Source organism: Allopseudospirillum japonicum (assembly GCF_900108915.1).
In the GTDB taxonomy this organism is placed as follows: domain Bacteria; phylum Pseudomonadota; class Gammaproteobacteria; order Pseudomonadales; family Halomonadaceae; genus Pseudospirillum; species Pseudospirillum japonicum.
Genome location: NZ_FNYH01000002.1, coordinates 57,672 through 173,014 on the forward strand (window position 1 = coordinate 57,672; position 115,343 = coordinate 173,014).

A 115,343-nucleotide genomic window follows, 5' to 3' on the forward strand; every position below is an offset into this window, starting at 1 on the left:
GCTGATTTGTTGTTGCGTCATCGTTGTTTCCAGTCACCTAGTGCCCTACATGCTATGTTGACCACCTACATCGCCTGCTTACCTCAGTTGACGCCTGCACAGAGTGTACGTATGGGCGCGCATTTCCTATCTGAAGATGAAAATCCAGCCCAGTTAGCGCCTGTAGATGTACAAACTTTAGAATCTTTGCATCAGCAGATAGATGAAACCTTGACGGGCAACGAGCTCAACTTTGAACTTTTGTTACCTGATGAGGTGACCTACTCGCTACCTGAGCGGGTCAAAGCCTTGGTAGTTTGGTTACAGGTGTTCGAGCGTACCTTAAAAACCTGTGACTTAGCGAATAAAAAGCTATCCGCTGAACTCAGTGAAGGCCTTGATACTTTGCGTATGGTACTTGCGCATGCAGATATGAAAGAAATCGATGCTATGGATCCTGAGGATGAAGATAACGAGAAAGATTATTTCGCACTCAGTGATTATGCGCGCATGGTGGTGATGATGTTATATACAGAGCTGCATCCACAGCGTCCACATTTAGTGATGGATGAGGAGACCGCCTCCACACCACCAAGTAACTATGTACCAGGGTCTACTAGTTTGCATTGAATTGGTGAAGATCAAAGCATTTTTATCCACAATCTAGGATGCTAATGAGCTGATAATTCAAGCTTGGCATCCTAAATTTTATTGATGCATATTATCAAAAAGGCTCACCAGCACCTATTTTAAGCCATCTATCTTGATAAAGATGACAGCTGCTGGAGATTATTTTGCCTGTCGATAGGTATTAAAGGAGGCGTATGGCTAGCTCGTATCCGTCACTTTCAAGTGATTTTCACCGTGAACGCAGGCACACGCTATTGCAACAATTGGCGCCTGATGCCTTAGTCATCTTACCTTCGGCCACGACCCAATACAGAAACCGTGATGCAGATTATCCTTTCCGTCAGAACAGTGATTTTGCTTATCTAACAGGTTTTCCAGAGCCAGACGCGCTTTTAGTGCTTGCGCCAGGGCGTCCAGAAGGTGAGCATTTACTTTTTTGTTTACCGAAAGATCCTCAGCAAGAAATTTGGACGGGCTCCCGTGCAGGGCAAGAAGGCGCCGTACAAAATTATGGTTTTGATCAAAGCTTTCCTTTAGATGAAATGGATCAACGTTTGCCCACGCTGATGGATGGACGCTCTGTGATCTGGTATCCACTGGATGATGAACACTGCCATGAAAAAGTCCGTATTTGGCGTCAGCTATTAGCTCGCCGCTTACGTCGAGGTGCCCAAGTACCAGATCGCTTGGCTAATCTCAGCACCCCCTTGCATGAAATGCGTTTGCATAAAACCAGTGCGGAAATCAATTTAATGCAAGCTGCGGCGGATATTAGTGCACAAGCTCATGTGGAATTAATGCGCCACTGCCAGCCTCATGTCTACGAATATCAATTGGCAAGCCGTTTTGAGTTTGTGTGTAAACAAGCAGGCGCAGAAGCCCTTGCTTACAACACCATTGTAGGTGGTGGTGCCAATGCCTGCATTTTGCATTATGTACAAAATAATCAAAGTCTAAATGCCGGTGATTTGGTGCTGATTGATGCTGGTTGTGAGCTAGAAGGCTATGCCGCAGATATTACCCGCACCTTTCCGGTGAATGGACATTTTTCTGCACCGCAAGCGGCTTTATATGATTTGGTATTAAAAGCCAATGAACTGGCGATCAGTATGGTTCGCCCTGGTGTTAGCCTAGATACCATTCATGAACAGGTGATCCGTCATCTTACGTGGGGCCTAGTACAATTAGGTTTATTAACGGGTGATGTCGATACCCTGATAGCGGATGAGGCCTACAAAGATTTTTATATGCACTCAACAAGCCACTGGTTGGGGCGTGATGTGCATGATGTTGGTTTATACAAAATCTCTGGCGTTGCACGGCCTTTAGAGGCTGGGATGGTGATTACCATAGAGCCTGGCTTATATGTAGCTGCGGATAATTATGAAGTGGACGCGCAATGGCGTGGTATTGGGATACGCATTGAGGATGATGTGCTAGTCACTGAAAAAGGTGCCCAAGTGCTGACTCAAGGCGTACCTAAACATAGAGAAGAGATCCAAGCACTAGTAGGTAGTGCCTTCACGGATTCATTTTGATAAGGATAGGTGTGTATGTTTCGCAGCCAAACCACTCATTTGCCACCGCCGGCACACTGTGATATTGCCATTATTGGTGGCGGTTTAATCGGCACTAGTTTAGCGATTGCTTTGGCCGCTTCTCCTGAGATACAAGCCTGTGGCTGGGATATTCGTGTTCTCGAACCACAAGCCTATTCAGAGAACCCGCAAGAACAGCCCAGCTTTGATGGACGTGCTTCCGCTTTAAGTTATGCTAGCTATCAGCATTACCGCCGCTGGGGATTAGCACAGGCTTTAGAACGTCAGGGGGCACCTATTGAAAATATTCATATCAGTGAACGAGGGCGTTGGGGGCATACTCACCTCAGTGCGCAAGAACAAGGGATTCAAGCCTTAGGTTATGTCATTGAAAATCACCGTCTTGGTGGCCTTTTGATGGAAAAACTCAACCAGCAAACGCAAGTGCACTTACATACGGGTTGGCAGGTGCATAACATCAAGATGCAGGCGCAAGCTGGAGTTTTACAATTACATCATCAGCAGGCTCAAACACAAACCTTACAAGCAAAACTTGTGGTGTTGGCAGATGGTGGTCGTTCTTCATTAAAGCAACAGCTAGGAATTGATGATTATATCCATGATTATCAACAAGATGCGCTTATCACCTGTGTACAAATCTCGCGTCCCCATCAAGGCTGGGCTTATGAACGTTTTACCCCAGCTGGCCCTTTGGCATTGTTACCTTTAGCCAGCCCGCGTCAACAACAGATGGCCTTAGTATGGACGCGCCCACCTGAGGTGATTGCAGATTTAATGCAACTTGATGAATACACCTTTTGCCAACAGTTACAAGGCTTGTTTGGTAACCGTATCGGGCGCTTTCAAGGCCTTGGCCCACGCGCCTGTTATCCTTTACGTTTGGTACGTGCGCAAGAGCAAGTGCGTTCACGTTTGGTCTTAGTGGGTAATGCGGCACACTATTTACATCCAGTGGCCGGTCAAGGGTATAACTTAGGGGTGCGCGGTGTAGCGGACCTAAGTGCGCAGCTTGCTAAGGTTGCCGCACAAGGTGCAGATCCAGGAAAACTAGATCCTTTGTTAGCCTATGCACAAAAAAGGCAAGCAGATCAAGCACGTGTGATAGGTTTTAGTCATGCCTTAATTGAGATCTTCACCAACCAAACACCGGGATTGGCACAAATACGTAGCCAAGGGTTAACCCAGTTGGGTTTGCATTCTCTCGCAAAAGCTTGGTTTACCCGCAAAGCCATGGGCCTATAAATCGACCGCTTTTTTCTCCATGATTGAGGATAAATCCATGGTTTGGACGACAAAATTGCCAAAATCAACGCCTTTACCCATGGGTGCAGATGCACACTTGATCCTTGTCGGGGCTGGCATGGTAGGGGCGAGTCTCGCCTTGGCTTTAGCACCAACAGGGATGCGCATTAAAGTGCTTGAACGTGCGCCGCAAGCGCCTGAAGTGGATTTAACGCTTTGGGGTTCGCGTGTGAGTGCTTTGAATGCACATGCCTATGATGTGCTTGCCCAGTTGGGTATTTGGGACGCTTTGCCGCGGGTAACGCCTTATCAAAAAATGCATGTTTGGGACGCTGAGGGCACAGGTGAACTAGAATTTAATGCGGCGGATTTGCAGCTGAAATCGCTCGGCTATATTGTCGAAAATCACTTGGTTGTGGCAGCCTTGCACGCTCAGTTGCAAAACTACTCTAATGTAGAACTCCAATATGGATGTGAGCCTGTCGCTATGACAGAACCGGATACCCAAGGGCTGCGTACGTTAGAGTTACAAACCCCCTCAGGCAAGCAAACACTCAGTGTCCCTTTAATTGTGGCAGCAGATGGTGCGCATTCGCCCTTGCGTCAATGGGCAGGCATGACGACCCGCGAATGGGATTACGGGCATACGGCACTGGTGACTCGGGTTGGTTTGCAATATCCGCATCAAAAGACCGCATGGCAAGCTTTTTTAGCACAAGGTCCTTTGGCATTTTTGCCGTTGACAGATCTTGACGGTCATCAACAGCAAGCATCTATCGTGTGGTCCACGCAAAGCCAGCACGCACAGACTTTGCTAGCTTTGCCGCCACAAGATTTTGCCGGCGAGCTACAAAAAGCATTTGGCAATCATTTAGGGCAAATTCAAGTCTTGGAACCTGTGCAGAGCTTCCCGCTGCGCCAACGTCATGCAACCACGTATGTCAAGCCAGGATTTGCATTAGTGGGAGATGCTGCTCATACGATTCATCCGCTGGCGGGGCAAGGTGTGAACTTAGGTTTTAAAGATGTACACGCACTAGCAAAAATTTTGATAGAGGCTTATGAGCAGGAAATACCCTTGGGCGATATACGCATTTTGCGAAAATACTCACGCACCCGTCAGCCAGATAATCTGAGCATGATGGCTTCTATGGAAGCCTTAAAACGCTTGTTTAGCGCGCGTCCTTTACCTATTTGTTGGCTACGTAATTGGGGGATGCGGCGTTTGAATCAGCAAGCCTGGATTAAAAATGCCTTGATCACACATGCGCTTGGAGAAAGTTTACCTTTGGAGCATCCTTGGCGGGCTTAAACCGGTAAACCATGCAAACTGGGGTAAGATTGCTTATCATAGCCACTTTCTTAATTAATGAATCGAATAGGATAATCGCGTTATGAGTGAACGTCTGTTTGCCTGTGGCTTGGGTGTGGGTACCCAAAATGCACAACCGCAATGGCTTGAAGTTTTTTATCCACAACCTTTGTTACAACCAAGTCCTGAGCTTGTGAAGGTGCTTAGCGAGCATTTAGGCTATCAGGGTGGTAATCAAGCGATTAGCTTTACCCCTGCGCAAGCGCAAGCATTGGCACAAGCACTGCATGCGGCGGGTTTAACGACAGATGCTACCTTAGTAGAAACACTCAGCCAAAGCCAACGCCCCTTAGTCGCGACTTTTATTGAAAGCGATCAAGCCCCTGCGAATGTGCCAGAAGTCTATCTGAAGTTGCACTTAATCTCACATCGTATGGTAAAACCCCATACGCTGGACTTAAGCGGCATGTTTGGTGTCCTGCCCAATGTAGCTTGGACTAGTGAAGGCGCCATTGATATTAATGAGCTTGGCGCACGTCAGCTAGCTGCACGTTTGCAAGGCCGCACTTTATCGGTCGATTGTGTGGACAAATTCCCCAAAATGACAGATTACGTGGTCCCTATGGGGGTACGTATTGCAGATACTGCGCGTGTGCGTTTAGGTGCTTATTTAGGCGAAGGCACCACGATTATGCATGAAGGTTTTGTCAACTTTAATGCAGGTACGGAAGGCCCGAATATGATTGAAGGCCGTATCTCTGCAGGTGTGACTGTGGGTGCAGGCTCTGACTTAGGTGGTGGCTGCTCCACTATGGGTACCTTGTCCGGCGGTGGCAATATCGTCATTAGCGTCGGTAAAGAGTGCTTGTTGGGTGCCAATGCAGGGATTGGTATTCCTCTTGGGGATCGCTGTACCGTGGAAGCGGGTTTATATATTACTTCAGGTTCGAAAGTCACTGTATTAGATGATCAAGGCCAAGAAGTACAAGTGGTACGCGCACGCGAGCTTGCCGGCCAAAGTGATTTACTCTTCCGCCGAAATTCCACTAATGGGCGTTTAGAGTGTTTAACCAACCGCAGTGCAGTGGAATTAAATACGGCATTACACGCAAATAACTAGCCTTTTGTCATTAACCTCAGGCTCAATAAGCTACAGAGTCCATCGAGGCTTTGTAGCTTTTTTTGTTTTTTCTTTTCCGTGCTTGTGAGGTCAGAAATTGTGATTGATCTTCCCTTCTTTAGTCGTCAAGCGCAGGCGATTTGTGACGCAGGTCGCTTTTTATATCAACAAGGTTGGTCTCCTGCCACGAGCAGTAATTATTCTGCACGTTTAGATAGCGAGCATTTTGCGGTGACTGTCTCTGGACGTCATAAAGGCCAACTCACACCGGCGGATGTCATGGCGGTGGATTTGCAAGGCCAGCCGGTGCAATCTGAAGCACGCCCTTCTGCAGAAACACGTTTGCATGCGGTACTTTATGAATGGCGTGATGATATTGGTGCGGTTTTGCATACGCACTCCATTGCCGGAACGGTCGTAAGCCGTTTGCAAGCGGGTGATGCACTGATTCTTGAGGATTATGAGCTGCAAAAAGCCTTTGCAGGCGTTGCCACCCACGAAGGTCAACTCTGCCTACCGATCTTTGATAATACGCAAGATATTGAGCAACTGGCTAAAGAAACTCTAAACTACCTCATGGCGCATCCAGAGACCCCAGCCTATTTAATTCGTGGGCATGGTATTTATACTTGGGGGCGCGATATGGCAGAAACCTTGCGTCATATTGAAGCATTAGAATTTTTACTTGCCTGTGAATTAGCAACCTTGAGGGCTATGTCATGAGTTTTTTAACTGTGTATGCAGATCACGCCGATTATCAACAAGAGGCTCCCTTAGTGGATACTCAGGATGCAAGCGCCATTCAAGCTTATCTTGCAGAACACGGCATTGATTTTACCCGTTGGCAAGCCAGTCAGCCGGTACATGCCGATGCGACACAAGCTGAGATTTTGGCCGCCTATGATCAAGAAGTGCAAGCGCTCAAGCAAGCTCAGGGGTTTACTACGGCGGATGTTATTCACCTTACCTCGGCGCACCCAGAAAAACAGGCCTTACGGCAGAAATTTTTGGCAGAGCATATCCATAGTGAAGATGAAGTCCGCTTTTTTGTAAGCGGGCGTGGTCTTTTTTGTTTGCATTTGGAAGGCAAGGTAGCTTTGGTCGGTTGTGAACGCCATGACCTTATCTCAGTCCCTGCAAGCGCCAAACACTGGTTTGATATGGGTGCCGAGCCGGAATTTACCTGTGTGCGTTTATTTACCAATCCAGAAGGCTGGGTTGCACAATTTACTGGCGATAAGATCGCGGAAAAATTCCCACGCTTTGAGCAAGTTGCCGCTAAATTTGCCAGTTGATTGATTAAGTTAAAGAAGCTAGTCGCTGCTGCGCCCATTGGAGTTCTAGACTAGCTTCGATTAAATCCGCTCCCCAAGTCAGGATGCCATCTGTATGGCCATTCATTATAATGAGGCGTTCCCCTTGGGTTACATAGGCACCAATGGCTTGTGCCATAGCAGGTGTACCATAACCAATACTGGCGCAGGTTTGTGGATATAAAAGCTGATGGCGTGCTTGCCAAAGTTGCGGAGCATGGACATGGATCACAGCTTGTGCCAAGGGTTGCGCTTGGTACACGGCAGCATGGGTTAAGGCTTCGGAAGAAGGGGCTAATTGACCCCGTGCGCGCACAAAATTATGTGCTGGATCGGCTTCCACGACCTCACTCACTTCTGCAGCACTTAGGTAGGCCAAAGCACCTGTTTGGCTGGCACTAATTAAAAAACCCTCTGGGGTACGTACACTTAAATTGCCAAAACCTAGACCTTGATAGCGTTGCGCATCTTGCCCAAGCCAAGCACGCATTTTTAACCAAGCGCGCCATTGATTGAGGGATTTTAGAACACTAGCATCTAGCTGAAGTTTTCGTGTTTCTAGCTGAATTTGATACTGAATCACGCCTTCACGTTCGTGCATCTTCCATCCCTCACATCAATCAAGCGTTATTTATGGTAAGCAGGGCTAAGCTCATGCACCGCTTGGACAAAGGCTTTGGCATGTTCTGGATCGGCATATTGAGAGATTCCATGCCCTAAATTGAAGATATGGCCATCGCCTGTACCGAAAGAATCGAGAATTCGTGCCACTTCTGCACGTATGCTTGCTGGTGAGCCAAACAAGGCAGAAGGATCCATATTCCCTTGCAAAGCGACTCTGTGACCAACGCGCTGGCGTGCGGCACCGATTTCATAGGTCCAATCAAGACCGAGCGCATCGGCACCCGTTGCTGCCATAGACTCGAGCCACTGGGCACCATTTTTCGTAAAGAGGATGACAGGAATTTTACGTCCTTGATGCTCACGAATAAGACCGTGGACAATTTGTTCCATATAGCGCAGGGAAAACTCTAAATAAGCCGGTGTGGATAAGACGCCACCCCAAGTATCAAAGATTTGCACCGCTTGCGCACCAGCGCGGATTTGTGCGTTTAAATACTCAGTGACTGTGTGTGCTAACTTATCTAACAAGAGGTGCAAGGCTTCTGCATTAGCGTACAGCATAGATTTAATATGCCGAAAATCCTTGCTAGAACCCCCCTCGACCATATAAGTCGCTAAAGTCCAAGGACTACCGGAAAAACCAATCAAGGGCACACGCCCATTCAGCGCATGACGAATCCGTGTGACCGCACGCATCACATAATCTAGATCACGTTCGACATCCGGCACCGGCAAGGCTTCTACATCTGCTAAGGTGCGTACCACTTTACGAAATTTAGGCCCTTCGCCGGTTTCAAAGTAGAGGCCCAAATCCATGGCATCGGGTACGGTCAGAATATCTGAAAATAAGATGGCAGCGTCTAAAGGAAAGCGCTCTAAAGGTTGTAAAGTAACCTCACAAGCAAAATCTTGGTTACGGCATAAATCCATAAAAGAACCCGCATCTGCACGGGTGGCTCGATATTCTGGTAAGTAGCGCCCTGCTTGGCGCATCATCCATACAGGGGTGATATCGACAGGTTGGCGCTGCAGTGCACGTAAGAAACGATCATTGCGCAACTCAGGAAAAACAGGCGTCTCAGACATAAATAAGTACTCAATTCAGGCAAATAAACTAGCATCTAGTGTACCCTAGTTTGCATGGAAATTCTTAATTTGGGGCAGGCTCGATGAGATAATTCAGGTACAATTTGCTTCTAGTGATGGGCAAATATATATTTTACCATATTTGTTATATTATAACATTTACATTAGAGTAAGCGCCCACAGTCTTTGGATGACTGATTTTCATTTTACCTTTTGCCGCAACGAGGCTCGAAATTCGTGACTGTACACTTTGTTGCTTCTGCTCAATTACCGACCCCTTGGGCCACTTTTCAAATGCACGGTTTTGAAGATCCGGCAACGGGCAAAGAACACCTTGCCTTAACACTGGGTGATCTTCAGCAAGCAGAACCTGTATTGATGCGTGTGCATTCTGAGTGTCTTACAGGAGACGCTTTATTTTCTATGCGCTGTGATTGCGGTTATCAACTGCAAGAAGCCTTACGTCAAATCGCGCAAGCTGGACGCGGGGTGCTGTTGTACTTACGCCAAGAAGGCCGCGGGATAGGGTTATTAAATAAAATCCGTGCTTATCATTTGCAAGATGCAGGTGCAGATACAGTTGAAGCGAATGAGCATTTAGGTTTTGGTGCGGACATGCGTGAATACAGTATGTTGCAACCTATGCTGGCACATTTAGGTGTGAAGGAAGTGCGCTTGTTAACCAATAACCCTCGTAAACTGGATGCCTTAAGCCGTTATGGGGTACAAGTAGTGGAGCGTTTACCTTTAACTACAGGTCTGAATCCACATAATCACAACTATTTAAGTACCAAAGCAAGTAAACTCGGGCATATGATGTCCACTGCAGATTTTACGCCAGTGCAGGGTTTCTCTTTGGCAACACCAGCACCTAAAACAGCGGATTAATACTGGGGTGTTTATTGGATCCTTGGGGTTGTACATTGAAAACACCAAGAAAAAAGCGGCGCTGAGGCCGCTTTTTCTTTTTATTGAGAGTTTCGCTAAGGAGTTTATAAACCTTGCGCGTAACGCTCGGCCATGTGCTCTAGACTGATCGTTTTGATTTTACTGGCTTGTCCTGCGGTGCCAAAAGCTTCATAACGTGCAATACAAATTTCTGTCATGGCTTGGCTGGCGACAGCTAAATATTTACGCGGATCAAATTCAGCAGGGTGTTGAGCCAAGAAACGACGGATAGCACCGGTTGAAGCTAAACGCAAATCTGTGTCGATATTCACTTTGCGCACACCATGCTTAATCCCTTCAACAATTTCCTCGACTGGGACACCGTAAGTTTCTGGGATTTGGCCGCCAAACTCGTTAATCACCGCAAGCCATTCTTGGGGCACGGAAGAAGAGCCGTGCATGACGAGGTGAGTTTGTGGAATACGTGCATGAATGGCTTTAATACGCTCAATAGCGAGAATATCGCCTGTTGGTGGACGAGTAAATTTATAGGCGCCATGGCTGGTTCCTATGGCGATGGCAAGCGCATCCACGCCGGTTTCTTGGACAAACTGGGCGGCTTCTTCTGGATCTGTAAGCATTTGGCTATGCTCTAAGGTACCTTCGGCCCCTATGCCATCTTCTTCGCCGGCTTGTCCCGTTTCTAGGCTGCCTAAACAACCGAGTTCTCCTTCAACGGAGACGCCACAAGCATGAGCCATAGCGACCGTCTCTTGGGTGACTTTCACGTTATAGTCCCAAGAGGCAGGTGTTTTGCCGTCTTCCATCAAGGAACCGTCCATCATTACGGAAGAAAAACCAAGTTGAATAGAACGTTGGCAAACTGCAGGGGATGTTCCATGATCTTGGTGCATACACACAGGAATGTGCGGGAATTCTTCTATCGCGGCTAAAATCAAATGACGTAAGAAAGGCGCCCCTGCGTATTTGCGTGCCCCTGCAGACGCTTGCACGATGACAGGCGAATCTGTTTTATCCGCAGCCTGCATGATGGCACGCATTTGCTCAAGGTTATTCACGTTGAATGCGGGTACCCCATAGCCATATTCTGCAGCGTGGTCGAGCATTTGGCGTAAGCTAATCAAGGCCATAATGGATCCTTTTTGATCAATGAAGGTAAAAAATAGATGAAAGCATACTCATCCTAGCGGGCTTTGGCCGCTGCGGCTTTTTGTAACGCAACAACCGCAGGTAAAGCTTTGCCTTCGACATACTCAAGGAAAGCACCACCACCGGTAGAAATATAAGAAACTTGGTCGGCAATTTGGTACTTATCAATTGCTGCTAAGGTGTCGCCACCACCAGCAATAGAAAAGGCTTGGCTTTTTGCAATCGCTTGCGCAATCACTTGGGTGCCTTGGCCAAATTGATCAAACTCAAATACACCCACAGGGCCATTCCATAAAATTGTACCGGCAGCTTGCAGATGCTGCGCAAGCGCCTGTGCTGAATCTGGGCCAATATCCAAAATCATCTCGTCTTCGGCGACTTCACTGACAGGCTTTAAGATGGCTTGTGCATCGGCAGCAAAGCTTTTGGCAACCACGACATCTGTAGGTAAAGGAATATGCACTTTTTCCATCAAGGTTTTGGCTTGCTCAACCAAATCTGCCTCATATAAGGATTGGCCCACCGCATAACCTGCCGCCGCAAGGAAGGTATTGGCAATGCCACCGCCAACAATCAGTTGATCACATTTTTCTGAAAGGGCGTTTAACACCTCTAATTTGGTAGAGACTTTGGAGCCACCTACAATGGCGAGCATAGGTGCTTTCGGATGGGCAAGGGCCTGTTCTAGGGCTTCTAATTCCGCTGCAAGCAAGGGGCCAGCACAAGCACAAGGGGCATATTCAGCAACGCCGTGGGTTGAGGCTTGAGCTCTGTGTGCGGTGCCGAACGCATCCATGACAAACACATCACACAAGGCGGCATATTGACGAGCAAGTTCAGGATGGTCTTTCTTTTCACCTGCATTAAAGCGTACATTTTCCAGTAATACGACTTGGCCTGGGGCAACCTCTGGCGCTTGTTGTAGATAATCCTTAATTAAAGGCACGGGTTGGCCCAGTAATTCGCTAAGATGCGCCGCCACAGGTGCTAGTGAACTGGCTTCATCATAGACCCCTTCTTCGGGGCGTCCTAAGTGAGACATTAATAAAACACGCGCACCCGCAGCGACAGCAGCTTGAATGGTGGGCAAGCTGGCGCGAATCCGTGCGTCTGAGCTGACACGGCCTTCTTTGATTGGCACGTTGAGATCTTCACGAATGAGTACACGTTGATTGTTGAGGTCTAACTCAGTCATTTTAATCACAGACATTGCAGGCAATCCTCTATTGAGTTGAATTTTTTAAATGAATCAGTGATTGATTTCTAATCCGTATTTTGATCTAGCTGTAACCAATGCAAAGCGACATCAAGCATACGATTGGCAAAGCCCCATTCGTTATCAAACCAGCACCAAAGTTTCACTAAGTGTGATCCGGCCACTCGGGTTTGTGTCGCATCAATAATCACCGAGCGTGGATCATGGTTAAAATCGACAGAGGCATGGACTTCCTCGCTATAGCCTGCAATGCCTGCAAGCTCGTTTTCACTGGCGGCTTTTAATAAGGCATTGATTTCTTGCGCGCATGTTGCTTGTTGAACTTGGATGACTAAATCCAAAGCAGAGACATTAATCGTTGGTACGCGCACATGGAGAGATTGGATACGATCTTTTAAATGGGGCAGTAAGCGCTCAATACCCCGAGGCAAGCCGGTGTCAACCGGAATAATCGAATGCATCGCCGAGCGTGTTAGCCGCAGATCCGTTTGATGATACGCATCAATCACCGGCTGATCATTCATGGCTGAATGAATCGTGGTCGTGGTGCCATAGGCAATACCAAGGTGTTCATCGAGGAGTTTTAAGATAGGCACCACGCAATTTGTGGTGCAGGATGCAGCAGAAACAACCGTATGCTGGCTACGTAGTTCGCGGTGATTGACACCATACACAATGGTCGCATCCACATTGGGTTCAGCAGGTTGTGAAAATAGCAAACGCCGCGCGCCAGCTTCTAAATGCACCTGTGCGGTGGCCTTGTCTTTAAAACTGCCGGAACATTCCAACACTAAATCAATGCCTAAATCATCCCAAGGTAAATCCTTAGGTTGGGCATGATTGAGTAGCATAATGGGGTAATCATCAATTAAAAGGCGCTGGGCTTCATGGCGCACTTGACCGGGAAAACGTCCATGCGTGGTGTCATAACGCGTGAGATAAGCGATGGTTTCACTATCGGATAGCTCATTTAAGGCCACAATCTGCAAAGCTTGCGCATCACGGCGTTCATAACAAGCACGTAATACGCATTGGCCAATACGTCCATAGCCATTAATGGCAATACGATAAGTTTGCGGGCTTGATCCCACTGGGGTTCTCCTTGGGTCGATAAAAGCTCAGGCTTGCCGAGTTTGTATCGTCAAGCAATACAGAAAAAACAGGCCCCTATGATTAGGCGCCTGTGACCTCAGTAAAGACGAAGGTGATTAATCGTCTTGGGCATCATCCAGTAATTCGCTTACTTGGGCGACAACATTGTCGACGGTGAAGCCAAAATGCTCGAATAAAAGCTCTGCAGGTGCGGATTCACCAAAAGATTGCATACCAATAATGCGGCCTTCCAGACCGACATACTTATACCAATAATCTTGATGGGCCGCTTCAATCGCAACGCGCGCACCAATTTCTGCCGGTAACACTTGCTGGCGGTAGCTGGCATCTTGTTCATCAAAGGCTTGCGTACAAGGCATGGAGACCACACGTACTAAAATACCCGCTTGTGCGAGTTGTTCTGCGGCTTGTACTGCGAGGCCGACTTCAGAACCTGTCGCGATCAGGATAGCATCGGCCTCTTTGCCTTGGACTTGTGCTTCGTCTTTTAGGACATAAGCGCCACGAGCAATGTTATCGACTTGTTCTGGTGTGCGTGCCTGATGTGGCAGGTTTTGTCGCGATAAAATGAAGCTGGTGGGCCCTTGCGTACGTAATAAACCTTGCTTCCACGCGACGGCAGTTTCTACTGCATCACAAGGACGCCACACCGCCATATTCGGCGTCATACGTAAATTGGCAATTTGCTCAATCGGCTGGTGGGTAGGGCCATCTTCGCCTAAACCAATGGAATCATGCGTAAACACATACAAAGCACGTTGCTTCATTAACGCGGCCATACGTACGGCATTGCGTGCGTATTCCATAAAGATTAAAAAGGTTGCCCCATAAGGTACAAAGCCACCATGTAAGACTAGGCCATTCATGATGGCGGCCATACCAAATTCACGTACACCATAATGTAAGTAATTGCCGCTGGCATCTTCGGCGCTAATGGCTTTGGCACCAGACCAGAAAGTGAGGTTGGAAGGGGCTAAATCTGCGGAACCACCGAGTAATTCCGGTAATTGAGGGGCCAGCGCATTTAAAGTGTTAAGGCTGGCTTTACGGGTCGCTAGGCTGGCACCTTCTTGTTGACAGGCTTGAATATAAGCATCGGCTTGCGCTGCAAAATCCTCTGGTAACTGGCCTTGCATCCGGCGGACAAATTCAGCGGCTAATTCAGGATATTGGGCTTGGTAAGCAGCGAATTTGGTTTGCCATTCTGATTGGGCTTGTGCTCCTTTTTCTTTGGCGTCCCACGCTTGGTAAATCTCTTCTGGGACTTCGAAAGGCGCATAAGGCCAGCCGAGTTCTAAGCGTGTCAGTTTAATTTCTTCTTCACCTAAAGGAGCACCGTGGCATTCTTCTTTGCCCTGCTTGTTCGGCGAACCAAAACCAATAATGGTTTTACAGATAATTAAGCTGGGTTGGCGGGTATTGGCACGTGCTTCTGCAATAGCATCTTGGATTTGTTGCGGGTTGTGACCATCAATCCCGGCAATGACATGCCAGCCATAGGCACGAAAACGTGCTTGGGTATCATCGGTAAACCAGCCTTTTACTTCGCCATCAATCGAAATGCCATTGTCATCATAAAAAGCAATCAATTTACCTAGGCCTAGCGTACCAGCTAGAGAACAAGCCTCATGGCTGATGCCTTCCATCATGCAGCCATCGCCTAAGAAACAATAAGTGTAGTGATCGACAATATTAAGTTCAGGACGGTTAAATTGTGCGGCTAGGGTTTTTTCCGCAATGGCCATCCCCACTGCGTTCGTGATGCCTTGGCCTAATGGGCCTGTAGTGGTTTCTACCCCAGGAGCATAGCCATATTCTGGGTGACCTGCGGTTTTGGCATGTAACTGGCGGAAGTTTTGTAAATCTTCCAGAGAAACATGATAACCACTGAGATGCAGCAGTGAGTAAAGCAACATAGAACCATGACCATTTGAGAGCACAAAGCGGTCACGATCTGCCCATTTGGGATCTTGTGGGTTATGTTTAAGGTACTGATTCCAAAGGACTTCAGCAATATCAGCCATACCCATGGGGGCACCGGGATGGCCTGATTTTGCCTTTTGCACAGCATCCATAGAAAGGGCGCGAATGGCATTGGCAACTTGTGATCGTGAAGGCATGGTCGGCGGACTCCTGCAGGCATCAAATGAATAATAAGCAAAAAAGTTTAAGTATTTTCGCCCACTTAGGCACAGGCTTCAACATATCCTGGGCTTAAGTTTGCGGCTTTTCACTTTCTGTTGACCAAGCAACGTTAGTCAAGAGCTTAAAATCACAGATAACATCCTGATGATGCAAGAGAAAAAACCACAAAAAATATCAGTGTAAACAAAAATTTATTTAATGTTTGCTCAGAGCAAAACCTGAAGTCGTCAGACAGGCAAGGATGCAACGACGGATCAAATTGATTACAACCTGAGTGGTGTAGCTCACTCACTGGAAGCTATTTTTGTTAATGCCCATCATATCCGCGTTGTAGACTAAGTTGTGTCGGTGCTTAAAAACCAAAAAGCCCTGATCCTTTTTATGAGTTTATAAGGAAGAGGGCCTCTCGGGTGCTAAGTGCTATTGAGGTTCTATCAGCCGACTATCAGGCGATTGCTTTAGACTTGCACATCACGGTTGTCAGCAGCCAGAAACCTATCAAGGTAACACCGAGCAGAGGTACAAAAAGTCCGCAAATAACAGGGATTAGTACCAAAGCACCGCGTTTCTTCGTGGATGAGGGTGCTCCCAGATGAATCCTGCGATTGGAAGGTTTTCGTTGCCACCACATCACAACACCCGCAACACTGATAAAGATAATACCGAGACACAGCAAAATATTGATCACCAGATTGCTCTTACCCCACAGTCCCATATGCAAAGGAATACCAATCGCCATCGCTTTGGAAAACAGGCTGTAATCCTTATAGCCCACATCAGCTAGCACCTTACCGGTATATTGATCGATATGCAGAGTTCTATCGGCGTATGGATCAGTAATATCACCGCTCATGGTTGCAGCCATCGCGGTATAAACCCCCTCAGGGGACGTTGGTAGATTGAGACGAAAACGCGTCATGCCATTTTCTTGTGCATATTGGATCACACTATCAGCATTCACAGGCGTTCCTTGAGGAATCCCAGGTTTTCCAGCCATGGAACCTGATGCAGGCATCAGCGTCTGTTCCAGATTCCAAGGAACTTGCTCTTCAACACCTGGATTCAGCGAAGCATGACTTTGATCCGACAACGGAATGCCTGAAAAAACACCATCAGGAAAACTATTCCAGGCCTGAACCATTTTGGCCCCCCAGATACCAGTCCAGGACAGACCTGACACCACAAATAGCCCCAGAACAATTGTTAGATAAAAACCTGATAACGTATGCCATTCTCGCAGCGACATACGTCCTTTCAGCTTTGAATTTGGTTTCAGCAAATACTCTGGCTGACGTTTACGGCGCGCCCACCACATCATCAAGCCGGTTATCAACAAAATCAAAGTCAGTGCCGCAGCGAGTTCAATCATCCCATCACCAAAAGCACCGAGCAGCAAAGTGCCATGAATATTATCTGCTAGCGCGTAAAGTGTTGCGTCTTTGTTAACGGCACCGAGAATTTTTCCCCGATACGGATCAACAAACACTTGCAAGTTTTCACCGGCCAGTTTAACCAAAACTCGAACAGAATCATTCGCGTCATGCGGCAACAGAAGTTGTCTGACAATGCCATCTGGATAAGCCTGTTGCACGAGCTCTATCTGTTGCTGCCAACTCATTCTGGGCTGATTCTCTGCTGGGGCGACAGAAACCAGTTCAGAATAGAATATGGGTTCAATAACCGGCTTATAAATCATCATGATGATTCCGGTAAGGCTCAGCATCAGCATAAAGGGGACGACATACAAACCCGCCAACAGGTGCCAGCGCCAAAGACGGTTATAGGAGGATTTTGATTGAGCAATTCCGGTATGGGTTTCTGTTTCCGGTATTTTGGAGAGGGTATTCATCTAATCTTCCACATCAAATTAAAGGATGTGGGGAATTTATCAGAGAGCTCTGCCAAAGATGCGCGGTCAAATGTCGCATTTGGGCCACTATCCGCGCGGCAAAAAGACGCAGGTAACTTACTAATTTAAAAGAATAAAATATTAATACGCTCGGATAAGTCTCAAAAAAATAGCGCAGTTTGATTTATGCTGAAGTGATCGAAAATAGGGGGATTATATATGTTCTTGCAGATAGATGCTCGCCTTTTAAATCTATCCCACTCGAATATAAATAGGAACAATATATTCATATAATTCAGTAAGTTATAAATAATCCATCTAGCAATACCATAAACTATACCACACGAAGAATTTTTGCTACTTTTTTGTAGCTCTGTGCTTCCGCAGCTCAGTCCGAGTCTAGGCAAATGCCTCTGCCATGTCACTGGGCAGCTCTTGTAGCTTCTTAGAGGTCAACCAACGCACTGCGGACTCGCTCATCACATCAGAGCTGGGCCGATTGACAGCTTCTCCCTTCTCATGATCTAGCCTAGTCTTGGTGTAGCACTTCATACACATCACCCTAGCGCGCCGTACGATTTTTGCTACCATGGACTTACTAAAATTCATAAATATTATCCAAGGATGATTCATGAAAGTAAACCTAGAGCTAACAAACTGCTATGGTATAAATCAATTAACAAAAGAAATCAATCTAATCAAATCAGACACCAATAATGGCGTCAACTCTCTTTATGCCCCTAACGGCACTCTGAAAACATCGCTAGCCAAAGTATTTAAAGACATCGAAAGCGGCAATGAAAGCAAGGATTTAATATTTCCAGACCGGGAATGCATCAGAGATATAAAAGTTAATGACTCATATATTGAATCTGGCCAAGTCATGGTCATTGACTCATACAATGAAAGCTACAGCTCTCAGCAAATTTCAACATTACTTGTCAATGATGAGCTCAAACAACAATACGACTCAGCTCTGAAAGAAGTTGATGATAAGCGATCAGCACTAATAAGATCCATCTCAAAGCTCTCTGGCAAGCAAGCTAAAAGCATACCCGAAATCATATGTGACGCATTCAACAGGCCAGAGAAAAGCCTTCTAGATCTACTCACTGAAATATCGCAGGAAGATCAACCGGATTATACTCAATTATCTGAATTAAAATATGGCGACCTCTTCAACCAAAAGGTCATTGACTTAATTTCCACAGGCAGCTTCAACCAAGACTTAGAAGAATACGTTGACACCTACGAAAAACTTATCAGCGAATCTACAATCTTGTCAAAAACCTTTAACCATCAAAGGGCTGGCGACATATCTAAGAACTTAGGCGAATCAGGATTCTTTACAGCTTCACACAGTGTGAATCTAACTATTGAGGGCGAAAAACAAGAAGTAGATTCAAAGGAAAAGCTAAACGAGCTATTAAAAACTGAACAAGAAAAAATTATTCAAAATCCTGAGCTAAGAGAGAAATTTGGGAAAGTAGATGAAAAACTCAAGACAAAAGATACTCAAGCTTTTAGAGATTTTATAACAGAACATCAAGATCTGCTCCCAGAGTACAAAGACATCTCGTTACTTAAGAGGAAGGTAATCATTGCCTATCTGCAATCCCAAAAAACATTGTGGGATGATTTGGTTGACACCTATAAGCAAAACAAAGCCGTTGTAGAAGAAATTACTGCCCAAGCCCGGCAACAGAAGACCACATGGGAAACGGTTGTCGATACTTTCAACAAACGTTTCAGTGTTCCGTTCAAATTAAGCATCGAGAACCAAGATGAAGTTATCCTTAACAGTGCTGCTCCTGCGATAAAATTTGATTTTGACGATGGCAGAGGAGAGATAAAGCAGGTAAAACAGTCGAGTCTCATTGAGGCTCTAAGCCAAGGAGAAAAGAGAGCACTTTATATACTTAACATCCTATTTGAAATAGAGATACGTAAACAGGTCACTCATCCCATTTTGCTTATAATTGATGATATAGCTGATTCTTTTGACTATAAAAACAAATACGCAATTGTCGAATATTTGAGAGACATTTCAAAGTTCGAAAACTTCCACCTACTACTACTTACTCACAATTTTGACTTCCATAGAATCATTAGCAGCAGACTGGGCGCCAAAAGAAACAATCGGCTAATGGCAATAAAGTCGCCGGGCAGCATAAAAATTGTAAAAGAAAAGTATCAGAATGATGTCTTCAAAGCATGGAAGCAAGAACTAAATACCAATGAAAGCTATCTGCTCGCCAGTATACCATTTGCCAGGAACATAGCTGAATATTGTGGCCATGAGGATCATTTCAACACCCTTACGTCATTGCTGCATTTAAAAGAAGACACCAGAGATATAAAAATAAGCCACCTACAAGAAGTGTACCGAAATATATTCACAGATCTATCAGAGATCGTAATCCTGAATGGTGATGAACGCATTTTGGATAAAATCTTGCAATATAGTGACAAATTCATCGCCGCCAACAATGAATCTCCTGAACTTGAATGCAAAGTAATTTTAGCCATGGCCATTAGAATTAAGGCTGAAGAATTCATGATCAGAGGAATCGCTGACGCTGACTTTGTTAATTCCATAACATCTAATCAGACACGGGTACTCTTTGATCGATACGTGGAGGACCAACTAGGTGATGAAGAAACCATAAGCTTGTTGGACCAAGTAAACCTGATGACTCCAGAGAACATCCACCTCAATTCGTTCATGTACGAGCCCATCTTGGATATGTCAGCCCATCGCTTATATCAGCTGTACTCAGACATTTCACAACTACCAAACTAGTCAATATATTAGTGGACACTAAAGCTTCAGGTTGTGCCTTAAATAGAAGGCCAGCATCACAATTTATATCACGGTGAAAAACAAAAAATCCCAGTCAATTCACAATGAACTGACTGGGATTATTATGTGCAGGGAAAGCCCAACTGCTAGTTACAGTAAATCCTACTCCCACTCAATCGTGGCTGGTGGTTTGCTGGAAACATCATAAGTCACTCGGGAAACACCGCTAATTTCGTTAATAATGCGGTTAGAGACTTTCTCTAATAACTCATAAGGTAAATGGGCCCAGCGTGCAGTCATAAAATCAATGGTTTCTACCGCTCGTAAAGCAATCACCCATTCATAACGACGGCCATCGCCAACCACACCCACAGATTTTACCGGCAAGAAGACTGCAAAGGCTTGGCTGGTTTTATGGTACCAGTCGGCCTTGTGTAGTTCCTCAATAAAGATAGCGTCGGCTTCTCGTAGAATATCTGCGTATTCTTTTTTCACCTCACCTAAAATGCGCACGCCCAAACCAGGCCCCGGGAAGGGATGGCGATACACCATATCGTAAGGTAAGCCGAGTTCTAAACCGATGCGGCGCACTTCATCTTTAAATAACTCACGCAGTGGCTCGACTAACTCAAACTGCATATCTTCCGGCAAGCCACCCACATTATGGTGTGATTTAATCACATGGGCTTTGCCGGTTTTAGCCGCAGCGGATTCAATCACATCAGGGTAAATGGTACCTTGCGCTAAGAAGTGCACATCTTGCAGTTTGGCAGCTTCTTGGTCGAAAATCTCAATAAAGGTATTGCCGATGAGCTTGCGCTTTTGTTCTGGATCTTGCACGCCAACAAGCTTACTCAGGAAGACTTGCTCAGCATCTGCACGAATCACACGCACACCCATATTCGCCGCGAACATCTCCATGACCTGATCGCCTTCATTTTTGCGCAACAAGCCATTATCGACAAACACACAGGTGAGTTGCTCACCAATCGCCTTATGTAAAAGCGCCGCGACTACGGAAGAATCCACGCCCCCAGAAAGGCCCAAGAGCACTTTTTGCGGACCGACTTGGGCGCGTACTCGTGTGATCAAATCTTCAATAATGTGCGCCGGCGTCCATAAAGCATCACAGGCGGCAATTTCTAGTACAAAACGTTCTAAAATACGCATGCCTTGTAAGGTGTGCGTGACTTCTGGATGAAACTGGACGCCGTATAAATGTTTTTGTTCACATGCCATGGCTGCATACGTACAAGACGGCGTTGAGGCAGTACATACGAAACCTTCTGGTAATTGGCTGACTTTGTCGCCGTGGCTCATCCAGACATCTAAAAGAGCCTGACCTTGTGCATTCACATGGTCTTTAATATCACGGAATAAAGCCCCTTCTTGCTCAATTTGGATTTGCGCATAACCAAATTCGCGTACATTAGAGCCGGCAACCTTGCCGCCCAATTGTTCTGCCATCGTTTGCATACCATAGCAAATCCCGAGTACAGGCACGCCTAAGGTGAACACGCAATCAGGCGCACGCGGAGAGCCTAGCTCGGTAACAGATTCAGGACCACCGGCCAAAATAATCGCTTTAGGATTGAAGGCTTGAATCTCGGACGCCGGCATATCAAAAGCATGAATTTCCGAGTAAACCCCGATTTCACGGATACGGCGTGCAATCAACTGAGTGTATTGAGAACCAAAATCAAGAATAAGGATTTTGTGTGAATGGATATCATGCATGCAGGTGCGCCTCATCGTTACATCTAGGCTTAGGCCATAAGAAAAATAAAGGCCCTAAGTATAGGGTATTTTGTGATCTCATGTGCACCGCAAAACGGGGAAAGTCGATTTATCCGAGTGTGACTGGGTAGACACCAGTTTACCCCCCGCAAGTGACAAGCCATAATCAAAACTCTAAAAATAACAAGCACAGGAGAAAATCCCTTGATGCAAGCGCTCGCTATGACTTTAGATGAAGTCCGTGTATTTTTGGACCAAGAATTTCCGCAACATATTGGGGTGGTGGAACAGATTTTTCCTATGGGTGCGACTCTGCGTCTACCTATTGCAGAGGAGCATTTGCGTCCTGGTGGGACTGTTTCTGGCCCGACGATGATGGCCTTAGCCGATGTGGCTATTTATGTTGCTTTGTTAGCACAAATTGGGCCAAAAGCTTTGGCAGTGACGACGAGTTTGCAAGCTAATTTTCTCAATAAACCCAGTGCGCAACAGGACTTAATCGCGCAAACGCGCTTGTTAAAATTAGGGAAACGTTTGGTAGTCGGTGAGGTGGAGATCTATTCGCAAGGTGCAGAAGATATGGTAGCGCATATCACTGCGACTTATTCGATTCCGCCGCGTGAGTAATGAAGAGAGGCGTTTGTGTACGGTCCTGCGGATTAACCCACTTGGGCTACCTAGGTAGCCCAAAGGATTTAAAGTTAACCTACGCGATAGTTAGGCGCTTCTTTAGTGATTTGCACATCATGGACATGAGATTCACGAATCCCTGCACCAGTAATTTTGACAAAACGCGGTTGGGTACGCATTTGTTCCATGGTGTGGCAACCTGTATAGCCCATGGAAGCACGCAAGCCGCCCATCAATTGATGTACAATGGCGCTCATGCTGCCTTTGTAAGGGACACGGCCTTCAATTCCTTCCGGGACGAGTTTCTCGACGCCTTCTTCCTTATCTTGGAAATAACGATCAGAAGAACCTTGCGATTGTGCCATAGCACCTAAAGAACCCATACCACGATAGGCTTTATAGCTACGACCTTGGTAAAGCTCAACCTCGCCGGGTGCTTCTTCTGTCCCAGCAAGCAAGCCGCCGACCATCACCGCGTGTGCACCGGCAACAACCGCTTTGGCTAAATCACCAGAGAAACGCACACCACCATCTGCAATCAAAGGAATGCCATAAGGTTGCAAAGCGGCTGCGACATTAGAAACAGCGCTAATTTGCGGTACCCCAACACCGGCAACAATCCGTGTGGTACAAATGGAGCCTGGGCCAATGCCCACTTTGACGCCATCGGCACCGGCTTCTGCTAAAGCAATCGCAGCTTCTGCTGTGGCGATATTGCCACCGATAACTTGCACTTGTGGATAGGTTTGTTTGATCCAAGCCACACGATCGAGGACCCCTTTGGAGTGGCCGTGGGCAGTATCGACAATAATCACATCCACGCCAGCTTCTACCAAGGCCGCAACGCGATCAAGCGTTTCCGGCCCGGTTCCGACTGCCGCACCGACGCGCAAGCGCCCATCTTCGTCTTTACAGGCATGTGGCCAAGTCCGTGCTTTTTCGATATCACGGACCGTTACCAAACCTTGTAAATGGAAATTGGCATCAACAATCAGGATTTTCTCAACTCTGTGCTCATGCAAACGCGCTTTAATTGCTTCCAGCGAGGTGCCTTCTGGTGCGGTCACTAGCTTGTTTTTTGGCGTCATAATATCAGCAACACTTTGCTGCATATCGGCCTGAAAGCGCATATCACGCCCAGTGACGATCCCCACTAAATCATCGCCTTCTACCACGGGGAAACCTGAAAACCCGTGATCTTGTGCCAGTTCAAATAGGGCTTGAATAGAGGTAGTGGGAGCCACAGTAATTGGATCTTTAACGATCACACTTTCGTGCTTTTTCACCTTACGGACTTCGGCAGCTTGCTGGGCAATTGTCATATTTTTATGAATGATGCCTATGCCCCCTTCCTGAGCCATAGCAATAGCTAAACGTGCCTCAGTCACTGTATCCATAGCTGCAGAAACTAGAGGAATATTAAGGCTAATGCCGCGTGTCAGTTGAGTTTTTAAACTCACTTCTTTAGGAAGCACTTCCGAGTAACTGGGGATAAGCAAGACGTCATCGAAGGTTAAGGCTTCTTCTGCGATACGTAACATAATGCGTGCGCCCGCGTGTTAAATGAATGAAATGAATAGCCTATACAAAAACTCTCTGAGATAGGCCAGCTAACTCAGAGAGTATAAACTCGTTGGTTATCAACATAACAACAAGGTGGGATAAAGCGAAAAGGAATTAATCGCTCATTTTAACCCAATTCAGCTTAAGGGTAAATTACTGCAATTTGACTCTGTGCACTCGCCTTGCAAAAGACGTTCTTGATAGGCATATAAATGGGCAAGTGCTTGTTTCGGTGTTAAAGCATCAATATCAAGGGCTTGCAGCTCTTCAAGCAGACTTTGTGCTTGCGTATCGAAAACAGGTGTTGCCGTTTGGATCTGGGCCTGAAATAAATCTGCTTGTGGATGATGCTGGATTTCTAATTCCTGTAATTTGCGTGCCGCTTGCTGTAATACTGCACGTGGCATACCTGCTAAACGTGCGACTTGTAACCCATAGCTGCGGCTCGCTGCCCCCTTTTGTACCTGATGTAAAAAAATCAGCTCATCTTGATATTCAGTAGCGGTAAGATGCACATTTTCTAGACTGGGAGAAGTCGCCGCCAGCTCGGTCAGTTCAAAATAATGGGTCGCAAATAAGGTAAAAGCACCTCGTTGCACTAAAGCTTGTGCACTGGCCCAAGCTAAGGCTAAACCGTCAAAGGTGCTGGTGCCTCGGCCAATTTCATCCATCAGAACTAAACTGTGTGCACTGGCGTTATGCAAAATATTGGCTGTTTCCGTCATTTCTACCATAAAGGTTGAACGCCCAGAGGTTAAATCATCCGCTGCACCGATACGGGTAAAGATACGATCCAATAGGCCAATGCGCGCACCTTGTGCTGGGATATAGCTGCCAATATGGGCAAGCACAGCCAATAAAGCAGTTTGCCGCATATAGGTGGATTTACCGCCCATATTCGGTCCAGTAATCATCAACATACGTGTATTTGCGTCTAGGTGCAGATCATTGGCAACAAAGGGTTGCTGGCTAACAGTTTCAATCACTGGGTGACGCCCTTGTTGAATGCTTAACACAGAATCTGTCACCAGTTCAGGGCAAATCCATTCCCCTTCTTGTGCCTTGTGTGCGAGTGTTGTTAACACATCTAACTCAGCTAATGCTTGCGCACAGGCTTGTAGCTCTGTCAGGTTTTGCTGAATCTTAAGTAAAATTTGCTCATACAAATATTTTTCTCGACTGAGTGCGCGTGATTGTGCAGAAAGCGCTTTATCTTCAAAGGCTTTAAGCTCTGGGGTGATATAGCGTTCGACATTTTTTAATGTTTGGCGGCGTACATAATGTGTCGGGGCTTGTGCCGCTTGCGTACGGCTTAATTCGATAAAATAGCCGTGGACTCGGTTATAGCTCACTTTAAGACTGGATAAACCGGTACGCTGTTTTTCTTCTTTCTCCATTTGTAATAAGTAATCGCCAGCATGCTGGCTGATTTGGCGCAATTCGTCTAATTCCGCATCGAAGCCTGTTGCAATCACCCCGCCATCACGCAAGACCGCAGGCGGGTTTTCCACCAAAGCACTTTGTAAATATTGGCTAAGTTGGGGATGGGGTTGGATTTGGGTATGCAAATCTTGTAGTAGTGACACTGGATAAGCACGAGTTTGGCTATGTAAATCAGGGAGCTGTAATAAGCCAAGGGTTAAACGTGTTAAATCGCGTGGACGTGCACTGCCTAAGGCAACTCGGGTGAGAATCCTTTGCATATCGCCCACAGGTTTGAGTAATTCAGGCAATTGCTGCAATGCCTGTGGCTCAGCAAGTAAGGCACCAAGGCTCGCCTGGCGTGCTTGTAGCAGCGTAAGATTGCGCAAAGGTTGGCCTAGCCAGCGTCTTAATAAACGTGAGCCCATAGGTGTGGCGCAATGATCAAGTAGAGCCACTAGAGTGTGGTTGCTGCCACCTTGTACATTGGTTTCGATTTCTAAGTGGCGACGACTGAGGGCATCAATTTGTAGAAAAGTCTCCGTTTGCTCTAGGCGCAGGCTTTGAATATGGCTTAAGTGGGTTTTTTGTGTTTCTCGTGCATACTGCAATAACGCGCCCGCAGCCCCTAAGGCAACTTGGGCATGTTGGCAGCCAAAACCGCTTAAATCTTGTACTTGGAATTGTTGGCATAAAAGATGGGTACTAGTTTCTAGATCAAAATGCCAACTAGGATAACGACGACTCCCTTGGGTTTGGGTGATTTCTGCAGGCCACTCTAAGGCTTCGTTATATAAAAGTTCGGCAGCTTGTAAGCGAGCAAGTTCTGCTTCTAGTGCACGCCATGAATCAAGTTCACAAATGCTAAATTCACCACTACTTAAGGAAAGGCTGGCAAGCCCCCAAATTTGTTGACCGCGTTTTTTATGGTAATGCACGGCAACTACGAGGTTATCTGTGCGTGCATCTAGCAAAGCCTCATCAGACAGTGTCCCTGGGGTGATAATCCGGACTACTTGGCGTTCGACTGGCCCTTTGCTTTGTGCTGGGTCGCCGATCTGTTCGCAAATTGCAACCGATTCCCCAGCTTGTACTAGACGTACAAGATAATTTTCTACTGCGTGATAAGGGACACCAGCCATAGGGATCGGCTCCCCTGCAGATTGCCCGCGTTGGGTGAGGGTAATATCTAATAAAGCTGCCGCCTTGCGTGCATCGTCAAAAAACAGCTCATAGAAATCCCCCATGCGATAAAAGACCAAAATTTCAGGGTATTCCTGCTTAATCGCTAAATATTGCTGCATCATAGGGGTATGTTGTGGGGTTTTTTGCTGGCTTTTCACGAGAGTAACCTAGAGAGTCAGTATTTGGTCAATGTAGGAAAGCGAAAAACCCGCAAAGCGGGTTTTTTCAAGCAAGGGCCTAGTCGTTTTTTACTAAGGTGGTGCGCTAGGGCGCAGTAATGGGTTTAAACCCACATCATGCATAAAACGCTCAACATGGGCATACACTTGCTGGGCTGTGTCTAGGGTTAACACATCTGCAAGCAGGGCCTGAACTTGGGCCAAATGTACCTGACGAAGGGCGCGTTTGACCTTGGCAAGATTGGGTGCATTCATCGACAAGGCATCATACCCCATCGCAAGCAAAAGCAAAGCGCCGGCTGGATCGCCTGCGAGTTCACCACAGATACTGACAGATCGTTGGCGTGCATGTGCACCGCGTACAATACGCTGTAAGGCTTGCAATACGGAAGGATGGAACGCGCTGTATAAATGGGCGACGCGTGAATTATTGCGATCGACTGCTAAAAGGTATTGGGTGAGGTCATTGCTGCCTACAGAAAGAAAGTGAACACGTTGGGCTAAAGCCTCCACTTGGAACACGGCTGCGGGTACTTCAATCATGACACCGACAGGCGGATCTTGAAAGCGTACACCTTCTTGGCGCAGTTCGCGTTTGGCTCTTTGCAAAAGGCTTAAGGCTTCGTCAACTTCATGGGTGCTGGCAATCATTGGCAGCATAATCCGTAAGTTTTCTAGGCCTTCACTCGCACGTAACATGGCGCGAATCTGGGCTAAAAATACTTCGGGATGATCGAGTGTCACGCGAATCCCGCGCCAACCAAGGAAGGGGTTGGCTTCCTCAATCGGGAAATATGGCAAGTCTTTATCACCCCCAATATCTAGGGTACGCATAGTCACTTGTTGTGGGGCAAAAGCTTCTAGCTGGGTGCGATAAATGCGTGCTTGTTCTTGTTCGCTGGGAAAGCGCTCTTGAATCATAAAGGGCACTTCCGTGCGATAAAGCCCTACCCCTTGTGCACCTTGGGCAAGCGATTGGCCATTATCACCACCAAGCCCTGTATTAACCCACAAAGGGACTTGAATGCCATCTAAGGTTTCACAAGGTAAATCACGTTCAGCTGCAAGGCCATCGGCTAGCATTTGTTCTTGTTTGAGCAGTTGGCGGTAATGGTGTTCGACTTCAGGGGTCGGATTAGTAATTAATTTGCCATGATACCCATCCAGCACTAAGGAACGGCCTTGTAGGCGTGTGTAAGGCAGGTTGGTCATGCCCATAATGGTCGGAATGCCCATCGCACGCGCTAAAATAGCAATATGGGAATTACTGGAGCCTTGTACGGAAACTAGCCCCACAAGGCGTTCACGCGGGACTTCCCCGAGCATCGCAGGGGTCAGTTCTTCACTAATCAGCAAGATTGCAGGTGGGTATTCGCAGACTTCTGGGGGTTGTTGGGCTTGTAAATAAGACAAAATGCGCCGCCCTAGATCGCGAATATCAGCCGCACGCTCGCGCAAATAGGCATCATCGACGCGTTCAAGTTGATATAAATAGGCATCAATCACGGAACGTAACGCCCCTTGGGCCCATTCACCTTGCGCAATATGGCTACAGATTTCCGCACCTAAGATCTCATCATCGAGCATTTGCAAATAGCCATCAAATAGCAGGCGTTCTTGCTGGCCTAATCCTTGCTCAAGGGTTTGGCTAATTCGCTGAATATCAGCGCGTACACTGGCTAAAGCTTGTAATAAAAGGGCTTGCTCGCTAGCAATATCAGTAATCTGCTTTGCACTGACGCTGTTTAAATCAGCAGGCGGCGTAATCACCCAGCCTTCCCCTAAAGCGATACCTGTTGCGCCTGCAATGCCTTGAAAACTTGCTTGTTTTAGTACTTGGCCTTGGTGGTCTTGCGGATCTTGCACCGCACCTGTGGCTAAGGCATGTGCTAAGACACCAGCTAATTGCGCTGATACAGTCACTAAAAAGGCTTCTTCACCCTCATCAAAACGGCGTTTGGCTTGCTGTTGGACGACTAAAACGCCAAGTACACGGCGTTGATGAATAATAGGCACACCTAAGAAGGAGTGGTACTTTTCCTCGCCGGTTTCTGCCAAATATCGATATCTTGGGTGTGCAGGAGCTTCTTCCAGATTGACGGGTTCTTCGCGCTGACCGACATAACCGACTAAACCTTCGCTAGGTGCTAGACTCACGCGGCCAATCGCTTCTGGATTTAAACCGCGTGTGTCCATGAGCACATATTTATGGGTTTCTGCATTGAAAAGATAAACCGAGCATACGTCTGTTTGCATAGTGTCTTGCACCTGCATCACAATGGTGGCCAGCGCACTTGGCAGATCGCGCGCGCTGCTCACTTCTTGCACAATACGACGCAGCTTATCTAACATGCTTAGAGCCTCTCGGTTTAAAATGACGTCTGTGGGACGTGTGCCCGTCACGGCTTTTATAATGATAGCGCCGCCGCCCTGTGTCTTCATGGGAAGCTTTATGCTGAGCTGTGATTAAAGCATGCAAGCGTGGTGCAAGTTCTTTCAACGCACGTCGATAGACTTCCCGTTTAAAAGAAACCACCTGTCCCAAAGGATACCAATAGCTAACCCAACGCCAAGTATCAAATTCAGGATGTGCACACGCATCAAGATGAATATCTTTATCTTGACACAAGAGTTGCAATAAAAACCACTTTTGCTTTTGGCCAACACACAAAGGACGGCAATTTTGGCGAATCATCCGCCGTGGCAAGCGATAACGTAGCCAGCCGCGTGTACAAGCAAGAATCCGGACTTGATGCGCTTGTAAGCCGATTTCTTCAGCGAGTTCACGTAGCAAAGCTTGTTCAGGGGTTTCGTGTTGCTTGATGCCACCTTGTGGAAATTGCCAAGCGTCTTGACCACAACGACGTGCCCACAGTAGTTGCCCCTGTTGATTGGCAATAATAATGCCGACATTCGGCCTATAGCCGTCAATATCGATCACGGACTGCACCTTTAAAAAGTAATTCTAGGTATTTTTCCACAAGCAAGGTGCTAGCATCAATTTTGATTCTTTATCACACTGCTTTAGAAGTATCTTACTGGCATAGTAAATATTTGCCGCTGATTAATGGCATATAATTTTGCATACTCCTAGTATTTTGCTAGGTTTTACCTACCTAAGAAAAGGAATACTCTGATGAAACTAGCGATTTTCGACTTAGATAATACCCTGATTGCTGGTGATAGCGACCATGCATGGGGAGAATTTCTGGTTGAACAAGGTTTAGTCGATGCGCAAGTCTATAAAGAAGCCAACGATAAGTATTATCAAGCCTACCTTGATGGCAGTTTAGATATTGAAGAATATTTAGGTTTTTCACTCAAGCCACTCACCCAATTAGCACCGGCCACTTTAGAAAAATTACATGCAGATTTTATGCGCAACAAAATACAACCTATGATGTTGCCAAAAGCCCAAGCTTTGCTAGCACAGCATCAACAAGCAGGGGATACCTTATTAATTATTACCGCTACTAACCGCTTTATTACCCAGCCGATTGCCCAAGCCTTGGGGGTGGCTCATTTGATTGCACCTGAGCCAGAACAAGATAGCCAAGGGCGTTATACTGGGCGTATTACAGGGATTCCTAGTTTCCGTGAAGGCAAGGTCGAACGCTTAAAGCTTTGGCTTGCTGAACAAAAAACGCCTTTTACCGCGCACTATTTTTATAGTGACTCTCATAATGACTTGCCCTTGTTGCTGCAAGTTGATCATCCTGTTGCTGTCGATGCAGACGCCAAACTGAGTGCTTATGCACAAGCCCAAGGTTGGCCACATATTTCTTTGCGTGATGCTTAATGCTGGAATTTATACTACTTTAGTTGTGCTTATTGGGGTTTGATATTGCAGCGCAGCTAAAATTAAAGTCAGCTAATAAACTGATTTTTATATGTATTTTATACAGGCTGCTATAAAGACAGGCTAGACATCCGTAGCCAACTTGGCGTACTTGATCCTAAGGACACACAGGATTTAGCGCCTAAGTTATTTTTTTGCCATAATAGGCGCACTTTTAAGGCACGACTTGGTAAAATACTGCCCACACCCAAAAACCTAAGGCTGCAGCCTGTGTGTATGCCGACCCAGTTCGGGGGATGTGATCTAAGGCTGGCGCCATCCTGTGGATAAGTATTGCCCTACGTTTAATGACAAACGTGGGGTTCATGTCTTGGCTATCCGTATTACCCTATGGTAGCGCAAGGCTTGCGAAGCTTTACCTAGTCATAAGCTAGGGCAAGATTTTTCTCACCAGCCAGTCACTTATGGGTTTATCGCTGATCGGCAGCAGCCGAAGGACACACTTAATAATGACGACGAATAACGAGAGCGCTGTGAATACGTACACTAACCTTAGCAATGCCCAGCTCATTGAACTGGCTATCCAACGGGGTGAAGGCACCCTCGCTGATAATGGTGCCCTAGTCGTGGCCACAGGTCAGCGTACCGGACGTTCCCCTATGGATCGTTTTATTGTCAATGAGCCAAGCACGTCCGATGCTATCGACTGGGGTTCGATCAATCGCCCTTTCTCAGCAGAGAAGTTCGATGCTTTGTGGGAGCGTGTAGAAGAGTATCTTAGCAAACAAGATACCTTTATTTCTGAGCTCCATGTAGGCGCAGATCCTGAGCATTATTTGCCGATCCGAGTGACCACAGAAACCGCATGGCATAACCTCTTTGGACGTAATTTATTCGTACGTCCAGAAGGCTATAATCCAAAAAGCAAAGGCGAGTGGCAAATTCTCAATGCGCCTAACTTTGTGTGTGAGCCAAGCCGTGATGGGACTAACTCCGATGGCTGTGTGATTTTGAATTTTGCCAAGCGCAAAGTGCTTCTTGCAGGCATGAAATATGCTGGCGAGATGAAAAAAGCCATGTTCTCTGTACAAAACTTCTTGTTGCCAGAAAAAGACGTCCTACCGATGCACTGTTCTGCCAACGTAGGTGAAGATGGCGAAACCACCTTATTCTTTGGGCTTTCCGGCACAGGGAAAACTACCTTATCCGCAGATCCGAGCCGTTACCTCATTGGTGATGACGAACACGGTTGGGGCAAGGGCACTGTCTTTAATATCGAAGGCGGTTGCTACGCAAAATGTATTGATCTATCAGCAGAAAACGAGCCTGTTATTTGGAACGCAATTCGTTTTGGTGCTGTGTTAGAGAATGTGATTCTTGATGAACGTCGTGTCCCTGATTATAACGATGACAGCTTGACGCAAAATTCCCGTGCTGCCTATCCACTAGAACACATTGAAAAACGTGTTTTAGAAAATCGCGCTGGTGAGCCTTCTGCCATTGTGTTTTTAACCTGTGATATGAGTGGTGTGTTACCGCCGGTCTCTATTTTGTCTAAAGAAGCGGCTGCCTATCACTTCCTTTCTGGTTATACGGCGAAAGTCGGTTCAACAGAAATGGGATCTTCCAGTGGTTTGGAAGCGACCTTCTCTACTTGTTTTGGTGCGCCTTTCTTCCCGCGTCCTGCGCACGTATACGCAGATTTATTGATTAAGCGTATTGAAGAGTTTGGCTCGCAGGTGTATTTGGTGAACACAGGTTGGACAGGCGGTGCTTACGGCCAAGGTGGTAACCGTTTCAGTATCCCAACCACGCGCGCGATTATCAATGCGGTGCAAACTGGTGTCTTGAAAGATGCTGAAATTGAGCAGCTACCAGGTTTGAACTTAAGTGTGCCTAAGCATATTCCTGGGGTGGAAGATCGTTTATTAAATCCACGTAATACTTGGGAAGACACCGCAGCTTATGATGCACAAGCAGCGCGCTTAGTGGCCCAGTTCGTGGAAAACTTCAAAAAATTCCAAGGGGTGGACGAAGCGATTATTGAAGCAGGCCCACAGATTAATCCTTAATTTTTTGTTGGATGCGAAAATGAAAAATCCGGGGTTTTAAAGCCCCGGATTTTTTTATGTCACTCCGTGACTTAGCCCGGAAGCTTAGGCTTATCTGTTTTCGATTTGATGCGCTCTCTGTGCCATTCTTGCTGGAGTTGCTGCGGCAAATCTTGCCCCTGCGTATTTTGTACACTCGGGCTTTGATGATGTAAGGCCACTTTAGAAAGCATATAGGCAGTGATAGGAGCACTAATCAATAGAAAAATCGCTACAAGGATCTCATGCACGCTCAAGCTGCCTTGTGCATAACTAAAATGCAGCATAGAGGCAATAAGCATCCCACCAACACCTAAAGTAGTGGCTTTAGTCGGCGCATGTAGACGGCTATAGAAATCAGGTAAGCGTGCTAAGCCAATCGAGCCAATAAAAGCAAAAACGGCCCCTAATAACAAAAAGAAAGCAACTAAAGCTTCTAGCCAAAAGGGTAAATGAACCTCAAAATGCATTGCTTTACTCCTGCACACTTATTCGATGATATCGCCACGCAATAGATACTTGCATACGGCAATCGTGCTTACAAAACCTAGCATGGCAATTAATAAAGCCGCCTCAAAATACAAGCCGCTGGCTGCAGATAAGCCGTATAAGATAATGAGGGCGATAGTATTAATGTACATGGTATCGAGCGCTAAAATGCGGTCGATGACCTCAGGGCCCACTAACAAGCGCCAAAAATTTAGCAGCAAAGATAAAGACAAGAGCACAAAGCCAACCCAAATCGCAAAAGTTAGCATGGGAAAATCTCCTGTAATGGGGCTTCGTAACGCGCTTTAATTTCTGCAATTAAGGCAGCTTCATCTGCGACATCTAAAGCATGGACCAAAATATAAGTTTTATCTGGTGCCACTTCAGTACTGACGGTGCCTGGCGTTAAAGAGATGGTACTGGCAAGAATGGTAATCGGATATTCTTGCGTTAAGCATAAGGGGATTTTGACAAAGGCTTGGCGCAAGGGACGTCTAGATAAAATCAAATAGGCGACATGAAAATTCGCCACCACGATATCCCAAAGCACCTTAAGAATGTAGCCTGCAAGTTTTAAGGGCTTGTGTAAATCAGGTTGCCGATCCCAAAAAGGATGAGTTAACAAGGGAATGACCACTGCCAAAATTCCCCCAAGCAAAATATGTCCCCAAGCAATACTTGAGTTGAGCAATAACCATAACACCCAGAGTAGCAAACTGAGCCAGGGTGTAGGCAACCAAGGCGTTTTTGGAATCATGGTGTGAGATCTCCAGGCACATGAAGTGGCAACAAGGTCTGAATCAGGGTATCGACTTGCATCAGGTGTTGTGCCGCAACTTGGGTATAGGCGGTGAGTTCTGCAGCCCACAAGGTTAATACCAAAGAGGCCGATAATAACAGCCCCATGCCAAACCAGTGTGCTTTAGGTGAACCTTGGGTTTCTGTGGCTTGTCCGTGGACACGCCAAAATAAGGTACTACCTGCGCGTGAGAAAATCACCAAGGTAGCCAAGCCAGAAAGGAGTGCGAGCGGCCAAAAGCCGAGCATCCAGCCGGCACTGGGCATGGTTTGCATTAACATGACCTTGCCCACAAAACCAGAAAATGGCGGCATCCCTGCGATACTTAAACCAGCGACCATAAAACAAGCACCTAAGGCTAAAGGCTGTGCGACTGGACGCGCAGCAACCACGCGTGAACCTGCTTTACCCCTTTGGTTGGCGATCATATCGACTAATAAAAACAAAGCGGCACTAATGAGGGTGGAATGCAGGGTATAGTATAAAACGGCTGCCAAGGCTTGGGCGTTGCCAATGGAGGTGACAGCCAGCAAAGAACCTACAGAAATGACCACAAGATGGGCCACTAGACGCCGCAGGTCCTGACTGGAAAGTACCCCTAAAATACCTGCCGCTATGGTGAGTAGGGCTAGTGGCCATAACCAGGCTTGCGCAAGTTGCGCGAGTTCTCCAGCATGTTCACCAAAAACCAAGCTAAAAATACGAATGATGGCGTATAAACCCACCTTGGTCATAATGGCAAACAAAGCCGCCACAGGTGCAGCGGCAGCGCTATAAGATTGGGGTAACCAAAAATGCAAAGGAAGCAAGGCCGCTTTCAGGCCAAAGACCACTAAAAGCAATAAGCCGCCAGCTGCAACTAAGGGCGCGGTGTCTTCTGGAAGATGCTGCACTTTAGCAGCCATATCCACCATGTTGAGCGTCCCTAAAGTGCCGTACAAAATGCCTAAAGCGAATAGAAAGAGTGCAGAGCCGACAAGGTTTAAAGTGACATAGTGTAAACCGGCGCGGGTTCTTTGTTTGGTGCCACCGTGCATTAAAAGTGCGTAGGAAGCAATCAATAAAACCTCAAAGAACACAAAGAGGTTGAAAACATCCCCTGTCAAAAAAGCACCTTGAATTCCCATCAATTGAAATTGGAACAAGGGCTGAAAATAAGCACCTTCGTTATCTTCTCCTGCACTGGCATATAAAAAAGTAGCAAAGGCTAAAATACTGGTGAGCATTACCAAAAGGGCATTCATGCGATCAAGCATCAACATGATCCCAAAGGGGGCTTGCCAATCGCCCATGGCATAAAAGCTCCATGGGGTTTGGGTCGCTTGATTAATCAGTGCCATAGCGAGCACTAATTGCACAATCAAGGACGCACCAGCAAATAAACGTTGCCGTGTTCGTGAGGTATTAATTGGTGGCAGCAACATGACCAAGCCAGTCAGCATGGGCACAAGAATCGGCAAGGTAATCAAATGACTCATGGGGTGTTCTCCTTGGCCTTTTGTGCTTTGGTATGTTGAGTGGATTTCTTACTGGTTTTAAGGGCTTGAGGGCTACGGCGTTTGCGTATTTGGGCTTTCATCCGCGCCGAGCCGTTAATATGATCACTACCTAAATCTGCACGGGCACGCAGGGCCAAAATAACCACAAAAGCCGTCATCGCAAAACCGATAACAATCGCTGTTAAAACCAGTGCTTGCGGTAAAGGATCGGCATAAGGGGCGCTGGCATCGACCACTGTGGTGTGATCTGGATATAAACCACCAGAGGCAAACAAGAATAAATTCACGGCATAGCTTAGCAAGGTTAAGCCCACAACGACGGGGAAAGTACGGCTACGCAGTAATAAGAAAATACCGCAGGTGGTCATCAGGCCAATAGAAAAAGCAACTAGAACTTCCATTGATTATTCCTCCGCTTGGCGTTGAGGACGCGCAACTGTGGTCATTTTGCCAAGATTGGCCAAGATCAATAAGGTGGCTCCAACGACAGTCAGATAAACTCCCAAATCAAAGGCAATCGCACTAGCGATCTCAAATTTGCCGACTAAAGGCCAGTGTAAATAATCAAACCAAGAGGTGAGGAAAGGACGATCAAATAACCAGCTGGCCATCCCTGTCATGGTAGAAATTAATACACCCCAAGCAATCATACGTTGGTATTTAAGATGCTGTAAGCGCGGTTGCAGCCAATCGACCCCGTGGGCGACATATTGCAAAATCATAGCCACTGCGGTGACTAAACCTGCAATAAAGCCACCGCCTGGCAAGTTGTGACCTCTTAGGAAAATATACACAGAGACCAAAAGGGCCAGTGGCAACAAGCTTTGTGACAGGGTTGCTAGCATCCGTGGATGACGTTCGACGGCCCAAGCACGGCCTTCGCCATCACTGGCAGGCATATATAAACGCAACCTGAGCAGGAGCTTGTAAATACCTAAGGCGGCAATCCCTAGTACCGTAATCTCACCCAAGGTATCGAAACCGCGAAAGTCCACCAAAATCACGTTGACTGCATTGGTACCACCACCGCCACTTTTGCTATTTTCGAGGAAGAAGTGGGAAATACTGTCCAAAGGACGTGTCATTAAGGCATAGCTGATCGAGCCAATAATCCCGCCAAAAACAGCCGCTAAGCCAAGATCCCGAACTAAACGTGATGGGCTGGAATCTGGGTGGCTTTTTTGTGGCAAGAAAAACAAGGCGAGCATAAGCAGAATGACGGTGACCACTTCAACGGCTAATTGGGTTAAAGCGAGGTCGGGGGCAGAAAAACGTGCAAAGGCTACAGAAACGACCAAACCCACTACAGAAAGCATCAACAAAGAGACCAAACGTTGTTGGTGCCAAATCACCGTTGCCACTGAACCCACAGCAAGGAGCACAAAGCCCATTAAAGAAACACCATCGAGCGGGTGTAACTCGCGTCCACCTTCTAAATGGTACAAATCAAGTAAGGGTGTGGCCGCCATAAGTAAGGCGAGACTCAGCAAAGCAAAAAGGTAGCGTTGGAAACTTTGATTATCGACTTTGGCTTGTAAGCTGACAGCCCAAGCAAGAAATTTTTGCATTTGTCGTTCGAAGGTTTCGCTAGCATCAAAACGTTCAAAGCGACTATGGAATAAAAAGAGGCGTTTGCGTTGGCTGTACAGGGTGATGCCCCCAATCAAAGCAATGACACTCATCAACAGTGGAAAGTTAAAACCATGCCAAATCGAAAGATTGTAGGTGGGAAGTTCTGTTGCTAACACAGCACCAGAGGCCATGCGTAATAAGCCATCTACAGTAAAACTTGGCAAAATTCCAACTAATAAGCACAGGGCAACCAAGATTTCGACAGGGATTTTCATGTAACGCGGTGGCTCATGCGGGGTGCGATCTAAACCAATGGGTTCCCCATTAAAAAAGACATCATGGATAAAGCGTGCTGAATAAGCGACCGAAAATACACCGGCTAACGTGGCTAATGCGGGAATCAACCAAGAAAGTCCGCCGAGGAGTTCTTGTTGTAAGGTTTCCGCAAAAAACATTTCTTTCGATAAGAAACCGTTCAGCAAAGGGACCCCTGCCATTGCTGCTGCAGCGACCATAGCCAAGGCTGCCGTATGGGGCATATAACGCCATAAGCCGTTGAGATAACGCATATCTCGGGTGCCACATTCGTGATCAATAATACCGGCGGCCATAAAAAGAGAGGCTTTAAAGGTCGCATGATTAATAATATGAAAAACGGCTGCAATCGCGGCTAACTGGGTATCTAAACCGAGTAGTAAGGTGATTAAACCTAGGTGGCTTACGGTGGAGTAAGCTAATAAACCTTTTAAATCATGCTTGTACAAGGCGAAGTAACCACCAACAAGTAAGGTGGCCATACCGACACTGCTGACAATCACAAACCAAAGCTCTGTACCTGCTAATGCAGGATACATGCGTGCGAGTAGGAAAATCCCTGCTTTGACCATGGTTGCCGAATGCAAGTAAGCACTGACGGGTGTGGGTGCTGCCATGGCATGAGGTAACCAAAAATGAAATGGGAATTGCGCTGATTTGGTGAAGGCACCTAAAAGCACACAAATCAAGATGGCAGGATACCAAGCATGTTCGCGGATCAGGTCGCCTTGTGCTAATACTTGGTCTAAATCATAACTGCCGACAACTTGGCCAAGCATTAAAAAGCCAGCGAGCAAAAATAAACCGCCGGCACCTGTAATGGTTAAAGCCATGCGTGCGCCGCGGCGTGCTTCTGATTTATGCCACCAGAAACTAATCAGTAAAAAAGAGCTAATACTGGTGAGTTCCCAGAACATCCATAACTGAATTAAATTACCTGAGAGGACAACGCCTAACATGGCGAGCATAAAGAGCATAAGGTAGCTATAAAAACGCGCCATAGAATCTTTTTCAGAAAGATAATAACGCGCATATAAGATAACAAGCAGGCCTATCCCTAAAATGAGTAAGGCAAATAACCAAGCAAGGCCATCAAGACGTACATGCCATTCAAGCCCTAAAGCAGGTATCCAGGTGGCACGACTGGCAAGTACTTGACCATCCGCAATACCGGGCAAGTTAAGAAATAAAATCAGTAAAGCGAGTGCGGGTGCTGCGGCTGTTGCCCAAGCGCAACGGGTACGCCCGTATTGATGAGCCCATAAAGGCACCAACACCCCTAACAGGGGTAAAATAAGCAAGGCTGAGAGGAGCATATCCACCTCGAAGGTTGGTTTAGTAGAACCTAAATTAATAACGCAAGTGCAGTTACTTTAACGCCTTCAATGCTTAGAACCTAGCGGTGGATCAGTAAAGAAAGGACGGCGTAACGCGCGCAAGGCAAGGACAGACCACAAACGCGGCCAGAGGCTTAAATAACCTAAGAGTACGCCTACACCAGCATAGACAGGCAAATAATTCCGAGAATGCAAGTGAGTATCCTATATGTGTGGTTTTGTAGCTGAAGTGCTTACAAATGCAAAAAAGATGCCTCAAAGGTACGTGAGTTTAAATCTGGGTACAAGATGCACATTGGGATTTGCACTTTCTGGTCAAATTGAAGGATGTTTCTCTTGATGATTCGCAAAATACGCCTGCCATTGTTGAGCTTGAAAACCCAGTAAGCCACCTTGTGTATCCTGATATAAGGGACGCTTAAGCAAGGTCGGATATTCTATTAATAAGGGAATCAGTGTTTGTTCGTTGAGGTCAGCTTTTTGTGCATCTGTTAATTGACGCCATGTGGTTGAGCGTTTATTAACTAAAGCTTGCCACCCAAATAAAGCAATCCAAGTCTGGATTAAATCTGCAGATAGGCCTTGTGTACGTATATCGTAGAAGGTGTAGGGAATCTGGGCTTGCTCTAACCAAGTGCGTGCTTTGCGTACTGTGTCACAGTTTGGGATGCCGTAAAGAAAGCTTTGCATAAGTTTTTCCTAATGCGTTAGCGTTTGACAAATAAAAAGCCCTTGGTTGTTGGTTTTGTGATCTAACAAAACCATCACCAAAGGCCTAGGAGGAGATAAGAAGCTAAAAAAATCAGCTAGATATCAATGCAAACCATAGAGGTAGCTAGCCACCGCTTCCATTTCAGCATCGCTCATTTTCGCAGCAATGGTACGCATCATAGCGTTAGGATCATTGTTACGCTCGCCAGTGGCAAATTTTTTCAGCTGAGTTACCGCATAGGTCGGATGTTGACCAGATACGGTCGGATAAGCCGCTAGTGCGTTACCCATACCTGTTGGGTTGTGACATGCAGTACAGGCAGGAATGCCTTTAGCCATATCACCTGCGCGATAAAGCTCACGACCTTTTTCGACTAGGGCAGGGTCAGCTTGACCTAGGTTTTTAGGCTTAGAGGCATAAAAAGCAGCGATATCTGCAATATCTTGATCGCTGAGGTGATCCACAATGCCGGCCATTTCTGGTACAACACGTGCGCCGTCGCGAATTTCGCGGATTTGTTTTGCTAGGTAGCTTTCATGCTGACCTGCAAGGTTAGGGAAAGTTGGAACCATGCTGACGCCTTCAGCGCCGTGACAAGCCGCACAGACTGCAGATTTTGCTTGCCCAGCTTGAGGGACGCCTGCTGCATGAGTATAACCAACCATACTCATGGTGACTGCCAAGCCTAAGAATAGTTTTTTCATCGCTAATCCAATCTTGCCGTTAATTATCGAAATTATTCACCCTTGACACCTAGGATCTTGCCTTACTCAACACAGGACGCGACCAAGCACGTACAGGCAAGCTTAAAGGCGCAAAGGCAGGTTAAAAGGACATGCAGGTCACGTTACCACAACCATGCGACATCGCAACATATTATTACTTAGCGGCCTCTGCCTGAGAATTAGAGGCAAGGGTAGCACTGGCATGAAGGTAGCAATTGCATGGAAATCAGCGGCCTAGCTTTGTTAGCATTCAGATGGCATGGATCCAGCTACATATGAACCCTGTGCTACCATACAAAAAGTGATGGCATTATATACTAATCGTTTTCCAAACTGGAATCCTGATTATCTCCCCTTTAGTTGTAGGGCGAGAAATAGGCCGTTTTTCTACTCGTTTCGGCTTTTTAAATAAGAGAATCTTCATCCCATGACTAGCTCACTAAAATATGCCAGTGCACAGTTTGTCACCAGCGCACCTAAATTAGCTTTGTGCCCGACAACCCCCTTAGCGGAAGTTGCTTTTGCAGGGCGTTCCAATGCTGGTAAATCAAGTGCAATTAATACGTTAGCGCGTAATAAATCGTTAGCCCGTACGAGTAAAACGCCAGGGCGTACTCAGCTGATTAATTTTTTCCAGTTAGGGACGCATCCTTATTATCTGGTAGATTTACCCGGTTATGGTTTTGCGAAAGTACCAGAAGCGGTCAAACAAAAGTGGCAGCGCCATTTAAGTGAGTATTTGCATCAAAGACATCAACTAAAAGGCGTCGTTTTGGTGATGGATATTCGCCATCCACTCACTGAGTTTGATCAAATGATGCTGCAATGGGCAGATGAACGCCATTTACCCTTGCATATTTTGCTCACCAAAGCAGATAAGTTGAAATCAGGTGCAGCTAAAAATGCACTCTTCCAAGTACAAAAAAGCCTTGCAGAAGCCGGTTGGGCGGATTTGGTGAGTGTGCAAAAATTTTCTTCTCTCAAGCGTGAAGGTATTCAAACCCTAGAACAGGTGCTAGATACTTGGTTGCTAGAAGCTGCAGTGCTTGAAAAAGAATGTGGCGTCGCTGGCGACACCACAGAAATTCCCAGTGGTTCTAATCAAGCCTAACCTTGATAAATAAAGGTGGTGAATAAGAGGTCTTCAACGACAGGGTGTTGTACCTCTTTTTCTAACGTTTGACGCACTTCCTCAAGTGCCTCTTTACGTAGACGTTCTTTACCCTCATTGGTGGTGACGCTTTCATCCGTTTGGCGGCTGAGTAACATCATTAACTGATTGCGCAATAAAGGTAGGTGCTGTTTGACCACATCTTCCGCTAAGCCGCCATTAGTGACCAGAGTAATATCGGTTTTTAGATATTTAAGACGCCCTTCGCCACCATAATTGACTACGAAAGAAGGTTCCAACTGGACATAAGTAATGGCACCTTCACCACCAGAGGCCGCTGCTTGCACACAAGGTGCACCAAAAAGCATAAGGATCAGTGCAAAAGGACTAAGGAACTTCTGCAATAAGTTGCGGTTGAAGGCAAGGGTATTTAAGGGGTGAGTTAATAAGCTTGGCATGTCAATACACTCCTGCAAGGCAGCATGATCAAAGTAAGATAAAATTTTGCCCATCATAAAGGAATTTATGCAAGCTTGCCCACGCTTATACAAGGTGATCGCCTGTGTTGAGAGCGAGTGTTTTTATTGAAATTTTTTAAGGAGACCTATTCGTGTCTATCCAAACAAGCCTATCTTGTCTCGTGGCTGGACTCAATCAACACCCAAGGCGTTGGCATCTATTAGGTATTGTGGTGTGTGTTTTTATGTTTGCGGTGGCTTTCTGGCTGCAATTTGTACTACAACTAGAACCTTGTCCGTTATGTATCTTGCAGCGTATCGCCTTATTTACGGCTTTGGTGTTATTTACCTGTTTAGCAATTTGGCAACCTAAAAACTGGTATTGGCATTTATTGCCCTCACTAGGGGGGCTTGCAGGTATTGTATTAGCAGGACGCCATTTATGGTTGCAATCTTTGCCTGCAGATCAAGTACCTGCTTGTGGTCCTGGATTGGATTATTTATTGGATGTTTTTCCTTTGTGGGATGTGCTTACAAGTATTCTCAGTGGCAGTGGTGAATGTGCGAAAATAAGCGCGGCTTGGCTTGGTTTATCTATTCCTGCATGGACCTTATTCGGTTTTGTTGCTTTAGTCGGCTTTAATGGAATCTTAGCTTGGCAGATAAAACGTCACACTTAACTGTTTGTGATCAAAGAAATGTCCAATAAGATCCTTTACTAAAACAATGCAAGAAAAATGTAGGCTTTCATCCACATTTGATTTGGATAAAGCTTGCAGTACAAAAATAACCCGAGTAATTTAGTAAGCTGATTTTTCTTGCAAGTTCACCAAAATGACAAATTTTAATGTGGCTTTTAGATACAAAAAGCGACTAGAGAATTGGTGCTGCGACCAATAAGTGTGTATATTCTGCAGTCTTCTCAAGCAGTTGAATCCTGCTTGGTCTTATACAATGAACTCAAGGTGATTTTCGGATGTTCAAGCCTTTTAAATCAGGGTTATTTGCCACCTTGTTGGCGACATTAGCACTTTATCAAACCCCTGCGAGCTTAGCGGCGGAAGCAGGTGCGCATTATCATCTAGGGATTACACAAATTGTTGAACATCCGTCCTTAGATGCGATCCGGCAAGGGATTTACGACGAATTAGCTGAGCGTGGTTACACACCAACGAATATCACATGGCACTATGAAAATGCGCAGGGCAATAGTGCAACCGCTGCGCAAATTGCACGTCAGTTCGCGGGTGCACAGCTTGATGCTGTGATAGGGATTAGCACACCTTCGGCGCAAACTTTGGCGGCTGCTGTGCGCAATACACCTATTATCTTTGCTGCAGTGACAGATCCTGTGGGTGCCAAGTTAGTTAGTGCCTTAGATCAGCCAGGGCTTTGGATTACAGGGACGACAGATCGCTTGGCTTTGGATCAGCATTTACAATTGGTGCTTGAACTGATTCCAGAAGCAAATCCCAAGCGTGTTGGTGTAATTTATAATCCAGGTGAAGCTAACTCAGTGGCTTCAGTCAAGGAGCTACAAACTGCGGCGCAGGCCGTACAAGTTGAGCTCGTGGAAGCTGCAGCAACCAAATCCTCAGAAGTCTTGATGGCGGCCCGTTCTTTGGTTGGGCGTGTTGATGCGATTTATTTACCGATTGATAATACGGTGATTTCCGCTTTAGAAGCTGTGATTAAAGTAGCAGAGCAAGCGGATCTTCCTTTAGTTACAGGGGATACAGATTCAGTAAAGCGTGGTGCTTTGGCTGCGGTAGGTTTCAATTATTATCAAGTGGGACGCCAAACTGGAATTATGGTGAGTCGTATTTTAGCGGGGCGCTCCCCACAAGAGTTACCAGTGGAAACTGTAGATAAGTTAGAACTGCATTTAAATTTAGATGCAGCAGAGAAAATGCAAGTGAATTTGCCTGATGCTTTAATTCAGCAAGCACAGCAAATTTACGCCCAACCTAAATAATCATCTGATTTATTGCCACGGCTGAGCGGACTTGGAAGACTTTCTAAGTCCGTTTAACGTTTTGGCGTTTGCTACTAAGGAGATGCGTATTCGCCATGAGCACTATTGCATTTTTTGGGGCGATTGAAACCGGGCTTATTTTTGCATTAGTTGCCTTTGGTGTTTTTATTGCGTTTCGTGTATTGAATTTTCCTGATTTAACCGTGGATGGCAGTTTTCCATTGGGTGCAGCCGTGGCTGCAAGTCTTATTGTCGCAGGTTATCATCCTTGGTGGGCAACTTGTATTGCGATGGGAGCAGGCTTTGTTGCAGGCAGTGTTACTGCTTGGTTAAATGTGCGCTTACAAATTCTGCATTTATTAGCCTCAATTTTGACCATGATCGCTTTGTACTCAATCAACTTGCGTATTATGGGACGTCCTAATATTGCCTTATTAGGTGAAACCACTGTACTGACCCCTTGGGAAGCTTTGCCACTTCCTTATTATTTAATTGCACCTTTATTTCTTGCTTTAGTTGTCGCGCTGATTTGCTGGGGTTTGATTGCTTTTATGCACTCAGAAACAGGCTTGGCAATGCGTGCAGCGGGTGCAAATCCGCGTATGGCACGCGCGCAAGGCGTGAATACTGGGTACTTAACTATCTTGGGGATAGGCTTGGCGAATGCTTTAGTCGCTTTAGCTGGTGCTTTTTTTGCGCAAACGCAAGGTAGTGCGGATGTGACTATGGGTGTTGGGGTGATTGTTGTTGGTTTAGCGGCTGTGATAGGTGGTGAAGCCTTAATAGCGACAACCAGCTTAGCACGTTGGGTTGTGGCTGTTTTAATCGGTGCTCTGGTGTACCGTCTAGCAGTCGCTTTGGCATTGAATACAGATGCTTTAGGACTACAGGCGCAAGATTTAAACCTAGTGACTTCTGTGTTAGTAACCTTAGCCATTGTTGCCCCTCGCTTTAAAAAGCCCCTAAGTAAAAGGTGAGAGAAGATGCTACGTATTGAAGGCTTGAGCCTAGTATTCCATCCTAATACTCCCTTACAAAAGCAAGTATTTAAGGATTTTAACTTAAGTATTCCTCATGGCCAGTTTGTCACTTTGATTGGCAGTAATGGTGCAGGTAAATCAAGTTTATTAAATGCGATTGCTGGTGAAGTCCATCCCCAAGCGGGGCGTTTATATGTTGGGGAACGAGATATTAGTGCACTGGCAACACACCAAAGAGCACCTTGGATTGCACGTGTGTTTCAAGATCCCATGGCAGGAACTTGCGAACACTTAAGTATTGAAGAAAACCTTGCCCTCGCGATTAAGCGTGGTCAAAAACGACATTTAAACCGTGCATTAAAATATGAGTATAGGCAGATTTTTTGTGAGCGTTTGGCATCCTTAGGTTTAGGATTAGAAAATCGTTTGCAAGATTTAATGGGACAGCTGTCAGGTGGGCAGCGTCAAGCTGTAAGCTTATTAATGGCCACGTTACAGCCGCTAGATATTTTATTGTTGGATGAGCATACAGCAGCATTAGATCCTAAAACAGCAGCTTTTGTACTTAATTTAACGGCACAAATTGTTAAACAACAAAATTTAACTGTCTTAATGGTCACTCACTCTATGCGCCAGGCTTTAGCTGTTGGTGATAGAACGCTTATGTTACATGAAGGTAAGCTAGTATTTGACGTTTCGGGTGAACAAAGAAAAGCGCTGGAAGTAAAAGATTTATTAGCTTTGTTTTCACATAATGTTGGTGAAGAACTCAGCGATGATGCTTTGCTTTTAGGATAATCTTTATTGATAAGATGAAGTTCATAGGCTACAAATATAAAAGTCACAAGATAACTTGTCATTTATAGGTAAAAAAGTGTATTATTTGCCGCTGAACGTGATTTGAGTTTAAACCCCTCTAGTGTTTCGCATTTTATATCTTTTTTTAGTGATATTTGTCACAGAATTAGTTGGTGTATGACACTAGAAAACGAGATTCACTGTATTGCAAATATCCAGAATGATCTGGTTAAAGTAAGATTTCCCCAATATTGGGGCGCTGTTGATACTGATGTTGAGTATGAACTGCGAGGATAGGTACTCTGATTGGATTCTTGAATACTAAACCCTTATGAATTGAAGGATAACATCCGATGAATAAAAAGAAGTTGAAGGATTATTTAGAAACTGAGCGTCTATTAAAGCAACTTGGCGCCCAATTGCGTGAGCTAGAAAATAGCACAGAATTGCAGCAAGAGTTGGAATTTAAAAAGCAGTTAGAAGAGTTAATGGACACTTACGGTTTTGGTCCTCAAGATGTGATTGAAGTCTTGTGTCCAAACGAAGCGCCTAACGTAGCCGTTGCTGCAGCTCCTGTACGCAAGCGTCGTACTCGTAAAGAAAAAGTTTACCGTAATCCACACACCAATGAAGAAATTGCGATTCGTGGCGGTAACCACAACATCTTTAAAGCGTGGAAAAAAGAATACGGTGCAGACACTGTAGAAAGCTGGCTGGTAGAAGAGCGCGCTTAAGCCTTATTTCCACACAATTGAGCAGTTTATATCCCCGTCGGGCAGGTGCCTTGCGGGGATTTTTTATGTGTTAATAAAAAGTGTAACTAAAAATTTTTGTTGTTCGCGGTTATTGGCACTTTTTGTTAAATTATATGTTTAAATAGCACAACAAAAATCTTTTGTACAAAACACTTTGTTGTAAACTCCTGATAGCAGGGTTTTTATTTTGGACGCACTGCCAAGTGAGGTCGATCATGGCGGATACGAGTAAACGCATCCTGGTTGTGGATGATGAACCCATGAATATCAACTTGCTCGTCGAGTTGCTCAAGCCTGATTATCGTCTGCTAGTAGCGAAAAGTGGTCCACAGGCTTTGCAAAGAGTGCAAGGTGAAGTATTGCCTGACCTGATTTTACTTGATGTGATGATGCCGGAGATGGATGGCTATGAAGTTTGCCGTCAGCTTAAAAGTCATCCAAGGACACAGCATATTCCGGTAATTTTTGTGACCGCAATGAGTGCTGATGAAGATGAAACCAAGGGGTTTCAGCTTGGTGCAGTAGATTATGTGACCAAACCCATTAGCCCAAGCGTGGTGCGTGCTCGTGTGCGCACACATCTGGAATTACGTGAAGCGCGTCAGATTTTAGAAAATCAGAATGTTGTACTAGAAGAGAAAGTCAAAGAACGCACACAAGAGTTATTAAAAGTGCAAGCGGTAACAATACGTGCCATGGCTTCGCTTGCAGAAACACGCGATAACGAAACGGGTAACCATATTCGACGGACTCAATATTACGTTAAGGCCTTAGCCGATTATTTAAGTCAGCAGCCTAAATTTGCTGGGGAGCTCACTCCAGAAACGATAGAGTTGCTATTTAAATCAGCGCCCTTACACGATATTGGCAAAGTGGGGATTCCGGATCATATTTTGTTAAAACCTGGACGCCTGACCGAAGACGAATTTGCGATCATGAAGCTGCATGCTGTTTATGGTCGTGATGCGATTTTAGCGGCAGAACAAGAACTTGGCGAAGATAAACCCAGTTCTTTTTTACGTTTTGCGCGTGAAATTGCTTATGGTCACCATGAAAAATGGGATGGGAGTGGTTATCCACAGGGGTTAGCACGAGAAGCAATCCCTATCTCAGCGCGTTTAATGGCGGTAGCAGATGTATATGACGCTTTGATCTCGAAGCGGGTTTATAAAGCGCCTTTCTCTCATGAAGAAGCCTGCCGCTTGATTTGTGAAGGCCGAGGCAGTCACTTTGATCCAGATATGGTGGATGCGTTTGTGACTTTACAAGAAACATTTCGTGAGATAGCTGCCAAGTATACAGATGGTGATTAATCACCAAAAAACGTTAATATAAAAGAATATCTTTCTAGGTTCCTGTACTTTCAGGGCATAAAGATTTCATCCTAGTCAAAGGAGGCTCAAGGATGCCTATTACTCAAGGTTTACGTACTTGGTTGTTGCTTTCCTTATGTCTGCCTTGGTTAGTGGCTTGTCAAAGTGGCCAAGAGCCAACTCAGGTGTGGGAAAATGCTGTGCAAGGTAGTTATGATGCTGCCCTCTCAGCAGAAGGCACGCATCTTTTAATTGCTTCCATTTATCATGGTGGGAGTTTGTGGCGTATACAAGATCACGCACGTTTGTTTAATTGGAATCACAAAGACGAGTACTCTGTTTTGGATCAAGTGACGCTTAGCCCAGATATGCGGTTGGGTGCCACTGCACGTGAACGTGATATGGTGCTTTGGAATGCGCAAACAGGGCAATCGATGGCTTTTGTTAGCTTGCCAGATCAAATTACTGATCTGGCCTCAGGTGGTCAGTATATTGCTGCAGGTATGGCAGATGGCGGGGTGCTGGTCAGTAATCCACAAGGTCAGGGTATTTGGCAAACGCGCTTACCTGAGCGGATTAGTAAAATCGCTATGAGCCAAGACGGTCGTTGGCTTGCTGCAGGTGCTCGTGATGGCACAGTGAAGCTCTGGTACTTTAGCCAGCAGACTCCTATGCAGGCCCAAGAGATCGCAAGTTTAACGCTTGATAACCAGATCCGTACATTGGCGATTAGTGCACAAGGGGAACGTTTATTTGCTGGTGCGCAAGGCGGACAAGCGCAGCTTATTGATTTACAGGCACAACAACAGTGGGATTTAAGTGCCAGCAAATGGGGCGCTAATGGTGGCGTGAGCTATACGAGTGCACGTTTTGCACAGGATCCCAGCCGTTTGGTGATAGGAACAACCACAGGTTTGATTAAAGAGTTTATCCATGATCAAGTACAACAAACCTGGCAAGCAACGCGCAAAGATCCTTGGAAGCCTTCTGGGGTCGTGATTTTAGATGTCGCCTATGGCCGTGACGGACGCATTTATGCAGCCGGTTCGAACGGTTGGAGTTATCAACTTTGACCTACCTACCGGCTGAAAGGGATCTTGAGCTACCAAAGCAGACGAGAAAAGTTATCCTCCAAATAGGAGGATAGCTTGTTGAACAATTAAGAAAAAATTGCTTGCAAGATAAAGAAGAAGATAATTGCGAGCGTTGCGCCTGCTGGTAGGGTAACAATCCAAGAAATAAAAATTGTATGGACCATACGCAAGTTTAAGGCACTTATACCACGTGCCAAGCCGACACCTAATACAGCGCCCACAAGTGTGTGTGTGGTTGAAATAGGTAGGCCAGTACCAGAGGCAATCACGACAGTAATGGCGGCAGCTAAGGTTGCTGCAAAACCACGGCTGGGTGTGAGTTCAGTAATATTGTTGCCTATGGTAGCAATGACTTTATGCCCATACATGACCAAACCGGCCACAATCCCTAAAGCGCCCAACAGCAAAATCCATGCAGGAATACCTGTTTTACCAACAACCAACCCCCCAGAGTTCACCACTCCGACCACTGCTGCTAAAGGACCAACGGCATTGGCGACATCATTGGAGCCGTGTGCAAATGCCATGGCACATGCAGTGAACATCATTAAAACACCAAAAACGCGCTCAACATTGGATAAAGGGCAGTCGGGTGTTTGTGTGTCTTGGCGTTTTACTTTGCGCTCCAGCAGGACGCCAATAAAAGTGACAAAAGCACCCACTAACATGGCATAGAATAAGCTTTCGACAAAGCTTAAATGCAGGCCGACATGCTTAAGTCCCTTAGTAAAGGTGACCATAGCGACAATAAAGCCCACTAAATACATGTAGATAGGTACATAACGTTTGGCATTTGCAAAAGGATCGTGTGCGTTGAGAATTAAACGCTGTACGCTATAAAAAAGTGCAAACGCAATCGCGCCGGACATTAAAGGTGAGACAATCCAACTGGCAGCAATCGTACCCACTTTTTCCCAATGGACGGCATCGAAAGAAATCCCTACAGCAGCAAAACCTACAATCGCCCCCACAATAGAATGTGTGGTAGAAACAGGCCAACCTCTGTGTGATGCGATTAATAACCAAATCCCTGCGGCAAGTAAAGAAGCCAACATACCATACACAAGCAGCTCGGGTTGAGGGGCTAAAATTTCCGCATCAATAATGCCCTTGCGTATGGTGGCTGTTACCTCTCCACCGGCTAACCAAGCGCCCGCAAACTCAAAAATAATCGCAATAATAATCGCTTGGCGTATAGTGACTGCTTTGGAACCAACAGAGGTACCCATCGCATTTGCCACATCGTTGGCCCCAACCCCCCAAGCCATGAAAAAGCCGAAGATGCAGGCCAGTACAATAAAGGTATTGGCATGTTCAATAAGGATCGACATAAAAAAACCGCTAATAAAATGAAAGAATCAGGCTGCGCTTGCTCTTTAAAGGGATTTACCCAGTAGGTAAAGAAGATTTTTTGTACCTAGTCAGGCATCCTTAGCAGAGCGATAACCAGCGTGGAGCTGAACAAGACAAGGGTCTTCTTAAGCCTTCACAATGCACTTAAATAAAGCATGGCCCTCGGCTCTTGCCCTGCTAGCCGCAAGCCTACCGAAAAAGCCTTTAAAATTTAATCGAAATTTAATTTTTTCGACACCCTATTGAAAATAAAGCCTGATCTAAGGCGGGATAATGGAGATTTTTTATGGCGCATGAGATTGAACTCAAATTGATACTTGCCCCACAGCACACTGCAAGACTGCGCCAGCATCCTGTGTTACAAGGCCAACAGCCTGATACCCAAACTTTGCAAAACCTCTACTTTGATACCCCAGATGGTGTACTTAACCAACACAAAATGGCTTTGCGTATTCGTCGTTGTGGTATGCACAGTGTACAAACATTAAAAACGAAAGGCAGCAGTCAAGGCGGCGTGCATCAACGTGGTGAATGGGAATGGCCTCTTGCACAAGATGCTGGCTTAAATGTGGCTGCCTTAATGCAGTTGCAACAAGAGGAGAGCAGCTTGCCTGTGCTGGATTGGCAAAAGTTGTCTTTACAAGAGACATTTCGTACTGATTTTCAACGGACGACTTGGGTCCTTTCTTGGGCGCGTCCTTATGCCAAAATTGAAGTCGTTTTAGATGAAGGCGAAGTGAAGGCGGGCGGGCGTAAAGAAAGACTCAGTGAGCTTGAGTTAGAAGTACTCGATGGCGATCCGCAAGCCTTGTTTGCATTAGCAAAAGTTTTGGCCAGTCACCTTGCGTTGCATTTAAGCCCTATTAGTAAAGCCCAGCGTGCTTTGCGTTTGTTGCAGCCTAAGCAACATGCTTATAGCCCAGATCGACCACAATGGCAGGCGCAAACGCCTGCCGTACAAGTGTTGGCAGATTTACTCAGTTATCACGCAAGCCGCTGGCAAAGTGCACACGAAGAAATTCAAGGGTATGATCGTTGGCAAGCGTTGGGTGTTGCGATAGATGCTGTACGCCAAGTGAGGGTTTTGTTACATGCTTGGAGTCATTTGCATGGCCGTGCCAGTACTTATGATTTGCGTTCGCGCCTAAATCGTTTAGAAATCGCTTATGGGCCTTTATGGGACAGCCTACAAAGCGAAAGCCTAGCTAGCCGGTGGCAGGTGCAATTACCGCAAGAAGGTTTAATTAGTACGCAAGTGGATGCGCAAACTTTGATTGCAGCCTTATTGCAGCGCCCTTATAGCCAACAACATTGGCCTTTGCCACAAAAAGTACTGACAGAATGGGATGTTATAGAAGACACTCAATCAACAAACAAGCAGCAAGAAAAGCAGCAAAAAAATTGGGTGAGACTAGTGTATTTACCTCCTATGGTGCGTCGGGCTTACTATCGCCAGGTGCAGGAAAATGCTGATTTTGCCAGAATTTGGATCGAATTAATGGCACTTGTACACCAAGGCTTGCAACAAGTGCAAAGTACACCCAGTCTTAGATTAGATTGGCAAACTTATTGGCAACAACATCTACGCCCTTATGCACAAAGCGTGAAGACTATGCGTTGGCCTAAACAACCCTTGGTGGCGCAAGATTGGTTAGCTCGACAAACTTTTGTCGACAAATTAGTCATTTGTTGGCGTTATCCAACGCCTGCACACGTCAAAGACATTCAAGGATTATTACAACTGCAAGCAGGGATTGCGCAAATTCCTGCATGGCAGATTTTATTGAATTTAACGCCGCAGACGCAACAAAGTACCCAACATTTGACGCAGGGTTTTCGTGAGCACTTATTAAATTTGAGCCGTTTAGCTCATGGTTTAAATGTTTCGGCTACGACTTAGGTCGTATTTTCGTGTGGATTTTATGCATACAAGGTGACGCTTAAATAAGGCATTTTATGCGCAAAAGTCCTGCTAGAAGACCAAAAAGGCGCAAACCTGACCGCTTTTGCGGTAAATTTTTACTGAAAGGAGCACTTTGATAGTGCATTTTGAGGTAGGTAACGCGCCGTTAATGATCATTGACAGTCTTGTGACCTTTATGCGAATCTCAACACAAGCCGCGTGACAAGGTATTTAACATTTGTAAACACCTTGTTGCATTTAGCTTCGTATTTCAGTTAGGTGATGTCGGCACTATCAAGGTGTTGCTTGCGTGTTCGTCACCATCCACTAATAACAACAACAAACAAATAAAAAGGTAAGCAATTCTATGAAACTTGCACATAAGATTGCCGGAACTGTGATTCTGCCTCTCGCTGCAGTGGCTATGGCTAGCTCAGCTCATGCTGCTTCTTGGAAAATTGATTCCCTCAATACGGAAGTGGGTATCGGTGGTTATGTCAAATTAGAAGCTCGCAGTATCGATAAAGAGTCTGGTGCAGACGATTTCTTGATGCATGCAAAGCAAACTCGCTTCAACCTGTCTACCAAAACAGCGACTTCTTACGGTGATATTAAGACCTTCATCGAGATGGATTTCTACGGTAACCAAGAAGGTACCGATAGTAACTCTAAGCTCAACCCACGGATGCGTCATGCTGCAGTCATGTGGGATGGTTGGTTAGCGGGTCAATACTGGTCGACTTTCTCCACCTTTGAAGGGATGGCAGAAACGCTAGACTTCGTTGGTGTGACAGGTAAATCCGTGCATCTAGAGCGTAATGCCCAGTTAGCAAAAACCTTGAACTTCGGTCAAGCGGGTAAACTAACGCTGGGTATTGAAGATCGTAACCAATCTGGCGATTCAACGAGTCCAGATCCTGCGATCAAGTACGCAAATGCTTTCGGTCCTCTGGCTTTCTCGCTAGCAGCGCAAAATTACGAAAAAGCAGACGACACCAAAACCCGTGTAGGGGCAGGCGCTAAATTGTCACTGGGTTCTGCAACCTTGCAAGCAGGTTATACCGATGATGAAGATAACTATGATGCGGTTTCCGGCGCTATCAAGGTTAAATTCAATGATAGTTTGCGCGCTAACCTAGTGTATGAGAACGTAGATTTTGAAACTGGCACAGACTATGACCAAGCTTGGGCAAACTTGATCTACAAAACAGGTTATGGTGTTGAAGTCGGTGGTGAATACAGCGTAAAAATGTATGACGACGCAATTGATTCTAAAGACCACATTGTCCAAGTGGACGTTAAGTACGCCTTCTAAGCAGTGGGGCGACTTTAGCTTCAAACAGTCATAACAGCGCTAAGGGCATCTGTCAGGCGGAGGCAGATGCCCTTTCTTTTGTTTAATTTTCGAAAATCTCCTCTACTTTTTAAATCTAGCGTAGGCGGTTTCTAAAGAAAGTCTTTGTTAATCAGCCCAGGTAAAGCTCATCGCTTGTGCCAGCGAATCCACTTTGAAAGCCAACATACACAGGCGATCTAAGCCTAACGCCACCCCGCTGCATTCTGGTAAGCCAGCCTCTAAAGCGGCTAATAAATCGTAATCCGGTAGCACATCTTCTTTTGCCAAGGCTTGACGTTGTTCACGATCGGCTTGAAAGCGCCGTGCTTGTTCGTTGGCATCTTGTAATTCATGGTAAGCATTCGCTATTTCAATACCTTGAATATAAAGCTCGGCACGTGCAGCGACAAGATCGCCATCTGTATTAGTAAATGTGCGGGCGAGTGCAGCTTGGGCAGCAGGAAACTCTGTTAACCAAAGGCGTGGATATCGATGTAACTGGGGTTCGACAGCGTGGGTAAAAATAACATCGAGATATTCTGTCATTGGCCAGTCTGTCTGTGGTGTATAGCCTAACACTTGAATCGCTTGTTTCTGGATTGCTTGCGCGCTAGCACGTAAAGGGTGTAGACCTGCGTAAGTTTGCATGGCCTCGATATAAGTGAGTGTCTGGCTGCTTTGCGTGCCGAGTACTTGATTGACTAAGGCCTCGACTTCTTGCTGCAAATCAGCCAGTGACCAGTCAGGGCGATACCACTCTAACATGCTAAATTCGGGATGATGGTAACGACCGACTTCAGCACGACGAAAGCAACGGCTGTGTGTCCAGATTGGTCCGCTGCCTGCACATAAGAGGCGTTTCATATAAAATTCAGGCGAGGTTTGCAAATAAAGAGGTGGCTGGCTAGTGTGCAGCACGTAGGAATCTAGCCAAGGGTCGCAGCTACCACCACGGCCCACAAAAGGCACTTCGACTTCTAAGACTTGGGCTTGAGCAAAAAAATGGCGAATTTGATTTAAAATAGCGGCACGCTGATGTAAATGGGGTATTTGAGCTCGAGGTTGCCAATGGGGTGCTTGCGCGGGCATAAAAAGATTTCCTTAGTTAATCGAAAGTCTACACCCTAGCATTAAGCAAGCAAAAAAGTCTGTAATAAAAAAGGCTGCTCTGGCAGCCTTTGACGGTTGATAGACGCCTTGTTCCTATTGGAAGGCGCATCCGCTTTTTAAGCCTAATTTCTTGAAGATCATAGCGGCAGGGCAAAAACCAGTGAAACTTGCTTGCACTAGATTGGCACCAATAAAGATAGTTAACCACATCCAATTAGGATGAACCCATTGGGTTAGGGCAACACTTACCAGTACCATCACGCCTGCAAATGCGAGTAGGGCCTTATCTAGATTCATGCGTCACCTCTAATTTGATTAAAAAAGATTTATCTAAATAAGTTTCATCTTATTTTATGGGCTTGTCAAGCCTTGGCTTGTCTGTCTTGGTGTACTTGTGAAATGTGCGGTTTTGAAATCGCCACTTGCGTACTTAAGTGATGTAAACCGGAGGATTTGTTAACCAAGCGATGTTGCCAATGTAAGGAAGCACTGGCTACACGGTTGCGCCCGTCTGCCTTGGCTTGATATAAGGCCAAACGTGCTTGGCGTAATAGATCAGAAACCCCGTATTGAGTCTGTGCGCTTAAACAGGCAACGCCAAAACTTGCAGTTACCCAAGGCACATCAGGACGGTTCTCATGAGGTAATCCCAACTCCAGTAAGGCTTGCCTTAAAGTTTGTGCATATGCCAAAGCTTGTTCCAATGCATGTGCCGGCAGTAAAAAAGCAAACTCGGCGCCGCCTAAACGCGCTAATAACGCACTTTGGATTGGAAATGCACGCATTTGTTGTTCAAGTAAATAAGCAACTTCTTGCAAGCAACGATCCCCTGCAGGCATGCCATAAAAATCGTTGTAGCCTTTGAAAGCATCCAAATCCATAAGGATAAGACTGATAGGTTGGCCAAGAAAAGCATGATGTTGCCAATATTCATACAGGCTTTGTTCAAATTGGCGTTGATTGGCTAATAAGGTGACAGGGTCTCTTTCTTGCAGGAGTTGGAGTTGATCTTGTTGGTGTTTGTATTGGCTAATATCCTGTATCAAGGCAATAAAACGGTGTGGTACAGCATCTTCATAAGTACAGGGCGTGATGACCATATCAACCCATAAATAACTACCATCTTTACGTAGAAAGCGTTTTTCCATACGGTAACGTTCACGCTGCCCACGTATCAATTCTTTTAGCAATTGACTTTCATGATAAATGTCATCTGCATGGGTAATTTCACGGAAGTTGCGTCCAATCAGGTCTTGCTCTCTATATTGTAGCCAGTGCGTGAATAAGGTATTTGCTTGGATAAGGGTGCCGTTGCGATCAGCAATAGCCAGAGCGCAAGGCGCGTGTTTCCAAACTTGCTGCCAAGTGTAAGCGGCTTGATCCAGTGTTTTGCGTCGATGCAAACGGCGCCCTCGATAACTCAACCCGCCTAATAATAAAAGCGCGAAAAAGCCTATGCCTAACAGCACATGTAATAAAGGTTGAAACAGAAAAGCCATCAGGTTATTGGCCATAAAGCAGGTACAAGCTCAATCGACTAGAAGATAATAGATGTCAGCACGGTCGCTTGAGCTTGTTTCATCGAAAAGCTGGCATCCTTAAACCTTCAAACAGCGTCCTTACTTTATGTCCCAAGCGACAGCAAAGGGTTTGAGTGAGTGTATTAAGCTGGCAAGAAAAAACAAGCTTTAGCGTGTATAGACCTGTATGGTTAGGTAGATTTTGCGGCAGAATTGATTGTCTTTCTGGTCACTGTACCTAAAAAAATGAGCGACTACAGGGGGCTGACGAATATGGTTTTGGTGAGTAAAGTGTACAAAAATACCTAGCCTAGGTATCTACTGCAGGTAAATGTAAACGAGTCAGGTATAAAGTCTAAGTAAAGTCACAGATTGGTATTAAGATTCACATCCTGATATAGAATCTTGCTAGGGACAAGTCTTGGTATCAGGTAGAGTAGGCCTAATTAAAACATCTAAGGGATTCTAGCCGGATTTTTGCTGAAATAACAAGCCTATATTTTGCATCAATAACCTAGGTTGGCAATAAGCGGTAAGAATTTTGCATCTGCAGAATATTGGCTGTGGTGTTTTGTCATCCTAGCCCTGTACAATGCCTTGTATTTAACCCCATAAAAGGTAGCGTATTATCAATTTACTAGTATCAGCAAAGGTGAATGGATTCAAGCTGTGGAGAGATAAACCATGATAGAACGAGCCGATATTCATGCGGTAGTTGCGCAAATCCGCGCCCAACAAACTCAATTGCGCCCCGAACCCCCACAAGCATTGCCAACACCCACAGGCCCAGGCTTGGTTGATGCGTTAAAATCAACGCAAGAAGGTGGGTTGCAAGCTGATCTGACCCAAGTGCAAGCAAGCCAAGCCCCTTCTTTTGCAAGCATGTTAAAGCAAGCAATTAATAATGTGAATGACTTGCAAAAAGAAGCCGGAGATTTGCGGACGCGTTATGAGTTAGGTGATCCAGATGTTGATATTGTCAATGTGATGATTGCTGCACAAAAATCTAGTGTTAGTTTTGAAGCCATGAGTCAAGTAAGAAACCGCCTCGTCAGTGCTTATCAAGAAGTCATGCGGATGCCAATTTAATATCAGATAGATATCAATTTGTAAGCAAATGACTTACTGAAGACAAATAGGCGCCTGCTTAAGGGCAAGAACCTAAAATCATCCCAAGCAAGGCTTAAAAGGCGCGTGCTAAAGATGTTCACTCGAATATCAATCGGTTAGTATAAGGCACATTTAAGCTAGAGCGAGGGGCTACTTACCTAAGCTAAGCATGCACTTAGGCTGCTGAATACCTATGACTGATTAGGGTAATTGAATGGAAAATCCGCCGGTAAAAGCTGAAAATGAAGCTCAAAACAGTGCCGCGCAGGACAAGACGACTGAGACTAATAACGCAGGTGCTTCTGGCTCAAATAAGAAAGAACCCCCTGCGTTTAAAGTTTTGGATGGCTTCAATCGCTTAGACATTCTTCGTCAAGCTGGGTTGCTTTTTGGATTTGCTGCAAGTATCGCGATTGGTTTTGCAGTGGTCATGTGGTCGCAAGAAGAAAATTATCGCCCGCTACTGAGTAGCTTGAACAATGATTTAAATTCAGCGTCTATCATGGAAATTCTGGAAACTAACCAGATTGAATACAAGGTTGATCCCAACAGTGGCGCCTTGCTTGTACCTGCTGACCAGATTTACAACGCCCGCATGAAAGTGGCTGCGGCAGATCTGGGTAAAACCGATATGCTCGGTTATGAGCTTCTGGATCAAGAACAAGCGCTAGGCACCAGCCAGTTTATGGAAACTGCGCGCTATCGACGTAGTTTAGAAGGTGAACTAGCACGTACTATTTCTAGCTTGAAATCTGTACGCCATGCGCGGGTACATTTGGCCATTCCTAAACAGTCTGTGTTTTTGCGTGATCAGCGTAAGCCTTCTGCTTCCGTGTTTTTGACTTTGAGTGGCAGTCAAGGCTTAGATAAAGCGCAAGCCAATTCTATTGTAAATTTGGTCGCCTCCAGCGTACCTGAGATGAATCCTACTGAGGTTACCTTGGTGGATCAAAATGGGAATTTGTTGTCTGGCTTGCTGGATAAAAAGGATTCGCTTGACCAAGAAATGCAACGCCAGTTGGAATATGTGCGCAAAGTTGAGCAGACTTTAACTGAAAGAGTGCGCAATTTATTAGAGCCTATTGTAGGTGCAGGACGTTTCCAAGCGGCGGTTTCTGTTGATATTGACTTTACGCAAGTCGAGCAGAGCGAAGAGCAGTTTAATCCGGATTTGCCTGCAGTGCGTTCTGAACAACTGCTGACAGAAAGACGTAATGGGGATTTTGGTCCGCAAGGGATTCCAGGAGCTTTATCTAATCAGCCACCTCGCACGGGAGAAGCGCCTGAGATCGCAGGTAATGGCGCAGGTGGTGGTGAGGGTGATCCGCTCAATACTAAATCGCAAACCACCAGAAACTATGAGTTAGATCGTACGCTCAGTTACACTCGTAATCAGGTGGGACGCACCCAGCGGCTGAGTGTTGCTGTGGTGGTCGATGATATGATAGTGCGCTTGCCAGTGACAGAAGAAGGCGGTGAGGCTGGTGCCGATCGTCGTCCGTGGGATGAAAACGAGTTACAGCGTTTAACGCAGCTGGTGCAAGATGCGGTGGGTTATCGTGCCTCACGGGGTGATAGTGTAAGTGTGATTAACACGCCTTTTGTGGACTCACAAGATAACTTATTGCCTGATATTCCCATTTGGGAACAACCTTGGTTCTGGGATCTAGCCAAGCAAGTGCTTGCTGGCCTTTTCATTTTGATTCTTATCTTTGGTGTCCTTCGGCCTATCTTGCGCAATCTCGCCAGTGCTGCCGATAACAAGGATTTGGAAGAGGCTGAACTGGAAGCGATTCCTGCAATCGACAGTGATTTAAGTGATGATCAAGTCACCTTAAGTGCTTCAGATGATCCTTTATTGGCACCACCAAGCGATTCTTACGAACGTCAGTTAAATGCTATTCGTTCGCTAATAGCTGAAGATCCTGGCCGTGTGGCCCAAGTAGTCAGACAGTGGTTGAATTCCGATGAGTGATGATGATAGCTACTCCAGCCACCTAGCTCCGGTGGAGCGGGCGGCCATTCTCATGTTGACCTTGGGTGAATCTGATGCAGCCCAAGTGCTCAAGCATATGGGGCCTAAAGAAGTACAAAGTATCGGCACGGCCATGTCACAGCTGAAAAACGTCAGTCGTGTTCAAGTGGAAGAAGTGCTCAGCGACTTTTTAGAATCTGTGGGCGATCAAACTGGGTTAGGCGTAGGTGCGGATAATTATATTCGTAAGATGCTGACCGAGGCACTAGGGGAAGATAAAGCCAATGGCTTAATTGACCGGATTTTGCTTGGCGGTAATACCACAGGCTTGGATACGCTCAAATGGATGGAGTCGCGGGCAATCGCTGACATTATCCGCTATGAGCACCCGCAGATTCAGGCGATTGTGCTTTCTTATTTGGATGCGGATCAATCGGCGGAAGTGCTTAAATTCTTTGATCCTAAAGTGCGTTTAGATGTCATGCTCAGGGTGGCAGCACTTGAGTCTGTGCAGCCACAAGCATTGCAAGAACTTAACGATATTTTAGAGAAGCAGTTCTCAGGTTCCAGTGGTACGCAAACCACCAGCATGGGTGGGGTGAAAGTGGTTGCCAATATCATGAACAATGTGGAAGGTTCAGTTGAAGGCGAATTGATGGATGCGATTAAAGAGGTGGATGAAGCCTTGGCTGAGGAAATCGCTGATCTGATGTTTGTCTTTGATAACCTGGTCGATGTGGATGATCGCGACTTGCAAACCTTGCTGCGTGAGATCCAGCCAGAAACCTTGGTGTTGGCACTGAAAGGCGCAGATGTACGCGTACAAGAAAAAATCTTTAAGAATATGTCTAAGCGTGCCTCTGAACTCTTACGTGATGACCTAGAAGCACAAGGACCTGTCAAAGTCAGTGAGGTAGAAATCTCACAAAAAGAAATTCTCGCTGTTGCACGTCGTTTGGCTGATGAAGGCACGATCAGCCTAGGATCAGGCAGCGATCAGATGATCTAGTCCTTAGCGTTGCTTAGGTAACTTGCAAATGAAAAATCGCATGTCAAGGATTCCCGCTGCTGATAAAGCGGATTACCAACGCTGGGAGATGCCTGATTTAACAGGGATCAACCGGCGTATTCGTGAGCGTTTGCAAGAAATTGAGCAAGCCGAACAACAAGAGGAAGCAGCGACACCCGAACCTACACCAGAAGAAATTGCCGCAGAAAAAGCGGCACAAGCCCGCCTTGCACGTGAGCAAGAATTGGCACAGATTCGTGAGCAAGCCTATCAAGAAGGCTTTACTCAAGGTCAACAAGCAGGTTTGGAGCAAGGCTACCAAGATGGATTTGCTCAAGGCCAGCAAGCAGGCCATACGCAAGGGTTAGAACAAGGGATACAAGAAGGGATTCAAGAAGGGTTAAATCAGGGGCAAGAGCAGTTAGATCAAATTAAAAGTCGTCTACAGCATTTGATTCAACATTTACGTGAGCCTTTGGCACGTCAAGATGATGAATTAGAAGAAGTCTTACTTAGTTTGGTGCAAATGCTGTGTCAGGCGATCTTGCTGCGTGAGCTCAGTATTAACCGTCGCCACCTACTGATGATAGTGCGCGAAGCGATTCAGGCTTTGCCACCGATGTCAGAACGCTTATTTGTGTATGTCCATCCGGAAGATATTGAGCTTGCTGGTGAAGCTTGTGCGGGAGTTCCTGAGGCGTGCCGCGTTTTTGCCGATGAGAATATGACCCCAGGCGGTTGCCGAGTGGAAACGCAAAATAGCTTAGTTGACTATACTTTTGAGCGTCGCTTTCAAGATATTTTGCGCCTTGCGGTAGAAAAGCGTTATAGCCAAGCCCTACCACAACCGCATCCACAAGAAGATTTGGATGCGTGGGAGGAAGCTTACTTGCCTGCAGAAGCACAGGCGCAGGTATCTAGTTCACCCGCACAAGCTTTGGAATGGCAAGATGTTGTGCCTGTGATTGATGATCTGCAAGACTTGTCGCAAGAGTTAAAAGCCTTGCGTGCTTTGCGGCAAGGGCCTTTTGTCGCGAAAGCGAATTGGCAAATTGAAGATGATGAGATGCTGGACGCTGAAACTTCAGTAGCTGTTGGCCCTGAAGTCGAGCAAGCCACTGAGACACAAGAAAAAGATCAACAAGAAGACGTTGCAGAAACGACGGATGTTGCACCAAGTTCCGATATGAGTGCAGCAGATGAAGCGATATCCGATACATCAGAGACACCAGAGGCAGTCTCATCTGACATCTTGGAAACCGCTGAAGTCTCGTCGGAACCGCTTGATACCCAGCAGCCAGAAAATCAATGTCAAGATCAGCCTACTGCTGAGCTTGAACAAGCACTTGAAGAGGATAGGGCGACTCAAGTAGAAGAGATGCCTGAAGAAACGGCCTCTACATCCTCTGTGGAAGAGACGCCGTCGCTTGCGGACGAGGCTTCTGCACAAGCTGTAGAGGACGCTTTGCCATCTGATATGCCTGAAGAAGTACCAGAAAATCAGGCGATAGAGCCTTTGGAGAAGGATGATCTCATGCCAGATACACGGACAGGCGCTTGGCCTGAAGATATTGAACCTTTAGATACTGCGGTTTTAGGCGAAGTACCGCCTTTACCGCCTGCAGAAAGCTTGGAACCGACACCTTCCATGCCGTTAGAGCCTGCGTCTTACGCGAGTTTAGAAGACTTAGAACCTTTGCAAACTTGGCCAGGCTTACAGGATGCAGAGCATTTGTGGGAACCACAGGCACCAAGTGCTGAGCAAAAACTAGCGACGAATGCAGCTGTGATTGAAGATCGTTATCTTCCGGATGAAGAAGAACAAGCAGTGCCTTTAGATGAAGCCTTGGATTTAAGTGCTTTCGAAGCCGAAGAAAATACCCCGCTGGAAAAAGCTAAAACCAGCGAAGATACGGATAAGGCCAAGCTAGAACAGGTACAAAGTCAACTCAACCCAGAAGCAGCCCAGTGGGATGATTTGGACTTAGAACAGTTATTTACTGATGATAAGCAAACGAAGGAGCCCTAATTTGTGGCGCACAATCCCCTACTGGACCGCTTAAAAGCCTATCAGCTGCAAGATGCAGTTAAACCCAAAGCCTTAATTGAAGGCCGTTTGGTACGCATGGTAGGCCTTACCCTAGAAGCTGTAGGTTGCAACCTACCTGTAGGGAGTTATTGCAATATTGAAAGTGCTACAGGGCAGCCAATTGAAGCTGAAGTCGTAGGTTTTTCAGGCGATCGCTTATACCTAATGCCTGTTGGGTTGGCAGAAGGTTTGCGTCCGGGGGCGCGTGTGACCCCAAACCAAAGAGCTTTACAAGTCCCTGTGGGGTTTCACTTGTTGGGGCGAGTACTTAATGGTAGTGGCCAGCCTTTGGATTCTCTTGGGCCGCTTATTGCTGATGATTATGTGAGCTTAAACGGTCGAATCATTAACCCTTTGCAGCGTGATCCGATTAGCCAACCTATGGATGTGGGGATTTGTGCGATTAATGCCTTGTTTACTGTGGGCCGTGGTCAACGTTTGGGGTTAATGGCCGGTAGTGGTGTGGGTAAATCCATGTTGTTAGGGATGATGACTAAATTTACCTCCGCAGATATTACTGTTGTAGGGCTCATTGGTGAGCGGGGCCGCGAGGTTAAAGAATTTATCGAGCATATTTTAGGGCCGGAAGGGATGGCCCGCTCGGTCGTGGTTGCCTCCCCTGCGGATGATCCGCCACTAATGCGTTTGCGCGCGGCTATGCTGACAACCAGTATCGCTGAGTATTACCGAGATCAAGGCAAGGATGTGCTCTTATTGATGGACTCACTAACGCGTTTTGCACAAGCACAGCGTGAATTATCTTTGGCAGTTGGTGAGCCACCTGCAACTAAAGGCTACCCTCCTTCAGTATTTGCGAAAATTCCGCAGTTGGTGGAGCGTGCTGGTAATGGGCCTGCAGGGGGCGGATCCATTACGGCATTTTATACCGTCCTGACGGAAGGGGATGACCAACAAGATCCGATTGCCGATGCCACGCGTGCTATTTTGGATGGCCATGTGGTGCTATCACGGCGTTTGGCTGAGGAAGGCCATTATCCTGCTATTGATGTGGAAGCCTCAATTAGTCGTGCTATGCCACAAATTGTCAGTGAAGCGCACCTGCGTCGTGCTTATCGTTTTAAGCAAATTTATGCCCGCTATCAACAAAACCGAGATCTAATTAATGTCGGGGCTTATACACAAGGCTCAGATCCTGAAACGGATTTTGCAATTGCGAAAATGCCACAAATTCGTGATTTTCTGCGCCAAAGTTTGCATGCAAGTGTACCTTTGCGCCAAAGTTGGCATCAATTAGAGGCTTTATTGCAAGCTTAGCGGGTATTCATGGGTGTAAAAGGGGGTAAAAATGGCCAAGGCAGAATCTGAGCGTTTACGTCCTGTGTTAGATATGGCCTTGCGCAAAGAGCAAGAAGCAGCACAAGCTTTAGGGTATTTAAACCAAAAAATCACCCAAGAACAGCAAACCTTGCAGCAGTTAAAAGAATATGAGCAAGATTATCACCAGAATGTGATCGCCAAACGGATGCAAGGGGATCAAGTATTTAATCGTTATTCTTTATTAAGATATCAGAATTTTATTAGCCGACTCAATGAAGCCGTTGGTCAGCAAGAAGCCCAAATCGACCAAGTGGAAGGCCAATTGCAACAAGTACGTGAATATTGGATGAAAAGTCGTGCTCGCGTGCAAGCGATTGAGAGTGTGATTCGTAAAGCACAAGAGCGTGAACAAGTAGCAGCAGCTAAACGTGAGCAGAAAATGGTCGATGAACTTGTATGTATTGCAGCAGCACGCCGCATGTTAGCGCGTATTGACGCAAACTAGCTAGGTTGTAGCGGGAGCCTTGTAAACAGGTTTGGATATATTCACAGCCTAAGTACTAGGCTATTGATTTTTAGGGAAAAGGTCTTCCCTCGACACCTAATAAGCAAAGTACAGCATACACAAAGTACACTCATTTGCGGGGGAATGAAGCTATGCAGGGGATTAGCCAAGTAGCACGTTTACTGAATTTATCACAGCAAGATTATACACAAGCTCAAGGTGCACAAAGCACTTCTATCTCTTTTCAGCGCCAGTTAACACAAGCGAATGCAGGTTATCAGGCACCAAGCAACACGCCTAAACCCAGCACACAGGCGCCTCAAAGCAAAACGACAGAACACACTGAGTCCAAAAAAGCACAGGTGCATACAGTAAAAACCCAAGTGCGTGAGCAGAAGACTAGTCACGCAACGGCTGGGGACCCACAAGAAAAGACGCAAAATAATACGGTATCTCTCGATAAGGAAAACAATCCGAAAATCACGATGGATGAAACAAAGTCGCAAACCTCGGGCGTTGCGCACTCTGAGACAAAGGAAGAGATAAAAGAAGAGACAACACCAGCCTCATCAGTGCAACAAGAGGAAGGCCAAGGGGCAACACAGTCTGGCCTACAAGACGATGCTGCAACTGAAATCGACGAAAGTGCGGTAAAAGAGACTCCTGTGATAAAAGAGGGTGCCGTAACCGATGCGTCGACGATGACAACCACCACCACAGAAGAACAGACATTAGCCGAAGATGAGCTAGTTCTAGATATTCAGTTGCAACTGAGTACGCAGGCAGCATCACAGGATACGGATCAGTTAGCGCAAGAATTACAAAATACACAAACCCAAGTGAAAGCTTGGTTGTTAAAACTGATCCCTGAAGAAGTACAAATAAGTCCAGAACTGACTGAACAACTCAATGCCTTGCCAGAAGAAATAAGCACTCAAATACAAGAGTTGTTACTAGGTGAACCCTTAGCTGAAATCGAAAGCCAAGACTTACAGGCCTTATTGGCACAAATGCTGACAGGCTTACAGGTACAGGCACAGCCAGAGCAATTTGATGCGGATTTTTTGGCGCAGCAAGAAGCCAAGTTGCAAAGTTTGTTAGCGGAGTTGGAAAGTAAATATCAGCTAGAAACAGGTACACTCGCACAAGCACTATTGAGCTTTGAGCAAGAGTTACAAGCACTTGGATTAGAAGGACAAGATCTGTTGCAAATGCAGATACAGGTCTATCAGTTGGTGCGTCAAGACGCGACCAATACGCCGCTAGATCCTGAAGGGGCACTTGATACTGAGGTGAGCACTTATGTACAGCAGTGGCGTGCTTTAAGCCGTGAAGCTCAAGTGCAGCTCGATGCACAAAAACAGCAAATAAACAATGTATTACAAGAATACAGCCGAGGTTTGCAACAGAAAGAGCAAGCGCAAATGGATGCTTTGCTTGCGAGTGTTCGTGAGCCAGGTAGTGAGCGTTTACGTGAGGCTTTAGGCGATGTACTACACCAGTTAAAAACCTCAGCGCCTGCTGCCAATACAGAAAGTCTGCTGAAAAGTATGCAAAGTGCCTTAAATACAGGTACAAACTCAGGAGCAAATAGCCCTGCTGCAAGCTTAGGTGAGTTGGCTGCGATGACAGCTAGTTTAGGCAGCCAGGTGAACACATCTGCACGCCCATTGGCAGCAACGGCGATGTTGCCCAACCAAGGCCAAGCTTTACCAGGTCAACCTGGTGCGAATGAGGTGCTAGCGGAACGTGTTGCAGTCATGCAAGCGCGTGGGATGAAGTTTGCAGAAATTCACCTTGATCCACCAGAGCTAGGTAGTTTGCAAATTCGCATCCGTTTGAATCAAGATCAAGCACATGTCAGCTTTCATGCAGCAAATCCACAGGTCCGCGAGGCATTAGAAGCTCAGGTCAATAAATTGAGAGATTTACTAGAAACGCAAGGCGTTCAGTTAGGCGATGTGGATGTGTCGGATCAAAGCCAGGGTGAAAGCCAGATGGCAGCTTTGGCACGCGCGGTACAAGAAGAACAAGCACGTGCTGCGCAAAATCAGCAAGATGGTGACGCCGACTTAACCACAGAAATGCAGCAAAATACTGCTAGCTCTACACCAAGGCGTACTTTAAGCTTAGTGGATTTTTATGCATAGTGAGCCTGTGTACTTGTGCAGGCGTTTTGACTTAGACCATGGGCGACAAAAGGCAACCGGTTATGGCAGATGATGAATTAGGCGAAAAAAAGAGTAATAAGAAAACCTTAATTATCGTGGTAGTGATTGTGCTTCTAGTCGCAGCAGCCTCCGCTGCAGCCACTTTGTTTTTCTTAGATAAAGTGCCTGTAGATGATTTATTACCACAAGAATCCGCAGCAGCAGCCCAGGGACCACAAATTGTGCCCAGCGCCTCTGTATACTATAGCTTTGAAAAGCCCTTTGTGACCCCTTTTGCAGCGGCTTCAGGTAGTGCGCGCCAGCGTTTTATGCAAGTACGTTTGGCAGTAAAAGCTCAGTCTGATGATGCGTTAGAGGCCGTGAAACGCCATCTTCCGCGGGTGCTAAATGATTTGAATATGCTCTTTAGTAGTCAAGAGTTTAAAACATTGCAAACACCACAGGGAAAAGAAGAGTTACGTCAAGCTGCTACCCAAGTCGTGCAAAATGTTGTTCAGCAAGAGCAGGTGTCTATTGATGAAGTCTTGTTTACTGACTTTGTGATGCAATAAATACAAGTGCTTCTGGAATTGAAGAGCTAGGTAAAGAGTCGATCTGGCATCTTCTAAGTGGCATAAACCTTAAGTTTTTGGCTTGATGGATTATTGATGTATGGGTGCACAAGACCTTCTCTCGCAGGACGAAATTGATGTGCTTCTTCACGGGGTGGATGATGATGATCTCCCCGCACCGGAAACCTCAAACGATACTGGGGATATTCAACCCTACGATATCACCAGCCAGGATCGTATCGTGCGTGGGCGTATGCCTACGCTGGAAATGATTAATGAACGTTTTGCACGCTATACTCGCATCAGTCTGTTTAACTTGCTACGTCGTAGTGCACACGTTGCTGCTGCAGGGGTACAAATTGTCAAGTTTGGCGAATATGTGCATACGCTATTTGTGCCTACCAGCTTAAATTTGGTCAAGATTCGTCCTTTGAGAGGGACCGCCCTTTTTGTCATGGATGCCAAGCTTGTATTTAAGCTGGTGGATAACTTTTTTGGTGGTGATGGGCGTCACGCTAAAATTGAAGGGCGTGAGTTTACCCCAACAGAAGTACGTATCGTACAAAAAGTCCTAGAGCAAGTCTTTGTTGATCTAAAGGAAGCTTGGAGCGCGGTATTGCCTTTAAACTTTGAATATATAGGTTTTGAGGTGAATCCTGCGATGGCTAACATCGTCAGTCCGAGTGAAGTCGTTGTGGTGAGCTCTTTCCATATTGAGCTTGATGGAGGGGGGGGTGATATGCATATCACCATGCCCTATTCCATGATAGAGCCTGTGCGTGAAGAATTGGATTCTGGGGTGCAGTCTGACGTAGATGATATTGATGAACGTTGGGTGCGTGCCTTGCGTGCTGATGTCATGGAAGCGCGCATTCCTCTTAATGTCACTGTGGTTGAGCGTGAAGTGACTTTAAGGGATGTGATGAATTTTGAGCCTGGCGATATCATTCCCATCGATATGCCGCAACATGTCACCTTGTTGGCAAATGGCGTACCGACGTTTAAGTGTAAAATGGGACGCTCGGATGAGTATCTAGCACTGAAGATCATGGAACAAATCAAGTTACAGCGTTAATCAATGGTAAGGAAATGCGTGCATGAGTGACGATCCAAACAAAGGCGAAAACGCCGCAACAGATGCAGATGATTGGGCGGCTGCACTTGAGGAAGAAGATACGGGTGCAGATGATTGGGCAGCAGCAATGGAAGAACAAGCTGAAGCCGATGCAGGCGGTGCGGAGGATGATTGGGCCGCGGCGATGCAAGAGCAAGCCGAGATTGATGCCGGTATTGCAGATGATCCCAATGCGATTAGTGAAGATGACATCCAACCGGCCCCTTTAGAATATTTAGAAGATAGCTCGCCAGGATATGATCCAGATAATCCTAATTTAGAAGTGATTATGGATATTCCTGTGACAATTTCGATGGAAGTGGGGAGTACAGAGATTGCGATTCGTAATTTGCTGCAACTCAACCAGGGTTCTGTGATTGAACTAGATCGTCTTGCTGGTGAGCCTTTGGATGTGAAAGTCAATGGTACCTTGATTGCCCATGGTGAAGTGGTCATGGTCAATGAAAAATTTGGTATTCGCTTAACGGATGTTGTTAGTCCTTCTGAGCGCATCAAACGTCTGCGCTAGTGCACTTAACAAAGAAGGAGGCAAGCGACCACTTATGAAACGAGTGTCTCACCTTAAAAAAAATCAGGTGTATTGGGCACTGCTTGCCTTTCTTATTCTGGTTCTTGTTTCTGCGGTTGATGTGCGTGCCTCTGCTAATATGCCAGCGGAAACAGACCAGCATGGACAAAATCAACCTGAGTCACCTGCTGCTGTTGCTGAAGTGCAAGTATATCTAGAGCCAGCCAATGCAGACCAAGGGGCTGCAACACAGCCAAATGCATCGAGTGCAGGTTATAGCTCTGCCGAATTGACAGATCAAGTGCTTAAAGTTTTTTTAGGCTTAGCGGCAGTGTTAGCGGTTATTTTTCTTTTGGCTTGGTTAGGTGGAGCACAAAACTCCCAAATCATGCGCCCCTTGGCGGTGTACCCTTTAGGAGCACGTGAACGCCTATTGTTACTGGCAGTAGGTGAGCAGCAAATATTATTAGCTTTGAGTCCACAGCAAGGCGTGCAATGTTTGCATGTCTTTGCAGAGCCTGTGATTCATCCAGAGACTGATGCACCAGCGACACCGACTTCATTTGCTAAAGTGTTGGCATCTGTGCAACCGTTCAAGCCTAAGCCTTAATAAAGGAATCCAGCATGCCTGCGCGTACTGGCAAATATTTTATTTTAACGATTTCTACCTTGCTCCTGCTGGGACTGGGTGTATTGGCTGCTGATCAAGCCGCTTGGGCTGCACCAAATATCGAAGCCCTAAAAATGACGCCAAATACCGATGGGACCCAGACCTATTCGGTGACTATTCAAATTCTCACCATTATGACCTTGCTGACTTTGTTGCCAGCGATGTTAATGATGATGACTTCCTTTACGCGCATTGTGGTGGTGTTTGCGATCTTGCGCCAAGCGATAGGTTTACAGCAAACGCCTTCGAATCAAATTTTGGTTGGGTTGGCGCTATTTTTAACCTTTTTTATTATGACACCGGTTTGGGAACGTATTAATGTCGAAGCCTTGCAACCTTATTTAAATGAAGAAATTACTTCCTTGACTGCTTTGCAACGTGCACAAATACCTGTACGTGAGTTTATGTTGGCACAAACACGAGAATCAGATTTGACCACATTTGCACATATTGGTGGTTATCAAGGGTTTGCGACTGAGGAAGAAATTCCCTTGACTATCCTAGTCCCTTCCTTTGTAACCAGTGAGCTTAAAACAGCCTTTCAAATGGGATTTATGCTCTTTATTCCTTTTCTCATCGTAGATCTTGTCGTGGCAAGTATTTTAATGGCGATGGGGATGATGATGTTATCACCTATTATTATTTCTTTACCCTTTAAAATTATGCTGTTTGTACTGATTGATGGCTGGTCCTTGGTGATAGGCACTTTGGCAGCAAGCTACGGATTCTAAAAAATTTTAGAGCGCGAGAGGGCAAGGCTGATGTCACCAGAATTAGTTGTAGATATGATGCGCGAGGCGCTCTTTCTCATTATTGTGATTGTCGCTATTAGTATTATCCCTAGTCTGCTAGTGGGTCTTATTATTAGTACTTTTCAAGCAGCAACCCAAATTAATGAGCAAACTTTAAGCTTTTTGCCCCGTTTATTTGCGACTCTTTTAGCACTGATTATCGCTGGACCCTGGATTATTAAACGCCTGATGGAGTTTTCCACCAGCCTTATTACTAATATGCCTTATGTGATTGGCTAGTTGATATGATTCTACCACCTGATTTATTGCCTTTAGATGATAAAGCGATTGGTGCTTGGGTGGGCAGTTTTTTGTGGCCTTTTTTTCGTATCGCAGGCTTTTTTCTTGTGGCACCGATTTTATCTTCACAAACTTTGCCACAACGCATCCGTTTAGGGCTTGCAGTTGCTTTTACGATTGCATTAATGCCTGCATTACCTGCGATGCCACAGATGCAGGCTTTAACTCTGAATACTTGGGTATTGATTGCGCAACAAATTCTGATTGGGATTTCTTTAGGCACTTTGTTACAGTTCTTATTCCAGATTTTTGTTCTTTTAGGACAAATGGTCGCCATGCAAATGGGCTTAGGTTTTGCTTCCATGGCGGACCCGGTTAATGGTATTAACGTGACTGTATTAAGCCAGTTTTTTCTGATTAGTATTAATTTGCTTTTTTTAGCGATGAATGGCCATTTGGTCATGTTTGATACTTTAGCAGAAAGTTTCCGTATTTTACCTATTGGAGAAACGGCCCCGCTACGTGAAAGTACTTGGTTACTTGTACAACAAGGTACTTGGTTATTTGTGGCCTCGTTATTAATGGCTTTACCCGCAATTACTGCTTTATTGATTATTAATGCAGCTTTTGGGGTTATGACGCGAGCTGCACCCCAACTGAATATTTTTAGTTTGGGGTTTCCTGTTTCTATGTTGGGTGGTTTAGTGGCTGTGTGGGTGCTTGCACACGAGCTTTTACCGCATTTTGATCAACTCTCGCGTCAAGCTTTTGGCCTTATGCGTCAATGGCTTGGGGTGCCTTAATCTCCACGGAGTACGAATGGCGCAAGAAAACGAAGAAGGTCAAGAAAAGACCGAAGAACCCACCGAAAAGCGCAAGCGAGATGCGCGTGAAAAAGGCGAGGTGGCTCGATCAAAAGAACTAGGCACCATGTTACTGCTTGTAGTAGGTGCGGGGGCTTTACTGTTATTTGGCACCCATTTAAGTGCAGAATTTTTGGAGATGTTTGCATATAATTTTACAATTGAGCGTGCACATATTTATGACCCAGATATGATGTTCGCGCGTTTAACACACTCGCTAAAGCAAACCCTGATCGCTGTCGGACCGATTCTGATTTTATTATTTTTTATTGCGTTGATTTCGCCCATTATGTTGGGCGGTTTTATTTTTAGTACAAAAGCCTTGATGCCTAAATTTAATCGCTTAAATCCTTTATCTGGATTAAAGCGTATGTTTTCTAAAAATTCGTTGGTAGAGTTGCTCAAAGCGATTGCTAAAGTGGCCGTTGTAGGGACTTTATCTGTGATCGTGCTGATGTCTTTTCAAAATGATTTGCTATCCATGGCGCATGAGCCGCTAGAACCTGCACTAAAACATGCACTTTATGTAATTTTGTGGGCCTTTTTAGGGATGAGTACCACCTTGATTTTGATTGTGGCCATCGATGTACCTTACCAAGTGTATCAGTTCAATGAAAAACTAAAAATGACTTTGCAGGAAGTTAAAGATGAGCTGAAAAACACTGAGGGTAAACCTGAGGTGAAGGGACGTATTCGTCAATTGCAACGTGAAATGTCGCAAAGGCGTATGATGGCTGATGTGCCAGATGCTGATGTCGTCATTACCAACCCGACGCACTATTCTGTCGCTTTAAAATATGAAGAAGGTAGCTTTCAAGCGCCTATCCTGCTTGCGAAAGGCCCTGATCATTTGGCGTTAAAAATCCGTGAGATTGCCCGTGAGTATGATATTCCTGTATTGCAATCACCTCCTTTAACACGGGCGCTTTACTATAGTACGGAAATTGGTGAAGAAATACCGCAAGGCTTGTATATGGCTGTGGCACAAGTCTTAGCTTATGTGCATCACATCGAGCAATTCCGTGCAGGTAAAGCAAAAGCACCAGGGAAAATACCCGCGATTGAGGTGCCAGAAGAATTTCAACAAACCGGTGAGTCAACCTAGGCTAGGTTTCGTATCTACGCCAAAACACTACACTTAAGTAACACAGAGACCAAAAACAGCATTTATTTGTGTGCCGTTAATTGGCATACTGCGCGCGCTATCCCCCGTTCTGACCTTAGGTGCAAGATGGATCGTACACAGATTTCCAGCACGCTTGGGCGTGTTTTTGATGGTAACCTGGGCATTCCTTTAATGCTCTTGGTGCTTTTGGGCATGATGACTTTGCCCGTGCCCGTGTTTTTACTCGACATCTTTTTCACCTTCAATATAGCACTTTCGATTATTGTGCTTTTGGTGGCTGTGTACGCTTTGCGTCCTTTGGATTTTGCGGTGTTTCCCACGATGTTGTTGGTGGCCACCTTATTTCGTCTTGCCTTGAATGTTGCCTCGACGCGAGTTGTGTTGCTTTATGGGCATGAGGGAGGCGATGCGGCAGGTAAGGTCATTGAGGCCTTTGGTGCCGTTTTGATCGGCGGTAACTATGTTGTTGGCTTGGTGGTGTTTTTAATCTTAATGATTATTAACTTTGTGGTGATCACCAAGGGTGCAGGTCGTATTTCTGAAGTTAGCGCACGTTTTACTTTGGATGCCATGCCAGGTAAACAAATGGCCATTGACGCGGACTTAAACGCAGGCCTTATTGATCAAGATCAAGCGCGTACACGCCGTGAAGAAGTTGCCGCTGAGGCAGATTTTTATGGCTCTATGGATGGTGCGAGCAAGTTTGTGCGTGGGGATGCGGTGGCAGGGATTTTAATCTTGTTCATCAACGTGCTCGGTGGTTTAGGCATCGGCATGTTGCAGCATGATTTAGAGTTTTCTGACGCCTTGGAAAAATATGTTTTGTTGACCATCGGTGATGGTTTGGTTGCGCAAATTCCTTCGTTATTACTCTCGGTTGCCGCTGCGATTATGGTCACACGAGTGAATAGTTCTGAAGGGATTAGTCGCCAAGTTTCCTCGCAGATGTTTGCTACCCCACGTGCTTTGGGTATTTCGGCAGCCATTATGGCGGTGATGGGGAGTATTCCAGGAATGCCGCATGTGGCATTTCTTGGCTTAGCGGCTTTAACTGGTGGTGGAGCCTATTGGATTTGGAAACAAAAACAAGATGCTGAAGTGGCCGAGCAAAAGGCTTTGGAGCAACAAGCAAGTATGCCACCGCCACCCCCTGATCCAGAAAGCATTAACCAGAAAGAGTTGGGCTGGCATGATGTACCGCCTGTGGATTTGCTTGGTTTAGAGGTAGGTTATCGTTTGATTCCTCTCGTTGATCGCGCACAAGGCGGCCAATTATTGGGGCGTATCAAAGGAATACGTAAAAAGCTGTCACAAGATTTGGGTTTTTTAATGCCTTCGGTGCACATTCGCGATAACTTGGATCTAGCACCTAATGCCTATCGCATTATGCTTAAAGGGGTGAGTGTTGCTGATGCTGAAGTGCATCCAGATCGTGAAATGGCCATTAATCCAGGGCAAGTTTTTGGTCAATTAGAAGGGATTCGTGGGCGTGATCCAGCATTTGGGTTAGAAGCTGTATGGATCTTGCCTACACAGCGTGAAGAGGCACAGACCCTAGGTTACACAGTGGTTGATACCAGTACTGTGATTGCTACTCAGTTAAATCAAATTATGCAAGATTATGCGCACGAGCTGATTGGACACGATGAAGTGCAGAAAATCTTGGATATTCTGGCGCAACATGCACCTAAGTTGGCAGAACAGCTAGTACCTGAAAGTATTTCCCTTAGCGTGCTACTTAAAGTGCTACAAAACCTTTTAGTCGAACATGTGCCTGTGCGGGATATGCGCTCAGTGGCTCAATCTTTGATCGATGCGGCGCATATGACAAAAGATCCTACCCAGTTAACTGCAGCAGTGCGTATTGCTTTATCACGCTCTATCGTGCAAAACATCTGTGGTATTAGTGATCAACTTCCTGTGATTACCTTGGCACCTCAGCTAGAACAAGTTTTGTTAAAATCTGTGCAACAAGCGGCACAAAATGGTCGGCAGGCAAATAATGATCAACTTATGCTAGAACCTGCGATGGCTGAGAATTTGCAACAGTCACTGGCTGAAGTGGCGCAAGAACAAGAAATGATGGGGAACCCTGCTGTTTTAGCCGTGGCAGCACCGATACGTCCTGTAATGGCGCGTTTTGTGCGTTATGGTATTCAAAACGTGCATGTGTTGTCCTATCAAGAGATTCCAGATAATAAACAAATTACTATCGTAGCGACGGTAGGCCAATAATTGATTAGTGTAAGAAAGGGTTAGGGGGCGAAAAGATGCGGGTCAAACGTTTTGTTGCATCTGATATGCGTCAGGCGATGCGGATGATTCGCGAAGAACTAGGCGACGAAGCCATTATTTTGGGGCAAAAGCGTACAGAACAAGGCATTGAAGTCACCACTGGCATTGATTATGACGAAGAAATATTACAACAAATGCCAAAAAAGCCTTTAACTTCCGCGCTTGCCTTGCAGCAATTTGGCGAGGAGGCTACGCCTACAGGGGATTTAGCTTCCGCAAATAAACTACAGCGACATCTGGATGAAGCACGTCGCAAAATTTTACAAGGTGCAAAATTTTCTAAACAAAATCTAGAAAATACTTTCCAGCGCCAGGCGCGTCAGCATCAAACAGGTCACTTAGAAGAAAAAATTCGCACAGGTGAAGCCTTTATCAGTGTAGACTCTGAACCAGAAGCTTTAGCAAAACCTAAGGATTATCAAGAAGGTTATGCACAAGGTGCCGCTCTAGCGGTCAGAAGTGAGCAGGCCAAACTAGATGAGCGCATTTTATCAACGATGCGACAAGAGATTCAAAGTTTACGCGATTTGCTCAAAGAACAATTAAGAGAGCAGCAAGGTTTACGTCATCCTATAGAAGCCATGTTGCGGCAGCGCTTGCTACAAATGGGCGTCAATGAGAATTATTGTGCTCGTTTATTGCAGCTTTCTGCCGTTGATGAAAGCTGGGAAATGCCAGAGGCTTGGTCACACCTAGTGCATATGCTAGAACGCGATGTACAAGTGATGGATGAAGAAATCACAGAGCGTGGTGGTGTGCTTGCGCTGATGGGGCCAACGGGTGTGGGTAAAACGACCACCTTGGGTAAGCTAGCTGCACGTTATGTATTACGCCATGGATCCGATGCTTTAGCCTTAGTCACCACAGACTGCTACCGCATTGCGGCCTATGAGCAATTAAGAACTTTTGGGCGTATTCTGGGTGTCCCTGTGCGTGTTGTGGATGAAACCAATACTTTAGATACTGTGCTTAAAGGCTTACGCAACAAGTCCTTGGTGTTGGTTGACACAGCAGGTCTTAATAACAAAGATCCCAACTTACATAGCCAATTTGGGATGCTAGATACCCAATCTGTGCGTGTGCGTCGTTTTTTAGTTTTGCCCTGTACCGCGCAAGCAGGTGTCTTACAGGCGACGTACGAAGCTTATAAGGTGGTCGGATTAAATGGATGTATTTTAACTAAAACCGATGAAGCGACCAGTTTAGGGGAAGTTTTAAGCTTAGTGAGTGAGCGTCGCTTACCAGTAGCTTACTGGACTTATGGGCAGCGTATTCCTGAAGATATTCAGGTAGCAAGCGCCCCAAAATTAGTAGAAAAAGCACTCGCATTTGCAGGCTTGCTGCCTGAGGCTTTGGATGATGATTTGGGTGAATGGCGTTAAACACCTAAGAAATTCAGGGATAAGCGTGCGTAAGTAGCGAATAATACTTAAAGTGGATGGTATACTTGGATCCTTAATAGCCATCTAAGTCAAAGCAACGAACATTTCAGCATGGCGGTAAGCATGGGGCTAGGATTGTATTCGCGCAATCAGGCACAAAATAAAGATGATGTCGTGCAGCGCTATTTACCTTTAGTAAAGAAGGTCGCTTTACATTTACAAGCGCGTCTGCCACCGAATGTACAACTTGATGATCTTGTGCAGTCGGGGATGATAGGTCTATTGGAAGCGCTGGGTAAATATGATGCGAGTAAGGGAGCAGCCTTCGAAACTTATGCTACTATTCGCATCCGCGGTGCTATGCTCGATGAAATTCGTCGTTATGATTGGGCGCCACGTTCAGTGCATCGTAATGGTCGACGCATCGCAGAGGCGATTAAAGCCATTGAGGCTCGCACTAACCGAGATGCACGCGATGTGGAAATCGCGCAAGAGTTAGGTATTTCTTTACAAGAATACAATAACTATTTAAATGACTGTGCAAGTTCGCGGCTATTTAGCTTTGATGAAATTACCCAACCTGAAGAAGGGAGTTTTGACATTGCTGATCCTGCCGCTATCACACCAAGTCATGAGGTTGAAAATGCAGCGTTCCAGCAACATTTAGCTGAAGCGATTGCAACACTTCCTGAGCGTGAGCAGTTAGTGTTGGCGCTCTATTACAATGAAGGTATGAATCTGAAAGAAATTGGTGCCGTACTAACGGTGAGCGAATCGCGTGTGAGTCAAATTCATAGTCAAGCGGCTATGCGTTTACGCGCGCGTTTAGCTGATTGGTGTTAGTGTGATGCCATCTTATAAGGTTCAGTGTAATATAACCTAAAATGGTGCTGGCAAGGTTTAACGGAGGTTGCCTTGGATAAGAATATGAAAATTCTCATCGTGGATGATTTTGCTACTATGAGAAGAATAATCAAAAACTTGTTGCGTGATCTTGGGTTTACCAATACGCATGAGGCTGATGATGGGTTAACTGCCTTGCCTTTATTGCAAACAGGTAATTTTGATTTCTTGGTCACAGATTGGAATATGCCTGGAATGACAGGTTATGACCTACTGAAAACAGTGCGTGCTGATCCTAAGCTTAAAGACTTGCCTATTCTTATGGTAACTGCGGAAGCTAAGCGTGAGCAAATCGTTGCGGCTGCACAAGCTGGTGTAAATGGCTACATCGTAAAACCTTTTACTGCCGCTGTGCTTAAGGAAAAGATAGATAAGATTTTTGAGCGCATTAATAAGTGATCCTCGCCTTAGGAGCTTAGCTAATGCCTTATGCAAATTACTAAGCGTTAACCCTGCAATACAGGTCAGGTGTTATGACACAAAGAGATGCAGTCAGCGGTGGATCTCATCTTGAGCGTTTGCTCAAAGAAGCCACAACTGAATTACAAACTCAAGTCGAGCAAGGCGATCTGAGTGAAGCGGTTAATTTGTTGCAACGTATCAACGAAGAGCGCAGTCGCTTACTTTACTTAGAAGTAGGTCGACTTACACGCGGTCTTCACGATGCCATTAACAACTTCCACATAGACGCAGGCTTAAATGCACGTGCTAGCGAAGAAATGTCGCAAATGGCGGATGCCACCGAGCGTTTAAATTACGTGATACGTATGACGCAAGATGCCGCCAATAAGACCATGGATAAGGTCGAAGAAAGTGCGCCTGTTGCTGAACTTATAGGCGCACAAGCGGCAGCCTTGCGTAAAGATTGGGCGCGTCTTGTGCGCAGAGAAATGAAGCCGGAAGAATTCCGTGATCTTTATAGGCGCATTGATGAGTTCTTAAAACACACCGAAGATCACGCTGATGTGCTGAGCCGTAATTTAGGAGAAATTATGCTAGCTCAGGATTATCAAGATCTGACCGGGCAAGTGGTTAAACGCGTGATTTCCTTAGTCAAAGAAATCGAAGAAAATCTAGTCAATCTTGTATGTATGGCAGGACAGGTCGATCGTATTACGGGGATTAAACATTCAGCAGGTGGTCAAATCCCTGTTGAGGAGACGCAACACGAGGAACACCCTGTACCCGAAGGCCCTATCGTCAATCCAGAACAGCGTGCAGACGTGGTCTCTGGACAAGATGAGGTTGATGAATTGTTATCCAGTCTCGGGTTTTAAAGGAGTGGGTGGATGAGCTTTGATGCAGATCAGGATATCCTCCAAGACTTCCTTGTTGAAGCGGGGGAGATCCTTGAACAGTTGTCTGAACAGCTGGTTGATCTGGAGCAGTCTCCGGATGATCCCGAGCTGCTCAATGCCATATTTCGTGGCTTCCATACAGTTAAGGGAGGAGCAGGTTTCCTGCAGCTAACTGCGTTAGTCGATTGTTGCCATGCTGCAGAAAACATTTTCGATACCTTACGTAAACACCAACGCCATGTCACCCCTGAATTGATGGATGCTGTGCTGAGTGCACTTGATACTGTCAATGAGATGTTTGAGATGGTGCGCTCAGGTGTGGAGCCCGAACCTGCAGATCAAAGCTTACTCGATCTTCTCGCTTTCTTTGCTACGCCTGAAGAAGAAGCCGGTAGCTTGCCAGCAAGTGCGCAAGTAGCTGCGCCGATGCCTGAGCCTGTGGCAGCACCTGAGCCTGTCGCGCCGCCTGTGAGTGTGCAAGCTGAAGAGGTAGACGATGGTGATATTACAGATGCAGAGTTTGAATCTTTATTAGATGCACTACAAGCGAATAAAGAAGCAGCCTCAGCAGCACCTGCGGATGAGCCAGCACCTGGAAGTGCAGCAGCGTCAGAAGCTAACGCCGGTGGTGATGATTTAATCACAGAGGAAGAATTCGAGGCCTTGCTGGATCAACTTCATGGTCAAGGTAAAGGCCCTGGTGATGAAGTTGCGACACCACCAGCCACTGAAACCATGCCGGTGACAGCCGATGAACTTAGTACAGGCTCTGGCGATGATTTAATCACTGAGGATGAGTTCGAGGCTTTATTAGATCAGTTACACGGTCAAGGCCAAGGTCCAGGTATTGCTAGCAGTGCACCCGTGGCGGCTCCCAAGGCCAATGTGGAAAAAGTTGCTGTACAGGCTGCGCCACCGAAACCGGCTGCTGCACCTGTGGCTAAGCCACCGGCCGCGCCGGCTGTGCCCCCTAGTGCTGGAGGCGGTGGCGCTGCACCACCTGCACGTACTGGTGGTGCCCCTGTAAAAAAAGATGCTGTACCTGCTGGAGATACCACGGTTCGTGTGGATACAGCGCGCCTTGACGATATTATGAATATGGTCGGTGAGCTGGTATTGGTGCGCAATCGCTTGGTGCGTTTGGGTGGCAAAAGTACAGATCCAGAATTAGCAAAAGCGGTAGCCAACCTAGATGTGGTCACTGCAGACTTGCAAATGTCTGTGATGAAAACGCGCATGCAGCCAATTAAAAAAGTCTTTGGCCGTTTCCCACGCGTGGTGCGCGATCTATCGCGTAAAATGCAGAAGGAAATTAACCTAGAATTAGTTGGTGAAGACACAGACTTAGATAAAAACTTAGTAGAAGCACTTGCTGATCCTTTAGTGCACTTGGTGCGTAACTCAGTGGATCACGGTATTGAGATGCCGGATATCCGCGAGCAAAGTGGTAAAGCACGTGCAGGTAAAGTGGTTTTAGCGGCGGAACAAGAAGGGGATCATATTTTGCTGACCATCTCAGATGATGGTGCAGGTATGGACCCAGATCGTTTACGTCGTAAAGCGGTCGAGAAAGGCTTGCTGGATGCAGATGCAGCAGAGCGCTTGTCTGACCAAGATGCTTATAACTTAATTTTTGCCGCAGGCTTATCCACTAAGGAACAAATTTCTGACGTCTCAGGACGCGGTGTGGGCATGGATGTGGTAAAAACTAAAATTTCCCAACTTAACGGCACCATCAATGTGTGGTCAGAGCTGGGTAAAGGCTCCAAAATTATTATCAAGGTGCCTTTGACACTCGCGATCATGCCAACTTTGATGATCATGTTGGAAGATCAAACCTTTGCTTTACCTCTGGTGAATGTGAATGAAATTTTCCAACTAGATATCTCCCGCGCCAATGTGGTCGATGGCCAAGAAGTGATTGTTATTCGTGAAAAAACCTTGCCTTTATTCCATTTGAAACGCTGGTTGGTGCGGGATCCGGCACGGGCGATTGTACGTAAGGAAGAGTTGCATAATGCGCATGTCGTTGTGGTATCTGTTGGGACACAAAAAGTTGGTTTTGTTGTAGACCAGCTCATAGGTCAAGAAGAAGTGGTGATTAAGCCACTAGGCGAGATGCTACATGGCACCCCAGGTTTGGCAGGTGCGACGATTACAGGTGATGGGCGTATTGCCTTGATCTTGGATATTCCAGGCTTATTAAAGCGTTATGTTGCCTCACGCTAACTAATCTATTGGATACCTTGCATACCAAGGCTCCCCCACTGATGAGGTGGGGGCTTTGTTTATTGACTTTGTATAAAATAATGATCTGATAACAAACCACACAATGTAAAAAAGCCACGATATTTAGGAATAATTTAAGGGCGATTAGGAGCATATAACCTATGGCAGTGACCGTCTTAGTAGTGGATGACTCTGGCTTTTTTCGACGTCGGGTATGTGAATTACTAAAACAAGACCCACGTGTACAAGTGGTAGGAACAGCAAGTAATGGTCAGGAAGCGGTCGATAAGGTTTTAGAGCTTAAGCCAGATGTGGTCACAATGGATTATGAAATGCCTGTCCTTGATGGGATTTCTGCTGTACGTAAGATTATGCATCTGTGTCCCACACCGGTTTTAATGTTCTCCTCCCTGACCCATGAAGGCGCGCGTATTACGCTGGCTGCTTTGGAAGCAGGCGCTGTGGATTATTTACCAAAGAATTTTGAAGACGTGTCGCGTAATTCAGAACGCCTAGCGCGTACCCTATGTGAAAAGATCTTAATTGTCGCCCGTACTGGACGAGCAGGTTTAAAAGCGCTAACCCAAACTTGGGGGCGTCCTAAAACGACAGAAACCCAAGGATCTTCTAGTCCTCAAGCTGGAAATACTCAGCCGCCTCATCAAGCGCCTAAGAGTAAATTTGGCACTTCTGATCCGATAAGTTCGCCTTCTGATCATTGGAAAAGCACAAAAACCTACGAAACTAACAAAACGTCGACATCAATCGATCCTGCGCGCGCAGCCTTGCGTGAGCGCATTGCACGCAGGTTGCAAGAACAAAAAGAACAAGGGCAACACGGGGTCAGCTCTCTTGCTAAAGCAGATCATAAAACACCACCAACCCCTGCAAGTCGACCGCGCGCAAATCCTCGGCATTTTCATCTAGTCGCTATAGGGACTTCAACAGGTGGACCTATGGCATTACAGAATGTTTTGACTCAACTACCAGCAAATTTTCCTGTGCCTCTGGTGTTGATTCAGCATATGCCGGCTGCTTTTACTGGTGCCTTTGCTGAGCGTCTTAATGGGTTGTGTAAAATTGAAGTCAAAGAAGCCGAAGATGGGGATATTTTGCGTCCTGGAAGAGCTTTGCTTGCACCTGGAGGTAAACAAATGATGATTGAACGCCGCAATCAAGCCTGTGTGCGTATTTTGGCAGGTGATGAGCGTTTAAATTATAAGCCTAGTGTCGATATTACCTTTGGTTCTGCTGCACGTTGTTTTGCAAATAAGGTATTGGCTATTGTCCTGACCGGTATGGGCGCAGATGGGCGTGAAGGCGCACGTTTACTTAAAGAATCAGGCTCAGTGATCTGGGCACAAGACGAAGCAAGTTCTGTTATTTATGGGATGCCAATGGCAATTGCAAAAGCTGGGTTAGCTGATGAGATTATTAATCTTAAAGATTTGCCTGAAAAATTAATCAGTGATGTGTTAGCTTGAACCAAAAAAGCCATAATACAGGTGAAGGAAGTTTTTCATGCATGTCTGGGCAGTTGCGAACCAAAAAGGCGGCGTAGGTAAAACGACAACAAGTGTCAGTTTAGGTGGTTTGTTGGCTGATCAGGGTCATCAGGTGTTATTACTGGACTTGGACCCACATGGCTCATTAACTAGCTATTTTAAATATGATCCAGATGATCTAAGTGCCAGCGCGTATGATTTATTTCTCGCTCGACAGTTGCCTGCTGACCTGCCTGAGTCTTTACTGCTGGAAACGAGCCATGATCGTATTCAATTGCTGCCTGCATCCACCGCATTGGCAACCTTAGAGCGTCAAGTGAGTGGTCAAGGTGGTATGGGGTTGGTAATCTCACGTGCTTTGGCCTTGCTATGGAATAAATTTGACTATGTCTTAATTGACAGCCCACCTGTGTTGGGCCTTTTGATGATTAATGCCCTGGCAGCAGCGGAACATCTAATTATCCCTGTACAAACAGAGTTTCTGGCGATTAAAGGCTTAGAACGTATGATGCGCACCCTAACTATGGTACGCAAGGCACGTCACAATGAACTGCCTTATACCATAGTACCTACCTTGTATGACAGACGTACACAAGCTTCTGTGCAGAGTTTGCGCTTGCTGCGTACTTCTTATGCAGATCATATGTGGCCGGCAATGGTGCCTGTGGATACGCGTTTTCGAGAAGCCAGTATGGCTGGAGTGCCTGTGTCTATGTTGGATCCCGTATGTCGTGGTGTACAAGCCTATAGCATGTTGTTAAAGCATCTGTTGGATACTAGCCAGCAGCTACGTGCACGCGGGCATGATGGGTAAAATGCATGAAAAAAGAACACGCACACCAGCTGGCCATTGAAGATTATTTAGAAGCACTTCTGCATGAAGATTTGCAGCCAGAAGTGCCAGATACCCCTGTGAAATCTTCCGCAAGCCGTTCTGATGCTTGGCAAACACTAGAAGTGAAAGCACAGGCACCTACCAAAGAAGCGATATCCAAGCCGCTTGCACCAGAACCACAAACTCAGGTGAAAAGCGAGCCTGTCGCCACCAAACCAATACAAGATTATGCTGAACCCGAACTTGCACCTGTGATGATGCCTGAGTTGCAAGTTTCTGCACAAAGTGCTTTAGATAGCTTGACACAAGCAAGCCAGATACCGACAGCAACTGCTGAAACTGATGAGACATTAGTACAAACGTTACCAGAAGAAGGCGTACAACGAGTCTCTAAGATTACCGAACACACTGAAACGGTGACGGAGACATCCACCGCCCAAACCACTGAAGAGGCATTACAAGAAGTTGCTGTTGCACCACCGGCACCGCCGCGTGGCTGGCAAGATGGACGCCCGACCTGGGCGCAAAGCCGCTTTGAGTGCTTACTTTTTAAAGTCAAAGGGCTGACGCTTGCGGTGCCTCTCGTTGAGTTAGGTGGTATTCATAAAATTACGAAAGATCCTACGCCCTTGTTTGGTCAACCTAAATGGTTTATTGGTTTATTACGCACGAGCCAACATAATATACGCCTTGTGGATACAGCACAGTGGGTATTGCCTGAGCATATTACTCGCCGCATTACCACACCTTATACCTTTGCGATTAGTATTCATAATAGTGAGTGGGGGCTGGCATGTAATGAGGTGGCACAGGCGATTTCATTGGTACCTGAGCAAGTGCGTTGGCGTACCCAGCTGGGGCGTCGTCCTTGGTTGGCAGGTACAGTGATTGAACATATGTGTGCTTTAATTGATGTTGCCGCTTTTGATCGCTTATTAGAAGAAGGACACGGCGAGCTAGAGCCTGCCAATTTGAATGCTTTGGATAAGGCAATGCAGGGTCATTAAGGCCAGCAAATTTTTCTTATTTTTTTGATTTATGTGGAGCAGAAGGCATGAGTACGAAAGAAATCAAGGCGAAAAGTGGTTCTGATCCTGTACTCCAGTATGTGACTTTTCGTTTAGCAGAAGAAACCTATGGTATTAATGTCATGCAAGTCCAAGAAGTCTTGCGTTATACCGAGATTGCACCTGTACCTGGAGCGCCTGATTATGTGCTTGGTATCATTAATCTGCGTGGTAACGTGGTCACTGTCATAGATACGCGTAAACGCTTTGGGTTGATGTCTTCTGACGTGAGCGATGCAACGCGGATTGTGATTATCGAGGCAGAAAAGCAAGTTGTGGGAATTTTAGTAGATTCTGTGTCTGAGGTCGTGTATCTCAACCAATCAGAAATTGAAACTGCACCGAACGTAGGTAATGAAGAAAGTGCCAAGTTTATCCAAGGGGTATGCAATAAAAACAATGAGCTGCTTATTTTGGTAGAACTCAATAAAATGATGAATGAAGAAGAGTGGGCAGAAGTCGCAGCACTCTAAGCCAGGTAAAACAAAGAATTGGCCTTCGCAAATATCAGTAGATCAATCGGGTTGTGCGGTAGGGATAACCGCCACCTTAAGCAACACTGACACAGGTTATCGGCTCATGTACCTAGATCCTGTCTTTCTTGGGGTAGCTATGCTCAGTGGGTTAGCTTTGATACTAACCCTGATGAACTTGCGGAAAATCAACGCATTACATCGAGAAATGGCACAAGCAAAACAAGATACCCACTTATTAATTCATGCCTTACGCAACGAAACCCACGCGATGGGGACAGGCTCGATAGGTGTCGGTCAACGTTTAATGGAGGTGGAAAAGCGCCTCAATCAGACAGTCGAGCGTCAAGTAGAACTAGAGCAAAAAGATCCAGGAGCAGTGACTTATTCCTATGCCGTACGTCTTGTCGAAATGGGGGCCACTGCAGAAGACTTGGTGCAAAATTGTGGTTTAGCACGTGGGGAAGCGGAACTGATTGCACGTGTGCATAAGGAAATGCGTGCACAGATGCAAGCACCTGAAGAAGAACAAAGATACTCGATTCAGGAAAATCTCTCCTAGTGAGGCGTTATACATCAATGTTGATGCTGATATTTTTGCCGTCGATGCTGGCTTAAGTCTTCTGGAGTTAGAGGTTGTGCCGTATCGCCTTTGCTAGCAAGATGATGTTGATCTTGTAAATTCAGCTCGTAAACAAAAGCAATGACCTCAGCGATGGCCATATATAATAACTGGGGTATCTCATCACCTAATTCAAGATGCGCAAGTGCGTTAGCAAGCGTGGCATCCTCATACAAGGGGACACCGTGTGCTTCGGCCGTGCTAATAATCTGCTCAGCAATTTGCCGCATCCCTTTAGCCGTGACTTTGGGAGCGCCTTTACCATCATAATGCAAGGCAATGGCACGTTTTGGTGGATGAGGACGTGTGCCTAACCGTAAACTTGGGCGGGATTCTGACATACTAGGCTCGCGTATCTAATAAATTTTGCATGTGTTTAGGGGCTTGTAATTGCGGTGGACACCCTTGACGACAACGCACAGGTGGTACTTCCAACCCTAACGCGGTGAGGCGCTGTTCTAATTCTTGTAAACGAGGCTGTACATAAGCAGCACCTTGTGTTTTTTCAAACCACATTTCTGTTTCTAGCTTTTGATCGTGATAATACACTTGTGTATGTAAAGCGCCTAAAGTGGGTAAATCAAAGCTTAAGGTCATACGCCAATATCTTTGGCGCACACGTTGTTCACTCCCTTGATGCCCTTCCTCATCGACAGCATCTTGCCAAGTTTCCATCATCAAACCAACGGTCTCTGTTTGCTGACGTATGATCACAGGGAGTTCCATTTGCACCACTTGCACACTCGGTCCGCGCTCAGCCACACTGGCTTGGGTTTGCTGTAAGGAGTTGACTTGCGTGCTTTGAATCCGTGCAATCCCAGCTTCTGTCCACTGTTGAATTTGCTGTAAAGCCTGTGTTTGAACACGGTTTAAAGCCTGTCCTTGCTGGGCTTGTTGTCCGGCCCATTGTTGTCCTTGTTGAAGTGCTTGTTTTAACTCAAGCAAACCGGCTTTTAAATCACCTGTTGGTGCTTGTTGACGTGCTAACTGAGCTTCCATAAAGCTGCCACTTTGCTGTACCCAAGTTTTGACTTCCTGAGCTTGCGGTGCACCGCCTTGACTGCCTGGAATACGGTTTAGCAGCTGACTGACCTGTGTGAGCGCCTGTTCAATTCTGGCAACTTGGGCCGGTAGTCCAGGTGCTTTCGTTGGTGTTGGCGCGGTTGGTGTGGGCATAACAGCCTGTGCATTCGGTGTCTTACCATTGGTGGTACTGCTTAGAGTATTGAGCGTGGGGGCCTTGCCTGTAGTGCTTGTGGGTATCTGAACTTGTGTACTGGCGATTGACGCCTTATTAGCTGGGGTTTGTGCTGTATTTGGCGTTGATCCTGAACTTGTTTGTGTTGCAGGCATTTGACTGCGAAAAGCTTGGAGCAAGTTTTGTTGTAATTGAGGTAGCTGCTGACGTACCTCTAACAAGGGTTTTTGCTGCGGTAAACTATTGCGTAAATGATAGCTCACCGCTTTTAAAGCTTCAGCGAGCGTTTTGGGTGCTTGCTGTGTACTTGTTGATATCGGCTGGGTTTGCACTTGGCCAGTTTGAGGCTGTGCCGTTTGTTGAATATTGGTGGTTGTTGGATCATTTTTAGTCTGGATTGGCTGAGCCGGTATGCTAGGGCCATTTTGAATCGGTGTTTTTGCTAAAGCTTCCCCCATTGGCTGGCCGGCTTGTGGGGAAGGTGTAGTTTGAGGTGGTGGCGTGGATCTTTGATTCGATGTGGATAATGGTACCTGTGTGCCAGGTGTTTGAACTCTGGGCTGACTTAATTGAATTTGTTGGGAGTTAGCTTGTTGAATTTGCAATTGTGTCCCCGCAGGGAGCGCCTTTGGCAAAGCTAAGGTGAGTTTTTGCCCATTGGCTAATTGGAATTCAGTCACCCAAGCTTTTGTCGTCGCAGTGGGTGTATTGATTGTGTTGGTTGCTTGCTGGGGTGTATGGGCTGTTGGGGTGTGATTTGGGGAACGACTGGGATGACCTTGGCTACTGACAGGCATTTGTGTGCCTGCTAAGTGCTGTGTGCTGCTTGTTTGGGTACCTGTAGGCTTAGCATTTTGAGTCGCTGCTTCTAGACTAGCACTTAAAGTACGCCCTAATGCATCTAACAGGGTGCGTGTCATTTGTGCTTGTAAGGCAGCTTGCAAAGGTGGTGAACTCGTACCTCCTGTTGCTGGGTTTAGCTGCCCGCTAACCTCCAAAACCTGCGCCTTACCGAGATGATCTGAGGCTGCACGCACACTTGTGACCTGTGCTAAGATACGCTCGCCAACATTGAGCCCAGTTTGCGTGCTAGAAACTTGTGCGCTGGCAAGGGGACGCTGAGAAGCGGCCTTGGTATTCATGTCAGATGGGGGCGCGCTCAAATGGATTAAAGACATAAGCGCCTCCTACGGCGATTTCAATCAAGATCAATCATCAATATCTGCAATGATTTGGACACTGGTGTCCTGTGATAAATCGAGTGCAGGGAGGTTTTGTGCCGAACACGCCCCTACTCAGCGTACGCCAATTAAGCTGTGAGCGCGAAGACCGTTTATTATTTACACACCTAGCTTTTGATCTACAAGCAGGTGATATTCTGCAAATTAAAGGCCCCAATGGTAGCGGAAAAACAAGCCTTTTGCGCATTTTGGCGGGTTTACTACCTTATGCCGAAGGTGAGCTGTATTGGCAAGGCGAAGCATTGCACCCTGGTGAACCGAGTTTTCTAAGTCAATTACTCTTTATCGGTCATGCACCTGGGATCAAAGCCGAATTAACCCCGATTGAAAATCTCCTTTGGTACCAAGATATGCATCAAGGTGCTGATCAACATGCTGTCATACAAGCATTAACACGTATCGGCCTAGGCCAGTTTTTAGATGTGCCTGCGTATTCTCTTTCTGCAGGCCAACAAAGGCGTATTGCTTTAGCACGTATTTACTTATCGGCACATACCTTGTGGATCTTAGATGAGCCTTTTACTGCCATTGATGTACAAGGGGTTGCGGATCTAGAGCAATGCATCCAAGCCCATGCTGCCCAAGGGGGAAGTGTGATTTTAACCAGCCATCATGCCTTAGATACTTTGGCAGGTCTTAAAGTGCTGACTTTGGGACAAGCGATGGAAGAGGTGCCCCATGCATAAGACTAACACAACCAGCTTGGCGCAAGCGGTGGGGGTTTGTATTCGGCGCGAATTTTTACTTTTGGTGCGTCGTCCAAGTGATTTATTGAATCCCTTATTGTTTTTTGCTTTGGTGAGCTTGTTGTTTCCTTTAGGGATCTCTCCCACAGAGGCCATTTTACAACCTGTCGCGTCCGGTGTGGTTTGGGTTGCTGCCTTGCTTGCTACCTTATTATCGCTTGATAGCTTATTTCGCCAAGATTTGCTTGATGGCTCTTTGGAACAACTTTTATTAACGCCACACCCTTTAAGTGTTTTGGTGATGGCCAAAGTAGGGGTGCATTGGCTGATGACCGCCATTCCCCTGATTTTAATGGCCCCTGTACTCGGGGCTATGCTGTATTTGCCCACGCAAGCGCAAGGTGTACTTATGTTGGCACTTTTGTTGGGCACCCCCGTATTGATTTTAGTCGGCGCGATTGGTGCGGCGCTTACAGTTAGCTTGCGTAAAACAGGGGTGCTACTAACTTTGATGGTTTTACCTTTATATATCCCTGTACTCATTTTTGGGACCAGTGCGGTCCATGCAGCAGCGCAAGATTTGCCTGCAGATGGTCAACTGGCCTTTCTCGGTGCGATTTTATCTCTGACTTTAGTGCTGGCCCCTTTGGGGATTTCTGCGGCATTAAAAGTCTCAGTGCGTCAATAAATGCGTATTTTCGGGGAACTTTAGTAAAAATCGCCGATGAGCGGAAATGGCTCGATAAATCGGGAACTAAAGCCGCAAAATACAAACAAAAGGAGCAGCTAATATAAAGGCATGCTCACTCAGGTGTACCCTCAAAAAGGGTGCGTAAAACTTGCTTGGATTGATAAGTACATGAAAGACACTCTATTGCGTTGGTTTCATAAATGGGGTTCACCAAAATGGTTTTATGACCTAAGTGGGCGCTGGATGCCGTGGTTAGCAGGTTTAAGCTTAATATGCCTGCTTGTGGGCAGTATTTGGGCACTGGCTTTTGCACCTATGGATTACCAACAAGGCAATAGTTTCCGCATTATTTACTTACATGTGCCTGCAGCTATCCTCGCGCAATCTGCCTATATGCTCTTAGCGATTTTAGGGGTGATTACCCTAGTGTGGCGGATGAAAATGACCGAAATCCTCGCAACAGCTTGCGCGCCTATTGGGGCTTCGATGACTTTTTTAGCCTTGGTAACCGGCTCCTTATGGGGCGTGCCCACGTGGGGAACTTGGTGGATTTGGGATGCTCGTTTGACCTCTATGCTAGTCCTGTTATTTCTTTACCTAGGAATTATGGCCTTGCAAGATGCCATTCGTGATCCGAGCAGTGCTGCACGCGCCAGTGCCATCTTAGCGATTGTGGGCGTGATTAATATCCCTATTATCAAATATTCAGTGGAATGGTGGTACACCCTACATCAGCCAGCGACTTTCAAACTCACGGAAAAGCCGGCAATGCCAATGGAAATGTGGTTGCCTTTATTGATGATGTTGATCGGTTTTTACGCCTTTTTCGCTTGGTCTTTATTATTGCGGGCGCGTCATCAAGTATTAATTCGCGAACAAAAAACCCGTTGGGTGACTCAATTACTGGATGCTAAGCCTGCGACCAAATCTGATCCTTCTGAATCTGCCAAGTCCTAATCCCGTAAGGAGTGTGCATGTATTTTGCTAGTTTTGCTGATTTTTTATCAATGCAGGGGCATGGGATCTATGTGTGGGCTTCCTATGCTTTAGGTCTTGTACTGATTCTTGCCAACCTTTTGGTGCCAATTTGGCGTACCCGTCGTTTACGCCAACGCTTGCAACGGCGTTTACAATCGACGGCTGCGCCCGCAAAGGAGCTAAATTCGTGAAACCTCAACGTAAGCAACGCCTGATTTGGATAGGCGCTTTAGTCATCGCGGTGGCCTTTGCCGCTGGGCTGACCTTATATGCGTTAAGAGCCAACATTAATTTGTTTTATACCCCAACACAGATTGCCGCAGGCGAGGCCCCTTTAGATCGTGAAATTCGCGCAGGTGGTATGGTCGTCGATGGAAGTGTAAAGCGTGCTGATGATCGTTTATATGTTGAATTTGCGGTGACGGATTACCAAGAAAATGTGGTGATTAGCTACGATAAAATTTTGCCAGACCTTTTTCGTGAAGGCCAAGGCATTGTCGCTATTGGGCGCCTGAATGAAGAAGGTAAATTAGTCGCTTCCCAAGTGCTGGCTAAGCATGATGAAAATTATATGCCGCCTGAGGTTGCCGATGCACTTGCAGCGGCAGAACAAGCCAAACAAGCGGCGACTGCCAATCCCTAATCCTGCCTAAATCGAGTTGCGTATGTGGATATCTATTTTACCAGAGCTTGGGCATTATGCGCTGATTCTGGCGCTCTGCTTTGCGCTTGTGCAATCAAGCTTGCCTTTGTGGGGCACTTATCGCCGTCAAGCGTTCTGGATGGCCTTTGCTCAGCCTATGGCGCTGGGACAGTTCTTTTTTCTGAGTGTGAGTTTATTGCTGCTGAGCCTGTCGTTTTTACTAGACGATTTTAGTGTCGCGTATATTGCGAATAATTCAAATAGTGCCTTACCTTGGTACTACAAAATTAGTGCTGTTTGGGGCAGTCATGAAGGCTCTTTGCTCTTGTGGTTATGGATTTTAGCCGCTTGGACCGCTGCAGTGGGTATCTTTTCCCGTGCATTGCCACGTGATTTGTTAGCCCAAGTATTGGCCGTCATGGGGTGGATTGCCGTAGGCTTTGGTTTGTTTGTTTTACTGACTTCCAATCCTTTTGCGCGTTTATTGCCTGATGCGCCTTTAGAAGGCGGAGATCTCAATCCTTTATTGCAAGATATTGGCTTAATTTTACATCCGCCTATGTTGTATATGGGGTATGTAGGCTTTTCTGTGGCCTTTGCCTTTGCGATCGCAGCCTTGTTAAACGGACGCTTAGATGCTGCCTGGGCACGTTGGTCACGACCTTGGACCAGTGCCGCTTGGGCTTTTTTAACTATCGGAATTGCTTTAGGTAGTTGGTGGGCTTATTACGAGCTAGGTTGGGGCGGTTGGTGGTTCTGGGACCCGGTCGAGAATGCTTCTTTGATGCCTTGGCTGGTGGGAACTGCGCTGATGCATTCGCTGGCGGTGACAGAAAAACGCGGCGTTTTTAAAAGCTGGACTGTTTTATTAGCTATTTTTGCTTTTTCGCTGAGTCTGCTGGGCACCTTCTTAGTCCGTTCAGGCGTACTGACTTCTGTACATGCTTTTGCATCGGATCCAGAGCGTGGTTACTTTATTTTAGTGTTTCTCGCCTTGGTGGTTGGTGGCTCCCTATTTTTATATGCATTAAAAGCCCCCGCAGTGAAAAGCCATGTCAGTTATAGCCTGCTCTCAAAAGAAATGTTGTTACTTGTTAATAATATTTTGCTGGTGGTGATTTGTGTCACCGTCCTCTTGGGCACGATTTACCCACTTATCTTAGATGCTTTAGGCTTGGGTAAAATCTCCGTGGGCCCACCGTACTTTAATGCCTTATTTGTACCTTTAACCAGCTTGCTTTGTATTGCTTTAGGGATAGGTCCACTGGTGAACTGGCGGACTATGGCACGTAAGCAACTGGTACAACGGATTTGGCTGGCAGGTGCGGTAGCCTTAGGCTTAGGAATGGCTTTACCTTGGGTCTATGGCGGTGAATGGAATCTATATGTTGCCCTTGGTGGCTTATTGGCTGTGTGGTTAGTGGGTACGCAGGTGCGTGATCTCCTTCATAAAACCCGTCATGCAAAACAAGGCCGCTTACAGGCGCTAAAAGGCTTGGGTTTGAGTTATTGGGGCATGCAACTGGGACACCTTGGTGTTGCTTTGTGTGTAGTCGGGGTCACCTTGGTCTCTAACTATAGTGCAGAAAAAGATGTGCGTATGGAAGTGGGGCAAAGTATCCAAGTTGGTGATTACTTTTTCCGCTTTGAGGGGATTCGCCAAGTGCAAGGCCCTAACTATACCTCAGATCAGGGTGTCTTATTGCGCGTGAGCGAAGATAACCAAGTGATAAGTACCTTATTGCCAGAAAAACGCCTGTATTTAGCGCGTCGTCAAGTGATGACAGAAGCTGCGATTGAATGGGGTTTGATGGAAGATATTTATGTCGCTATGGGTGAACCCTTACCAGATGGTGCTTGGGCGATTCGTATTCACTATAAACCTTTTGTGCGTTGGTTATGGATTGGTGGTTTGGTGATGGCCTTAGGTGGTTTATTGGCAGTTGCTGATAAACGCTATCGTCAAGCAAACCCTGTACAGGCTTAATCAGGAGGCAAAACCTATGAAACGTCTTTTGTTATTTTTGCCCTTAGCCATTTTTATCCTCATGGGTGCTTTTTTCCTGCGCGGTTTGGAATTAGATCCAAGCGCACGCGAGTCTGCCTTGATTGGCCAACCTTTACCAGATTTTCGTTTGCCAACCTTGGAAAATCCGCAACGTTATATCAGTAAGGCAGATTTACAAGGGCAGGTGGTATTGCTCAATGTTTGGGGGAGCTGGTGCCCCTCCTGTTACCAAGAACACCCCAGTTTATTAAAAGCTGCGCATGAATACCAAATCCCTGTGATTGGCTTGAATTATAAGGATGAGGAGGCAGCAGCTAAGGTGTATTTGCAAAAACAAGGTAATCCTTACGCTTTTAACCTGGTGGAACGTGAAGGTGAGCGTAAGCTGGCGTTTGATTTAGGCGTCTATGGTGCGCCGGAAACCTTTATTGTGGATGCACAAGGCGTAGTACGCTATCACTTGGCAGGGGTACTGACAGATGCCATTTTACAACAAGAAATCTTACCTAAGGTGCGCCAATGGCAAAATTGATATTGAGTTTATGGATCGCTTTGGGCGGCCTGTTGACCATCAATAGCTATGCAGCAATTGAGGTTTACCAATTCCAAGCACCTGCGGGAGAAAAACGCTTTCAGGTTTTGGCAGAAGAGCTACGTTGCCCGAAATGCCAAAATCAAAATATTGCTGGCTCGGACTCACCCATTGCCAAGGACATGCGCGAGGAGTTAGTTGCCTTATTAAATCAAGGGTATACAGATCAGCAAATTATTGATGCTATGGTGCAGCGCTTTGGTGATTATGTCACTTATACACCGCCTGTGCGTCCAAGTACTTGGCTGCTTTGGTATTTGCCTTTTGTACTCTTAGCTATTGGTGGCTTAGTCATTTTAGGTCTAGCGTATCAGCAAAAACGTAAACGCCAACAGGCGCTACCAATAGAAAGCGATGCTGAGCGCCAAGCACGTTTACAGCAACTTTTGCATTCAAAGGAACCTAACTCATGATTGCCTTGTGGATAGGCTTGGCTTGTCTTGCGGGGCTTGCCTTAGTGTTTTTAGCATGGCCACTGCGGACCTACTTAGTGTTAGAGCGGCGTTTGGCTGCTGAAGCCAGTGAAGATCAACGCGTGCAAGCCAATGTTGGCTTATTTAAAACTAAGTTAGCTCAACTTGATGCCGCATATGAAGGTGGTGATCTTGATGAAGAGAACTATCGCAGCCAACGCCGTGAATTAGAAAATAATTTACTTGATGATGCCGGTGAGCAAAAAACTCAGTTAGCGCCTGCGTTTAAGTTCAGCCAAGCACAGGTACGCTTGTTGGGAATCGCAGCAATTAGCTTGCTAGCGAGTGCCGCTTTGTATCAAAAATATGGTGCTGCTGAGCCTTTAAACGTTTATTTCGGGCGTCAGGCGGTCATTGAAGAAAGCGGTGGTGATTTCAATCAGTTAGTTGCTCGTTTAGAACAAGCGGTGCGTGACAATCCAGATCAAGCACAAGGCTGGTATTTATTGGCACGTAGCTATATGAGCTTACAGCGTTTTGAACAAGCAGCGCTTGCGTTGGAAGAGCTTATGCGTTTGGAAGGGCGCAAGCCAGGTATTCTGGCGCAACAGGCGCAAGCTTGGTATTTTGTCGATCAACGCCAATTGACGCCTAGAGTGCAAACCTTGATTGATGAAGCACTGGCACAAGATGTTCATCAGGCTGCGGCACGTGGCTTGTTAGGGATTCATGCGTTTGATCAAGGCCGTTATCAGTTAGCAATTGAACATTGGCAAAAAGCCTTGCTCAGTGTGCAAGATCAAGAAAATGAACAAGCGATTCGTGAAGGGATTGCAGAGGCACAAGCACGTTTGGGGATCCAAGCGCCAGCAGAACCTCAAACAGAAATGGCTAAAACCCCTGCAGTCAATGCACCTGAATTAACCGTCGCGGTTGAGATTGCAGCAGAGCTTAAAGCACAAACGCATCCAGAAGATACGGTTTTTGTGTTTGCACGTGCACTGGAAGGCCCGCCGATGCCACTGGCTGCGGTGAAGCTAACCGTTGCAGATTTGCCAACGCAAATTACTCTAGATAACAGCCAAGCGATGATGCCTGCACGCAATTTGTCCAGTGTACAAGAGGTTGTTTTAAGTGCGCGTGTGGCCAAAGGGGGCAGCCCGCAAGCCCAATCTGGTGATCTACAAGCAAGCTTTGGACCTGTAGCAGTGACACATAAGGAGCTAATTTCTCTTGAAATTAACCAAGTGGTGCCGTAAAAAGAACCCCCTTTGGTTAAAGATCCTTACGATGTCATGCGTCTAAAAAGTATGCGTTTGGTCGGCTTCAAATCTTTTGTGGAGCCGACCCTTATCCACTTCCCCACCAATATGACCGCAATTGTGGGTCCTAACGGTTGCGGCAAATCGAATGTCATTGATGCAGTGCGTTGGGTGATGGGCGAAAGTTCAGCACGTTTTTTGCGTGGTGAATCCATGACAGATGTGATTTTTAATGGTTCTGAGTCGCGCCCTCCTGCGGCTTTAGCAGGGATCGAACTTCACTTTGATAACCAAGAAGGCCGCTTGGGTGGTGCGTATGCAGCCTATGCAGAAATCAGTGTGAAGCGTCAGGTAACTCGAGAAGGCCAATCGCAATACTTTCTCAATGGTACCCGCTGCCGTCGGCGTGATATTACGGATTTATTTTTAGGAACCGGCTTAGGGCCACGCAGTTACGCCATTATTGAGCAAGGGATGATTGCGCGCTTGATAGAGGCGCGTCCGGAAGAATTGCGTGTTTATATTGAAGAAGCTGCTGGAGTTTCGCGCTACAAGGAGAGGCGTAAAGAAACAGCAACCCGTATGCAGCGTACCCAAGATAACCTATCGCGTTTGCAAGATATTGATCAGGAGTTGGGCAAGCAACTCGATAAGTTGGCAAAGCAAGCACAAGCGGCGCGTCAGTATCGAGAATTAAAATTACAAGAACATCAACTCAATACACAACTTTCGCATTTACGTTGGACGCTAGCACGTCAACAAATGCAGACTTTACAAAGCAAAACCCAGCAAACCAGCGAACAGTTTAATCAACTCACACGCCAACAGCATACGCAAGAAGGGCAGATTCAAGAGGTTTTGGCAAAGGAAACTCAGCTGAAACAAGTGCTAGAAGCGCAACAGGTACAGGTTTACCAGATTAAAACTGAGTTGACACGTTTACAAACAGCTTATGGCTATCAAGCGCAAAATGTGCAAGAAACTGCCGAGTTACTGGCTCAATATCAACAAGAAATACAAACGCTGACAGAAGAAAAAGTGCAAGCGCAGGCGTTAGCAGAGCAGTTAAACGATGAGCAAGAAGCGCTGCAAGAAGCCTTATTGTTAGTTGCAGAAAAATTAGAAATTGAACAAGAGCAAGCACAAGATTTAGAACTTGCGTATCAGACACAGGCGCAGACTGCGCGGCAAATAGAGCAAGCCTATCAAGCACAAGGGCAAACTGTGATCCAAGCCCAGCATCAAATCCAGTTGCTGGAAACGCAAGGCGAGTATTTGCAACAGTCACAGCAAAAACTGCACACTTATTTGGCAAAATCTGCGCAATTACAGCAAGAAGCCGAGACTCTAGCCAAGTTGCAAACACAGGGAGCAACACAGGCACAAACTTTGCAGATATTAGCAGCGCAACAAGAGCAAGCCGCGGGTGCCACGCAAACTGCTAAACAAACCTATCAAGCCAGTGTACAGGTATTAGAAAAAGCACAGCAGGCGTATCAACAGGTACAAGCGCACTTGCAAGCACTTGAGGCAGTACAGGCGCAAGCGCTCTCGATATCACAAGCACCTGCAGGGAGTCAGCCTTGGTTAACCTTGGTGAATATCGAAAAGCAAGGGCCCCTAGCTCACACCTTGTTGCAGCCTTGGGTAAAAGCGCACTGGTTGGCGCAAGCACCGCAAAATTTACAAGATCTAAAATCGCCTGCAACCTATATTTGGCCGCAGCAAGGCGAGCAAAATTTGCCCACTGGTTTACGTAAGATTTTTGCTTTGGGAGCGCAAAATAGCTGGCCCCAAGCTTGGTTAGCGCATTTGCAAGAGGTTGTTTGGGTACAGGATTTGCAAGAGGCTTGGACACAGCGTCAGGCTTGGTTACTGCAAGCAGATAGTTGCGCAAGCACACCAGCTAAGACTTGGATCACCGCAGATGGTATTCAGTTAGGGCTCAATTGGTGTCGCTATCCTGAAAGTGCGCAAGATGTGGAAATCCAAGTCTTAGAACGTCAGCAAACGATTCGAGAACTCAAAGAGCAAGTAAACCACCTACAACAAGAAGTGCAGGCTGCACAGCAAATGTGTACTTGTAAAGAGGCCATTTGGCTCGAATGTCAACAGCATCAGCAGCAAATCCAGGCGGATATAGCGACAAAGCGGGCGGAATATCAAACACACCAAGCGCAAATACAGGGTTTGCAAGCGCGTTTAGTTGACTGGCAGCAAGATCAGCAAGGGTGGCAACAAGAAATAGAACAAGTGCAAGCTGCACTGACACAGCAAACGCAGGCTTATCAAGTGGCACAAGCAGCTTATGAGCACAGCCAAATGCATTTAGAAACCTTGGCCAAACAGCAGCAAAAGCAACAGGAAGCGACTGAGCAAGCGCAACAAATTTGGCAAGCTTACCAACGAAGATTACAAGAAAGTCAGCATGAATATAAAAATCTGCAAACACAGGCACAAGCGCTCCATGTGAAAAGTCAAAATCTAGGGCATCAACAAATTCGTTTGGATGATCGCTTGCAAAGTTGTCAGCTTGAATGCGAGCGCTTGCAGCAAAAGGCAACCCAAGCACAGACACAAGCTCAAGGTTTGCCCGAATTGGCACAAGCTTTAGCCGCCTGTGAACAAGCCTTACAAGACGCACAGAAAACATGGCAAGAAGAACAAGAAGGCTTGCATCATGTACAAACACAGGGACAGGCTTTGCATGGTGAGTTGCAAAGGATGCAAACGGAAAAAGAAAGCCTACGTGATCAGTTACAACAAGAGCAACTTGAATTACAGGCAGCGCGTTTAGCTTGTGAACATGAAGCACACAAGCTGGCGGAGTTAAACCCAGAGCTAGAACTGGAAACCTTGCCATCAGTGGATTTGCAACAAGAGCCCGTATTGAAGCAGACATGGGCGCAAGTACAAAAACAATTAGCTAGTTTAGGTGCGGTTAATCTTGCGGCAATTGAGGAATATCAAGCGCAAGCAGAACGTAAGCTTTATTTGGAGCAACAAATCTCAGAACTTACAGAAGCTTTACAGACATTAGAGGCAGCAATTCAACGGATTGACAAAGAAACAAGACAGCGTTTCAAAATAACCTTTGATGCGTTAAACCAAGGGGTAGCTGAATTATTCCCGCAAATTTTTTCTGGTGGACGTGCCTATTTAGAATTAACCAGTGATAATTTATTGGAGACAGGCGTGCTGATTAAAGCGCAACCACCAGGTAAGAAAAATACCAGTATTCAATTATTATCAGGTGGAGAAAAGGCTTTAACAGCCATTGCTTTAATCTTTGCTATTTTTCAATTGAATCCAGCCCCTTTTTGTATGCTGGATGAAGTGGATGCCCCTTTAGATGATTTGAATGTGGCCCGTTATGCGGCTTTGGTAAAGCAAATGTCCGCAGAGATTCAATTTATTTATATCACGCATAATAAGCAGGCTATGGAAGCTGCTGACCAACTTTTGGGTGTGACTATGCAAGAAGCAGGTGTCTCACGTCCGGTGGCTGTGGATATTGATCAGGCGTTGGCAATCGCACAAGATTGATCCATTTTGACACGGAAAGCCTCTAAGACTTCACTGTGCATACATTTTTTTAAGCAGCAAAAGTGTTTAAAATACTTGAAGATTCACAGCACAGGGACGCCAATCGCTAGGCGTGGATGTTTTGTACTTGCGGGCTTTGTCCTGGCTTGTAAGTCTGCGCTACCCTGTTAAGCTTATCGGCTCTACACAGCAATGGGTGACCTTTATGGGTTTAAGAGAATGGCTAGTAGTATTAGGGCTACTAGTATTAGCGGCCATCGTATTAGACGGTGTGCGCCGTTTGCGCCGTCATAAGGCGCAAGAGCAAGCCGAAGAAGATGCCTACATAGATCCTGAAGAAATCGCACGCCAGCAACAAATTGCGCATGAGTTGCCACATGGTGGTGCGCGTCCTGGGCAAGGTCCGCGAGATTTCACTGAGCCACGGCTCTTTGATACACGGGCGCAAGGCACCTCTGAGCAGCAAGCCTATCCCAATGCTGATCCTTATCCTGCTGATGCAAGACAGTACGCGCATCATCCGCAACAGGCACATGTGCAGCAGCAGCCTAGATACTATGAAAGGCACGATCAAGAGGTCGCTCATCCTGACGACGCCTCAGAATATGCACGTGTACAAGCTTATGAAAGAGCACGTTATACACAAGCCTATGAGCCTGAATATGACGAGTATGAGCATCCAGAATATGATGCCCAATATGGACAGGCACAAGCGCCAAGACATCCCCACTATGCTGAACCGGACACCTTCGATTATAGTGAAACATCGCTTTATGATAATGAGGTAAGTCAAGAAGAATGGCAAAGGTTACAATATCAGCAGGCTTGGCAGGAGGAAGCTTGGCAAGAACCTGAACCGCCAATGCCTGTACCTCGTTCTCAACAAGAAGAAGGTTTTGAACGCAAGGTGGTAAAAAATGCCCAAGAAATTCTTACGATTAATGTGCTGGCACCTGAAGATGAAGAAGGTATAGGTTTTGCTTGGGATGAGGTATTGCGTATTGTGATTGCCTGTGGTTTTCGTTATAGCGATATGGATATTTTTCATCGTTATGAGGAAGATGAGGCAGGTAAAAGTTATTTGCAATTATCTATGGCTAATATGTTTCAGCCGGGGACTTTTGATTTAGACGATTTACATCAAGGCTATGTCTCAGGGTTGACTTTTTTTGTGATTTTGCCAGGTCCTAAACGTCCTATGGAAGCTTTGAATATTATGTATGAAACGGCACATTGTATTGTGCGTAATTTAGGCGGAGAACTCAAAGATGAGCAACGTAGTGTATTAACACAGCAAACGCTAGAGCACTACCGGCAGCGTGTACAAGAGTTCGAACGTCGTAACCACTTGCCGCCTGATGCACATCGTAAAGCTTTATAAGTTTCTGCTGGCAACTTGGTAAGTTCTTTAAAAATAAAGAGCTTACCAAATAAATATCTGATCAATAAAGAGATCCCTCCTGTGAATTGCCCGCCTGATATTCAACAAGATGCTAATCAACTAAAAAAACAACTCGAACATTATAATTATCACTATTATGTTTTAGATCACCCTTTAGTGACAGATGCTGAGTACGATGCATTATTTAGAGAGTTACAAGCATTAGAAAAAAAATATCCAGCACTGCAAGATATTAATTCCCCAACCCAAAGAGTTGGAGCGCCACCGATAGGTCATTTTGTCAGTAGGCCTCATAAAATTCCTATGCTGTCATTAGGTAATGCGCTGGATACACAAGAAGTGAGCGAGTTTTGGCAGCGTTTGCAGCGTCAATTAAAATTCGATGAGGCACAAATGGCTACTTTAGCATTTTGTTGCGAGCCTAAACTCGATGGATTAGCAGTCAGCCTGCATTATCAACAGGGCCAATTCATATACGGGCTGACCCGTGGGGATGGTATCCAAGGTGAGGATATTAGCCATAATTTACGCACCTTAGCGAGTGTGCCTTTACGTTTATATGGGGAGACTTGGCCGCCTTATTTGGAGGTGCGTGGTGAAGTGTATATGCCTCATCAGGGATTTGCCGAACTGAATCAGAAAATGCAGCAACAAGGACATAAGGGGTTTGCCAATCCAAGAAACGCCGCTGCAGGGAGTTTACGTCAGCTAGATTCACAGATCACCCGCCAACGCCCGTTAGTATTTAGTGCTTATCAGGTAGTACAAGGGTGCGAAAATTATCTCACTCATAGTGAGCAAATGAAGGCATTGCAAGCATGGGGGTTTAAGCCTCAAGCGCTGCGTCAAGTGGTTAGGGGTTTAGAGAATATTCTTGTTTATTGTCAGCAGATAGGCGCACAAAGAGCACAGCTTGATTATGATATTGATGGTGTCGTGATTAAGCTCGATGAGCTAATGCACCAAAAACATCTAGGTTATCGTGCGCGTGAACCTCGTTGGGCTGTGGCTTATAAATTTCCTGCGCAAGAAGTGGTAACCCAAGTGGAGGCGGTTGATTTCCAAGTGGGGCGTACCGGAGCTTTAACCCCTGTTGCTCGAGTGAAACCTGTACAAGTGGCAGGTGTGCAGGTGACGAATGTGACCTTGCATAACATGGATGAAATCCAACGCTTAGGCTTGGGCATTGGGGATTTTGTGTGGATTCGCCGTGCGGGAGATGTGATTCCACAAGTGGTAAAAGTGCTACAAGAAAAGCGCCCGCTAAGTTGGCAGCCAATTAAGTTGCCTGAGCATTGCCCTATTTGTGATGCCAAGGTAGAAGCTATACCAGGTGAGGTGGTTGCACGTTGTTCTGGTGGTTTATTTTGTAGTGCACAGCGCAAAGAAACGATTAAGCATTTTGCCAGCAAAGGTGCGCTTAATATTGAAGGTTTAGGTGATAAATTAATTAGTCAATTAGTTGATTTGCAGTTAGTGCATTCACCGGCTGATTTATACCAACTTAATTTGGAACAGTTAGCTGCTTTACCCCGTATGGGATCTAAATCAGCACAAAAAATATTAGATGCACTAGAAACAAGTAAACAAACGAGTTTAGCCACTTTTATTTATGCACTTGGTATTCGTGAAGTGGGCCAAGTCACCGCCAAGTTATTAGCAGAATATTTTGTAGATTTATCGCAATTACAAAATGCAAGTCTTGATGAGTTGCAAAAAATTGAACAAATTGGCCCTATTGTCGCCCAGCATATTCGTACCTTTTTTCAGCAAGCACATAATCAAGAAGTTGTTGCGGATTTATGTCGTGCTGGGATGCATTGGCCTGATCCAACACCGCCAACAGATACCAGCAACTTGCCCTTGTCTGAGCAAACTTGGGTGATGACAGGTAAATTCTCCTTTGGCTCGCGTGAGGAGATTAAACAACAGTTAGAGGCTTTAGGGGCTAAAGTTGCGTCTAGTCTATCGAAAAATACGCACGTTTTATTAGCGGGGGAAGCGGCGGGTAGTAAACTCACCAAAGCGCAGGCCTTAGGTATAGAAATCTGGGATGAGGCTAGATTGAGAGACTTGTTAACAGGTTTTCATTGAGGCAATATCCAGTCTCTTTATAGGTTGAGACTGGATTGGGTCAAAAAGCAAGTTTATTGATCAAAACGCGCTAGGCTAAGCTCGATTGGTGTTGTAGCAGCTAGGTTATCGGATACTGGGCAACGGCTTTCTACTTTGTGTAAAAAAGCGAGCTTTTCTTCATCTGTGAGGTCTGCATCGACATCAACCTCGATGCAAATACTTTGAAAACCTGCACGATCTTCTGTATTACGTCCCAAAAGCACCATCACATCCAAATCACCGCTAATACGCATGTGCATGTCGCGTAAAGTGATTTTTTCTTGCATAGCGACCAAGCGCCCGATAGTACCTATACAACCTGCAAGGGCAGCAAACATCATTTGTAAGGGTGTTGGGCCTTGGTCGTCACCGCCAGCTGCCTTGGGCTGATCAATAATCAGTTCGTGTTCATCTGCTTGTACAAGAACTTGTTGGTTGCTACCAAGTCTTGCTTGGATTTGGGTGCTTTTTAGCTTGCTACTCATGTTGTTTTTTATCCTATGGTCATCAGCCAGTAAACCTAAAAAGGTCAGCTTTTTAGGTGTAAAGGCTTAGTTTACCCAAAATTCGCTTTATTAGAAAAGATTTATGTTGCGAATGCGTTAAAACGGGTTAAACATGAGCGTTAACACTAAAAGCGCGCCTAAAAACAATAAGATGTCTAACACCCAACGGCTAACAGAGCGTTTCTTTTTGGGGGCAGCTTGGCCTTTACTCGTATGCTCCTTACCCTGTGCAGAAGCCCCAGAACGTTTTGCTCCACCAGGTTTTGCAGCGCGCCGCGCTGAAGATGAAGCACTTTTTTGTGGCTTCATTTGTTTACGGCGCTCGGCTTCCTCGTGGTCGCGTTTACGTTTTAGGGCCTCCTCTTTAAGCTTGGCCATATCAACCATGATGCTTCTCCGATCAAGGCAGATCGTTCAACGAAATGCTGTGTCCTAACAAGAAATGTATTCAAGTGTAACTGTAATGGCCCCTAAGCTTACCTAAAGCTTTAGGGGAAACCTACTCTTTTATGCGGTACAGGACACACTAGGCCTTTTTAATACGGTAGCAAGGTGAATACTGGCTACCTGGTAGCTTCATACGTTGGGCTTTTACAAAGCTTTCTAGCAGCTGGTCTAAAGGTGTGAGTATGTCCTCACTACCGCAAATTTCAAAAGGTCCCTGATGCTCAATCGCACGGATACCTTGTTCTTTCACATTGCCGGTGACAATGCCAGAAAATGCACGGCGTAAATCCGCCGCTAATAGATGTTTGGGGCGTGTTTGCTGCAATGCAAGACGTGCCATATTAGCATGGGTTGCTTCAAAGGGTTGTTGGAATAAAGGATCAATTTTTAGGCGCCAGTTAAAATAGAACGCATCTTTATGTTGGCGGCGAAATTCAGTGACTTCATCAATACCTTGGCGCATCGCACGTGCTACTTCCTCTGGATCTTGAATAATAATGCGGTAGCGCTGGCAAGCTTCATCCCCAAGGCAAGTACGTAAAAAAGTATCGATTTGCTGAAAGTAATCTGCGCTGGCTGCAGGGCCGGTAAAAATCACTGGGAAAGGTAAATCTTGATTGGCTGGGTGGAGCAAAATACCTAACAGGTAAAGAATTTCTTCCGCAGTGCCTACACCACCTGGGAAAACAAGAATCCCATGCCCAAGGCGCACAAAGGCTTCTAAGCGTTTTTCAATATCTGGCATGATGACCAGCTCATTGACAATAGGGTTGGGGGATTCAGCAGCGATAATTCCAGGCTCTGAAATCCCCAAATAGCGTGCAGGAGTAAACCTTTGCTTGGCGTGGGCAACATTGGCGCCTTTCATGGGGCCTTTCATCGCACCTGGGCCGCATCCAGTGCAAATATTGAGGCCGCGTAAGCCTAAATGATAGCCAACATCCTTGGTATATTCGTATTCCAAACGTGAAATCGAATGGCCACCCCAGCAAACGACCATATTGGGTAAGGTGTTGGGTTGGAGAACACCTGCATTGCGTAAAATATGGAAAACTGAATTTGTAATGCCTTCAGAATCTTGCAGGTTAAAACGCGGAGCACGAATCTCATTGTGGGTGTAGACAATATCACGTAGCACAGCAAATAAATGCTCACGAATGCCGCGAATCATTTTGCCATCAACAAAGGCTTGTGCAGGCGCATTTTTTAAGGCAAGACGGATGCCTTTGTCTTGGTGCTTGACCTCAATATGAAACTTTTGATGTGCTTCTAAAATAGCGCGGCTATCGTCTGTGTGGCTGCCACAGTTAAGCACAGCCAGAGCACAGCTGCGCCAAATCTCGTATAAGCCAGAAGCAGAAGTATCTTTTAGTGCATTGACTTCTTGTTGTGATAAAACTTCTAAGCTGCCCTCAGGCGAGACTTCAGTATCATAAGTGAGCGGGGTCTTTTGTGGTTTTGATGGCGTCATTAGAAAAAGCTCATAAAATCAAATAGAAAAATTAGCGGATATGGGTACAGGCAAGCTGCCACAGTGCCAAAATCTGTTGACGATCTGTTGACGTCAAAGCATCACTTTGCATATTAGCTTGTAAAACTTGCGTGCAGTCTTGGATGAAATCGCCGCTGGCTTTTTCCAAGCCCTGGATTAGAGCACTTTGTGCCTGCGCCCATTCGCACACCAAATCAATTTGTGGGATCAAATAACCTAGAGCAAATAGTTCATCTTCTTGTGCTTGGGTTTCATAGGTCAGAAGGTAAGCTAATGCTTGCTGTGCGCAAAGGTGCCAAGGGTTGCTGGAAAGATCACTTGCCATAAATATACTCTAATGATGTCATCAATAATCAACAGGTTTTAGTGTACGCCATCTTGCTGCAATGCGGCACCCTATCAACGAGGCTTTCTGATGAGGCAAGCTGCAAAAGTATAGGGAGAATCTTGAGTTGTTGACACTTGTGCAGCGCACTTAGACTAAAGTTTAGTGCCTGCAATCTTAGAGTGAAATGACTGTAAAGTCATGCACCAAGGTGCTGAATTCTTAGCTTAAGTTCAAATAGTGACTACTAAGTCACTGAAATTCAAGTGATAAAAGATTGGTTTCTTTAACCAATGTCTAATTTCTTGCACTCTCCCCTAAGGGTAAAACACCCTTGCCCCTTTAAGGGTCACCGGCAGTACTGTGACAACAATCATTATATTCAGCTTAACCGGTGTCATAGCTTCATCCGACAACAACAAAAGTACTGTAAAATTCTAAAGGTATTAGTGTGCTAATTAAACGTAATTACGGAGAAGAACATCCGTATTGGCCTGCAGGCCCTTTCAAAATCCGTCTGCCTTTTATCCACTATCGTTGGGAAGCTGCAGAGACGATCCAAGCTTTAGTGATGTTCGTTGTCGCTATGGCGATGATTCCCTTGCTACAAAAGTATTTGGGATTACCCTATGACGTGGCACTGGCCTTTGTTGTTGTGTGCGGCGTTGGTTTTATGTTGCCTAACTTGCTCGGTGTCCCTTTCGTACCTGGCTGGATTACACCAGCGATTCCTGTTGTTTTGCTATTTATTGGCCAGTTTGAGCCAGGCCCAGAGGCGATCAAAGCCCTAGTTGCTTTGCAGTTAGTGGTGACCTTTATCTTCCTATTTATGGCAATCACGCGCCTAGGTAGTAAGTTGGTTAACATCATTCCTAGCTCTATTAAAGCAGGTATCTTGCTAGGTGCAGGGATTGCCGCTATTACAGGGGAAATCACTGAAGGTGGCCGCCTGTATAACACGCCAATTTCTTTAGGTTTAGGTGGTTTAATTACCGCTTATGTGCTTTTCTCACTGTCTTTCCGTGATTGGGTAGAAAAACATCGTTGGGCGAAAATCATTGCTGGTTATGGCATGGTACCTGGTATGCTTGTAGCGATGGCGATTGGTTGGGTTGTCGCTGAATATCCATTGCCTAGCGTAGAGTGGGGCGTAGCGATTCCTGATTTTGCCAGCATTTGGAACTATCTGCCTTTCTCGATTGGTTTGCCTGGCATAGATTTGTTGATGGCGGCGATTCCTACAGCTTTGATTGCTTACATTATTGCTTTTGGTGATATTATTGTTGGCCAGAGCTTGCTTGACCGTGTTGACCACTTGCGTCCAGATGAAAAAATTGAAGTGGATGTGGACCGTGTTCACCTAGTGACAGGGATCCGTAACCTAATACACTCCTTCTTTGCACCTTACCCAGGTCTTGCAGGTCCTTTGTTTACTGGCGTTATGGCGACCATTGCAGAGCGTTACCGTTATGGCCGCAGCGCTATGGATACTATCTATTCAGGCGCAGGTGTTTTCTGGATCGTTGGTTTTATCGCTCTGTTCCTCTTACCTTTGATCACTCTCTTTAAGCCTGTACTTCCTATTGCCCTGTCAATTACCTTGATCATCACAGGTTACCTGTGTATCAGCGTGGGTGTAGAGCAAATCGATAATGCAACTTCTATGGGGGTTGCAGGTTGTATGGGTGTAGTCCTTGCAGTGCACGGTGCTGCATGGGGTCTGGGTGTTGGTGTAGTGCTTTATTTGTTGCTAGAGTTGCGTGGTAAATCACATGCAAACGATAAGCCAGATGAGCCCATTCATGTTGAGGAAAACGCCGTAGTCGATAAAGACTAAGTCGCCCTTGCTAGAAAAATATATCTTTTTGACCCAGATCTTAAGATCTGGGTTTTTTTATTAAGGCTGCCTGTGCTCCTCTTCTGGTCCTTTAAAATCACCAAATCCCATACTGACAATCGCTAACAGGCTAATGAGTAAACCTGAGATCCAGCCGGGAACATGTAAGCCATTAGCTGTGGTGACTAAAAGACTACTTAAGGGCACGACGTATAACACAGAGAATACAAAATTTTTTGACTCTTTACTGAGCTTCTGCATTAAAATATATATTTTTAGCATCTAAATTCGACCCCGATATATTGAAAAGTCACAGATGAAAACGCATCCTCTAGTGAGGCCCGCTTGGGTGTACAAGATGTTATAAAGAAATCAAGACATCAGCATGACTGCTTGAGTCCCCTTACCTATCTAGGGTACTCTTGGGCTGTCTTTGCCCTAGCCGAACAGTTATTTTGCTCACCCTAGATGATTGCCGTATGCATCAAAGTTAACAGGCTTGCTTACATGTCGATAAATCAAAAGATTCTGCTTGTGGAAGATAGTCCTTCATTTGGCTACGTGGTTAAAAAGCAGTTAGAAAGCCGGCTTCACTTTGAAGTAACTTGGGTGCAAAGTTATCAAGATGCCCAAGCATGCTTGCAAAATACACAAGCATTCGCATTTGCTTTATTAGACTTGCATTTGCCTGATGCAGCCAATGGGGAAGTGGTTGATCTTGTGTTAGAAGTGGGCATACCCACCATTATTTTTACAAGTAATGATGGTAATGATGCGCAAGAGCGATTATGGTCACGACAAATTGTAGACTATGTTTTTAAAGGCAGCTCTGCCAGCCTAGATTACATCGTGAGCTTATTAACCCGCCTACAGAAAAATCCTACGACAAAATTATTAGTTGTGGATGATTCTAAAGTAGCTTGTGATTATTTAAGACATTTATTACAGATTCAAGGTTATCAAGTATTAGTTGCCCATGATGGTGAACAAGCGCTACGTTTATTAGCTGAGCAAGGTGATATTCGTCTGATGCTGATTGATTATGCCATGCCAGGTTTAAGCGGTCATCAAGTCGTAAGCCGAGTGCGTCGTCAGTTAGGTAGTGATCGATTAGCAATTATTGGGGTTTCTGCTTTAGGCAATCACAGATTATCGGCACAATTTATTAAACAAGGTGCGAATGATTTTATTGGGAAGCCCTTTAGTGCTGAGGAGCTTTATTGCCGTGTAGCGCAAAATTTAAAAATTTTGGAGCAAATGGACAGTATTCGCCAAGCATCGTATCAAGACTTCCTCACAGGCTTATATAACCGGCGTTACTTTTTTGAACATGCCTTATCTTGGTTCGAATACAAAACGCCTTTAACGCTTGCTATGCTAGATATTGATTATTTTAAACATATTAATGATAGTTATGGGCATCATGTGGGCGATCAGGTTTTAAAGGCTTTTTCGCAATTGATGAAAGAGATGTTCCCACACGCATTATTAACACGCATGGGTGGTGAAGAATTTTGTATTTTATTACCTGAGCCTTTTGTCAAAACGTATCGACATTTGGAAAATTTCCGTATTGGTTTGGCACGTCAAGAAATTTTAATAGAACAAGAGCGGGTAAAAATTACCACAAGTATAGGACTTGCCCAATGGCAGCCGAGTATTCATTCGAATGAGCAAGTGACCCAAGACACATTAGAAAAGCTTTTACATCTTGCTGATCAGTATCTTTATCAAGCGAAGGCACGTGGCCGTAACTGTATTTGTTATGGGCAAACACAAACGACACAACTCCAAGGTTCAAAGGATTAAATTTATGCGCAGGTTACGTCCTTTTGTTGGTATTTTAACTCTAGTCTTACTTGCTGGGTGTGCATTTCCAGGTGTTTATGAGCGTAAAATTCAGCAAGGACACATCCTAGATCAGGAAGTACTTGCTCAATTAAAAATTGGGATGCAGCCGCAACAAGTAGAATATCTTCTGGGTTCGCCTTTATTGCCTGTACAAACGCAACCTTTGCGTTGGGACTATGTTTATACGCTGCGCCAAGGTAATACTTGGCTAGAAAATCAGCGCTTAACACTTTATTTTGGTCCACAAGGATTAACCAAAATGGAAACGCAAGGTTTAGATTAGATATCTTTGTATAATAAAAAAATAGGGCCTCTCAAGGAGGCCATATAGAAACTAGCTCTTTTTTAGTAGGCGTTTGCGTTTTATACGGAGTGCCCTGAGTTTACGAATCATTTTTCCTTGTAACTCAAGCACTTCAAAGCGGTAATGGCCAATTTGTAAGCACATATTTGCTTCGGGTAAATGCTCTAGTTTTTCTAGTACAAGTCCGTTAATCGTTTTAGGCCCATCCGTTGGCAGCTCCCATTCAAGCAATTTGTTAATTTCCCGAATCGCTGCTGCCCCTTCAATAATATAGGCACCATCTTCTTGTAACTGAATGTCTGGCTGTTGATTGGCAACATCCGTAGTAAAATCACCAACAATCTCTTCTAGAATATCTTCTAAAGTAACAACCCCTAAAACATCCCCGTATTCATCAACGACAATACCAATTCGGCGCTTTTCTTTTTGGAAGTTTAATAACTGAGTATGTAGTGGGGTGGATTCAGGGACAAAATAAGGCTCGCGTGTTTCCTTGACCAGCATAGCTTTGGTTGGATTGGGATCACTTAAAACACGTGCGGCTTTACGTAGATGTAAAATACCAACCACATTATTAATGTCACCTTTAAACACCGGAATTCTTGTATGTTCGCTTGCACGTAGTTGTTCTAAGATGGTGGGCATATCGTGTTCAAGGTCGATACCCACAACTTCATGGCGTGGGATCATAATGTCATTTACGGTGACCTTTTCTAGATCCAAAATGGATAAGAGCATCGCTTGGTGACGACGAGGAATCATACTGCCGGCTTCGTGGACGACAGTACGTAACTCTTCGCGGGTAAGCTTGTGGCTATCGGATTGCACGCTTTGGACGCCAAGTAAGCGTAATAAACCATTACTAATGCCATTGACTAACCAGACCAGCGGATATAAGAGCTTGAGTAAAGGTTCTAGGATCAAAGAAGCAGGATAAGCAATACGCTCTGGACGAACCGCGGCTAAAGTTTTGGGCATAACCTCGGCAAAAATCAAGATAACCAAGGTGAGAACTGCCGTTGCAATTGCGATACCTGCATCACCATAAAGGCGCATAGCAACCACAGTCGCTATGGAAGAAGCAAGAATATTGACAAAATTGTTGCCGATTAAAATCACCCCAATCAAACGATCTGGACGCGATAAGAGGCGACTGACCCGCAATGCGGCTTTGTCTTTATTTTTCGCCTTATGACTGAGGCGATACCGATTCAAGGACATCATTCCAGTTTCTGAGCTGGAAAAGAAGCCTGACATTAAAATAAGTAATACGAGTAAGCCAAATAAAAGGCTTAAAGAAGTCTCGTCATTCAAGAGAATCTATTCCTCTAATCTCTGCGATGCGCTCTTTTTATGTGTTTCCTTGCGGACTGTCAAGAGACGCCCGCAGTCGAATCATCTAAGAAGCTAACACAAACTCAAGCACGAACTTGCTGCCAAAGTAAGCCAAAATTAATAATACACTACCACCAAGCGTCCAGCGCACCGCGCGTTGGCCACGCCAACCAAAACGATAACGACCTATAAGCAAGCTGGTGAAAATGAACCAAGCAAGCAATGAAAACAAAGATTTATGTGCTAAATGCTGTGCAAAAAAGGCTTCAATACTTAAGGCACCACTCACCAAAGCAAGGGTTAAAAAACCCACGCCTAGTAACAGTAATTCAAAAAGTAGCGTTTCCATTGTTTGTAACGGGGGAAGCACTTGGATCAAACCACGCATTTGCTTGTGTTTAAGTTGGTGGTCTTGCAGCCAAAGCAATAAAGCTTGCACACTGGCGAGGGTTAAAATGCTGTAAGCAAATAAAGAAGTAAGAATATGTATGCCAACCCCTGTGCTGATCCCCTTGGGTAGACTGGGAACTGCATATTGCCATTGTGCACCAATTACAGCCAAGCCAGCGAGTGGAAAAAGACCAATCCCCAAGTTGAGTAAAGGTCTACGTAAACTCGCTAGCAGCAATAAACTGACAGCAAACCAATTAATGAGTGAAGCTGTATTAAAGAAGCTAAATAACCATTGATGGTCTGGTGTGAATAGATGCCATCCTAATGCAGTGGCATGAGCAATTAAGGCACCCAAGGCTAGCCACTGCACTAGCTCCTGACGTGCAGGCGCATGCCGTGTCAGCACTAGCCCCTGATAGGAAGCCGCTGCCCAATAGCAAATGGCAGCTAAAAAAGTAAAGGGTAACGCATTCATGAGTGAGCATCCGCGTCAAAAAGAAAAACTATCAGGGTCAATTACACCATCAAACAGGCCAAGCTAAGCCTGTGTTATTATACTTGTATGCTTAAGCAAAGCTTGATCTTACCTGATTGTGCTTCAGCCTGCACGATGCAAACCACTTAAATTTCACGGCTTAATGTAGGCCGTTTGCATACTTTTAAGGATGTTTTACGCTTATGTTTGAAAATCTTAGCGAACGCCTGTCACACACTTTACGCTCAGTGACAGGACAAGCCAAACTGACCGATGACAATGTTAAAGACACCTTGCGTGAGGTGCGTAAGGCTTTGTTAGAGGCTGATGTTGCACTGCCTGTAGTGAAAGCCTTTGTCGAACAAGTGCGGACTCGGGCCGTTGGGCAAGAAGTCGCTAAAAGCCTGAGTCCAGGGCAAGCTTTTGTCAAAATCGTGAACCAAGAATTGGTTAGCGTGATGGGAGAAGCGAATCAGCCACTTATCTTAAAAGGTGAGCCAGCGGTGATTTTAATGGCTGGTTTGCAGGGGGCAGGTAAAACCACCTCTGTAGCAAAACTAGCGCGCTACTTGCAAGAACGTGAGAAAAAGAAAGTTTTAGTGGTCTCCGCGGACGTTTACCGCCCCGCTGCAATTCAACAATTGGCGACTTTGGCGCAAGAAATTGGTGTGACGGCTTTTCCAAGTGATACAAGCCAGTCACCACAAAGGATTGTTGAAGCAGCAGTTAAAGAAGCCAAAATTAAGTTTTATGATGTGCTGATCGTAGATACTGCGGGGCGCTTACATATTGATGATGCCATGATGCAAGAGATCCAAAGCCTGCATCAAAGTCTTCAGCCCTCAGAAACCCTCTTTGTTGTTGATGCAATGACTGGCCAAGATGCTGCCAATACAGCTAAGGCTTTTAACGAGGCGCTTGCGTTAACCGGTGTTGTGTTAACGAAGGCTGACGGGGACGCGCGTGGTGGGGCGGCTTTATCTGTACGTCATATTACCGGTAAGCCGATTAAATTCTTAGGGATGGGCGAAAAAACTGAAGCTTTGGAAGCTTTCCATCCTGAGCGAATTGCCTCACGTATTCTCGGTATGGGCGATGTGCTGTCTTTGATTGAGGAAGCCGAGCGTAAAATTGATAAAACCAAAGCTGAAAAGTTGGCTAAAAAAGTCAAAAAAGGCAAGGGGTTTGATTTAGAAGATTTTCGCGATCAACTACAGCAAATGCGTAGTATGGGCGGCATGTCGTCCATGTTGGAAAAGTTACCTGGGATGGGTGACATGGCCAAGATGGCACAAAATCAAGCCAGTGAAAAAGAACTGCGCAAGCTGGAAGCCTTGATTAATTCGATGACACCTATGGAACGGCGCAAGCCAGAAATCATGACAGGTTCACGCAAACGTCGGATCTGTGCCGGCTCAGGGACAGAATTACAAGATTTAAACCGTCTACTAAAACAGCATAAACAAATGCAAAAAATGATGAAAAAATTTAGCCAAAAAGGTGGTATGGCAAATATGATGCGTGGTTTATCTGGTATGTTGCCACCTGGATTTGGGGGTGGCCCTGGAGGTTTCCCACGTATTTAAATAGACAAAATGCACAAGAGAGATACTCAAAAAACCTGATCAAGACTTGCGTTTGTGGCTAATCTCTCTAAAATAGCGCCTTCACAAATAGGTTGAATTAGAAATAATCAGCTTAAGGTTCCAACGGCGGTGTTTTTCTCGTAGAATATACCGCCTTTCGGGCGATCTGCCCTCTTGGCTGAATAAAAGATTCAGTCACGACACTCCAGCAGGTTCCGAAAACTCCAGTAAGTTTCAAACTCCCGTAATAAAGGAAGTTTCGCGATGGTAACCATTCGTTTGGCTCGTGGTGGCGCGAAAAAGCGTCCTTTCTATCACCTGACAGTCGCTGATTCTCGTAACCAGCGTAACGGTCGTTTTATCGAGCGCATCGGCTTTTTTAATCCGCTTGCGCGTGGTCAGGAAGAACGCCTGCGTGTTGATATAGAACGCGCTCAGTATTGGGTATCTCAAGGTGCTCAACCGTCTGATCGTGTAGCCTCTTTGTTAAAACAAGCGGCGAAGGCTGCGCAATAAGTTGGGGCTGCTAGCTTAGCATGACCGACTTAAAGCACACTCTCCCAGATGCTGATTACATCCAATTAGGACGTGTCACCAGTGTTTTTGGGATTAAAGGCGCGGTCAAAGTGTATTCCTACACACAACCTGTGGAAAACATTTTTAAGTACCCGCGCTGGCTGCTGAAGCTTAACGGCCAATATCAAAACTTTGAGTTAGTCTCCGGACGGCGCCAAGGTAAGGTATTAGTCGCTCAGCTGCGTGAGTGTCAAACTCGCGAAGCCGCGCAAGCTTTAGCCGGTGCTGAAATCTTGTTAGCTAAAGACAAGTTGCCAGCACTAGAAAATAATGAGTACTACTGGCATCAGTTGGAAGGTTTACAAGTCTTTACCACTGATGGCCATTGCCTAGGGCAAGTAGATTATCTGATAGAAACTGGTGCAAATGATGTGCTTGTCATCAAGCCAACCGCAGCAAGTTTTGATCAGCGTGAGCGCTTGCTACCTTGGCTACCTGATCAAGTCATTCTAGAAGTTGACTTGTTAACAAGTCGCTTACTAGTCGATTGGGATATAGATTTTTAAGCCCTAGCTAGATCTAAGGTTGAGCCACTTAAGATTAGCCCTTAGGTGAGTAGATCCGCGTTCTGAATAGCGTCACATAGATAAAAGGTGATTAAAGCGTGTGGGTTGGTGTTGTCTCCCTGTTCCCGCAAATGTTCGCGGCTGTCACGGAATACGGTGTCACCGGTAAAGCCGTGGAGAAAGGACTGCTGGAGGTGGAGTTCTGGAACCCGCGAGACTTCACTCAAGACAGACATCGTACCGTGGATGATCGACCCTATGGCGGTGGTCCTGGGATGTTGATGAAGGTCGAGCCCTTGCGTCAAGCGATTCAGGCTGCAAAAGCTAAGGCGGGTGCCAATGCACGCGTAATTTATCTGTCGCCTCAAGGACGTCCGCTCAATCAAGCTGGTGTCGCTGAGTTAGCGCAGCATAAAAGTTTAGTTTTGGTAGCAGGTCGCTATGAAGGTATCGATGAGCGGCTTATTACCACAGAAATTGATGAAGAATGGTCAATTGGCGATTATGTTCTCAGCGGCGGAGAACTAGCGGCAATGACGCTAATAGATGCTGTGGCACGTCTAGTCCCTGATGTGCTTGGGCATCAAGATTCAGCACAGGAAGATTCCTTTGCAACCGGCTTGTTAGATTGTCCTCACTATACCCGTCCGGAAGTGATCAATGGGCATAGTGTGCCTGCTGTGCTTTTAAGCGGTAATCATCAAGCTATCCGGCGCTGGCGTCTTCAACAGGCGTTAGGGCGTACTTGGTTGCGACGTCCAGATCTTTTGCAAATGCAAAGCTTGGATACTGAGCAGCAAGAACTGTTAGCAGAATTTATCCGTCAGTATACAGCGCAAGCTCAAAGCAATATCTAGGCGATGCGAGTGCGGCGGTATAAGTTAGGCGGTGTAAATCTAGGAGCAAGCAATGAGCAGCAACAACAAAATTATTCAGTTAATTGAAACTGAGCAAATGAGCAAAGAAGTCCCTACTTTTAGCCCTGGGGATACAGTCGTTGTTCAGGTTAAGGTAAAAGAAGGTAACCGCGAACGCCTACAGGCATTTGAAGGTGTTGTGATTGGTAAGCGCAACCGTGGTTTAAACTCTGCTTTCACCGTGCGTAAAATCTCCCATGGTGTTGGTGTTGAGCGTACTTTCCAAACCTATAGCCATCAAATCGATAGCATCAGTGTGAAGCGTCGTGGTGATGTACGCCAAGCGAAGCTTTACTATCTGCGTGAGCGTTCAGGTAAGTCTGCACGTATCAAAGAAAAGCTGGCATAAGCCTAGCAAGTGGATTCTTAGGCTGTCTGCTGCAAATGTAGACAGCCTATTTTTTTGTCTGTAGTTTGAGTTAAATCTTACGTAAAAGATTCTCAAAGCTTGCTAAGCATCAAGGTATTTTTACTTTAAAGCTCTAATCTTAAATGCAGTTTTACGCACTGCAGCAAACTAGAGTTTGATCACCAAAATGCGTTAGACTCTCACCTAACCGGATTAGATTTAACGTGCTCAAAACAGCAGCAGGGAAAAAAAATCAAGGAACGATATGTAAACTAACGTGGAAAAGGATACATGCAGCGGCTAAAGCGCCTTCATACTTTTCGTATCAATTTTGCTAAATGCATCCCCAATCTTATTTTGCTTTGGGTGTGGGTGCTTGTGGGAGGTTTGCTATTTCAGGAGCAATTGATCCCAACTGCAGCTGCAGCCAACCGAGTATCGCCATTAACGATAGATACTCGTATTATGCATACTGAACCTTGGGGGTTTTATTGTGATCCTCAATTCCAAAATAAAACGCCGTTAGTTATTTCTGCACAGACTCAATATCACCAAGATATTTTATGCGGTATTTGGCCAGATATTGCACAGCATTTAGCAAAAAAAGCAGGGTTAAATTTACAGCTTTCTTTAGAGCCTTATGCGCGAATTTGGCAAAGTTTGGATGCAGGCCAAGCAGATTTGTCTTTTTTGATTCGTTCTGCCGAACGCTCGCACCTTGCACCTAGCCAAGCACATATGTTTGATTTTGCCTCTGTGGTGATTGTGCGTTCGGGTCTTCATTTAACCGATTATCAGGATCTGCAAAATTTACGTATAGGTGTGCTGCGTGGTATTCGCTTAAGCCCACGTTTTGATCATGATCCTAAGTTAAATAAAATACAATTGAGAAATTATGAATTAATGGTAGATATGTTACTGCATCAACGTCTCGACGCAATTGCAGGTAATAATGTATCTTTATTCTACTTGTTGCAGAAAAAGCAAGCCCTAGATAAAGTAAACGTACAACCTTTAATTCTTCAAAAAACGCCTGTTTATTTGCATATGGCAGCGGGTTTATATGCGCACCCCTATGGTCAAGTTTTGATTCAAGCGAACCAAGCACTGCGTGAGCAGGGCGTCTATCAGCATTTGATTGATGCTTATGTTGGTTCTCAGTGGCGTCTTGAATCTCAACACTAAATTCGTCCTATTGCATGGCACACAGCAGCCCCTTTAAGGAGTGGCC

At 45.9% G+C, this 115,343-nt stretch carries 104 protein-coding genes (1 of these 104 only partly in view); 69 read left to right on the forward strand and 35 right to left on the reverse strand.

Translation table 11 applies throughout. The annotated features are described in order from the left end of the window. The 7 genes from BMX05_RS02610 to BMX05_RS02640 form a co-directional block, all read left to right on the forward strand. A protein-coding gene (locus BMX05_RS02610) for a UPF0149 family protein (RefSeq protein ID WP_177166754.1) crosses the window boundary here: on the forward strand, window positions 1–609 show its 3' portion. The gene continues 21 nt to the left of window position 1, outside the view; the window shows 609 of its 630 coding nt (coding positions 22–630); the start codon falls outside the window, past its left edge; its stop codon occupies window positions 607–609. A gap of 194 nt (window positions 610–803) precedes the next feature. After that, window positions 804–2,147 (forward strand): Xaa-Pro aminopeptidase, encoded by a 1,344-nt coding sequence (gene pepP / locus BMX05_RS02615; protein ID WP_093308411.1) that lies wholly within the window; start codon window positions 804–806, stop codon window positions 2,145–2,147. Between the two features lie 15 nt (window positions 2,148–2,162). Beyond that, window positions 2,163–3,410: a 2-octaprenyl-6-methoxyphenyl hydroxylase gene (ubiH, locus tag BMX05_RS02620; protein WP_093308412.1), complete on the forward strand. Its 1,248-nt coding sequence runs from the start codon at window positions 2,163–2,165 to the stop codon at window positions 3,408–3,410. A gap of 37 nt (window positions 3,411–3,447) precedes the next feature. Continuing rightward, complete coding sequence (locus tag BMX05_RS02625; RefSeq protein ID WP_177166755.1) at window positions 3,448–4,722, forward strand: UbiH/UbiF/VisC/COQ6 family ubiquinone biosynthesis hydroxylase; 1,275 nt, start codon at window positions 3,448–3,450, stop codon at window positions 4,720–4,722. 94 nt (window positions 4,723–4,816) lie between these two features. Further along, window positions 4,817–5,842, forward strand: a complete 1,026-nt coding sequence (gene dapD, locus BMX05_RS02630) for a 2,3,4,5-tetrahydropyridine-2,6-dicarboxylate N-succinyltransferase (RefSeq protein WP_093308652.1) — start codon at window positions 4,817–4,819, stop codon at window positions 5,840–5,842. 99 nt (window positions 5,843–5,941) lie between these two features. Further along, window positions 5,942–6,565 (forward strand): methylthioribulose 1-phosphate dehydratase, encoded by a 624-nt coding sequence (locus BMX05_RS02635; protein ID WP_093308414.1) that lies wholly within the window; start codon window positions 5,942–5,944, stop codon window positions 6,563–6,565. Beyond that, window positions 6,562–7,137 carry a 1,2-dihydroxy-3-keto-5-methylthiopentene dioxygenase gene (locus tag BMX05_RS02640; RefSeq protein WP_093308415.1) on the forward strand — a complete coding sequence of 192 codons (576 nt, stop codon included), beginning with the start codon at window positions 6,562–6,564 and terminating at the stop codon, window positions 7,135–7,137. Before BMX05_RS02635 ends, BMX05_RS02640 begins: the two co-directional genes overlap by 4 nt. Before the next feature lie 4 nt (window positions 7,138–7,141). On the opposite strand, the gene BMX05_RS02645 is transcribed toward BMX05_RS02640, so the two are convergent. Both BMX05_RS02645 and hemE read right to left on the reverse strand, forming a co-directional pair. Further along, window positions 7,142–7,756 carry a class II aldolase/adducin family protein gene (locus tag BMX05_RS02645; protein ID WP_093308416.1) on the reverse strand — a complete coding sequence of 205 codons (615 nt, stop codon included), beginning with the start codon at window positions 7,754–7,756 and terminating at the stop codon, window positions 7,142–7,144. A gap of 26 nt (window positions 7,757–7,782) precedes the next feature. Next, the gene (hemE, locus tag BMX05_RS02650) at window positions 7,783–8,865 is read right to left on the reverse strand and encodes a uroporphyrinogen decarboxylase (protein ID WP_093308417.1); all 1,083 of its coding nucleotides are present in this window, start codon (window positions 8,863–8,865) and stop codon (window positions 7,783–7,785) included. 237 nt (window positions 8,866–9,102) lie between these two features. On the opposite strand from hemE, the gene ribA reads away from it, so the two are divergent. Continuing rightward, window positions 9,103–9,753 carry a GTP cyclohydrolase II gene (gene ribA / locus BMX05_RS02655; RefSeq protein ID WP_093308418.1) on the forward strand — a complete coding sequence of 217 codons (651 nt, stop codon included), beginning with the start codon at window positions 9,103–9,105 and terminating at the stop codon, window positions 9,751–9,753. A 104-nt stretch (window positions 9,754–9,857) separates the two neighbouring features. Here ribA and fba read toward each other — a convergent pair whose 3' ends face one another. The 5 genes from fba to BMX05_RS02680 form a co-directional block, all read right to left on the reverse strand. Then, window positions 9,858–10,904 carry a class II fructose-bisphosphate aldolase gene (fba, locus tag BMX05_RS02660; protein ID WP_093308419.1) on the reverse strand — a complete coding sequence of 349 codons (1,047 nt, stop codon included), beginning with the start codon at window positions 10,902–10,904 and terminating at the stop codon, window positions 9,858–9,860. 53 nt (window positions 10,905–10,957) lie between these two features. Then, entirely contained in the window at window positions 10,958–12,133 is a 1,176-nt protein-coding gene (locus tag BMX05_RS02665; protein WP_093308420.1) for a phosphoglycerate kinase, read from the reverse strand. Between the two features lie 53 nt (window positions 12,134–12,186). Then, window positions 12,187–13,230: a type I glyceraldehyde-3-phosphate dehydrogenase gene (locus BMX05_RS02670; protein ID WP_093308421.1), complete on the reverse strand. Its 1,044-nt coding sequence runs from the start codon at window positions 13,228–13,230 to the stop codon at window positions 12,187–12,189. Between the two features lie 117 nt (window positions 13,231–13,347). Then, window positions 13,348–15,372, reverse strand: coding sequence for a transketolase (gene tkt / locus BMX05_RS02675; protein WP_093308422.1), 2,025 nt, complete (start codon window positions 15,370–15,372; stop codon window positions 13,348–13,350). A 470-nt stretch (window positions 15,373–15,842) separates the two neighbouring features. Beyond that, complete coding sequence (locus BMX05_RS02680) at window positions 15,843–17,246, reverse strand: PepSY-associated TM helix domain-containing protein (protein WP_093308423.1); 1,404 nt, start codon at window positions 17,244–17,246, stop codon at window positions 15,843–15,845. Between the two features lie 631 nt (window positions 17,247–17,877). On the opposite strand from BMX05_RS02680, the gene BMX05_RS02690 reads away from it, so the two are divergent. Next, window positions 17,878–20,049: an ATP-binding cassette domain-containing protein gene (locus BMX05_RS02690; protein WP_093308425.1), complete on the forward strand. Its 2,172-nt coding sequence runs from the start codon at window positions 17,878–17,880 to the stop codon at window positions 20,047–20,049. Window positions 20,050–20,211: 162 nt separating this feature from the next. On the opposite strand, the gene guaA is transcribed toward BMX05_RS02690, so the two are convergent. After that, a complete protein-coding gene (gene guaA / locus BMX05_RS02695; RefSeq protein ID WP_093308426.1) occupies window positions 20,212–21,786 on the reverse strand; it encodes a glutamine-hydrolyzing GMP synthase in 1,575 nt (524 codons plus the stop codon). A gap of 207 nt (window positions 21,787–21,993) precedes the next feature. On the opposite strand from guaA, the gene BMX05_RS02700 reads away from it, so the two are divergent. Beyond that, window positions 21,994–22,413 (forward strand): PaaI family thioesterase, encoded by a 420-nt coding sequence (locus tag BMX05_RS02700; RefSeq protein ID WP_093308427.1) that lies wholly within the window; start codon window positions 21,994–21,996, stop codon window positions 22,411–22,413. Window positions 22,414–22,487: 74 nt separating this feature from the next. Here the strand turns inward: BMX05_RS02700 and guaB are convergent, their stop codons facing one another. The 4 genes from guaB to rppH all read right to left on the reverse strand — a co-directional run bounded on the left by guaB (window position 22,488) and on the right by rppH (window position 29,706). After that, a complete protein-coding gene (gene guaB, locus BMX05_RS02705) occupies window positions 22,488–23,957 on the reverse strand; it encodes an IMP dehydrogenase (protein WP_093308428.1) in 1,470 nt (489 codons plus the stop codon). Between the two features lie 159 nt (window positions 23,958–24,116). Next, a complete protein-coding gene (gene mutS, locus BMX05_RS02710; protein WP_093308653.1) occupies window positions 24,117–26,708 on the reverse strand; it encodes a DNA mismatch repair protein MutS in 2,592 nt (863 codons plus the stop codon). Window positions 26,709–26,837: 129 nt separating this feature from the next. Next, window positions 26,838–29,117 carry a phosphoenolpyruvate--protein phosphotransferase gene (gene ptsP / locus BMX05_RS02715; protein WP_093308429.1) on the reverse strand — a complete coding sequence of 760 codons (2,280 nt, stop codon included), beginning with the start codon at window positions 29,115–29,117 and terminating at the stop codon, window positions 26,838–26,840. Beyond that, on the reverse strand, window positions 29,107–29,706 hold the full coding sequence (gene rppH / locus BMX05_RS02720) for an RNA pyrophosphohydrolase (RefSeq protein ID WP_093308430.1): 600 nt from the start codon (window positions 29,704–29,706) through the stop codon (window positions 29,107–29,109). The genes ptsP and rppH overlap by 11 nt, the downstream gene beginning before the upstream one ends. A 195-nt stretch (window positions 29,707–29,901) precedes the next feature. Between rppH and BMX05_RS02725 the strand changes: the two genes are divergently transcribed. Both BMX05_RS02725 and BMX05_RS02730 read left to right on the forward strand, forming a co-directional pair. Further along, complete coding sequence (locus tag BMX05_RS02725) at window positions 29,902–30,564, forward strand: histidinol-phosphatase (protein WP_093308431.1); 663 nt, start codon at window positions 29,902–29,904, stop codon at window positions 30,562–30,564. 509 nt (window positions 30,565–31,073) lie between these two features. After that, window positions 31,074–32,636, forward strand: a complete 1,563-nt coding sequence (locus BMX05_RS02730; protein WP_093308432.1) for a phosphoenolpyruvate carboxykinase — start codon at window positions 31,074–31,076, stop codon at window positions 32,634–32,636. Window positions 32,637–32,707: 71 nt separating this feature from the next. Here the strand turns inward: BMX05_RS02730 and BMX05_RS02735 are convergent, their stop codons facing one another. The 9 genes from BMX05_RS02735 to BMX05_RS02770 form a co-directional block, all read right to left on the reverse strand. Continuing rightward, the gene (locus BMX05_RS02735) at window positions 32,708–33,124 is read right to left on the reverse strand and encodes a Na+/H+ antiporter subunit G (RefSeq protein ID WP_093308433.1); all 417 of its coding nucleotides are present in this window, start codon (window positions 33,122–33,124) and stop codon (window positions 32,708–32,710) included. Window positions 33,125–33,142: 18 nt separating this feature from the next. Continuing rightward, on the reverse strand, window positions 33,143–33,412 hold the full coding sequence (locus BMX05_RS02740; protein WP_093308434.1) for a K+/H+ antiporter subunit F: 270 nt from the start codon (window positions 33,410–33,412) through the stop codon (window positions 33,143–33,145). Continuing rightward, complete coding sequence (locus BMX05_RS02745; RefSeq protein ID WP_093308435.1) at window positions 33,406–33,900, reverse strand: Na+/H+ antiporter subunit E; 495 nt, start codon at window positions 33,898–33,900, stop codon at window positions 33,406–33,408. Before BMX05_RS02745 ends, BMX05_RS02740 begins: the two co-directional genes overlap by 7 nt. Continuing rightward, window positions 33,897–35,420: a monovalent cation/H+ antiporter subunit D gene (locus BMX05_RS02750; protein WP_093308436.1), complete on the reverse strand. Its 1,524-nt coding sequence runs from the start codon at window positions 35,418–35,420 to the stop codon at window positions 33,897–33,899. The genes BMX05_RS02745 and BMX05_RS02750 overlap by 4 nt, the downstream gene beginning before the upstream one ends. Beyond that, on the reverse strand, window positions 35,417–35,842 hold the full coding sequence (locus BMX05_RS02755; RefSeq protein ID WP_093308437.1) for a Na+/H+ antiporter subunit C: 426 nt from the start codon (window positions 35,840–35,842) through the stop codon (window positions 35,417–35,419). Before BMX05_RS02755 ends, BMX05_RS02750 begins: the two co-directional genes overlap by 4 nt. 3 nt (window positions 35,843–35,845) lie before the next feature. Further along, entirely contained in the window at window positions 35,846–38,644 is a 2,799-nt protein-coding gene (locus BMX05_RS02760) for a monovalent cation/H+ antiporter subunit A (RefSeq protein ID WP_093308438.1), read from the reverse strand. Window positions 38,645–38,710: 66 nt separating this feature from the next. Continuing rightward, the gene (locus BMX05_RS12450) at window positions 38,711–38,860 is read right to left on the reverse strand and encodes a hypothetical protein (protein ID WP_177166756.1); all 150 of its coding nucleotides are present in this window, start codon (window positions 38,858–38,860) and stop codon (window positions 38,711–38,713) included. Between the two features lie 120 nt (window positions 38,861–38,980). After that, entirely contained in the window at window positions 38,981–39,355 is a 375-nt protein-coding gene (locus BMX05_RS02765; RefSeq protein ID WP_093308439.1) for an ArsC family reductase, read from the reverse strand. A 123-nt stretch (window positions 39,356–39,478) separates the two neighbouring features. After that, complete coding sequence (locus BMX05_RS02770) at window positions 39,479–40,081, reverse strand: c-type cytochrome (protein WP_093308440.1); 603 nt, start codon at window positions 40,079–40,081, stop codon at window positions 39,479–39,481. A 448-nt stretch (window positions 40,082–40,529) separates the two neighbouring features. On the opposite strand from BMX05_RS02770, the gene yihA reads away from it, so the two are divergent. Continuing rightward, window positions 40,530–41,213 (forward strand): ribosome biogenesis GTP-binding protein YihA/YsxC, encoded by a 684-nt coding sequence (yihA, locus tag BMX05_RS02775; protein WP_093308441.1) that lies wholly within the window; start codon window positions 40,530–40,532, stop codon window positions 41,211–41,213. On the opposite strand, the gene BMX05_RS02780 is transcribed toward yihA, so the two are convergent. Next, on the reverse strand, window positions 41,210–41,671 hold the full coding sequence (locus tag BMX05_RS02780; RefSeq protein WP_177166757.1) for a flagellar basal body-associated FliL family protein: 462 nt from the start codon (window positions 41,669–41,671) through the stop codon (window positions 41,210–41,212). The genes yihA and BMX05_RS02780 overlap by 4 nt on opposite strands. 152 nt (window positions 41,672–41,823) lie before the next feature. Between BMX05_RS02780 and BMX05_RS02785 the strand changes: the two genes are divergently transcribed. The 7 genes from BMX05_RS02785 to BMX05_RS02815 all read left to right on the forward strand — a co-directional run bounded on the left by BMX05_RS02785 (window position 41,824) and on the right by BMX05_RS02815 (window position 48,565). Beyond that, window positions 41,824–42,351, forward strand: a complete 528-nt coding sequence (locus BMX05_RS02785) for a disulfide bond formation protein B (RefSeq protein ID WP_245710401.1) — start codon at window positions 41,824–41,826, stop codon at window positions 42,349–42,351. 296 nt (window positions 42,352–42,647) lie between these two features. Then, entirely contained in the window at window positions 42,648–43,646 is a 999-nt protein-coding gene (locus tag BMX05_RS02790) for an ABC transporter substrate-binding protein (RefSeq protein ID WP_093308443.1), read from the forward strand. 95 nt (window positions 43,647–43,741) lie between these two features. Then, complete coding sequence (locus BMX05_RS02795) at window positions 43,742–44,623, forward strand: ABC transporter permease (protein WP_093308444.1); 882 nt, start codon at window positions 43,742–43,744, stop codon at window positions 44,621–44,623. A gap of 6 nt (window positions 44,624–44,629) precedes the next feature. Further along, window positions 44,630–45,424 (forward strand): ABC transporter ATP-binding protein, encoded by a 795-nt coding sequence (locus tag BMX05_RS02800; protein WP_093308445.1) that lies wholly within the window; start codon window positions 44,630–44,632, stop codon window positions 45,422–45,424. 353 nt (window positions 45,425–45,777) lie between these two features. Beyond that, entirely contained in the window at window positions 45,778–46,158 is a 381-nt protein-coding gene (locus BMX05_RS02805) for a histone-like nucleoid-structuring protein, MvaT/MvaU family (RefSeq protein WP_093308446.1), read from the forward strand. 236 nt (window positions 46,159–46,394) lie between these two features. Continuing rightward, on the forward strand, window positions 46,395–47,492 hold the full coding sequence (locus tag BMX05_RS02810; RefSeq protein WP_093308447.1) for a response regulator: 1,098 nt from the start codon (window positions 46,395–46,397) through the stop codon (window positions 47,490–47,492). A 92-nt stretch (window positions 47,493–47,584) separates the two neighbouring features. Continuing rightward, window positions 47,585–48,565 (forward strand): WD40 repeat domain-containing protein, encoded by a 981-nt coding sequence (locus BMX05_RS02815; protein ID WP_093308448.1) that lies wholly within the window; start codon window positions 47,585–47,587, stop codon window positions 48,563–48,565. A gap of 86 nt (window positions 48,566–48,651) precedes the next feature. Here BMX05_RS02815 and BMX05_RS02820 read toward each other — a convergent pair whose 3' ends face one another. Beyond that, window positions 48,652–49,917: an inorganic phosphate transporter gene (locus tag BMX05_RS02820; RefSeq protein WP_093308449.1), complete on the reverse strand. Its 1,266-nt coding sequence runs from the start codon at window positions 49,915–49,917 to the stop codon at window positions 48,652–48,654. A gap of 308 nt (window positions 49,918–50,225) precedes the next feature. Between BMX05_RS02820 and BMX05_RS02825 the strand changes: the two genes are divergently transcribed. Continuing rightward, the gene (locus BMX05_RS02825) at window positions 50,226–51,839 is read left to right on the forward strand and encodes a CYTH domain-containing protein (RefSeq protein WP_093308450.1); all 1,614 of its coding nucleotides are present in this window, start codon (window positions 50,226–50,228) and stop codon (window positions 51,837–51,839) included. 370 nt (window positions 51,840–52,209) lie between these two features. Beyond that, window positions 52,210–53,157 carry a porin gene (locus tag BMX05_RS02830; protein ID WP_093308451.1) on the forward strand — a complete coding sequence of 316 codons (948 nt, stop codon included), beginning with the start codon at window positions 52,210–52,212 and terminating at the stop codon, window positions 53,155–53,157. Window positions 53,158–53,304: 147 nt separating this feature from the next. Here BMX05_RS02830 and epmA read toward each other — a convergent pair whose 3' ends face one another. The 3 genes from epmA to BMX05_RS02845 form a co-directional block, all read right to left on the reverse strand. Then, window positions 53,305–54,267: an EF-P lysine aminoacylase EpmA gene (epmA, locus tag BMX05_RS02835; RefSeq protein WP_093308452.1), complete on the reverse strand. Its 963-nt coding sequence runs from the start codon at window positions 54,265–54,267 to the stop codon at window positions 53,305–53,307. A 114-nt stretch (window positions 54,268–54,381) separates the two neighbouring features. Then, a complete protein-coding gene (locus BMX05_RS02840) occupies window positions 54,382–54,585 on the reverse strand; it encodes a YgaP family membrane protein (RefSeq protein WP_093308453.1) in 204 nt (67 codons plus the stop codon). 65 nt (window positions 54,586–54,650) lie between these two features. After that, the gene (locus BMX05_RS02845; RefSeq protein WP_177166758.1) at window positions 54,651–55,787 is read right to left on the reverse strand and encodes a GGDEF domain-containing protein; all 1,137 of its coding nucleotides are present in this window, start codon (window positions 55,785–55,787) and stop codon (window positions 54,651–54,653) included. A gap of 705 nt (window positions 55,788–56,492) precedes the next feature. Between BMX05_RS02845 and fliE the strand changes: the two genes are divergently transcribed. The 26 genes from fliE (at window position 56,493) to BMX05_RS02980 (ending at window position 84,378) form a co-directional block, all read left to right on the forward strand. After that, the gene (fliE, locus tag BMX05_RS02850) at window positions 56,493–56,897 is read left to right on the forward strand and encodes a flagellar hook-basal body complex protein FliE (RefSeq protein WP_093308455.1); all 405 of its coding nucleotides are present in this window, start codon (window positions 56,493–56,495) and stop codon (window positions 56,895–56,897) included. A 235-nt stretch (window positions 56,898–57,132) separates the two neighbouring features. Next, window positions 57,133–58,893 (forward strand): flagellar basal-body MS-ring/collar protein FliF, encoded by a 1,761-nt coding sequence (gene fliF, locus BMX05_RS02855; RefSeq protein WP_093308456.1) that lies wholly within the window; start codon window positions 57,133–57,135, stop codon window positions 58,891–58,893. Beyond that, window positions 58,886–59,902 carry a flagellar motor switch protein FliG gene (gene fliG / locus BMX05_RS02860; protein ID WP_093308457.1) on the forward strand — a complete coding sequence of 339 codons (1,017 nt, stop codon included), beginning with the start codon at window positions 58,886–58,888 and terminating at the stop codon, window positions 59,900–59,902. The genes fliF and fliG overlap by 8 nt, the downstream gene beginning before the upstream one ends. 40 nt (window positions 59,903–59,942) lie before the next feature. Next, window positions 59,943–61,931 (forward strand): flagellar assembly protein FliH, encoded by a 1,989-nt coding sequence (locus tag BMX05_RS02865; protein WP_177166759.1) that lies wholly within the window; start codon window positions 59,943–59,945, stop codon window positions 61,929–61,931. Between the two features lie 3 nt (window positions 61,932–61,934). Next, window positions 61,935–63,266 (forward strand): flagellar protein export ATPase FliI, encoded by a 1,332-nt coding sequence (gene fliI / locus BMX05_RS02870; RefSeq protein WP_093308459.1) that lies wholly within the window; start codon window positions 61,935–61,937, stop codon window positions 63,264–63,266. Window positions 63,267–63,297: 31 nt separating this feature from the next. After that, window positions 63,298–63,774, forward strand: coding sequence for a flagellar export protein FliJ (gene fliJ / locus BMX05_RS02875; RefSeq protein WP_093308460.1), 477 nt, complete (start codon window positions 63,298–63,300; stop codon window positions 63,772–63,774). A 152-nt stretch (window positions 63,775–63,926) separates the two neighbouring features. Then, window positions 63,927–65,924 carry a flagellar hook-length control protein FliK gene (locus tag BMX05_RS02880; protein WP_093308461.1) on the forward strand — a complete coding sequence of 666 codons (1,998 nt, stop codon included), beginning with the start codon at window positions 63,927–63,929 and terminating at the stop codon, window positions 65,922–65,924. A gap of 62 nt (window positions 65,925–65,986) precedes the next feature. Then, the gene (locus BMX05_RS02885) at window positions 65,987–66,496 is read left to right on the forward strand and encodes a flagellar basal body-associated FliL family protein (protein ID WP_177166760.1); all 510 of its coding nucleotides are present in this window, start codon (window positions 65,987–65,989) and stop codon (window positions 66,494–66,496) included. Between the two features lie 100 nt (window positions 66,497–66,596). After that, window positions 66,597–67,571, forward strand: coding sequence for a flagellar motor switch protein FliM (fliM, locus tag BMX05_RS02890; RefSeq protein ID WP_093308463.1), 975 nt, complete (start codon window positions 66,597–66,599; stop codon window positions 67,569–67,571). Window positions 67,572–67,593: 22 nt separating this feature from the next. Beyond that, a complete protein-coding gene (gene fliN, locus BMX05_RS02895; protein ID WP_093308464.1) occupies window positions 67,594–68,139 on the forward strand; it encodes a flagellar motor switch protein FliN in 546 nt (181 codons plus the stop codon). Between the two features lie 34 nt (window positions 68,140–68,173). Continuing rightward, window positions 68,174–68,749 (forward strand): FliO/MopB family protein, encoded by a 576-nt coding sequence (locus BMX05_RS02900; RefSeq protein ID WP_218138969.1) that lies wholly within the window; start codon window positions 68,174–68,176, stop codon window positions 68,747–68,749. 14 nt (window positions 68,750–68,763) lie between these two features. Further along, window positions 68,764–69,540, forward strand: coding sequence for a flagellar type III secretion system pore protein FliP (gene fliP, locus BMX05_RS02905; RefSeq protein WP_093308465.1), 777 nt, complete (start codon window positions 68,764–68,766; stop codon window positions 69,538–69,540). Between the two features lie 30 nt (window positions 69,541–69,570). Then, window positions 69,571–69,840: a flagellar biosynthesis protein FliQ gene (gene fliQ, locus BMX05_RS02910; protein WP_093308466.1), complete on the forward strand. Its 270-nt coding sequence runs from the start codon at window positions 69,571–69,573 to the stop codon at window positions 69,838–69,840. A gap of 5 nt (window positions 69,841–69,845) precedes the next feature. Further along, window positions 69,846–70,643 (forward strand): flagellar biosynthetic protein FliR, encoded by a 798-nt coding sequence (gene fliR, locus BMX05_RS02915; protein WP_093308467.1) that lies wholly within the window; start codon window positions 69,846–69,848, stop codon window positions 70,641–70,643. Window positions 70,644–70,659: 16 nt separating this feature from the next. Then, a complete protein-coding gene (gene flhB / locus BMX05_RS02920; RefSeq protein WP_093308468.1) occupies window positions 70,660–71,808 on the forward strand; it encodes a flagellar biosynthesis protein FlhB in 1,149 nt (382 codons plus the stop codon). Window positions 71,809–71,934: 126 nt separating this feature from the next. Then, window positions 71,935–74,064, forward strand: coding sequence for a flagellar biosynthesis protein FlhA (gene flhA, locus BMX05_RS02925; protein WP_093308469.1), 2,130 nt, complete (start codon window positions 71,935–71,937; stop codon window positions 74,062–74,064). Between the two features lie 35 nt (window positions 74,065–74,099). Then, complete coding sequence (gene flhF, locus BMX05_RS02930; RefSeq protein ID WP_093308470.1) at window positions 74,100–75,506, forward strand: flagellar biosynthesis GTPase FlhF; 1,407 nt, start codon at window positions 74,100–74,102, stop codon at window positions 75,504–75,506. A gap of 123 nt (window positions 75,507–75,629) precedes the next feature. Continuing rightward, window positions 75,630–76,349 carry an RNA polymerase sigma factor FliA gene (locus BMX05_RS02935; RefSeq protein WP_218138970.1) on the forward strand — a complete coding sequence of 240 codons (720 nt, stop codon included), beginning with the start codon at window positions 75,630–75,632 and terminating at the stop codon, window positions 76,347–76,349. A gap of 84 nt (window positions 76,350–76,433) precedes the next feature. Then, window positions 76,434–76,808 carry a chemotaxis response regulator CheY gene (locus BMX05_RS02940; protein ID WP_449680538.1) on the forward strand — a complete coding sequence of 125 codons (375 nt, stop codon included), beginning with the start codon at window positions 76,434–76,436 and terminating at the stop codon, window positions 76,806–76,808. Window positions 76,809–76,882: 74 nt separating this feature from the next. After that, window positions 76,883–77,686 (forward strand): protein phosphatase CheZ, encoded by an 804-nt coding sequence (locus BMX05_RS02945; RefSeq protein ID WP_093308473.1) that lies wholly within the window; start codon window positions 76,883–76,885, stop codon window positions 77,684–77,686. Window positions 77,687–77,698: 12 nt separating this feature from the next. Beyond that, window positions 77,699–79,936, forward strand: a complete 2,238-nt coding sequence (locus BMX05_RS02950; RefSeq protein WP_093308474.1) for a chemotaxis protein CheA — start codon at window positions 77,699–77,701, stop codon at window positions 79,934–79,936. Between the two features lie 161 nt (window positions 79,937–80,097). After that, window positions 80,098–81,420, forward strand: coding sequence for a protein-glutamate methylesterase/protein-glutamine glutaminase (locus tag BMX05_RS12545; protein WP_218138971.1), 1,323 nt, complete (start codon window positions 80,098–80,100; stop codon window positions 81,418–81,420). A gap of 37 nt (window positions 81,421–81,457) precedes the next feature. After that, entirely contained in the window at window positions 81,458–82,255 is a 798-nt protein-coding gene (locus BMX05_RS02965) for a ParA family protein (RefSeq protein WP_093308475.1), read from the forward strand. A 5-nt stretch (window positions 82,256–82,260) separates the two neighbouring features. Then, on the forward strand, window positions 82,261–83,283 hold the full coding sequence (locus tag BMX05_RS02970; RefSeq protein ID WP_093308476.1) for a chemotaxis protein CheW: 1,023 nt from the start codon (window positions 82,261–82,263) through the stop codon (window positions 83,281–83,283). A 47-nt stretch (window positions 83,284–83,330) separates the two neighbouring features. Further along, window positions 83,331–83,816, forward strand: a complete 486-nt coding sequence (locus tag BMX05_RS02975; protein ID WP_093308477.1) for a chemotaxis protein CheW — start codon at window positions 83,331–83,333, stop codon at window positions 83,814–83,816. A 106-nt stretch (window positions 83,817–83,922) separates the two neighbouring features. After that, the gene (locus tag BMX05_RS02980) at window positions 83,923–84,378 is read left to right on the forward strand and encodes a DUF2802 domain-containing protein (RefSeq protein ID WP_177166761.1); all 456 of its coding nucleotides are present in this window, start codon (window positions 83,923–83,925) and stop codon (window positions 84,376–84,378) included. A gap of 14 nt (window positions 84,379–84,392) precedes the next feature. On the opposite strand, the gene BMX05_RS02985 is transcribed toward BMX05_RS02980, so the two are convergent. Together BMX05_RS02985 and fliK are read right to left on the reverse strand one after the other, a co-directional pair. Then, window positions 84,393–84,779, reverse strand: coding sequence for an EscU/YscU/HrcU family type III secretion system export apparatus switch protein (locus BMX05_RS02985; protein ID WP_093308479.1), 387 nt, complete (start codon window positions 84,777–84,779; stop codon window positions 84,393–84,395). Between the two features lies 1 nt (window position 84,780). After that, window positions 84,781–86,814 carry a flagellar hook-length control protein FliK gene (fliK, locus tag BMX05_RS02990; RefSeq protein WP_093308480.1) on the reverse strand — a complete coding sequence of 678 codons (2,034 nt, stop codon included), beginning with the start codon at window positions 86,812–86,814 and terminating at the stop codon, window positions 84,781–84,783. 98 nt (window positions 86,815–86,912) lie between these two features. Here fliK and ccmA point away from each other — a divergent pair, with 98 nt between their 5' ends. The 12 genes from ccmA to ligA all read left to right on the forward strand — a co-directional run bounded on the left by ccmA (window position 86,913) and on the right by ligA (window position 101,192). Further along, window positions 86,913–87,563 carry a cytochrome c biogenesis heme-transporting ATPase CcmA gene (ccmA, locus tag BMX05_RS02995; RefSeq protein ID WP_093308481.1) on the forward strand — a complete coding sequence of 217 codons (651 nt, stop codon included), beginning with the start codon at window positions 86,913–86,915 and terminating at the stop codon, window positions 87,561–87,563. Beyond that, entirely contained in the window at window positions 87,556–88,251 is a 696-nt protein-coding gene (gene ccmB / locus BMX05_RS03000; protein ID WP_093308482.1) for a heme exporter protein CcmB, read from the forward strand. The genes ccmA and ccmB overlap by 8 nt, the downstream gene beginning before the upstream one ends. Before the next feature lie 171 nt (window positions 88,252–88,422). Next, window positions 88,423–89,211, forward strand: a complete 789-nt coding sequence (locus BMX05_RS03005) for a heme ABC transporter permease (protein ID WP_093308656.1) — start codon at window positions 88,423–88,425, stop codon at window positions 89,209–89,211. A gap of 17 nt (window positions 89,212–89,228) precedes the next feature. Further along, window positions 89,229–89,423 (forward strand): heme exporter protein CcmD, encoded by a 195-nt coding sequence (ccmD, locus tag BMX05_RS03010; RefSeq protein ID WP_093308483.1) that lies wholly within the window; start codon window positions 89,229–89,231, stop codon window positions 89,421–89,423. Continuing rightward, the gene (gene ccmE, locus BMX05_RS03015; protein ID WP_093308484.1) at window positions 89,420–89,875 is read left to right on the forward strand and encodes a cytochrome c maturation protein CcmE; all 456 of its coding nucleotides are present in this window, start codon (window positions 89,420–89,422) and stop codon (window positions 89,873–89,875) included. The genes ccmD and ccmE overlap by 4 nt, the downstream gene beginning before the upstream one ends. A 22-nt stretch (window positions 89,876–89,897) precedes the next feature. Next, window positions 89,898–91,862 (forward strand): heme lyase CcmF/NrfE family subunit, encoded by a 1,965-nt coding sequence (locus BMX05_RS03020; RefSeq protein WP_093308485.1) that lies wholly within the window; start codon window positions 89,898–89,900, stop codon window positions 91,860–91,862. Window positions 91,863–91,878: 16 nt separating this feature from the next. Further along, a complete protein-coding gene (locus tag BMX05_RS03025) occupies window positions 91,879–92,415 on the forward strand; it encodes a DsbE family thiol:disulfide interchange protein (RefSeq protein WP_093308486.1) in 537 nt (178 codons plus the stop codon). After that, window positions 92,403–92,888, forward strand: coding sequence for a cytochrome c-type biogenesis protein (locus BMX05_RS03030; protein WP_093308487.1), 486 nt, complete (start codon window positions 92,403–92,405; stop codon window positions 92,886–92,888). Before BMX05_RS03025 ends, BMX05_RS03030 begins: the two co-directional genes overlap by 13 nt. Beyond that, window positions 92,885–94,147, forward strand: coding sequence for a c-type cytochrome biogenesis protein CcmI (gene ccmI / locus BMX05_RS03035; RefSeq protein WP_093308488.1), 1,263 nt, complete (start codon window positions 92,885–92,887; stop codon window positions 94,145–94,147). The genes BMX05_RS03030 and ccmI overlap by 4 nt, the downstream gene beginning before the upstream one ends. 36 nt (window positions 94,148–94,183) lie before the next feature. Next, on the forward strand, window positions 94,184–97,696 hold the full coding sequence (locus BMX05_RS03040; protein WP_395854920.1) for an AAA family ATPase: 3,513 nt from the start codon (window positions 94,184–94,186) through the stop codon (window positions 97,694–97,696). 205 nt (window positions 97,697–97,901) lie between these two features. Further along, window positions 97,902–99,077: a cell division protein ZipA gene (gene zipA / locus BMX05_RS03045; protein ID WP_143051933.1), complete on the forward strand. Its 1,176-nt coding sequence runs from the start codon at window positions 97,902–97,904 to the stop codon at window positions 99,075–99,077. A gap of 81 nt (window positions 99,078–99,158) precedes the next feature. Further along, on the forward strand, window positions 99,159–101,192 hold the full coding sequence (gene ligA, locus BMX05_RS03050) for an NAD-dependent DNA ligase LigA (RefSeq protein WP_093308491.1): 2,034 nt from the start codon (window positions 99,159–99,161) through the stop codon (window positions 101,190–101,192). A gap of 53 nt (window positions 101,193–101,245) precedes the next feature. On the opposite strand, the gene BMX05_RS03055 is transcribed toward ligA, so the two are convergent. The 4 genes from BMX05_RS03055 to BMX05_RS03070 all read right to left on the reverse strand — a co-directional run bounded on the left by BMX05_RS03055 (window position 101,246) and on the right by BMX05_RS03070 (window position 103,983). Then, window positions 101,246–101,698, reverse strand: coding sequence for an OsmC family protein (locus BMX05_RS03055; protein ID WP_093308492.1), 453 nt, complete (start codon window positions 101,696–101,698; stop codon window positions 101,246–101,248). Window positions 101,699–101,815: 117 nt separating this feature from the next. Next, the gene (locus BMX05_RS03060; protein ID WP_143051934.1) at window positions 101,816–102,097 is read right to left on the reverse strand and encodes a hypothetical protein; all 282 of its coding nucleotides are present in this window, start codon (window positions 102,095–102,097) and stop codon (window positions 101,816–101,818) included. 148 nt (window positions 102,098–102,245) lie between these two features. Next, on the reverse strand, window positions 102,246–103,637 hold the full coding sequence (ppnN, locus tag BMX05_RS03065) for a nucleotide 5'-monophosphate nucleosidase PpnN (RefSeq protein ID WP_093308494.1): 1,392 nt from the start codon (window positions 103,635–103,637) through the stop codon (window positions 102,246–102,248). A gap of 31 nt (window positions 103,638–103,668) precedes the next feature. Beyond that, a complete protein-coding gene (locus tag BMX05_RS03070) occupies window positions 103,669–103,983 on the reverse strand; it encodes a YfcL family protein (RefSeq protein ID WP_093308495.1) in 315 nt (104 codons plus the stop codon). A gap of 451 nt (window positions 103,984–104,434) precedes the next feature. Here BMX05_RS03070 and BMX05_RS03075 point away from each other — a divergent pair, with 451 nt between their 5' ends. Next, complete coding sequence (locus BMX05_RS03075; protein ID WP_093308496.1) at window positions 104,435–105,820, forward strand: solute carrier family 23 protein; 1,386 nt, start codon at window positions 104,435–104,437, stop codon at window positions 105,818–105,820. 60 nt (window positions 105,821–105,880) lie between these two features. Here the strand turns inward: BMX05_RS03075 and BMX05_RS12365 are convergent, their stop codons facing one another. Beyond that, window positions 105,881–106,102, reverse strand: coding sequence for a hypothetical protein (locus BMX05_RS12365; protein ID WP_143051935.1), 222 nt, complete (start codon window positions 106,100–106,102; stop codon window positions 105,881–105,883). A gap of 225 nt (window positions 106,103–106,327) precedes the next feature. Between BMX05_RS12365 and BMX05_RS03080 the strand changes: the two genes are divergently transcribed. Continuing rightward, window positions 106,328–107,629 carry a GGDEF domain-containing response regulator gene (locus BMX05_RS03080; RefSeq protein WP_177166762.1) on the forward strand — a complete coding sequence of 434 codons (1,302 nt, stop codon included), beginning with the start codon at window positions 106,328–106,330 and terminating at the stop codon, window positions 107,627–107,629. Window positions 107,630–107,633: 4 nt separating this feature from the next. Beyond that, the gene (locus BMX05_RS03085) at window positions 107,634–107,954 is read left to right on the forward strand and encodes an outer membrane protein assembly factor BamE (protein WP_177166763.1); all 321 of its coding nucleotides are present in this window, start codon (window positions 107,634–107,636) and stop codon (window positions 107,952–107,954) included. A 51-nt stretch (window positions 107,955–108,005) separates the two neighbouring features. Here BMX05_RS03085 and BMX05_RS03090 read toward each other — a convergent pair whose 3' ends face one another. Together BMX05_RS03090 and BMX05_RS03095 are read right to left on the reverse strand one after the other, a co-directional pair. Further along, complete coding sequence (locus tag BMX05_RS03090; RefSeq protein ID WP_093308499.1) at window positions 108,006–109,289, reverse strand: HlyC/CorC family transporter; 1,284 nt, start codon at window positions 109,287–109,289, stop codon at window positions 108,006–108,008. 85 nt (window positions 109,290–109,374) lie between these two features. Continuing rightward, window positions 109,375–110,178, reverse strand: a complete 804-nt coding sequence (locus tag BMX05_RS03095; RefSeq protein ID WP_093308500.1) for a cytochrome C assembly family protein — start codon at window positions 110,176–110,178, stop codon at window positions 109,375–109,377. 203 nt (window positions 110,179–110,381) lie between these two features. On the opposite strand from BMX05_RS03095, the gene ffh reads away from it, so the two are divergent. The 6 genes from ffh to BMX05_RS03125 all read left to right on the forward strand — a co-directional run bounded on the left by ffh (window position 110,382) and on the right by BMX05_RS03125 (window position 115,297). Next, entirely contained in the window at window positions 110,382–111,764 is a 1,383-nt protein-coding gene (ffh, locus tag BMX05_RS03100; protein ID WP_093308501.1) for a signal recognition particle protein, read from the forward strand. 264 nt (window positions 111,765–112,028) lie between these two features. Next, window positions 112,029–112,280 (forward strand): 30S ribosomal protein S16, encoded by a 252-nt coding sequence (gene rpsP / locus BMX05_RS03105; RefSeq protein WP_093308502.1) that lies wholly within the window; start codon window positions 112,029–112,031, stop codon window positions 112,278–112,280. Window positions 112,281–112,300: 20 nt separating this feature from the next. Next, window positions 112,301–112,846 (forward strand): ribosome maturation factor RimM, encoded by a 546-nt coding sequence (rimM, locus tag BMX05_RS03110; protein ID WP_093308503.1) that lies wholly within the window; start codon window positions 112,301–112,303, stop codon window positions 112,844–112,846. 98 nt (window positions 112,847–112,944) lie between these two features. Further along, entirely contained in the window at window positions 112,945–113,703 is a 759-nt protein-coding gene (trmD, locus tag BMX05_RS03115) for a tRNA (guanosine(37)-N1)-methyltransferase TrmD (RefSeq protein WP_093308504.1), read from the forward strand. A gap of 52 nt (window positions 113,704–113,755) precedes the next feature. After that, complete coding sequence (rplS, locus tag BMX05_RS03120; RefSeq protein WP_093308505.1) at window positions 113,756–114,112, forward strand: 50S ribosomal protein L19; 357 nt, start codon at window positions 113,756–113,758, stop codon at window positions 114,110–114,112. A gap of 378 nt (window positions 114,113–114,490) precedes the next feature. Further along, the gene (locus tag BMX05_RS03125; protein ID WP_177166764.1) at window positions 114,491–115,297 is read left to right on the forward strand and encodes a substrate-binding periplasmic protein; all 807 of its coding nucleotides are present in this window, start codon (window positions 114,491–114,493) and stop codon (window positions 115,295–115,297) included. The last annotated feature ends 46 nt before the right edge of the window (window positions 115,298–115,343 follow it).

Excerpts from the sequence above, each read along its gene's own strand:
- rplS (WP_093308505.1), top strand. The coding sequence starts at position 113,756 with ATGAGCAGCAACAACAAAATTATTCAGTTAATTGAAACTGAGCAAATG.
- ccmD (WP_093308483.1), top strand. The coding sequence starts at position 89,229 with ATGTATTTTGCTAGTTTTGCTGATTTTTTATCAATGCAGGGGCATGGG.
- rpsP (WP_093308502.1), top strand. The coding sequence starts at position 112,029 with ATGGTAACCATTCGTTTGGCTCGTGGTGGCGCGAAAAAGCGTCCTTTC.
- BMX05_RS02730 (WP_093308432.1), top strand. The coding sequence starts at position 31,074 with ATGACGACGAATAACGAGAGCGCTGTGAATACGTACACTAACCTTAGC.
- fliQ (WP_093308466.1), top strand. The coding sequence starts at position 69,571 with ATGTCACCAGAATTAGTTGTAGATATGATGCGCGAGGCGCTCTTTCTC.
- BMX05_RS03040 (WP_395854920.1), top strand. The coding sequence starts at position 94,184 with ATGCGTCTAAAAAGTATGCGTTTGGTCGGCTTCAAATCTTTTGTGGAG.
- BMX05_RS02945 (WP_093308473.1), top strand. The coding sequence starts at position 76,883 with ATGACACAAAGAGATGCAGTCAGCGGTGGATCTCATCTTGAGCGTTTG.
- BMX05_RS03030 (WP_093308487.1), top strand. The coding sequence starts at position 92,403 with ATGGCAAAATTGATATTGAGTTTATGGATCGCTTTGGGCGGCCTGTTG.
- rimM (WP_093308503.1), top strand. The coding sequence starts at position 112,301 with ATGACCGACTTAAAGCACACTCTCCCAGATGCTGATTACATCCAATTA.
- hemE (WP_093308417.1), bottom strand. The coding sequence starts at position 8,865 with ATGTCTGAGACGCCTGTTTTTCCTGAGTTGCGCAATGATCGTTTCTTA.
- BMX05_RS03060 (WP_143051934.1), bottom strand. The coding sequence starts at position 102,097 with ATGGCCAAGCTTAAAGAGGAGGCCCTAAAACGTAAACGCGACCACGAG.
- BMX05_RS02780 (WP_177166757.1), bottom strand. The coding sequence starts at position 41,671 with ATGCCAAGCTTATTAACTCACCCCTTAAATACCCTTGCCTTCAACCGC.
- ubiH (WP_093308412.1), top strand. The coding sequence starts at position 2,163 with ATGTTTCGCAGCCAAACCACTCATTTGCCACCGCCGGCACACTGTGAT.
- tkt (WP_093308422.1), bottom strand. The coding sequence starts at position 15,372 with ATGCCTTCACGATCACAAGTTGCCAATGCCATTCGCGCCCTTTCTATG.
- BMX05_RS02700 (WP_093308427.1), top strand. The coding sequence starts at position 21,994 with ATGCAAGCGCTCGCTATGACTTTAGATGAAGTCCGTGTATTTTTGGAC.
- fba (WP_093308419.1), bottom strand. The coding sequence starts at position 10,904 with ATGGCCTTGATTAGCTTACGCCAAATGCTCGACCACGCTGCAGAATAT.
- BMX05_RS02640 (WP_093308415.1), top strand. The coding sequence starts at position 6,562 with ATGAGTTTTTTAACTGTGTATGCAGATCACGCCGATTATCAACAAGAG.
- BMX05_RS12365 (WP_143051935.1), bottom strand. The coding sequence starts at position 106,102 with ATGCTAAAAATATATATTTTAATGCAGAAGCTCAGTAAAGAGTCAAAA.
- fliG (WP_093308457.1), top strand. The coding sequence starts at position 58,886 with ATGAGTGATGATGATAGCTACTCCAGCCACCTAGCTCCGGTGGAGCGG.
- BMX05_RS03005 (WP_093308656.1), top strand. The coding sequence starts at position 88,423 with ATGAAAGACACTCTATTGCGTTGGTTTCATAAATGGGGTTCACCAAAA.
- guaB (WP_093308428.1), bottom strand. The coding sequence starts at position 23,957 with ATGTTACGTATCGCAGAAGAAGCCTTAACCTTCGATGACGTCTTGCTT.
- BMX05_RS03025 (WP_093308486.1), top strand. The coding sequence starts at position 91,879 with ATGAAACGTCTTTTGTTATTTTTGCCCTTAGCCATTTTTATCCTCATG.
- BMX05_RS02800 (WP_093308445.1), top strand. The coding sequence starts at position 44,630 with ATGCTACGTATTGAAGGCTTGAGCCTAGTATTCCATCCTAATACTCCC.
- BMX05_RS03085 (WP_177166763.1), top strand. The coding sequence starts at position 107,634 with ATGCGCAGGTTACGTCCTTTTGTTGGTATTTTAACTCTAGTCTTACTT.
- BMX05_RS02810 (WP_093308447.1), top strand. The coding sequence starts at position 46,395 with ATGGCGGATACGAGTAAACGCATCCTGGTTGTGGATGATGAACCCATG.
- BMX05_RS03020 (WP_093308485.1), top strand. The coding sequence starts at position 89,898 with ATGTGGATATCTATTTTACCAGAGCTTGGGCATTATGCGCTGATTCTG.
- fliN (WP_093308464.1), top strand. The coding sequence starts at position 67,594 with ATGAGTGACGATCCAAACAAAGGCGAAAACGCCGCAACAGATGCAGAT.
- BMX05_RS02975 (WP_093308477.1), top strand. The coding sequence starts at position 83,331 with ATGAGTACGAAAGAAATCAAGGCGAAAAGTGGTTCTGATCCTGTACTC.
- flhB (WP_093308468.1), top strand. The coding sequence starts at position 70,660 with ATGGCGCAAGAAAACGAAGAAGGTCAAGAAAAGACCGAAGAACCCACC.
- BMX05_RS02950 (WP_093308474.1), top strand. The coding sequence starts at position 77,699 with ATGAGCTTTGATGCAGATCAGGATATCCTCCAAGACTTCCTTGTTGAA.
- BMX05_RS02900 (WP_218138969.1), top strand. The coding sequence starts at position 68,174 with ATGAAACGAGTGTCTCACCTTAAAAAAAATCAGGTGTATTGGGCACTG.
- flhA (WP_093308469.1), top strand. The coding sequence starts at position 71,935 with ATGGATCGTACACAGATTTCCAGCACGCTTGGGCGTGTTTTTGATGGT.
- epmA (WP_093308452.1), bottom strand. The coding sequence starts at position 54,267 with ATGCCCGCGCAAGCACCCCATTGGCAACCTCGAGCTCAAATACCCCAT.
- BMX05_RS02795 (WP_093308444.1), top strand. The coding sequence starts at position 43,742 with ATGAGCACTATTGCATTTTTTGGGGCGATTGAAACCGGGCTTATTTTT.
- BMX05_RS02765 (WP_093308439.1), bottom strand. The coding sequence starts at position 39,355 with ATGCAAAGCTTTCTTTACGGCATCCCAAACTGTGACACAGTACGCAAA.
- BMX05_RS02665 (WP_093308420.1), bottom strand. The coding sequence starts at position 12,133 with ATGTCTGTGATTAAAATGACTGAGTTAGACCTCAACAATCAACGTGTA.
- BMX05_RS03055 (WP_093308492.1), bottom strand. The coding sequence starts at position 101,698 with ATGAGTAGCAAGCTAAAAAGCACCCAAATCCAAGCAAGACTTGGTAGC.
- fliE (WP_093308455.1), top strand. The coding sequence starts at position 56,493 with ATGATAGAACGAGCCGATATTCATGCGGTAGTTGCGCAAATCCGCGCC.
- BMX05_RS02865 (WP_177166759.1), top strand. The coding sequence starts at position 59,943 with ATGTCAAGGATTCCCGCTGCTGATAAAGCGGATTACCAACGCTGGGAG.
- BMX05_RS02745 (WP_093308435.1), bottom strand. The coding sequence starts at position 33,900 with ATGATTCCAAAAACGCCTTGGTTGCCTACACCCTGGCTCAGTTTGCTA.
- BMX05_RS02790 (WP_093308443.1), top strand. The coding sequence starts at position 42,648 with ATGTTCAAGCCTTTTAAATCAGGGTTATTTGCCACCTTGTTGGCGACA.
- mutS (WP_093308653.1), bottom strand. The coding sequence starts at position 26,708 with ATGATGCAGCAATATTTAGCGATTAAGCAGGAATACCCTGAAATTTTG.
- pepP (WP_093308411.1), top strand. The coding sequence starts at position 804 with ATGGCTAGCTCGTATCCGTCACTTTCAAGTGATTTTCACCGTGAACGC.
- fliM (WP_093308463.1), top strand. The coding sequence starts at position 66,597 with ATGGGTGCACAAGACCTTCTCTCGCAGGACGAAATTGATGTGCTTCTT.
- BMX05_RS02880 (WP_093308461.1), top strand. The coding sequence starts at position 63,927 with ATGCAGGGGATTAGCCAAGTAGCACGTTTACTGAATTTATCACAGCAA.
- BMX05_RS02680 (WP_093308423.1), bottom strand. The coding sequence starts at position 17,246 with ATGAATACCCTCTCCAAAATACCGGAAACAGAAACCCATACCGGAATT.
- BMX05_RS02830 (WP_093308451.1), top strand. The coding sequence starts at position 52,210 with ATGAAACTTGCACATAAGATTGCCGGAACTGTGATTCTGCCTCTCGCT.
- BMX05_RS02825 (WP_093308450.1), top strand. The coding sequence starts at position 50,226 with ATGGCGCATGAGATTGAACTCAAATTGATACTTGCCCCACAGCACACT.
- BMX05_RS02690 (WP_093308425.1), top strand. The coding sequence starts at position 17,878 with ATGAAAGTAAACCTAGAGCTAACAAACTGCTATGGTATAAATCAATTA.
- BMX05_RS02980 (WP_177166761.1), top strand. The coding sequence starts at position 83,923 with ATGTACCTAGATCCTGTCTTTCTTGGGGTAGCTATGCTCAGTGGGTTA.
- ccmI (WP_093308488.1), top strand. The coding sequence starts at position 92,885 with ATGATTGCCTTGTGGATAGGCTTGGCTTGTCTTGCGGGGCTTGCCTTA.
- fliK (WP_093308480.1), bottom strand. The coding sequence starts at position 86,814 with ATGTCTTTAATCCATTTGAGCGCGCCCCCATCTGACATGAATACCAAG.
- BMX05_RS02845 (WP_177166758.1), bottom strand. The coding sequence starts at position 55,787 with ATGGCTTTTCTGTTTCAACCTTTATTACATGTGCTGTTAGGCATAGGC.
- BMX05_RS02725 (WP_093308431.1), top strand. The coding sequence starts at position 29,902 with ATGAAACTAGCGATTTTCGACTTAGATAATACCCTGATTGCTGGTGAT.
- BMX05_RS02985 (WP_093308479.1), bottom strand. The coding sequence starts at position 84,779 with ATGTCAGAATCCCGCCCAAGTTTACGGTTAGGCACACGTCCTCATCCA.
- BMX05_RS02755 (WP_093308437.1), bottom strand. The coding sequence starts at position 35,842 with ATGGAAGTTCTAGTTGCTTTTTCTATTGGCCTGATGACCACCTGCGGT.
- BMX05_RS12545 (WP_218138971.1), top strand. The coding sequence starts at position 80,098 with ATGGCAGTGACCGTCTTAGTAGTGGATGACTCTGGCTTTTTTCGACGT.
- fliJ (WP_093308460.1), top strand. The coding sequence starts at position 63,298 with ATGGCCAAGGCAGAATCTGAGCGTTTACGTCCTGTGTTAGATATGGCC.
- zipA (WP_143051933.1), top strand. The coding sequence starts at position 97,902 with ATGGGTTTAAGAGAATGGCTAGTAGTATTAGGGCTACTAGTATTAGCG.
- BMX05_RS02645 (WP_093308416.1), bottom strand. The coding sequence starts at position 7,756 with ATGCACGAACGTGAAGGCGTGATTCAGTATCAAATTCAGCTAGAAACA.
- BMX05_RS02740 (WP_093308434.1), bottom strand. The coding sequence starts at position 33,412 with ATGCTAACTTTTGCGATTTGGGTTGGCTTTGTGCTCTTGTCTTTATCT.
- BMX05_RS02935 (WP_218138970.1), top strand. The coding sequence starts at position 75,630 with ATGGGGCTAGGATTGTATTCGCGCAATCAGGCACAAAATAAAGATGAT.
- ccmB (WP_093308482.1), top strand. The coding sequence starts at position 87,556 with ATGCATAAGACTAACACAACCAGCTTGGCGCAAGCGGTGGGGGTTTGT.
- BMX05_RS02805 (WP_093308446.1), top strand. The coding sequence starts at position 45,778 with ATGAATAAAAAGAAGTTGAAGGATTATTTAGAAACTGAGCGTCTATTA.
- fliR (WP_093308467.1), top strand. The coding sequence starts at position 69,846 with ATGATTCTACCACCTGATTTATTGCCTTTAGATGATAAAGCGATTGGT.
- BMX05_RS02840 (WP_093308453.1), bottom strand. The coding sequence starts at position 54,585 with ATGAATCTAGATAAGGCCCTACTCGCATTTGCAGGCGTGATGGTACTG.
- fliP (WP_093308465.1), top strand. The coding sequence starts at position 68,764 with ATGCCTGCGCGTACTGGCAAATATTTTATTTTAACGATTTCTACCTTG.
- flhF (WP_093308470.1), top strand. The coding sequence starts at position 74,100 with ATGCGGGTCAAACGTTTTGTTGCATCTGATATGCGTCAGGCGATGCGG.
- ffh (WP_093308501.1), top strand. The coding sequence starts at position 110,382 with ATGTTTGAAAATCTTAGCGAACGCCTGTCACACACTTTACGCTCAGTG.
- BMX05_RS02940 (WP_449680538.1), top strand. The coding sequence starts at position 76,434 with ATGAAAATTCTCATCGTGGATGATTTTGCTACTATGAGAAGAATAATC.
- BMX05_RS02760 (WP_093308438.1), bottom strand. The coding sequence starts at position 38,644 with ATGCTCCTCTCAGCCTTGCTTATTTTACCCCTGTTAGGGGTGTTGGTG.
- fliF (WP_093308456.1), top strand. The coding sequence starts at position 57,133 with ATGGAAAATCCGCCGGTAAAAGCTGAAAATGAAGCTCAAAACAGTGCC.
- BMX05_RS02965 (WP_093308475.1), top strand. The coding sequence starts at position 81,458 with ATGCATGTCTGGGCAGTTGCGAACCAAAAAGGCGGCGTAGGTAAAACG.
- BMX05_RS02820 (WP_093308449.1), bottom strand. The coding sequence starts at position 49,917 with ATGTCGATCCTTATTGAACATGCCAATACCTTTATTGTACTGGCCTGC.
- BMX05_RS02970 (WP_093308476.1), top strand. The coding sequence starts at position 82,261 with ATGAAAAAAGAACACGCACACCAGCTGGCCATTGAAGATTATTTAGAA.
- BMX05_RS02815 (WP_093308448.1), top strand. The coding sequence starts at position 47,585 with ATGCCTATTACTCAAGGTTTACGTACTTGGTTGTTGCTTTCCTTATGT.
- BMX05_RS02625 (WP_177166755.1), top strand. The coding sequence starts at position 3,448 with ATGGTTTGGACGACAAAATTGCCAAAATCAACGCCTTTACCCATGGGT.
- BMX05_RS03080 (WP_177166762.1), top strand. The coding sequence starts at position 106,328 with ATGTCGATAAATCAAAAGATTCTGCTTGTGGAAGATAGTCCTTCATTT.
- BMX05_RS02770 (WP_093308440.1), bottom strand. The coding sequence starts at position 40,081 with ATGAAAAAACTATTCTTAGGCTTGGCAGTCACCATGAGTATGGTTGGT.
- BMX05_RS02735 (WP_093308433.1), bottom strand. The coding sequence starts at position 33,124 with ATGCATTTTGAGGTTCATTTACCCTTTTGGCTAGAAGCTTTAGTTGCT.
- BMX05_RS02885 (WP_177166760.1), top strand. The coding sequence starts at position 65,987 with ATGGCAGATGATGAATTAGGCGAAAAAAAGAGTAATAAGAAAACCTTA.
- guaA (WP_093308426.1), bottom strand. The coding sequence starts at position 21,786 with ATGCATGATATCCATTCACACAAAATCCTTATTCTTGATTTTGGTTCT.
- ppnN (WP_093308494.1), bottom strand. The coding sequence starts at position 103,637 with ATGACGCCATCAAAACCACAAAAGACCCCGCTCACTTATGATACTGAA.
- BMX05_RS03070 (WP_093308495.1), bottom strand. The coding sequence starts at position 103,983 with ATGGCAAGTGATCTTTCCAGCAACCCTTGGCACCTTTGCGCACAGCAA.
- yihA (WP_093308441.1), top strand. The coding sequence starts at position 40,530 with ATGACTAGCTCACTAAAATATGCCAGTGCACAGTTTGTCACCAGCGCA.
- ptsP (WP_093308429.1), bottom strand. The coding sequence starts at position 29,117 with ATGTTAGATAAGCTGCGTCGTATTGTGCAAGAAGTGAGCAGCGCGCGC.
- BMX05_RS03095 (WP_093308500.1), bottom strand. The coding sequence starts at position 110,178 with ATGAATGCGTTACCCTTTACTTTTTTAGCTGCCATTTGCTATTGGGCA.
- BMX05_RS02750 (WP_093308436.1), bottom strand. The coding sequence starts at position 35,420 with ATGAGTCATTTGATTACCTTGCCGATTCTTGTGCCCATGCTGACTGGC.